Source organism: Brevundimonas sp. ALps5, assembly GCF_058681645.1.
This window is the reverse complement of the sequence record NZ_CM178744.1, coordinates 1,640,085-1,749,380: the sequence shown is the minus strand read 5'-3', so window position 1 is coordinate 1,749,380 and position 109,296 is coordinate 1,640,085. Positions and strand designations below refer to the sequence as shown.

The following is a 109,296-nucleotide window of genomic DNA, read 5'->3' as shown; positions in this document are numbered from 1 at the left end:
AGGGCGTTTCTCGATCCGGTAGACAGGCGCGTCGCCCGAGCGGCGGAAGACGGCGAACTCGGCGACGTCCTTGTGCCCGATCATGGCGTAGTCGCGCCATTCCCCGGCCGCGACCATTCGCCCGTAGACCCGCAGGATCAGGTCCAGTTCCTTCCGATGGAAGAAGACGGGCCCCGGGAGGGGCTGTCCGTCGGGACCGGCCGTGTTCGGATCGAAGCTCATCCCGATCAAGTTAGGCCGCCCTCGCCCAAACGCCAGCGCCGAAGCACTGCGGAAGGGCCCGAAATAATCGACGGCGACACGAAATGGCCCCGTTTCGGTCCAGCCTCGGCCAGCTTGCCCGGCGAAATACCCAGTGTCGGCCAGACGGAGTTCGGAAGCGTCCCGGATCCTGAACAGCCCCCCCAGCCCCCCTGGATGTTTCCAGCAACGGGCTCCGTCGGGCCGACGCTTCCTCCAAGCGAGACGCCCGTCGTTGCCACCCTCCCCCCTCCTGGCACGGCGGGCGTTTTGCTGTCCGGCGTTCGGATTGCTGAGAGAGAGGGGCCGCCGGGGATCACTCCCCGACGTTGATCTCCACCGTCTCTTCGCCGCGCCTGACCGTCAGGGTCGTCATGCCCTGATTGGTCTCGAGCGCCGCGGCCAGGCCGGCCAGATCGGTGATTTCGACCTCGCCCACCTTCGTCACGATGTCGCCGGCGGCCAACTTGTGCTGGGCCGCGTCGGAGCCGCCCTCGACCGAGGCGACCTGAACCCCGGCCTGCATCTCGCCGGCCTCCTTGCCGTCTTCGACGGGCAGGGCGCGGAACTGGGCCCCGAAGGCCTCGATCGCCGTCTTGCCGACCGCGACGCGCACCGGCTCGGCGGTAGCGACCGTCAGGGCCGTGGTGTGCTCGTGTCCGTCACGCAGATAGACGATCGGCAGGCGGGTGCCCGGAGGGGCGATGCCGACCGTGGCCTGGACCGAGCCGGCGTTGGCCACCGGGCGGTTCTGGATGCGGGTGATGATGTCGTTCTTCTGCAGGCCCGCCGCCTCGGCCGGGGAGCCGGGAGCCACGTCCTCGACCACCGCGCCGCGCACGATGCCCAGGCCGAAGGCCCGCGCCCGGGTCGCGGTCAGCGAGCCCATGGCCGCCCCGATCTTGCCGCGCGTGACCTCGCCGTGATCGCGGATCTGGCCGACGACGAACATCAGGATACGGGTCGGGACGGCGAAGGCGATGCCGTCGTTGCCGCCGGTCGCGCCCATGCCCAGCGGATCCGAGCCGCCCGAGAGGATGGAGGTGTTGATGCCGATCAGACGGCCCCGGCTGTCCAGCAGCGGCCCGCCCGAGTTGCCCGAGTTCACCGCCGCATCGGTCTGGATATAGTCCTCGACGGCATCACCCAGACCCGAACGGCCCAGCCCCGAGATGACGCCCATGGTCAGGGTCTGGTCGAGGCCCAGCGGATAGCCGACCGCGAAGGCCAGGTCGCCCGTGCGCAGGGTGTCGGAATCGACGATCTCGACCTGGGACAGATGCGGCGCCTCGATCTTGAGCACCGCGACGTCGGTGGCCTTGTCGACCCCGACCAGGGTGGCGTCGAACAGTCGGCCGTCGGTCATATCGACCGTGAATTTGGTGCCGCCGTCGACCACGTGGTTGTTGGTGACGATGATGCCCTCGCGCGCGTCGATGATGACGCCGGAGCCGCTCTGCAGGGGCTTGGGCTCGTTCTCGCCGGTGGTCGGGCCGCGCGACGAGCCCAGCGTCGTCACCTGGACCACGGCGGGCAGGGAGCGTTCCAGACCGGTCGCGAAGGTGAAGACCCCGCGCCGCTCGTCATAAGGCAAAGGGAACTGCGGCGCGCGAGCCGCCGGGGCCGGAGCGGCCGCCGGACGCGGCGCGCGATAGGGGGTGGCCGGCGTCTGGGCCGGACTTTGGGTCGGGGCCGGCGTCGCGGCGGGGGGCGTCGGCTTGGGGGTTTGGGCCAGACCCGCGCCGGGCAGGGTCAGGAGGGCCAGGGCGACGGCCGAGCCCGCCATGAAAACCGAACGTGACATCAAGTCTTTCCCCCGGGCGCGACGCGTCTTCGCGGGCGGCCGGACCTCAACCTAGCGCGAGAATTGCGCCGTGACGATGGTCCCCGGCGCGGCGTCATCAATCGTCATTTCCGCCCCGTGACGGCGCAGGACGGCGGCGACGAAGGTCAGGCCCAGACCGTGGCTCTCGCGCCCTCCGGCCTCGGCCGAGGCGGTGCGCAAGGCGGCGTCCGACAGCATTCTCGGGTCGAGACCCGGACCCTGATCGCCCACCGACAGGGACGGCTTGCCGTCGATCAGAAAGGCCCGGATCGTCACCGTCCCGCCGTCCGGCGAGAACTTCACCGCATTGTCCGCCAGATTGGCCGCCGCCCGCTGCAGCAGGGAGCGGACACCCAGAACCGCCACCGGCCCATCGGGCGTCTCGACCGCGATCGCGGCCCCGCGCGCCTCGGCCAAGGGCTCATAGAGTTCGGCGACCGAGGCAGCCAGGTCGTCCAGCCGGACTTCCTCGAACAGCCAGGCCTCGCCTTCGCGCAGGGCCATGGCCTCGTTCATGGCCCGGCTCAGGGCCTTGAGATCATGGGCCGCCTCCAGCCCCAGACGGCTGCGCTCGTCAGGATCCCCGGTCTCGGCCAGCCGCTCCATCCGGGCCGTGGCGCGGGCCAGCGGCGTGCGAAAGTCGTGGGCCAGCTGGTCGGCCGAATCGCGCAGCCAGCTCAGCAGCTCCTCCAGCCGATCCAGCGTGCGGTTGGCCTGGACCGTCAGCTCGGTCAGCTCCGGCGCCACCCCGACCTCAGGCGCCCGCACCGAGAAGTCGCCGACGGCGGCGCGGTCCAGGGCCTGACTGACCCCGGTGATGGCCAGGGTCAGACGGCGCCGGGCGAAGGCGGCTGCCGCCAGGCCCGAGATCAGGATGACCGCGCCCGTCAGGGCCACGGCCAGAACGGCCCAGCCCAGCGCCCGGCCGGTCGGATCGACGACCCGGCCGACGATGATGTTCAGCGATCCGACCGTGCGGCGCACGACCACCGCCTCCACCGTCCGGCCGGGACAGAGCTCGCCACGCGCCAGCTTCACCCGCCAGACATTGTCGCCGAGCCTCGGCAGGCGTTCGCGCGGCGCCGTCTCCAGCGCGGCCAGACCGGCGGGCTTGCCGACGGACGCGCGGATATAGCGGACCCCGGCGCCGCCGCGGCCGGTGCGGCAGGTCTCTTCCAGCGAACCCGCGTCGCGGCCCGGCCCGCTCTGGAAGGCGCCCAGCCAGGCCGACAGATAGGCGGCGTCTCCGGCGGTCAGCTCGGACGGATTGAAGTCGGTCTCCACCCCTAGCTTCGAGACCATGGCGGCATAGTCGTCGAGCGCCGACAGGGCCGCCTGCTGGCGCTGATCCATGCGCACCGCCTGCCCGGTCAGGACCAGCGACCCGGTGAGGGCCAGGGCCGCCAGCACCGCCAGAGCCGAGGCCAGCTGGGTCGAGGTGCGCCGCGCCAGCCAGTCGCGAAGCAGGCGGATCAACGGTCGAGGTCGCGGAAGATCAGGCTCTGGCTGCGCGCCGAGACGATCAGCGGATGCAGGTCCTCGCCCAGTTCCGGCGCCTGTTCCTTGAGCCGGCGGCGCAGGGCGCTGATGCGGGCGTCGATGATGTTGACGAAATTCTCGGGCAGGAATTTCCACTCCACCCAGCAGCGGTCCCACAGCATGGTCTTGGTCACCGGCTGGCCGCGCGCGGTCATCAGCTCGTGGACGATGGCGAACTCCAGCGGCGACAGGTCGATGAGGCGCACGCCGCTTTCGAGTTCCAGCTTCAGGGTCCGCGCGCCGGGAGACAGGCGGAAGGGGCCGTTCAGGATGTCGGAGCCGGCGGGTCGGGCATGACGGGCGGTGCGGCGGATCTGGCAGCCGATCCGGGCCAGCAGTTCCTCGTCGCCGACGGGCTTGGCCAGATAGTCGTCGGCCCCACCCAGCAGCCCCTCGACCTTCTGCCGCTCGCCGCCGAGCGCCGTCAGCATCAGGGCGGGCGCATCGGCGCAGGGACCGCCCGAGGCGCGCAGCCGCTTCAGGGTCTCCAGCCCGTCCAGCCCCTTGGTCAGCCGGTCGAGGATCAGGACGTCATAGGCGCCGGAGGCGCAGGCCTGCAGCGCAGCCTCGCCGTTGTCGACCCGGTCCACGGCCTCGAACCCGGCCTTCAGCAGCCGGTCGGCGACATGCTCGGACAGGTCCGGATCGTCCTCCAGCAACAGGGCGCGGCGCCCGTCGAACATGGCGGTCATGGCCGCGAAGGCCAGCTCCGCCGATTCCGTTTCGAGATCCATGGTCACGCCCGCACTCCCTCAGCGACCGACGATACGGCGTGGGGCGGGAATGACAACGGGCGATCAGGTGACGGTTTCTGACCGAGGCCGGAACAGACGCAGGAGTCCTGCGCGCAGGATCAACATCAACCCGACGCCGGTTGCAACGACCAGCGTCGCCAATCCCCAGAAGACCACCGGCCCCAGGGTCTGGCGCCATTCGTACACGACCCGATCAGGCGTAAATCTCAACATCAGGCCGAGGGGGACGATGGCAATCAGACTCGCAACGTTGGTGACGACAAAGTCGATCAGCCTGGCGCGAAGCGATTTCAATTTCATCAGCCGCCTAGAAGGCGCTTTCGCCCGTGATCGCCCGACCCAGGATCAGGGCGTGGACGTCGTGGGCGCCTTCATAGGTGTTGACGGTCTCCAGGTTCATGACGTGCCGCATGACATGCAACTCGCCCGTGATGCCGGCGCCGCCGTGCATGTCGCGGGCCTCGCGAGCGATGGCCAGGGCCTTGCCGCAGTTGTTGCGCTTCATCATCGAGATGGTCTCCGGCACCCAGGCGCCGGTATCGAGCATACGGCCGAGCGCATAGGCGCCCTCGAAGCCGAGGAAGATCTCGGTCTGCATGTCGGCCAGCTTCTTCTGCACCAGCTGGCGCGAGGACAGGGGGCGGCCGAACAGCATCCGCTCACCGACATAGTCGCGCGTGGCGTGGAAACAGAACTCGGCGGCGCCCATGGCCCCCCAGGCGATGCCGTAGCGGGCCTTGTTCAGGCAGCTGAACGGACCGCGCAGCCCCTTCACGCCCGGCAGCAGATTGGCCTCGGGCACGAAAACGTCGGTCAGGCCGATGTCGCCGGTGATAGAGGCGCGCAGGCTGAGCTTGTCGCCGATCTTTGTGGTGGTGAAGCCCTCGAAGCCGCGCTCGACGATGAAGCCGCGGATGACGCCGTCCAGCTTGGCCCAAACCACAGCGAGGTCCGAGATCGGGGAGTTGGTGATCCAGTATTTGCCGCCGTTCAGACGATAGCCGCCCTCGACCGCCTCGGCCCTGGTCTTCATCGAGGCCGGGTCCGAACCGCCGTCGGCCTCGGTCAGGCCGAAGCAACCGACCAGCTCACCGGCGGCCATCCGGGGCAGGAAGCGCATCTTCTGTTCTTCCGAACCGAAGGCGTAGATCGGGTACATGGCCAGCGACGACTGGACGCTCATGGCCGAGCGGTAGCCCGAATCGACCGCCTCGATCTCGCGCGCGATCAGGCCATAGGCGACGTGGCTGACACCCGAACCGCCGTACTGCTCGGGCAGGGTCGCGCCGAGGAAGCCCATCTGGCCCATCTCGGTCATGATCGACCGGTCGAAGGTCTCGTCGCGGAAGGCGGCGACGACGCGCGGCAGCAGCTTCTCGCGGGCATAGACGCGCGCGGCCTCCTGAATGGCGCGCTCGTCCTCGGTCAGCCGCCCGTTCAGGTCGAACGGATCGTCCCATTTGAAGGTTTGCGCTGTAGAAGCGGCGCCGTCGGCCATGTGAATCGTCCCGGTCTGTCTGGTTTTCAGGGCGTTCAGCGGATCGTGACGCGACGTGACCATCCGGCCCCTGTTGTTGTTCGCGGTTTAGGGCAGAATGGCCGCTTCGGGTAGGGGCTCGGCCAGGGTCGACCCCGGAGCAGCAAGGGACCCTTTCATGATCCGCAGGCTGAAGACCCTGTTCGCCGATCATCCGCGCGAGGTGGGTGAAACCTATCTGGAGCATTCGGCGACCGCCTTCGGCATGGGGATGCGGCTGGCCCGGCTGTCGGCGACGGCCTTCCTGCACGGCCTGGTGCCCGGGGTGTGCAAGACCGCAGTCTCGGACGAGATCAAGGTCATGGCCCGCGACCTCGGCGGCCGGGCGGAAGAGGCGCGCGAATGCCGCATGCGCGACGCCGGCGTCTGGGACCCGGGCCTCTAGCCCCGGGTCTGACTGGGTAATCCACCTGATAGGCGCCTCAGGGCGTCAGGAACACTGTCCCGGCAAGCGGCGCCGCGATCCCCGGCTTCGACCGCCGAGGACTTTCGATGAAAAACGTCGCCCTGATCGCCGTTTCCGCCGCCCTCTCCCTGGGAGCAGCAGGCGCCGCGAACGCCCAGGCCATGGAGGACCGTTACTGGCTCGAGGTCTCGGCCTTCAAGCCGGACATCGAGACCCACGTCCAGATTTCCTCGCCCAGCGGCGCGATCGGCACGGACGTCAGTCTGGAATCCGATCTCAACCTCGCTGATCGCGAGACCCTGCCGGCGGTCTTCCTCGGCGCCCGGCTGGGCGGGCGGTGGTCGCTGACGGGCGAGTATTTCGCCCTGAACCGCGACGGCTCCAAGGGTCTGGAGCGGGATATCGTCTTCGACGATGTCGTCTACCCGGTCGGGGTGACGGTCTCGAGCCGCTTCGACACCAGCGTCTATCGCGCGGGGCTGGCCTATTCGTTTGTTCGCAATGACCGGGCCGAGATCGGCGCCGTGCTCGGCGCCCATGTGACCAGCTTCGATGTCGAGCTGAACGGCCAAGGCTACATCGGTTCGGCCTCCCTTCAGGCCACCCGCCGCCAGAGGGACGTCCTGGCGCCCCTGCCGACCATCGGGCTCTATGGCGGTTACCGGGTCACCAGGAAACTGACCGTCACCGGCAGGTTCGACTATATGTCGCTGGGTGTCGGCGACTATGACGGCGAGCTCACCAACGCCCAGGCCACCGTCAGCTACCGGCTGTTCAAGAATATCGGGATCGGCGCGGCTTACCGCTACGTCGACTACGGCTTGCAGATCGATAAGGACAAGTGGAAGGGCGACATGTCCTATCAGTTCTCAGGCCCGTCGATCTTCCTGCAGCTGGCGTTCTGACCGCAGCCTCGGGCCCTGCCTTCTCCCGCGTCGGGAGACAGGCTAGGCAGGGGCATGACCCAATCATCCGGCCCCCTGTCTTCCAAAGGTCCTCTGGCCGGCGTTCGCGTGCTCGACCTGTCGCGGGTGCTGGCCGGCCCCTGGGCCACGCAGGTGCTGGCGGATCTGGGCGCCGAGGTGATCAAGATCGAGCGGCCGGGCGCCGGTGACGACACCCGCAGCTGGGGCCCGCCCTTCCTGAAGACGACGGACGGCGGGCGCGGCGACGCCGCCTATTTCCTGTCGGCCAACCGGGGCAAGAAGTCGGTGACGCTGGACATCGCCAGCGAGGAGGGCGCGGCTCTCGCACGGGAGTTGGCCGCGACCTGCGACGTCGTCATCGAGAACTTCAAGACCGGCGGGCTGAAGAAGTACGGCCTCGACCACGCCAGTTTGGCGGCGGCCCATCCGAAGCTGGTCTACTGCTCAATCACCGGCTTCGGTCAGGACGGCCCCGACGCCGCGCGGCCCGGCTACGACTATATGATCCAGGCCATGGGCGGGCTGATGTCGATCACCGGCCAGGCGGACGGGGCGCCGGGCGCCGAGCCCATGAAGGTCGGGGTCGCGGTGGTCGATCTCTTCACCGGCATGTATGCGGCCAATGCCATTCTGGCCGCCCTGCTGCACGCGCGGGCGACGGGGGAAGGGCAGCATATCGACCTCGCCCTGTTCGATGTTCAGGCGGCCATGCTGGCCAATCAGGCGACCAACTATTTCGCCTCAGGGACCGCGCCGACGCGGATGGGCAACGCCCACCCCAACCTCGCGCCATATCAGCCCTTCCCATGCCGCGACGGGATGATCGTGGTGGCGGTCGGCAACGACGGCCAGTTCCGCGCCTTTGCGAAGGCCCTGGGCGCGGAGGGTCTGGGAATCGACCCGCGCTTCGTTTCCAATGCGCTGAGGATCGAGCATCGCGCCGTCCTGACGGCGGAGATTTCGGCCCTTACCGCAGGTCTGACGATGCGCGAGCTGACCGTGGCGCTGGACGGGGCCGGCGTGCCGTGCGGGCCGGTCAATACGATCGATCAGGTGTTCGAGGAGCCGCAGGCCGTCCACCGCGGCCTCGTCGTCGAACAGGCGCGCGCCGATCTGGAGGGGCCGGTGAAGACCGTCGCTTCGCCCCTCCGCCTGTCGAAGACCCCCGTCGCCTATGACGCCGCCCCGCCCGCGCTGGGGCAGGATACGGATGAGGTGCTGGAGGGGTTGGGTCTTGATGAAGGGCGGCTGACCGCCCTGCGCGACAAGGGCGTGATCTGACCCCTACTTCAAGGCCAGCGTCACCTGTTTGATGTCGACATACTCGTCGATGCCGTGGATCGAGCCTTCGCGGCCGTAGCCTGACGACTTGACCCCTCCGAAGGGGGCGACGGCGGTGGAGATGAGGCCGGTGTTGATGCCGATCATTCCCGCCTCGATGTGGCGGCCGATGCGCATGGCCCGGTCCAGATCCTTCGTGAACAGATAGGAGGCGAGGCCGAACTCGCTGTCGTTGGCCATGGCCATCACCTCGGCCTCGGTCTCGAACGGGAAGACGGGGATCAGGGGGCCGAAGGTCTCTTCGCGGCGGAACAGCTCGTCCTTGCCGCCCAGCGTCACGGTCGGCTGGAAGAAGCGCCCGCCCAGGGCGTGGCGCGCCCCGCCGGTCAGCACGCGTCCGCCGTCGGCCTTCACATGCTCCAGATGGGCCTCGACCTTTGCGATGGCCTTGTCCTCGATCAGGGGGCCGACCTTGACCCCGTCCTCGAAGGCGGGACCGACCGGGATCTTCGCCACCTCGGCGGCCAGTTTCGTCGCATATTCCTCGGCGACCGAGGCCTCGACATAGACGCGGTTGGGGCAGACGCAGGTCTGGCCGGCGTTCCTGAACTTGCCCTTGATGGTCTCGGCGACGGCCAGATCCAGATCGGCGTCGGCGAAGACGATCAGGGGGGCCGCGCCGCCCAGCTCCATCGACACCCGCTTAAGAGTATCGGCCGACTGTTTGGCCAGCAGCCGGCCGATGGGGGTCGAGCCCGTGAAGCTGAGCTTGCGGATCAGGGGCGAGGCGGTCAGGACGCCGCCGATCGTCGCCGCATCCCCGGTGATGACGCTCAGCGCCCCCTTGGGCAGGCCCGCCTCATAGGCCAGTTCGGCGAGCGCGATGGCGGTGAAAGGCGTCTGGCTAGCCGGCTTGACCACGGCGGTGCAGCCGGCGGCGAAGGCGGGGCCGAGCTTGCGCGTCAGCATGGCCGCCGGGAAGTTCCAGGGCGTGATCAGGGCGCAGGGCCCCACGGCCTCGCGGAAGGTCAGGATGACGTGGCCCAGCGGGCTGTCCTGGGTCTCGCCGACCAGCCGCTCGGCCTGACCCGCGAACCATTTCAGGAAGCTGTTGGCATAGGCGACCTCGCCCTTGGCCTCCTCGAACGGCTTGCCGTTCTCCAGCGCCATCAGGGCGCCAAGCCCCTCGGTGTTGGCGTCGATCAGGGCGGCCCAGTCGCGCAGGAACTTTGCTCTCTTGTGCGGATCGCTGCGCGACCAGTCGGGGAAGGCGTCGTGGGCGGCCTGGATGGCGCGCTCGGTCTCGGCGGCGCCCAGATCGGGGATATGACCGATGATCTCGCCGGTCGCCGGATCGTCGACGGGGATGCCGCCCGAACCGGCGGGCCCCGAACCGGCAGGAATGGCCTCCCCGGCGATCAGGGCGTGTTGGCGCAGCAGCTTCAGACCGGCGTCGCGGGCGGCGGTGTTCATGGCGGGACCCTCGTCGATGATGTGCGATCTCTAACGCCGTGACGTCGCGTCAGGGCGCAAAAAAATCCCAACCCGCTTCAGCGCTTCATTCGCCGATGGTGTCGAGGTCCCTGCCCTTGGTCTCCGGCAGGAAGATCAGGGCCGCGACGGCGGCGACGGCGGTGAAGCCCAGCGCGTACCACAGGCCGAAATAGATGTTCCCCGACCAGGCCACGAGGGCGAAGCTGGCGGCGGGCAGCAGGCCTCCGATCCAGCCGGTGCCGATGTTATAGGGCACGCTCATGGCCGTGTAGCGGATGCGGGTCGGGAAGAGCTCCACGAGCGCCGCCGCCTGGGGTCCGTAGACGGCGGTGGCGGCGACCATGAAGATCATCAACACCCCGAAAACGCCCCACCAGTTGAAGCGGGCGGGGTCGGCCTTGGCCGGATAGCCCGCCTCGACCAGGGCCGCCTTCAGCCGGGTCTCGACGTCAGTGCGCGCGGCCTTGAGCGCGGCGCCTGACAGCTTGCCGGCCTCGATCGAGGCGATCTCGGCGCCGCCGACACGAACCACCGCGACCGATCCGGCCGGGGCGGCGACATTGGCGTAGTTGACACCCGCGTTGGACAGCACCGACTTGGCCAGGTCGCAGGAGGAGGTGAAGGCGGTCTTGCCGACCGGGTCGAACTGGACCGCGCAGGCGGCCGGATCGGCGACGACGGTGACCGGCGACGAGGCCTGGGCCTCCGCCAGGGCCGGATTGGCGGCGCGGGTCAGGGCCTGGAAGCCGGGGAAGACCGCGATCAGGAACAGGATCATCCCGCCGACCATCACCGGCTTGCGGCCGATCTTGTCCGACAGCCAGCCGAACAGGACATAGAGCAGGGCCGAGGCGACGGTCAGGGCCAGGATCATCCCGTCGACGGTCGAGGCCTCGACCTTGAGCACGCGCTCCATGAAGAAGCGGGTGTAGAAATAGCTGGCGTACCAGACGGCCCCTTGCGCGAACATGATGCCGACGAGGGCGACCAGCACCCAGCGGGTGTTCTTCCAGCTCAGGAAGCTTTCGCGGAACGGGGCGTGACGGCCCTGGCTCTCGGCCGCCATCTTCACGAAGGCCGGGCTCTCGTGCAGCTTCACCCGGATCCACAGGGAGACGATCAGCAGCAGGGCCGACAGGCAGAAGGGAATGCGCCAGCCCCATTCGTCAAAGGCCTCGACGCCGAGGAGGGTCCGGGTGGTCAGGATCACCACCAGTGCCAGGATCAGGCCCAGCGCCGCGGTGGTGTTGATGTAGGAGGTCATCAGGCCGCGCGTCTTTCGCGGCGCATGTTCGGCGACATAGATGGCCGCCCCGCCATATTCGCCGCCCAGGGCGAAGCCCTGCAGCATCCGCATCACCAGCAGCAGAACGGGCGCGGCCAGGCCGATGGCGCCGTAGTCGGGCAGCAGGCCGATGGCCACGGTCGCCAGACCCATCATGGTGATGGTGACCAGGAAGGTGGTCTTGCGCCCGGTCTTGTCCCCGAACCAGCCGAAGGCCAGAGCGCCGGCGGGCCGCACCACGAAGCCGAGGCCGAAGGTCAGCAGGGCGAGAATGTAGGACACCGCCTCGCCCGCGTCGGCGAAGAAGTGGCGGGCGATGATGGTGGTCAGGGAGCCGAAGACGAAGAAGTCGTACCACTCGAAGGCGGTGCCGGCAGCCGAGGCGGCGACCACGGTCTTCAGGGCCGGTTCGGCGCTCTTGTCGGTGGCGGCTACGGTCATCTGGATCTCCCCGTTCGGCCTCTCCGGACCGTCTTTGTCTGACCCTAGCGGGCGGGGTGACCCGGGGGAAGCGCGGCGGCTGGACGCGGGACAGCAAAAACCCCGCCGGTGGGGCGACCGGCGGGGTTCTTTACAGATCGGCGGCTCTCTCCTTCCGCCGATATCAACAGAACACGTTCAAACGAACGCGGTTCCGCGATCAGTTGCCCTTGGCTTCCTCGGCCGCGCCGGTCACGGCGTGGCCGGCGGCGGCGGTGTCCTTGCCCACGCCCGAAACCGTGTTGCAGGCGGCGGTGGTCAGGGCGGCGGCGGCGGCGAACAGCACGAACATCTTGCGCATCGAAATCACTCCGGGAGGGGCGGCGCGTCCATCGCGCCGGGTCTGTGGAGTCAACGCGACGCCGGCTTGGCGGTTCCGACCAGATCGGCTGGATCGGTCGGCACGACGGCCTCGGGGGTGGCGAAGACCATCCGGGCGATGGTCCCGCCGTCAGGGGCCCGCAGGATCTCGGCCTCGCCCCTCAGCTGCTTGGCGAAGGCGCCCATAAGGGTGCGCCCGACCCCGGCGGTGACGGCCGCCTGATCGGGGCCGGGTCCGTCGTCCTGGACCTCCAGCACACTGGTCTCGCCCTTGACCTCGAAGCGGACCTGAAGCGTCCCGCCGCGCCCGGCGAAGGCGTGCTTCTGGGCGTTGGTCACGGCCTCCACCAGCCACAGGGCGAGGGGCGCCAGCTTGTCGGGATCGACCACCAGACTGTCGGCCTCGACCGAAGAAGAAACGACCGGGCCGCGCATCGCCTCGGCCGCGACCAGCTGGCCGACCAGTTCGGTCAGGAACTCGCGGGCGTCGGCATAGCGGATGTTCTCGGACTGGTAGAGGGTCCGGTAGATCAGGGCCAGGGCCGAGATTCTCTGACGCGTGTCGCCCAGGGCCGCCTTGGCCGGACCGTCGGTCAGGGCGCGCTGCTGCATCGACAGCAGGGAGGAGATGATCTGCAGGTTGTTCTTCACCCGGTGATGGATCTCGCGCATCAGCGCGTCCTTCTCCGACAGGCTTTCGGTCAGCATGCCGTCGCGGGTGGTGATGTTCTCGGCCAGTTCGTCCAGGGTCTGGGCCAACAGCCGGATCTCGGACGGGGCGTTGGAGGCCTGGACCGGGCGCACCGAGAAGCGGCCACGCGCATAGATGGCGGCGACCCGCTCCAGATAGTCGAGCCAGCGCACCACCACCCGCTCGGTCACCAGCATGACGGCGGCGAAGGCGGCCAGCCAGGCGGCGAAGGGCAGAAGGATGGAACCGATCGGGTTCAGCTGGGCCCAGGACAGGAGACCCGGCGCCGGCGCCGACAGCAGGACATAGACGTCGCGTCCGGCCAGGGCGGCGCCCGCGTAGACCCGGTGCTGGCCCAGGCTGTCGTCGGCCTCGAACAGGGAGGTGGCGTCCTGGCGGGCGCGCTCGACCCAGCCATCCAGCGTCCGATCGCCCTTCAGCTGGAAGGCGCGAACGTCGGTGGCGGTCAGGACCCGCCCGTCGGCGTCGGTCAGGGCGGCCTGCGCCCCCTTGGGCAGGGCCGGGTCTGTGACGTCGGGCTGCAGCCGGTCCAGCGGAATGACGGCGACCATCGCGCCGTCGAACCGCCCCAGGGGCCGTTCGATGCGCGAGGCGACCACAAGGCCGGGGCGAGGCGAGGTCGTCGAGGCCGAGCGCTGCACCACCAGGGCCTCGCCGGCGGCCACGCGCTGGAACCAGGGCCGGGCGCGCACCGTCGCCGAGGTGGTCGTGGGCAGGGGCGGGCGCGAGGAGCACAGGATGTCTCCCGTCGGAGCCATCCGGTACAGGGCCTCATAGTCATCCAGCCGCTCGATCAGGCTGGCCAGTCTGGGCGCGCAGTTGGGGCCGGTGGCCTCGGGCCCCAGGGCCTCGAGCAGGACGGTCGTACTGTCCAGCCGCGCCTTGGTCGTCGCCGCCGCGCGGGCGGCGGCGAGCTGCAGGTCCGACCGGCGATCGGCAGCCTGTTCGCGGAAGTCCGCCTGGGTCTGGATCGCCCCCAGCACCAGGATCGGCAGCAGGGCGATGGCCATGGCCACGCCCAGCCGGAAGCGAATGCTCTGGAACCGCTGCGAGCGTTCGGAGCGAAACGAGAACCGGCGTTTCAGATCGCGGCCCAGGGAGCGGCCGATAGGCGCCACTGGATCAGACCTGCCTGGCGCCGCTCAGACGATCGGCGTCGGCGAGGATGGAGCGCATGGCGTCGCCAGCGGCCTTGCCGTCGCGGGCGTAGCCGCCGCGCTCCAGCGTCGCCAGAAGGGCCCGGCGCGCGCGGCTGACCCGGCTCTTCACCGTGCCGACCGCGCAGTTGCAGATCTCGGCCGCCTCTTCATAGGCGAACCCGCCGGCGCCGACGAGGATCAGCGCTTCGCGCTGTTCTTCCGGCAGGGTGTTCAGGGCCATGCGCAGCTCGTCCAGGGCGACCGGCGCCTCCGGATCGTCGACGGCGACCAGGGTGCGCTCGGCGGCCTCCTGATCCAGCTGGGACTGACGCCACGACCGGCGCTTCTCGGAATAGAACTGGTTGCGCAGGATCATGAAGGTCCAGGCCTTCATGTTCGTGCCCATCTGATAGCTGGCCCGGGCGTCCCAGGCCTTCATCATGGCGTCCTGGGCCAGGTCGTCGGCGGCCGTCGGATCGCCGGTCAAAGTCCGGGCAAAGGCGCGCAGATGCGGAATCAGGGTGACCAGTTCACGCTTGAATCCGGCGTCGTCGGCCGAAGGGGGCTTGGGCGGCGCGGGCGGCCGCGAGGAGGAGACGCTCATTCGCCGCCCTTCTCGCCCGCCTTGTCGTCGGCGCGCCGCAGAATGGCGAGGAATTCGTCGGGGATCGGCTCATTGACCACCTCGTCGAACATATGGCGCAGCTTCACGCCGATGGCCTGTTGACGCAGACGGGCTTCTTCCAGCCCGGCCTCGCCCGTGGGCGCCGGCTTGCGCCGGGAGGAGTCAGGAGTATCGATCATGAATTTTTAAGCCGCCACCCGTTGCACGCATTCTGGGACGCGCCGACCTGACCGTCGACGTCATTATGGACCCGGACAACGTCGGCGAACGGACACGGTTCCGGTTGTGAATGCAAAAATATGGTCAAGGTTGAGGTTCCGCGATGGAACCGTGGCGGTGATGATACGTTCGGTCGGTGTCACGCGCCTGGGACCGCCCTGGGGTCTTTGGCGTGTCACCTTGTTATGTCGGGGAATTTTCTGAGATGAGCCTTCTGGCCAGACTTGCGCCTCACCTGCCCTACGTCCGTCGCTACGCGCGCGCCCTGACCGGTGATCAGGCGACAGGCGACAACTATGTCCGCGTCGCCCTCGAGGCCCTGGCCGCCGGCGAACGCCAGCTGTCCACCGAAATGACGCCGCGGGTCGCCCTCTATCAGGTGTTCCACGCCATCTGGTCCTCGACCGGCGCCCAGCTGGAAGACCAGAGCGGCATCGAGGGCCGCGACGACGCCTCGCGCCGCCTGATGCGCATCGCACCGCGCTCGCGTCAGGCCTTCCTCCTGACCGCGCTCGAAGGTTTCACCCCCTCGGAAGCCGCCCAGATCCTGTCGGCCGACGTCCATGACGTCGAGCGGCTGATCGGCGAGGCCCAGGCCGAGATCGACGCCGAACTGGCCACCGACGTCCTCATCATCGAGGACGAGGCCATCATCTCGGCCGACATCGAAAGCCTGGTCCGCGAGCTGGGCCACAACGTCACCGCCACGGCGACGACCCATGACGAGGCCGTCGACGCCGTCGCCCGCCACCGTCCGGGTCTGGTCCTGGCCGACATCCAGCTGGCCGACGGCTCGTCGGGCATCGACGCGGTCAAGGACATCCTCAAGCGGTTCGACGTGCCGGTGATCTTCATCACCGCCTTCCCCGAGCGTCTGCTGACCGGCGAACGCCCGGAGCCGACCTTCCTGATCACCAAGCCCTTCCAGCCGGAAACGGTGAAGGCGGCGATCAGCCAGGCCCTGTTCTTCCACCCCTCGCGCCGCAAGGAAGCCGCGTAAGGTCCCCGGAATCGGCCATCGAAGGGCCGTCGGACTCGCGTCCGGCGGCCTTTTGTTTTGTCAGTTTCGCGGGGCCGGAGAAAAATCTCACCACCGCGCGGAACGCGATTGAGGAGTCGCCGTTATCAATCTGCGGAGGCGGCGACGCCCCCCCGACTTGAGACCGGCGCCAGCCGGTCTGTCGCCTCCGCGCCTCATTCTCGATGATGCCACTTTCTCGGACGGATCTCTGATCCGTCCGTTTTTCTTTGCAGCGCCGGGGCGGATCTCTGATCCGTCCGTTTTTCTTTACGCGCGACGCCGGGTCCCCTCGACACCGCCGCGTCAGGGGCCAGAATGGGTCTGCAAAAGAAACCATCCCGGGAGAGCGTTCGATGCCGATGAATCGTCAGTGGGTCCTGCGTCAGCGGCCCCAAGGCCTGATCAAGGACGGAGACCTGGAGCTGGTCGAGAGCCCGACGCCCGAACTCGGCGACGGCGATATCCTCGTCCGCACCATCTATCTGTCGCTGGACCCGACCAACCGCACCTGGATGAACGACGCCGTCGGCTACTTGCCGCCCGTGGGCCTCGGCGAGGTCATGCGCGGCCTGACGCTGGGCGTGGTCGAGGAGACGAGGTCGCAGAAGTACAAGGTCGGCGATCTGGTCACCACGGCCATGGGCGGCTGGGCCGACTACGGTGTCGTGCCCGACACGGGCGCTTCCCGGGTCCATCGGGCTCCCGGCCTGCCGCTGACGGCCAATATGTCGGTCATGGGCATGACCGGGATGACCGCCTATTTCGGCGTCACAGACGTGCTCAGGCCCGAGCCCGGCCAGGTCATGGTCATCTCGGCGGCGGCCGGCGCGGTCGGCTCCGTCGCCGGCCAGATCGCCAAACAGCGCGGCGCCCACGTCATCGGCATCGCCGGCGGTCCCGACAAATGCCGCTGGTTGGTCGAGGAGCTCGGCTTCGACGCCGCCATCGACTACAAGAACGAGGACGTCGGCGAGGCCCTGGACCGTCTGGCCCCCAACGGCGTCGACCTGAATTTCGAAAACGTCGGCGGCGACATCATGGTCGCGGTGTGGAACCGGCTGAACCTGCACGCCCGCATGGCCGTCTGCGGCATGGTCTCGGCCTATAACGCCACCAAACGTCCTCCCTCCCCCGACCTCAGCCGCCTGATCACCCACCGCATGACCATGCAGGGCTTCCTCGTCATGGACTATTCGCCCCGGGCGAAGGAGATGGTCGCCGAACTCGGCCCCTGGCTGGCCGAGGGCAAGGTGAAGTGGAAGGTCCATGTCGACAACGGGCTGGAAGGCGCCTTGACCTCGCTCAACCGCTTGTTCACCGGTGACCATGACGGCAAGCTTCTGGTGCGCGTTTCGGAAGAGCCGGCCGACCAGGGATCCTGACCATGAGCGACAGCCTCCACATCCATTTCGAGGATCTCGAGAACGGTCAGGTGCTCCAGCTGGGCGCCGTCGCCGTCGACGAGGCGGCGGTGGAGGCATTCGTCGAACGGTTCGCCCCCGGCTGGGACCCCGCCTACGGCGCGCCCGACGCCATGGTCTACGCCCTGTGGTCTCGGCTGGCGGCCGAGAAATCCGCCGGCTGGGCCCAGACCAAGGTCCTGGCCGTCGACGGCCTGCGCTTCATGCGCAATCCGCCGCCCGGCGAACTGCTGCGCGGCCGCATGACGGTCATGGGCAAGGACCCGGTCGGCGACGAGAAGGGCATCGTCATCGCCCAGCACGACCTCCTCGACGAGGGCGGCCGTCTGGTCTTCGGCTGCCTGACCCGCGCGCTCTTCGTCCGCAGATGAAAACGAAAAACCCCGCCGGCGAACCGGCGGGGCTGATCGTTTTCCGGGGCTCAAGTAGCGCGAACGCGCGATAGCCCCAAAAGGAAGCCGCTTAAGTCGCGTCGCGACTCAAGCGTTCGCGGCGGCGGGCGTTTCGGCGGCGCGCTGGAAGGCCAGGGCGATCAGACGGTCCCAACCCAGCAGCGACACCAGGTGGGCGTAGATCTGGCCCAGGGCGCCGTTGTCGCGCAGCTCGGCCAGCTTCTCGGCCGGCAGGGCCTTCAGCTTGTCTTCCGAGACGGCGAAATAGTCGGCCAGCTTCTGGGGCTCGCCCGGGATGCCGTTCTCGTCGCGCGGCGTGAAGACGGCCTCACGGGTGTGGAACAGGTCCAGTTCGTTGAGCAGGGCGATGAAGCTGTCGGTGCGTTGACGCTCCTGCTCGAAATTGTTGCAGAACTCCATGGCCTGGGTGACGTACTGGCTCGGCTGGCCGTTCTCGAACAGGGGCACCTGGCCGCCTTCGCCGATGAAGGGCGCGGCGCGATCGATGCACAGGATCATGCGGTTCTGGACTTCGTCATTGGCGAAGACGAACGGATAGCGGCGGGCATAGGCCGGGATATAGGCCTCGGCCTTGAAGTCGCCGGCGGCGTCGACGTACAGGTTCTCGCCCTGACGCAGGCCCATGACGGCGACCGGCTGCCTGGTGTCGCCCAGGAAGACGACCGGATAGGACAGGGCGGCCGGAGCGAACTCGGTCACGGTCAGGGGCACGACGTGGGTCTGGGCCACGAAGGCATAGGGCTTGTCGACCGGATTGGCGCCCAGGGTTCCGTGCAGCTCGGCCGAGAGCGGCTCGGGCTTGGAGTAGAACAGGACGGTGCCGGCCAGTTGGCCTTCGGTCTGCAGGGTGTCGGTCATGGACGCCAGGGTCTCTGAAAAGCGGAAAGTCGCGCCTTCTAGCGGAACCCGGCGCGGGCGGCAAACGTCAGTATTCCGCCAGGCGAACCGTACAGGCGGCCCGCATCGATCCGGTTGCGGGGCGGCCCTTCACCCCTTAGCTGTATTTCCATGAGTTCTTCCTGCGGCCACGACCACCATCACGACCGGCCCGGCGCCGAGGCGATCGAACGCACGCTCGATGCCGCCGAGGGCCGCTGCGTCGCCCAGGGCGAGCGCATGACGGCCCCGCGCCGCCGGGTGTTGGAGCTGCTCCTGACCGCCGGCGAGCCGGTCAAGGCCTATGATCTGATCGCCCGCTACGGCGAAGATGGCCAGGCCGCCAAGCCGCCGACGGTCTATCGCGCGCTCGAATTCCTGGAACGCAAGGGGATGGCGCACCGCATCGCCTCCATCAGCGCCTATGTCGCCTGCACTGCCGGCAATGACGCGGAGGCCCTTCCTCATGCGGCGGCCTTCCTGATCTGCGACTGCTGCGGCGCGACCGAGGAGGTCGTGGCCCCGACCGGCCAGACCTTCGCCCTGGCCGCCGACACCGCCGGCTACGCCATCGAACGCACCACGATCGAGGGCCACGGCCGCTGCCCCGCCTGCCGCGTCGCGGCATAAGGTCCCTGATATCGGGGACAGGGTTCGGCCTTACTGGCCAATGCGGGTCCGCCACCCTACCTTTGAGTCCATGGACGCCGCCCTTCTGACCCCGCCCCGTCGCCTGTCCGTCCCGGTGAGCAACCGCTGGGGCTCGGGACAGATGTCGGTCATGGACTTCGGCGACCCCAAGCGGCCGGTCGATCTGGTCTTCGTCCACGCCAACGGCTTCAACGCCGCCACCTACCGCACCCTGCTGGCGCCCCTCTCGGCCTCGCTGCGGATCTGGGCGCCCGATCTGCGCGGCCACGGGCGCACCACCCTGCCGACCCCGGTCGAGGGCCGCTTCAGCTGGGCCGACCATCGCGACGACCTGAGCGCCCTGATCGACGCCGTCGACGGGCCGCCGGTCATCATGTCCGGCCATTCCATGGGTGGAACCTCCAGCCTGCTGGCCGCCGCCGAGCGCCGCGATCAGGTGTCGGGCCTCGTGTTGTTCGACCCGGTGATCTGGACCCGCGCCTGGGTCACGGCCTTCAAATTCCCGGTCCTGCGCGGCCTGCCCAGCCGAATCCCCCTGGCGAAGGGCGCCTTGCGGCGTCGCCGGCTGTTCGACAGCCGCGAGCAGGCCCTGGCCGCCTATCGCGGCCGCGGCGCCTTCAAGGGCTGGCCCGAGATGATGCTGGCCGACTACATCTCCGACGGCCTGATCGAGACCGATCAGGGCTTCAACCTGGCCTGTTCGCCGGAGTGGGAAGCGTCCAACTACGGCTCCCAGTCCCACGACCCGTGGGCGGCTCTGCGCCGGCTTGACCGTCCTGTCCGTATCCTGAAAGCCGCGCAGGATTCGACCTGCCACATGGCGACCGATCCCGCGCGCCGGCTGACGGTCGAAACCGTGCCGGACAGCACCCACTTCTTCCCCATGCTGAAACCCGACATCGTCCGCGACGCCCTGTTCGACGCGGCGGTGTGAGACCTAGTTAAATTCCGCCTCGAGGTCCGCCAGCCTTGCCGCCTGGTCCTCGGCGATCAGGGCGTTCAGCAGGGGATCGATGTCCCCCTCCATGATCTGCGGCAGGCTGTGCAGGGTCAGGTTGATGCGGTGGTCGCTGACCCGGCCTTGCGGATAGTTGTAGGTGCGGATGCGCTCGGAGCGGTCGCCCGAGCCGACCTGCGACTTGCGGGCGTCCGAGCGGGCGTTGTCCTTGGCCTGACGCTGCATGTCGTAGAGGCGGACGCGCAGGTTCTTCATCGCCTTGTCGCGGTTCACGTGCTGCGACTTCTCCGACGAGGTCACCACGATCCCGGTCGGGAAGTGGGTGATGCGCACGGCCGAGTCGGTCTTGTTGACGTGCTGACCGCCCGAGCCCGAGGCCCGGAAGGTGTCGATGCGGATGTCCTTGTCCTGGATATCGATTTCGACGTCCTCGACCTCGGGCAGGACGGCGACGGTCGCCGCCGAGGTGTGGATGCGGCCTTGCGTCTCCGTCGCCGGAACGCGCTGGACGCGGTGGACGCCCGATTCGAACTTCAGCCGCCCGAACACGCCGTCCCCGGTCACGGTGGCGATGATTTCCTTGTAGCCCCCGGCGTCGCCCTCGGTCGCCGAGTCCAGCTCGACCCGCCAGCCGCGCGAGGAGGCGTAGCGCGAATACATGCGGAACAGATCGCCGGCGAAGATGGCGGCCTCGTCCCCGCCGGTGCCGGCGCGCACTTCCAGCACGGCGGAGGCGTTCTCGTCGGCGTCGCGCGGGGCCAGCAAGAGGGCGACGTCGCGCTCCATCTCCGGCAGGCGGGCGTTCAGCGCCTCCAGCTCGTCGGCGGCCATGGCGGCCATCTCGGGATCTTCCGCCATGACGGCCAGATCCTCGATCTCGGCCCGCACCCTGGCCAGCGCTTGAACGGCGTCGGCGACCGGTTTCATCTCGGCGTGTTCCTTCGACAGCCGCACGATCTCCTGACCATCGGTGGCCGCGCCCATACGCGCCTCCACCTGATGGAAGCGGTCGAGCACCTGATCGAGCCGGGCCTGGGGCAGTCGCAAGGGAGAGGTCGCCTGTTCTGTGAGGAGGCGCGGTCTTACTCCGGGAGGTGCTGTAATGTCGAGGAATCCGCATTCGATGCGGCCGGACCGCGCGCTGGCGCGGTTGTGATCGGGCGTCACGATCCCGTCAGGGCCGGTTACCAATCCCGGGTTCGCGCCTTAGGTCCCCTTGAGCTGTTCAGTCCGGAGACCCCCATGTTCGATCGACCGCCTGAGTCCAAATCCGTCAACGCCGAGGCTCATGAGGCGGTCGAGCGCCTCTGCGCCCTCTACGACCGGCTGCTCGAACAGGTCGGCGACGGCGGCCTGTCGGACGCAGCCTCGGCCGAGCTCAGGGCCATGGCCGGCATCTACGACCTCGATCTTCAGCGGACCGACGCGGAAATCTGGTCGGATTTGCGCGCCGTTCTGGTGCGCCAGACGCCCCGTCCCAGGGCGGAGACCACCGCGACGACGGCGCCCGAACCCCTGACCCTTCTGCTGGTCGAGGACGATCCCGAGACCGCCGCCGACCTGACTTTCGCCCTTGTCGAGGCCGGGCACAGCGTCGTCGGGCCGTTCCAGAACGCCGAGGCGGCCGAGGCCGCGGCGGCGCTCCACCTCGTCGACCTGGCCCTGCTGGACATCAATCTCTCCGGAGAGGTCACCGGGATCGAGCTGGCGCGCACCCTGAAGGACCGCTGGGGTCTGCCGGCCCTGTTTCTGACCGGCGACATCGGCGCGGCCGCCCGCCATGCCGATCTGGCCGAAGCCCTGGTGCTCAAACCCTATACCGGCGCCCAGGTGCTGGAGGCGATCGCCCGGGTGACGGCTCACTAGACCTCCGGCCGGGAGGCGGGAGAAATACTCGCCCACGCAGCTAGGATTTGTCGCTTTACCGACTTCGACGCTCGTCCGAGAAGATCGAGAACCCACCGTTCAGCCTCAGCCAGAGCCGACCCGCCCCATGCACGACTTCCTGCTCTTCCTCGCGGTCGGCTTCCTGGCGCAATGCGTCGATGGAGCGCTCGGCATGGCCTATGGCGTCATCTCCTCGACGGTCCTGCTGGCCTTCGGCGTGCCGCCCGCCACGGCCTCGGCCAGCGTCCACGCCGCCGAGGTCTTCACCACCGCCGCCTCGGCCGGATCGCATGCCGCCAACAAGAATGTGAACTGGAAGCAGTTCGTGCCCCTGGCCGCCGGCGGCGTGGTCGGCGGCGTCATCGGCGCCTTCGTCCTGACCACCGTCAACGGCGATCTGCTCAAGCCCTGGATCACCGCCTATCTGTCGATCATGGGGCTGGTCATCATCTGGCGGGCCACCAAGAAGACCCGCGAGCGGGTGTTTCCGGTGAAGTTCACGGGGCCGCTGGGTCTGGTCGGCGGCTTCTTCGACGCCATCGGCGGCGGCGGCTGGGGCCCGACGGTCACCACCACCATGGTCGGCTCGGGTCAGGATCCGCGCATCTCGATCGGCACGACCAACACCGCCGAGTTCTTCGTCACGGCCGCCATTTCGGCGACCTTCCTCGCCGCCCTGCTGACCGGTCACTGGGACCAGGCCGAGGGCATCGCCAGCCATGCGACCGCCGTCGCGGGCCTGATCGTCGGCGGCCTGATCGCCGCTCCGCTCGCCGGGGTCATCGCCCGTATCGCGCCGCGTCAGGTCCTGACCTACGGCGTCGGCGCGGTCGTGCTCCTGTCTGCGGGCTACCAGGCCCTGCGGCTGTTCAAGGTGATCTGAAGCTATTCCGCCGCCACGCGGGCCGCGTCCTGGGCCGCGCGGGCGGCGTCCAGTTCGGCGGCCTTGGCCTCGACCAGTTCGACGATCTCGTCGACCATCTTCGCATTGTCGAGTTTGTGGGCGATCTTGCCGTTCAGATAGACCATGCCCGAGCCCTTGCCGCCGCCGGTGAAGCCGACGTCGGTGTAGAGGGCCTCGCCCGGGCCGTTCACGACGCAGCCGATGATCGACAGCGACATGGCGGTGGAGATATGGGCCAGCTTCTCTTCCAGCACGCCCACCGTCTCGATGACGTTGAAGCCCTGACGGGCGCAGGACGGGCAGGCGATGATGTTGACGCCCCGGTGGCGCAGGCCCAGCGACTTCAGGATGTCGAAGCCGACCTTGATCTCCTCGACCGGGTCGGCGGCCAGCGACACGCGAATGGTGTCGCCGATCCCGGCCCACAGCATGGAACCCATGCCGATGGAGGACTTGATCGTCCCGGTGCGCAACGGTCCCGCCTCGGTGACCCCGAGGTGCAGCGGGCAATCGATGGCCTCGGCCAGCTGCTGATAGGCGGCGACCGTCAGGAAGGGGTCGGACGCCTTCACCGAGATCTTGAACTCGTGGAAGTCGTGGTCCTGCAGGATGCGGGCGTGGTTGAGGGCGCTCTCGACCATGGCGTCGGGGCAGGGCTCGCCGTATTTCTCCAGCAGCTCCTTCTCCAGCGAGCCGGCGTTGACGCCGATGCGCATGGAGCAGCCGTGGTCCTTGGCCGCCTGGATGACTTCCTTCACCCGCGCCGCATTGCCGATATTGCCCGGATTGATGCGCAGGCAGGCGGCGCCAGCCTCGGCGGCCTCAATGCCGCGGCGGTAGTGGAAGTGGATATCGGCGACCAGCGGGACCTTGGCGGCCCTGGCGATGGTCTTGAAGGCGGCGGTGGAGTCCTCGTCGGGGCAGGAGACGCGGACGATGTCGGCCCCGGCCTCTTCCAGCTCACGGATCTGACCGATGGTCGCATTGGCGTCCGAGGTCAGGGTGTTGGTCATCGACTGGACGCTGATGGGCGCGTCGCCACCGACGGCGACGGACCCCACCATGATCTGGCGGCTCTTGCGGCGCTCGATGTGGCGCCAGGGACGGATATGCGAATGGTCGCTCATGTCAGACGCAAGATAGGCGCTTCATCGTGGCATGGCCATGACGCCGGCCAGGATTCAGCGCGGAGTCACCGCGGCGTTGAGGCCCTGCTGGGCCGCGACGGCATTGGCCTGGACCACCTGACCCGCCTGGGCCGCGGTCTGGGCGGCGGCCTGGTCGGCGGCGCGCTGGGCCGCGGCGGCCCTGGCCGAGGCTTCTGCGGCGACCTCGGCGGCGGTTTGCCGCGCCAGCTGTTCGGCGCGCTGGTTCAACTGGCTCAACGGCGTCAGGACGGCGGCCAGACCGCCCCCGTGCTCCCCGTTCAGATAGACGTCGAAGGCGGTCGGATCGGAGACGTCGACGGTGGCCGACAGGCCGATGGGCGCGCGCCAGCTTTCGCCGGCGGCCAGCTGACGGGCGAACAGGACGCGACCGTCGCCCATGCGCACGACCAGAGCCGCGGCCTTGCGCGCCTGCAGCACGACCTGTGAGGCGGTGGCGGCCGCGCCGTAGATGGCGCCGCGCGGGTTGAAGGCGGCCTGGACCGGCGGGGCCTTGGCGGCGGCGGCGGCGGCGACGGCTTCAAGGTCGGTGGGGTCAATGCCGGTCAGCTGGGCCTCGAGGCCGGGCGTGACATAGAGGGCGGGAATGGTCTGGTCCGGCGGGGCCGGGTGCGGGGCGCCGATGCTGACCGCGTGCTGGCCGGGCACGTCGCCCAGGGTCCAGCTTTCGGGGACGGAGGCGATGTCCGAGGGCTGCGGCGCGCGCAGCATGTTGACGCGCTGGAAGACGTTCCAGCCGACCACGGCGACGGCGATGGCCACGACGGCGGCGATGACGCGCGGCGAATAGCGGCGCACATCCTGGAAGGCGACGCCGACCGGCGCCTGCAGCGGGACCGAGCCGTCCGGGCTTTCGCGCTTGAAGCGTTCGACGGCCAGTTGTTCGTCCAGGCCCAGGGCCTCGGCATAGGCACGGACATAGCCGATGGCGAAGACGCGCGACGGCAGGGCCGAGAAGTCGCCCTCCTCGAGGGCGATCAGATAGCGGGTGTGGACGCGGGTGACGACCGACAACTCGGCCAGCGAACGGCCCGAGGCCTCGCGGGTGGCGCGCAATCCAGCGCCCAGAGTCGCGGCGTCGACGATGGAGGGCACAGGGTCCTTCCAGTCCGGATGTGACCGAAACTCATCGGGGACATTCCCCGTATCCAGCGCCATGAAGGCTGACCCCATACTCGGCGCGTCGTATCCCGAAACTGCGGGATGCCGATCATGCGCCGTACTCGACCAAGACGCGAACGATACCACAGTGGCCTCGTCGCTCTGAGCTCCCCCCGGAGATCGTTTTTTGTCGGTGTCTGGATATCGCATTTCAGCCGGTGGTTCAACGCTCTGTTAAGCATGACGGCGGCTCGCCCGGCAGGTGTGGCGCACTCTCCCCACACGCGAAATCGGGGAAAATGCGTCAGGGCGGGACGCGTCAGACCGCGACGTTCAACTTTCGCGCCAGACTTTCGATCTCGTTACGGATCGATCCGGCGGAGCTGCCCAGAAGGCTGGCCATGCCGCGCTTGGCGGCGGTCAGATCGGCGGAGAGGATCATCCGCTTGACGGGCCCGACGCCGCCCGCCGGCGCCGACAAACGGGTAAAGCCCAGCGTCAACAAGGCGAAGGCCTCCAGCGGCCGCCCGGCCAATTCTCCGCACACGGACACCGGCGTCCCGGTGTCGGCGCAGGCCTTCTGGATGGCCTGCAGGGCCCTCAGCGCCGGGGGCGACAGGGGGTCGTACCGGTCCGAAACCAGCGGATTGGTGCGGTCGGCGGCGTACATATACTGGAACAGGTCGTTGGACCCGACCGAGACGAAGTCGGTCAGGGGCAGGAGGGCGTCGAGGTGCCAGAGCACCGACGGGCATTCGATCATGGCCCCGACACGCAGCAGGGCGGGCAAAGGTCGCCCCCGACGCCGCGCCCAGTCGCATTCGACGTCGACCAGTTCGCGCGCGGCGCGGAACTCGTCCACCGTGGCGATCATCGGGAACATGACGCGCAGCTCGCGCCCGGCCCCGGCGGCCAGAAGCGCGCGCAGTTGCAGCCGCAGCAGCGACGGCCGGTCCAGCCCGAGGCGGATGGCGCGGCGGCCAAGCGCCGGATTCTCCTCCCGCTCGGTCGTCTCCATATAGGGCAGGACCTTGTCGCCGCCGATGTCGAGGGTGCGGAAGGTCACGGGCCGGTCGCCGGCGGCGTCCAGCACCAGCCTGTAGAGCGCCGTCTGACTGTCCAGACGCGGCAGTTCCTCGGAGACCATGAACTGGAACTCGGTACGGAACAGGCCGATGCCCTCGGCGCCCGTCTCGTCGAGGTTTTCCAGATCAACGGCCAGACCGGCGTTGGTCAGCAGGGAGATGCGCGTCCCGTCCGCGGTCACGGCGGGGACGTCGCGAAGCTTGGCGAACTCGGCCTGACGCTGGTCGCGCACGGCCATGCGCGACTGGACCGAGTCGAGCATGTCGGAGCGGGGCCGCAGATGGGCCTCGCCCGTCTCCCCGTCGACAATGACCAGGTCGCCTTCGCTGAGCCGGTCGCGCAGCCCCATCAAACGGCCGACGCAGGGGATGCCCAGGGCCCGCGCGACGATGGCCGCATGGCTGGCGGCCGAACCCTCTTCCAGCAGCAGGCCCTTCAGGGTCTCGCGTGGATATTCCAGCAGGTCGGCGGGGCCGAGGTTCCGGGCCACCAGGATAGCGTCGTCCGGCAGTTCGCGCTGGCCCGGATTGTCGCCGGCCAGGACGCGCAGCAGCCGGTTGGCCAGGTCCTCGAAGTCGTGCAGCCGCTCCTTGATATAGGGGTCACGCGCCTTGGCGAAGCGGGCGCGGTGTTCGTTCCTGACCCGGTCGACGGCGGCCTCGGCGGTCAGACCCGAACGGACGGCCTCGACCAGCGACCGGTTCCAGCCCCGGTCGTCGGCGAACATCCGATAGGTTTCCAGCACCTCGAACGACTGGCCGGCCAGCTTGCCCTGACCGCCCTCCAGCATGGCGTCGATGCCGGCCTTCAGATCGGCCAGACCCCGGTTCAGGGTCATCTCCTCCATGACCGGGTCGGAGGACAGCAGCTTCTCGGGCGCCAGCGGCGCCTCGTGCAGGATGACGTGACCGAAGGCGAGGCCTTCCGCGAACTTCTGGCCCTTCAGCCGTTCGGGCCGGTGCGGGGCAACCTCGACGTCGCGCAGCTCTTCCTGACCCAGCAGTTCGCCCGAGGCCACGGTTTCGGCCAGAACCATGGCGATGGTCTGGATGTCCTCGACTTCGTCGGGGTCGTAGCGGCGCTCGGCGCGGTTCTGGACGACCAGAACCCCGATGGCCCGGCCGCCGCGCAGCAGGGGGGCGCCGAGGAAGGCGTGGTAGGGGTCTTCGCCGGTTTCCGGACGATAGGCGAAGCTGGGGTGCGACGGGGCGTCCGACAGGCTGATGGGCTGGGCCATGCGCGCCACCTCGCCGACCAGACCCTCGCCGGGCCTCAGACGGGTGTTGTGCACGGCCTCGCGGTTCAGGCCCTCGGTCGCGAATAGCTCCAACTCGCCCGAGGCGCGGCGCAGATAGATGGAACAGACCTCGGCGACCATCGACTGGGCGATGGTGCGCACGACGCGATCCAGCCGTTCCTGGGCCGGAGCCGCGCCGGCCATGGCCTCACGGATCTGGCGCAGGAGGTTGCGTGGCCCCCTCGTCGTCAATCCGCCGCCTATAGGCATCCGCCCTCCCGTCTCGAGCTCCCCAGATAGGGAGCTACTGTGACGCTATCTATAGCGCATCCAGTCCGTATGCCGAATGAAGTGCACGAACCGCGAGTTCCGCATAGGCGTCTTCGATCAGGACACTGATCTTGATCTCGGAGGTCGAGATGGCCTGGAACTTCACGCCCTTGTCGGCGAGGGCGCGGAACATGGTCTGGGCGACGCCCGCGTGGCTGCGCATCCCGACCCCGATGACCGAGACCTTGGCCACATCGGCGTCGACGCGGATTTCCTCGAACCTGATCTCGTCCTTGGCGGCCGTCATCAGCTCCTCGGCCCGGACGGCGTCGCGGCGGCCCGTGGTGAAGGTCAGATTGACCCCGCCGGCGGTGCGCGCCTGGGACTGGACGATCATGTCCACATTGACGTTGGCCTCGGCCAGACGGGTGAAGACGTCCGCCGGGGCGTCGGTGCGATCCGCCAGACCCAGCAGGGTGATGCGCGCCTCGTCGCGGCTGACGGTCACGCCCGAAACGATGCGCTTTTCCACGATATCTTCCTCGTCACAGATCAGGGTGCCGGCTCCCACCGGCAGATTTCCGTTTTCGTCGGGTTCGACGAAGCTCGACAGGACCCGCACGGGCACCTGCTTGGCCATGGCCAGTTCGACCGACCGGGTCTGGAGCACCTTTGCGCCCAGTGACGCCATCTCCAGCATCTCTTCATAGGAGACCCGGTTCAGTTTGGTGGCCTTCTTCTCGATGCGCGGGTCGGTCGTATAGACGCCGTCCACGTCGGTATAGATGTCGCACGGGCAGTCCAGCGCCGCCGCCACCGCCACCGCCGAGGTGTCGGAGCCGCCGCGACCGAGCGTCGTGATCCGGCCGCCGGCCGTGACGCCCTGGAAACCCGGGATCACGGCGATCTCGCCCAGATCCATGGCCCCGCCCAGCACCTCGCCCGGCACGTCCTCGATGCGGGCGCGGCCGTGGGCGTCGTCGGTGATGATCGGGATTTGCCAGCCCATCCAGCTGCGGGCGTTGTGACCCATGTTTCGCAGGGTCAGGGCCAACAGGCCGGCGGTCACCTGTTCGCCCGAGGCGACCACCACGTCGTATTCGTCGTCGGACAGGGGCAGGCCTTGCGCAGCGGGGCCGGCGCCGTCGGTCCAGGCGACCAGCTCATTGGTCTTGCCCGCCATGGCCGACACGACCACGGCGACCTGTTTGCCCGATTTGACCTCGGCGGCGACGATGCGCGCGGCGCGGCGGATCCGCTCCAGGTCGCCCATGGAGGTGCCGCCGAATTTCATCACCAGCCGCGAGGCCGGCGCCGAAGAGTCAGATCGTGTGGTCTCGGGCCGCGTCATCCTGGCGGTCACCCCTATCTTGCGTGAAATCGTCCGGCGGTTCATGCCTCCGGGATGGCCGCTTCTAACGACACCGGAACCCTCGTGAAACCCCAAAGCGGCGCGGCTTTTTCTGAGATCGACGATCAGATCGCCTCGGGTCCTTCGATCGATCCGGCCGACGTCGCGCGGTTTTCGGCCCAGGCTGCCCTGTGGTGGGACGCCCATGGCCCCTTCGCGCCGCTGCACCGGTTCAACCCCAGCCGTCTGGCCTTCGTGCGCGACCGGGTCGCCGAACGCTTCGACCGCAACACCCGTGAGCGGGCGCCGTTCAGGGGGCTGAGTCTGATCGACATCGGCTGCGGCGGCGGTCTGCTGGCCGAACCCATGTCGCGCATGGGTTTCGACGTCACCGCCATCGACGCCTCGTCCGAGAACATCGGCACCGCCCGCGCCCATGCCGAGCCGCAAGGCCTGCCCATCGCCTATCGCTCCGCCACCGTGGAGCAGATGGAGGCTGCCATGAACGCGGGAGACGCGGGACCGTTCGACGTCGTCCTGACCATGGAGGTGATCGAGCATGTCGCCGATCCCGAGGCCTTCGTCCGCGCCTGTTCGCGGCTGGTCGCCCCGGGCGGGATGATGATCGTCGCCACCCTCAACCGCAGCCTGAAGGGGCTGCTGCTCGGCAAGATCGCGGCCGAATACGTCCTGCGCTGGGTGCCCGCCGGAACCCACGACTGGCGCCAATTCCTCAAGCCCGACGAAATCCGGCTGATGCTGTCGAAGGAGCCGGTGGCGGTGACCGGCCCCTATGGCCTCGCCTACGACCTGTTGACGGATCGCTGGGCGGAGAGCGACGATACGGACATCAACTATATGATGATCGCGACCAGAGACTGAGATCCGATATGCCGCTGGACCTGCCCCCCGCCCCTCACGCCTATGTGCAACCCGCCTCGGCCCGACCCGACCCAGTCCAGACCGCGCCGGCTCCCCGCCGACCCGCAGCCCAGGACCCGCTCAACGCCCCGCCCCTGGTCGGCGTCGTCGGGGTATGCGTGCGCTGGAACGCGGCCGATCCCCTGCATGTCGCCGAGGTCGTCGTCGTGACGCCTTCGGGCAATCCGACGCTGGACACCGCCATCGTGCCGACCGTGAAGGCCAACAGCTGGCCCAGGCCCGCGGGTGACACGGGCGGCTGGACGGGGCGCTATGTCGCCATCGGCGAGCCGGCTCCGGCCGGGCCGCCGCCGAGCTGCGACAGGCTTCCGGCCCACACGGGCCACTGAGCCGGCGCGACCGACCGCGCGGCCGATTGGGCGGCCAAGCTTACCGCGATTTCACCTACCTTGCGGTGATGTAACGGGTTTTCCGGCGCGCGCGGTGGGATGACAGGGGTATCGAAACCCCGGAGCCATCCCATGAAACGCCTTCTGATCCTCGCCGCCGCCGCAGCCGTCGCCCTGTCGACCTCGGCCTGCGTCACCGTCATCGACGCCAGTGACGACCACGACCTCGCCTGGCACGGCGAGAACGCCCAGCCCTTCGACGCCGCCCGCGACCAATGCCGCCGCGAGACCCATCACGGCCACCATTCCGAAGCCTTCTACGCGTGTATGGCCGGCAAGGGCTGGACCCGCAGTTAAGGCTTACAGCCTGCGGATCATGTAGCGGGCGTCCGGGCCGTAGCTGGCCAGCTTGGCCCGGACGGCGTCGTTCTCGCGCACCGTAAAGCCCTGTTTCGTCCAGAAGCCGACCGCGTCATTGACCGCCACGAGCGCGATGGCGGACCAGCGCCTCGACCGGGCCTGGTCCGCCAGTTGTTCGACGATGCCCCGGGTCGCCCCGGTCCCCCGCACGTCGGGCCGCAGGGCGAGGTCGTGCAGATAGATGACGTCCGCGTCGTCGGGGAGGACCTCGATGAGGCTGTTCACCGGCGGGGCGCCGTCGATCCGCCACGGATAGCTGACGGCGTAGCCTACGGCCTCGCCATCGGCTTCAGCCAGCACGAAGCAGCCCTGCGCCGCCAGCGCCAGCCGATTGGCGAACATCGGCCGCCCCTCGAAATGGTCGGGGAAACTGACAAAGGCGATGGCGGCGACGGCGTCGAGATCGCTCTCGGTCATCGGCCGCCATGCCAGGGCCGTGGGAAGCGTGTTCAGGTCGGGCATCGGGTGTTGAGGTCGGCCTTGCGGTAGGACCAGCTCATCGACTGGTCGCGGTCGCCCATATGGCCCTCGATGCGGGCGTTGAGAACATCGCCGACACGTTCGTAGATGACCCGCTGCGGGAAATCGTGCCCGGCGTTCTCGAACACGACCCGCGTCCCGGACGCTTCCTTCGCGGGGAAGGCGACCGGCGGGGCGCCGTTGACCCCGGCGAAATAGGCGACGTTTCCACCCGCCGATGAGGCCGGAGAGATGCGGCTGGATTCGAACCCGGTCAGTTTGCCGCCTTCGAGGGTCAGGGCCGTGCCCAGCATCAGGCCGCCGCGCGGATCGCTCCAGGTTTCCGACACCTCCCGCCCGTCGTCGCAGGACAGCCAGTAGCCGCTCATCCACGACAGCTGGTCGGCGGTGACGGGCGAAGATTGCAGGATCAGGGCGGCGGCGAAGGTCGAGAGCATCATGTCGGTCTCCAGCGAAGGTGCGGCGCGACCCTAGAGCGGCGAATGGGGCGAAGGCTTGTAGGTTTGCGACGCGATGGAGCGCGCCAGCTCCATCTGGTCCCGCGCCCATTGGGTAGCCGTGCAGCCGAGGTAGCGCTGAAAATCCCGCGCCATCTGCGGCTGGTCGAAATAGCCGGCGGCGAGACCGGCCTCCAGCCAGGAGACCGCATCGGCTTCCGGATCGTTGAGGTGGTCGAAGACGCGGCGGAACCTCAGGATGGAGCGGAACTCGCGCGGCGAGATCCCGACCCGGTCGCGGAACCGGCGCTGGAGGGCGCGCTGTTCGGCCTGGCTGCGCGAGGCGGGCGGCTGTTCGGCCTGGGCCGCGTCGATCTCGGCCCGAACCTCGGGGTCGAGGGACCAGCCGGCCCGCAGACGTTCGGCCTCCAGCAGGGCGACCATGACCGCGACCTGCCCCTCCGGATCGCCGGCGGGCGTGGTGACCCCGGCCAGCCGCCCGGTCATGTCCAGTCTTTGGTCGACGGCCAGATGGGCCGACATCCCCAGCCAGTCGCGGGCGCCGTCGGGCTCGAACCGGACGGCGACCAGTTCGATCGGGCCGACGGGGCGCAGGGCCAGGGGCCGGGTCATCTGGCCCGCGAACAGGGCGGGCGGCTGCAGGCGGAAGAGGCCGTCGGGCCCCTCCTCCTCATAAGGACTGCCGATGTCGAGGATCAGCTCGGGGCAGCCGTCCGGCGCGATCCGCTGCACGGCGCCCGAGGGCGACGGCGAGGCATAGGTCCAGATGGTTCGGACAAAGAGGCGAAGCGATGCGGGCGGCTCATGCTCCGCGTACCGCTCCTGATTGTCGTCCGCCCCCGCGTCCATGACCTCAGTTGACCTTGGCGGGGTCCGGCGGGGCGGCGGGCAGGGGCGAACAGGGCACCCCGTCGTCCTTCAGCTTCTTCACCTCGGCGGGCGTGGCCTCGCCATAGATTTCGCGCTTCTCGGATCGGCCCTCATGGATGTCGCGGGCCTCGCGGGCGAAACTGTCGCCGACATAGTCGAAATTCTGCTCGACATGGGCGCGCACCTCACGGGCCGCCTCCAGCATCATCGACTGCATCTTCGCGGCCATCTCAGGAGCCGGCGACGACCGCTTCGTACCCGACACCGCCGGGGCCATGATCTGTTTCGCCACACTGTGCGAACCGCAGAAGGGGCATTCGACCAGACCGCGTTGCGCCTGGTTGTCATAGTCGGAGGACGAGCCGAACCAGGCCTCGAAGGTGTGGGCCTGATCGCAGACGAGGGCATAACGGATCATCAGAGCGGACCGGCGAATTCGCGGTCGTGCTTCAGAGCCGGGACCGAGGTGCGGGCCTTTTCGACGGCGGATAGATCGAGCGTCGCACGCAGGACGGCGGGTTCGTCGTGATCCAGCTTGGCGACCACCTCGCCCCACGGCCCGACGACGATGGACCGGCCCCAGGTCTTGCGGCCGTCCTCGTGCAGGCCGCCCTGGGCGGGGGCCAGGACGAAGGCGCCGGTCTCGATGGCCCGGGCGCGCAGCAGGGTCTCCCAATGGGCCTCGCCGGTCGGGACGGTGAAGGCGGCGGGCACGGAGATCATCGCCGCCCCGGCCTTGGCCAGTTGGCGATAGAGATGCGGGAAGCGGACGTCGTAGCAGACGCTCATCCCCAGACGGCCCCAGGGGGTGTCGACGACCGTCGCCCCGTCGCCGGGCCGGATGGTCGCACTTTCCCGGTACGTCTCGCCATTGGCCAGATCCACGTCGAAGACGTGCAGCTTGTCATAGCGGCCTACCACCCCGCCGTTGGCGTCGATCAACAGGGACCGATTGGCGGCGCGGTCGTCGCCCGCCACGCCCGACTTGACCACCGCCGAACCGATCAGGATCCACACGCCCAGCTCCGCCGCCAGACGGCGCAGGCCCAGGATGACGCCGTCCTGATCCTCATCGGTGACCCACTGACCCTTCCGGTCGCGTCGTTGCTCGACGAGGTTCGAGACCTCAGGCGTCAGGACGAATTTCGCCCCCGCCGCGACGGCCTCGCGGATCAGGGGTTCGATATGGGCCAGCCCGGCCTCGGGCGTCGCCGGGGTCCGCGTCTGGATCAGGGCGATCTCGAGCCCGGCGCTCATCTGATCAGGCGGCCAGCAGCGGGTCGAGGCCACCCTTGCGTTCCAGGGCCTGGATGTCGTCGCAGCCGCCGATGTGCTGGCCGTTGATGAAGATCTGCGGGAAGGTGGCGCGGCCGCCCGACTTCTCGACCATCTCGGCCTTCTTCTCGGGATCGTTGGAGGCGACGATCTCGGTGAACTCGGCGCCCTTCTTGTTCAGCAGGGCGAGGGCCGACGAGCAATAGGGGCAACCGGGCTTGGTGTAGATGACGATCTCGGCCATGCGGCGAACTCCGACAAAATGGTGGTCTGACCTGACGGGAAATCGCGTCGGGTCGAATTGGGATGCTCCTATGTAGGAAGAATTCTCGCGGTGCGCACCCGTGCAATGACGGCCAGATCAACGGCTCGCGCCCCGGCGGCCAGAAGGGTCTTCGCACAGGCCTCGCCGGTCGCACCCGTGGTCAGGACGTCGTCGATCAGCAGGATGCGCCGTCCCTTGATCCGCCGGGCGCCCGCCTCGGTGACGGCGAAGGCGGATTTGACGTTCAGCCGCCGCCCGCGTGCGCTCTTGCCGCCCTGCGTCGCCGTCCGCTCCGTCCGGACCAGGGCGTCGGGCAGGTAGTCGAGGCCGGCGGTGCGGGCCAGCGGCCTGGCGATCTCGGCGGCCTGGTTGAAGCGCCGCGACAGCAGCCGCATCCGGTGCAGGGGGACCGGGACCACGGCGTCCGCCCCGGCGACCAGATCGGAGGCGGCGCGGCTGATCCAGCGGGCGAACAGGGCCGAAAACTGCTGCTGGTCGCCGTGCTTGTACTTCAGGATCAGGCCGCGCGAGGCCTCGTCGTAGACGCAGGCCGCCCGGGCCCGGGCGAAGGCGTAGGGCTGGGCCAGACAGGCGGCGCAGCGTTCCGACGCGAATTCGCCGCCGTCGAACTCGAAGGCGGCACCGCAGCCGTCGCAGACGGGCGTCTCCAGAAAGATTACCCGGCTCCAGGCGTCGGGGCTGAGGCCTGCGGCGGCCGTCGCCTCGCGGCTGTCGTGGGCCAGGGGCGGCAAGATCAGGTCGGCCAGCCCGCGCCCGATATCGGAAAGGCGGGGCAAGACGGGACGCGGAAACCGGAGTAGGGGGCGTGGCGCGATCGCCGCCGCTTCCCATCCGTCCTCCGAATCCCCATCCTGACTGCTCATGACGTCCCCCTCCGCCTCTTCCGGCCCTCCCCGGATCTTCGACGCCGCCCGCCGGGCCGCCCGGCTGAGGCGATCGGCGCCGCGTTTTCGCGAGGCCGACTTCCTGCACGTCAGGGCTGCGGACGGCGCCGTGGACAGCCTTGAGGCGATCCTGCGCGACTTTCCCGTCGCCGTCGACCTCTCCGCACGGCCCGAGGCCTTCGCAGGCCTGCTGGCCGACAGTCCGGCGTCGAAGCGGGTCGGTCCGGTCCGCGTCCTGAACGCCGGCGCCGCCGCGCCCGGCGCCGAGGCGCTGGGGCTCGAGGACGGCTCGGCCGATCTGATCGTCTCCCTGATGACCCTGCACTGGGCCAATGACCTGCCGGGAGCCCTCAGCCAGATCCGCCGCGCCCTGAAGCCTGACGGCCTGTTCCTCGGCACACTGCTGGGAGCCGCGACCCTGAAGGAATTGCGCGCGGTCCTGACCGAGGCCGAACTGGCCGAGCGCGGCGGGGCCCAGGCCCGGGTCTCGCCCTTCGCCGACGGCTATGACGGCGCGGCCCTGCTGCAGCGGGCGGGCTTCACCCTGCCGGTCTCGGACGTCGACCGGGTCACGGTCCGTTATCCGGACCTCTTCGCCCTGATCCGCGACCTCAGGGCCATGGGCGAGACCAATCAGCTGGCCGGGACGATCCGCCCCCTGACGCGCGGCATCCTGATGCGCGCCGCCGCCCTGTATGCGGAAAAGTACGGCGAACCCGACGGCCGGATTCCAGCGACCTTCGAGATCGTCAACCTGGCCGGCTGGGCCCCGCACGAAAGCCAGCAAAAGCCCCTGCCGCGCGGCTCGGCCAAGGCGCGGCTGGCGGACGTCCTCGGGGTGACCGAGCACAAGGACTAGGGACGGGGATCGACGGCCTCAGCCGCCGGTCATGCCGCCGGAGATGGCGATGAAGGCGGTGTTGAAGATGGCGCTGGCCTTGTTGCCGAAGGCGGTCACGGCGCTGACGATGACCACGAAGATCAGGGAGATGATCAGGCCGTATTCGATGGCGGTGGCGCCGGATTCGTCGCTCTGGAATCGGGTCAGGAAGCGGGCGCTCAACTTGCGCATCGGGTCCTCCTGCCTCTGACGCCTTCTGGCGCCGCTTCAGAGTAGGTCGCGCAGCCAGGCGACCAGCGGAGCGTCGGCGGGCGGCATGGGATAGTCCGGCAGCTTGTCCGGCTTCACCCAGGCCAGGGCGGCGTGTTCGTGAGCCACGACCACGCCGGACCAGCGTCGGCACAGGTAAAGTGGCATCAGAAGGTGAAAGCTTTCGAAAGCGTGGCTGGCGAAAACGAAGGGGGCGAGGCAGCTTTCGGTGACCTCGATGCCCAGTTCCTCGCGCAGTTCGCGGATCAGGGCGGCTTCCGGCCGCTCGCCGGGCTCGACCTTGCCGCCGGGAAACTCCCACAGACCCGCCAGTTGCTTGCCCTCGGGCCGTTTGGCGATCAGCACCCGGCCGTCCACGTCGATCAGGGCGACGGCGACCACAAGCACGGTGGGGAGGACGGCGGGCGGGACGGATTCGGTCATATGAGGCCTCTACACTGGTCTGATTTCCGCGTCGTGGTCGCGCGACTGCAATCTTTCGTCACACAGTGTGGCGCGGCGGCGCTTGCGGATTGGGGCGAGATTCGGGCAAGGGCTGATGCACCGGGGCCCCGGCCGGGCCGTTCGCATCCGCGCATTCGACCAGATTTCTCCAGGGCATGGGCTCGACCTTCTCCGACATACTCTCCAGTCCCGAAATCCAGGCCTTCGCCAGCGGATTCCCGGTCATGGTGCTGCACCTGATCGCGACCTTCGTCCTGCTGGCCGCCGGCGCCGTCGTCTATGGGCTGCTGACGCCGTGGAAGGAGATCGCCCTGATCCGCGAGGGCAATTCGGCAGCCAGCGTGGCCTTTGGCGGGGTGCTGCTGGGTCTGGCCATTCCGCTGGCGGTGTCGCTGTCGGTCTCGACCTCGCTCAGGGACATCGTCCTGTGGGGTATCGCCACCCTGGTGCTGCAGCTGCTGGCCTTCCGCATCGTCGACGCGGTCCTGACCGGACTGCCGCAACGGATTCAGGAGGGCGAGATCTCGGCCGCCGTCCTGCTGGTCGCGGCCAAGCTGGCGACCGCTCTCGTCCTCGCTGCCGCCCTGACGGGCTGAGAGGGGCTAACCAGGCCATGGCCGGTTTCCGCATCCCGGACTGGAGTGTCTATGCCGTGGTCCTGGCGGCCATCATCGGCCTGTCGCTGAGCCGGCGCGAGAACGCCGACGCCCCCCCTGCCCCCGCCCCCCCGGACGAGGCCGAGGGCGCGCTGCTGGGCCCCATTACCCCCTTCGATCCCGCCGTGACGGTGGAGGCGCCGGACGGCCCCTTCCAGCCCTCGGCCGGGACCGCCTTCTCCATCGCCGCCGACGGCCGCTGGATCACCGCCCGGCACGTGGTCGACGGCTGCAGGAAGCCGGCGCTGGTGGTCGGCGGCGGCCGGGCGGTAGCGGCGGACCTGAGGTTGGCGCGCGGCGCCGACGTCGCCCTTCTGATCACCGACGGCGGACCGCCCGGCCTGCCGATCCTGACGCACCCGGTGCTCAAGCATGGCCAACGCGCCTTCCATCCGGGCTTCCCGCAAGGCCGTGTCGGGGAGGTTTCCAGCCGTCTTCTGGGCCGCGAGACCCTGAAGGTCCATGGCCGCGGCGCCCGCGACGAGCCGGTCCTGGCCTGGGCCGAAGTCGGCCGCACCGAGGGGTTGGACGGGACGCTGGCGGGCCTGTCCGGGGCGCCGGCGCTGGACCGTCAGGGCCGGGTGCTGGGCGTGACCATCGCCGAGGCGCCGCGCCGGGGCCGCATCTACACCACCTCGCCCGAGACCTTCGCCCCGACCATCCGGGGCCAGTCGGGCGCCGAGCAGGCCCCGCTGGACGAACCGATCACCGTCGACAACTACGGCCGGGTCTCCGACACCCTGAGGCGTGACCTGCGCGTGGCCCAGGTGGTCTGTCTGGCGGGCTGAGCGCCCGCGTCAGGCTCGGCCTCAGGCGTAGAGCGCCACGAACATGCCGGCGGCGGGCGACGAGTTGCGGATGTCGCGATCCATCTTCTCCAGCGCCTTGTCGACCTCCTTGAGGCCCTCTTCCGTTTCCTTGAAGGCCCTCTTCGTCTCATCGTCGGGGCCCTTGAGGGCGGTCTGGATCTTCGCCTTGGTCAGGAGTTCGCGGATCACCTTGCCGACGCCGCGCACCATCTTGACGAAATCCATGTCGCCGGCAGCCTCGGAGCCGCTGACCTCGTCGCGCATCTTTTCGTAGATATTGCGGGGATCGACGGCGGCGGTCGGAACGGCCGTGGACGAGGCCTTCGCATCGGGCGGAGAGGCTGCATCCGCGACCGCTTCGGCGCCTTCACCCTCGGCAGAGGGGCCGGCTTCGCGCGCGACGGCCTCGTCTTTGGCCGGATCGATGGCGGCAGCCTTGCCTGAAGGCGCTTCGGCGGGATCGGAGGCGGCGGCGGGCGCCGCCGGGGCGGTCGCGGAGGCGCCGCCGAGGTCGCGGGTCGCGCCGCCGGCGTCGGCATAGGCCTTGATGGCCGATTTCAGGTCCTTGACGATCGCTGCCAGCTGTTTGGCCATGACCTGCGGATTGTCGGAGGCGAACTGCTTCAGCGTCCGGATGCGCTCGACCAGAGCCATGACCTGAGCCTTGGCCTGGGCCTTGAGCGAGTCCCGGCGCTGTTTCTGCATGTCCTCGAGCGCGGTCGCGACGGTGCGGGCGGCTCCGGTCTTTTCGGACGCCCTGTCCGACGCCTTCGTGGAATTGGCGGAGTCCGCCTTCAGCAGGGCGGCGAGGGTCGCGGCGGGCTTTTCGGCCGCCGCCTTGAGGTCTGTTTTGAAACCCGTGGCCTGTCTGGCGAGGGTCAGCGTAGCGAGCGTCATCGGATCCGAGCTTTCTGCTGGAAGCCCGGATCCTGACACAGAGAGACTAAGCGGGGCTTTACGAGGCCCGGGTCGGTAGTCAGTTACCGCGTGTAATAGTAATCCGCGATCTGGCAGACGTTGATGTTGCGGCGTTCGAGGACCTGGCCGTTGGTGAACTCGGCGCGGAAGTCGTAGACGCAGGCGCCCGAGCCGTCGTCGATGTTGACGGTCCAGTTGCGGCCCGAGGCCAGGGTGTCGGAGCCCAGGATATCCTCTTCCCAGCTGTCGGTGCGGGCGTCGGACGCATAGAAGCGCAGCATGGTCCAGCCGGTCTGATTGTGGACGGTGACGCGGCGGTTATAGCCGTCGCGCGACTGGGCGACCTTCACAACGGCGACGGGCTTGGCGACGAGGGTCGCCTGGGTGGGTTCGGCGGCGACGGCCGAGCCGGCGCCGACGAGGGCGAGGCCGATCAGGGCGTTGCGGGCGATAGAGGCGAACTTGGTCATGGCGTGATCCTTTCCCCGGACGGCAGGCCGTGGCGGCGTCCGTCGATGAGGAAAGTTACCGCCGTTCCGCCAGAAGGGCTCCTGACGGGGTCTGACGGCGGCTGACGGGCCCTGACGAAAGGCTCCCGGAGAGCAAAGAGTCCTCGGGTTGAATCCCGACGTTGCACATCAAGGCCTTGCGGGGCATGAGGGCTTTCCCATATCCGCACCAGCCGGAGAGGCCCCGGAATCACTGGGGGCTTTCCAACGGAAACCATCCAACCGTCCCTCTGCTGAGGGGCATCAAGACAACCGGGGACGGTCACGCGCGGCGCTTAGCTTGAAAAGGCCGCCGCACCGCCCGCCAGACGGAGAGACAGAAAAGCCTATGGCCAAGATTATCGGCATCGACCTCGGCACGACCAACTCATGCGTCGCGGTCATGGACGGCAAGAACCCCAAGGTCGTGGAAAACGCCGAGGGCAACCGCACGACCCCGTCGGTCGTCGCCATCCAGGACGCGGGCGAGACCCTGGTCGGCCAGCCGGCCAAGCGCCAGGCGGTCACCAACCCGACCAACACCTTCTTCGCCATCAAGCGCCTGATCGGCCGCAATTTCGACGACCCCGTCGTGGCGAAGGACAAGGGGATGGTCCCCTATGAGATCGTCAAGGGCCCGAACGGCGACGCCTGGGTCAAGGCGAACGGCAAGGACTATTCGCCCCAGCAGATCTCGGCCTTCACCCTGATCAAGATGAAGGAGGCCGCAGAGGCCTATCTCGGCGAGAAGGTCACCCAGGCCGTCATCACCGTTCCCGCCTACTTCAACGACAGCCAACGTCAGGCGACCAAGGACGCCGGCAAGATCGCCGGCCTGGAAGTGCTGCGCATCATCAACGAGCCGACCGCGGCGGCCCTGGCCTATGGCCTGGACAAGAATGACGGCCAGAAGATCGCCGTCTACGACCTGGGCGGCGGCACCTTCGACGTCTCGGTTCTGGAAATCGGCGACGGCGTGTTCGAGGTGAAGGCCACCAACGGTGACACCTTCCTGGGCGGCGAGGACTTCGACCTGCGTCTGGTCGACTATCTGGCCGACGAGTTCAAGAAGGAGCAGGGCGTCGACCTGCGCTCGGACAAACTGGCCCTGCAGCGCCTGAAGGAAGAGGCTGAAAAGGCCAAGAAGGAGCTGTCGTCCACGACCTCCTACGAGGTCAACCTGCCCTTCATCACCATGAACGCCTCGGGCCCGCTGCACCTGAACATCAAGCTGTCGCGCGCCAAGCTGGAAGCCCTGGTCGAAGACCTGATCCAGCGCACCATCGAGCCCTGCGCCAAGGCGCTGAAGGACGCGGGCCTCAAGGCCTCGGACATCGATGAAGTCGTCCTGGTCGGCGGCATGACCCGCATGCCCGCCGTGCAGGAAGCCGTGAAGAAATTCTTCGGCAAGGAGCCCCACAAGGGCGTGAACCCTGACGAGGTCGTGGCCCTGGGCGCCGCCGTTCAGGCCGGCGTCCTGCAAGGCGACGTCAAGGACGTGCTGCTGCTGGACGTGACCCCGCTGACCCTGGGCATCGAGACTCTGGGCGGCGTCTTCACCCCGCTGATCGAACGCAACACCACCATCCCGACCAAGAAGAGCCAGGTCTTCTCGACCGCCGACGACAACCAGTCGGCCGTGACGATCCGGGTCTTCCAGGGCGAACGCCCGATGGCGGCGGACAACAAGGTCCTGGGTCAGTTCGACCTGATGGGCATTCCGCCGGCGCCGCGCGGCCTTCCGCAGATCGAGGTCGCCTTCGATATCGACGCCAACGGCATCGTCCACGTCACCGCCAAGGACAAGGCGACCAACAAGGAGCAGTCAATCCGCATCCAGGCCAACGGCGGCCTGTCGGACGCCGACATCGACAAGATGGTCAAGGAAGCCGAGGCCAACGCCACGGCCGACAAGGCCAAGAAGGACCTGGTCGAGGCGAACAACGCCGCCGAAAGCCTGATCCACTCGACCGAGAAGGCCCTGGCCGAACACGGCGACAAGGTCGGCGCCGACGAGAAGGGCGCGATCGAAACCGCCCTCGCCGATCTGAAGGCCGCCAAGGAAGCCGGCACAGACCCGGAAGACATCCGCGCCAAGACCAACACCCTGGTCCAGGCCTCGATGAAGCTGGGCGAGGCCATGTACGCCCAGTCGGCCGGTTCGGGCGATGACGCGACGGCGACCGCCGACGACGGCGTGGTCGACGCCGAGTTCGAGGAAGTCGACGGCGACGACGACGAAAAGAAGAGCGCGTAAGTCACACGCTCTCCGAAACTTGAGGGCCCCGCTTGTCAGACGGCAGCGGGGCCTTCTTTTATGAAGGTTGCATCACACGACCCGCTTACCATGTGTCTGACAGGCACTGATTGGGTCACCGGACCGCGCCGATCGCCCGCAGAGGCGACGCCGGGCCGCAAGGGATAGAGGACGAGTTCGCCCGATGGCGCGTGACTATTACGAGATTCTGGAGGTCGAGCGGACCATCGACGCCGCCGGACTGAAATCCAGCTATCGCAAACTGGCCATGATCCACCACCCGGACCGCAACGGCGGCTCCGAAGAATCGATGGCGAAGTTCAAGGAAATCTCCGAGGCCTATACCGTCCTGTCGGATGAGCAGAAGCGCGCCGCCTATGACCGCTACGGCCATGCGGGCGTGAACGGCGGAGGCGGCGGTGGTTTCGGCGGCGGCCAGCAGGGCTTCCACGACGTTAACGACATCTTCTCCCAGGTCTTCGGCGACGCCTTCGGCGACGTCTTCGGCGGACGCGGCGGCGGCCGGCAGAACAACGGCCCGCGGCGCGGCTCGGACCTGCGCTACGACCTCGAGATCACCCTGGAGCAGGCCTACAAGGGCGCCGAGGTCGAGATCTCGGTCCCCTCGACCCTGACCTGCGAAACCTGCGAGGGCACGGGCGCCAGGAAGGGCGCCAAGCCGACCACATGTTCGACCTGCGCCGGCCAGGGCCGGGTGCGTCAGGCCAACGGCTTCTTCCAGGTGGAGCGCACCTGCCCCAGCTGCGGCGGGGCCGGCCAAAAGATCTCGCAGGCGGATGTCTGCACGACGTGTCACGGCCATGGCCAGGTTCGCAAGACCCGCACCCTGAACCTGAAGGTTCCGGCAGGCGTGGACGACGGCTCGCGCATCCGCCTGACGGGCGAGGGCGACGCCGGCCAGCGCGGCGGCCCGCGCGGCGACCTCTATGTCTTCATCTCCGTCCAGCCGCACGAGCTGTTCGAACGCGACAACCTCGATCTGCTGTGCACCGTGCCGGTGCCAATGACGGTCGCGGCCCTGGGCGGCGAGATCGAGGCCCCCTGTCTGGTGTCCGAGGCCTGTGACGGCCAGTGCAAGGCCCCGGTGGTCGTTCCCGCCGGCGCCCAGACCGGCAAGACCGTCCGCATCAAGGGCAAGGGCATGCCCCACCTGAACGGCCGCCAGCGCGGCGATCTGGTGGTGGAGCTGTTCGTCGAGACCCCGACCGACCTGACCCCGCGCCAGAAGGAGCTGATGCAGGAGCTGGCCCAGTCGTTCGGCGAGAGCCAGAACCCGCGCAACACCTCGTTCGCCGGCAAGGCCAAGCGCTTCTGGGCCGATATCCTCGGTTCCGAGCCGGATCCCTCGAAAGAGACTGCGGCGTAAGCCGGTTCGTGCTTAGAGTGCGTCGATGAGCGGAATCTTTCATGCCGGTATCTCCGGCGCACGCGGCCGGATGGGCCGTGCGGTCGATCAGGTGCTGGATGAGCGCGACGACGTCATGGTCGCCGTGCGCTTCGACTGGGGCGAGACCCCCGACCTGAGCCTGTGTGACGTGGTCATCGACTTCTCGACGGCCGAGGCCTCCACGGCGCTGGCGGAGCTGGCGGCCGAACGCGGCGGCCCGGCCCTGGTCATCGGCTCGACAGGCTTTTCGCCGGAGCAGGACGCCCGGATCGTCAAGGCGGCCGAAAAGGTCGCCATCGTGCGCAGCGGCAACTATTCCCTGGGGGTCAATATCCTGATCGGCCTGGTCGAGCACGCCGCCCTGCGGCTGGACGCGCGCGACTGGGACATCGAGGTGATCGAGGCCCATCACCGGCTCAAGGTCGACGCCCCCTCGGGCACGGCCCTGATGCTGGGCGAGGCGGCGGCCAACGGACGCGGCCATGACCTCGAGGAGGTCCGCCAGAAGCCCTATGACGGCATCACCGGCGAGCGCGAGCCGGGCAAGATCGGCTTCGCCTCGATCCGCGGCGGCGGCATCGTCGGCGAGCATACGGTGCTGTTCGCCTCCAAGGACGAGACCCTGACCCTGAGCCATTCGGCCATCGACCGCAGCCTGTTCGCCAAGGGCGCGGTGGCGGCGGCCGCCTGGGTCCGCACGCGCCGCCCGGGCCTTTACGACATGCAGGACGTGCTTGGCTTTCGCCAAGCATGATGCTTGGGGCCGCTGACGCGGCGCGCTACGTTCGCGACGCGGTCGCTCACTGCTTGAGCGCGACTTCCCTCACCTTTGACAGCAAAGAGCTCCGATCGGCACGAAGCCGAATCTAGGTTTTCTGAGATCCCATTCGCTTCTTGCGCATAGCTTCGCGAGATTTGGGAGAAGCAGCCAACATATGCTTGAGTGTCGCTTTTCCCCGAGAGTTCTTCCTGCGTCGGAATAGGTGTCGGGGACGTAGGCCTTTGGGGGGAAATAATGTCGTCGGCTCGTTTAGACAAACCTTTTCCAATGTTTACCTTCGGCCTAGAAGCCAAAATTGGCAAAGTGGCCATGGAGTGGAATGCCGCCCACATTGTCGTTTTCGGCTTGTTTGTGGGTTTTACGGGGTTGCCCAAGGAAATGGCGGCCGAAATTTTTTACGCGTTGAAAGCAGATTCGGCCCAGCGAGATATTACGAAAGCTGCCGCGCTCTCCGCTTTGCGTTCCAATAACGGCTCAGATGATCTGATCGAAAAAGTCACGAAGGTGTTCAACGATATCGGCAGACTAGCGGGAGACAGAAATAAGACTGTTCACGCTGGCTTTTCTGTTGATGCCGATGGCTATGGCAGATTTGATCCATATCACCCAAAGACAGAATACAGGCAAAAGTTGCTTTCTCGCCTTCAAAACGACGAGGAGATACTGTTGCGCATAACAGACGATATTGTCGATCTGTTTAACGAGGCGGCAGAGTTTTTAGAGTGGCCTGAGGAACTTCTTTCATAATATCTCGGCGTAATCCGAGATCACCCCTCGAGCGCGACAGATCGCCAGGAGCAACGGCGCACCCGATCGGACGCACCGTTCATTTTGACGGGGCTTGCGCTCAAGCAGTGAGCGACCGCGTCGCGAACGTAGCGCGTCGCGAAGCGACCCCTACAGGGATCAATGAGCGTGACGGGCGCCGTGCGACCGGAACGCTGATCCCGTGAGAATGGTCTTCAGGAAGAAGAAGATCGCGATCACGATCGCATAGCCGAGGAAGAGGGCGAGCACCGTCATCCAGAAGCTCATCGTCATGATGTCCGGCAGGGCGATCTGGCCACCGTCCAGCGCCGGACGCAGCATAACCACCAGACGGTCGACGATGACGGCGCCCAGGGCCGTGCCCCACAGGCTGCGCCAGGCCGGCATCACCAGGGCGGCGATCAGGGCGATGATCAGCCCCACCACCTGATTGACGCCGTCGAAGCCGCCCTGGGCCAGGGCGAACAGGCCGCTCAGAAGCGAACCGATCTGATCGAGGAAGTTTTCCATCACGCACCGCTCCTGTTGATTGAGGGCCCGCCGGAAACACAGCTTGGCCGCATGAAGCAGGGTTAACGCCGATCTTCCGGATTCGCTCCGCCCGCGCGTGCGCGATTTCAACCGGACAGAGGAGCACGGCTCCGCTAGACAGCGCGGATGATCGGCAAGGCCTTGAAACCATGAGCGGGACGGCGACCGCACAGACCGACCGGATCGCGTTCGGCATCGCCCTGAGGATCGCCTCGGCGGGCTTCTTCTCGATCATGTCGGCAGTGCTCAAGCTGGCGACGACCCATGGGGTCAATGCGCCCGAAATGCTGTTCTACCGCGCCCTGTTCGGCCTGCCCGTGGTGCTGGTCTGGGTCCTGACCATGCATGGGGGCGTTCGGGTGCTGGGGACGGAACGGCCCTGGGCCCATCTGTTCCGCAGCGGGCTCGGCATCGCCTCGATCCTGTGCACCTTCCACGCCCTGACCCTGCTGACCCTGCCGGACGCGGCGACACTGGGCTTCACCGCCCCGATCTTCGCGACCATCCTCGCGGGGCTGATCCTGAAGGAAGCCATCGGGCGGCATCGCTGGATCGCCGTCCTGGTCGGCTTCATCGGCGTCGCCCTGGTGCTGAGGCCGGGATCCGGACACGCCCCGCCGCCGGACGGGGTGGTGTTCGGCCTGCTGGCCGCGCTCGGCACCGCCGGCGTGACGGTGACCCTGCGCCAGCTCAAGGACACCGAACATGTGGCCGCGATCGTCTTCTGGTTCTTCTCGGCCTCGGTGGTCGTGGGCGGACTGATGCTGCCGTTCTTCGGCCACTGGCACGACCTGCCGACCTACGGGCTTCTGGCCGCGGGCGGGTTCGCCGGGGCGCTGGCCCAGCTGAGCTCGGCCGCCTCGCTCAAGGCCGCCCCGGTCGCGACGGTGGCGCCCTTCGACTATCTCCAGATCGTCGGCGCCGTGATCTTCGGCTGGTGGCTGATGAACAGCCCGCCGAGTCTGAACACCCTGGTTGGCGGCGTCCTGATCGCCGCCAGCGGCCTCTACACCGTCTGGCGCGAGCACAAGCGCAGCAAGGACCGGCTGGTCCAGACGACGTCGGCGCCGGTCTAGGGGCACCGGTTCAGGGGCGCGTATCTTCGCCGGCGGTATAGGCTGGCAGCAGTCGGACCGCCGTCTCGAACGCCGCCCTGATGTCGGTTTCGCTGAACCCCTGATCCCACAGTTCCGTCGCGAGCGCCGTCATGGCCTCGTCGAGCACAGGCTGCTCCGGCCAGGGATTGGACTTGTGAAGATCCTTCAGCTCGCCGCCCAGAGCATGAACGACGTCGAACAGGCGGCTCTGCCAGAGATCGGCGGCGTCCATCGAATACCCCATCTAGCGTCCCGTCGAGCCGAAGCCGCCGGCGCCGCGGGTGGTTTCGTCGAGGCTGTCGACCTCGGCGATCAGGGCCTGGGCATGGGCTGCAATGACCATCTGGGCGATGCGTTCGCCGCGCTGGATCACGAAGGGTTCGGCGCCGTGATTGATCAGGATCACTCCGACCTCGCCGCGATAGTCGCTGTCGATGGTGCCGGGCGAGTTCAGGCAGGTGATCCCGTGCTTGAGCGCCAGACCCGAGCGGGGCCGCACCTGGGCCTCCCAGCCGGGCTCCAGCGCGATCTTCAGGCCCGTGGGTACGAGGGCGCGTGCGCCCGGAGCCATCGTCAGGGGCGCATCGGCGGGCACGGCGGCGCGCAGGTCCATCCCGGCCGAACCGGTCGTCTCATAGGCCGGCAGGGCCAGCCCCTCTGAATGGGGCAGGCGCTGGATCCGCAGGGTGGTCATTCAGGCTTTTCCGGAGGTCTTGGGAGGGGTGGGCTGGAAGTGGTCGGCGATCCGGGCGGCGAGGGCGCGGGCGATGGCGGTCTTGGGCTGGCGCGGCCAGCTCTCGGTCCCTTCGCGGGTGACCAGAAGCACGGCGTTGCCGTCCGAGCCGAAGACATCGTCGGAGACGTCGTTGCCGACGATCCAGTCGCAGCCCTTGCGCGACAGCTTGGCCCGGGCGTTGGCCTCCAGATCCGTGGTCTCGGCCGCGAAGCCGACGACCAGGGCGGGGCGGTTCGGGCCGGGAGCGGCGACGCCCGCCAGAATGTCGGGGTTCTCGATCAAGGCCAGGGTCGGCGGGCCGCCCGGGCCCTTCTTGATCTTGCCGCCGGCGATGGTGTCGATGCGCCAGTCTGCGACGGCGGCGGACAGGACAGCGATGTCGGCCGGAAGCGCGGATTCCGTCGCCGCCTTCATCTCAAGCGCGCTCTCGACGTCGGTGCGGGTCACGCCGACGGGGACGGGCAGTCCGGTGGGGCCAGACACCAGCGTCACCTCGGCGCCGAGGGCGGCCAGAGCCGAGGCGATGGCATAGCCCTGTTTGCCGCTGGAGCGGTTGGTCAGGCCCCGCACGGGGTCGATGGCCTCGAAGGTCGGGCCGGCCGTCACGACCGCCCTGCGGCCCAGAAGCGGCCTGCCGTCAGGCCCGCTCAACAGGTCGATGATCTTGTCCAGGATGGCGGCGGGTTCGGCCATCCGGCCGGGTCCGTATTCGCCGCAGGCCATCTCCCCGTCATCGGGACCGACCACCGCCATGCCGTGGAAGCCTTCGAAGCCCTTGAGCCGCGCCACATTGGCCTGGACCGCCGGGTGCAGCCACATGCGGACGTTCATCGCGGGCGCCAGCAGGGTCTTCTTGTCGGTGGCGATCAGGGTCGTCGAGGCCAGGTCGTCGGCCAGACCGTTGGCGGCCTTGGCGATCAGGCCGGCGGTGGCGGGCGCCACCACGATCAGATCGGCCCAGCGCGACAGTTCGATATGGCCCATGGCCGTCTCGTCTTCGGGCGCGAACAGGGTCTGGCGCACCGGGTGGCCGGTCAGGGCGGCCAGAGACAGGGGAGTGACGAACTCGGCGCCCGAGGCGGTCAGGATGGTCTGGACCTCGCCCCCGGCCTTCCTGATCAGGCGGACCAGCTCCAGCGCCTTGTAGGCGGCGATGCCGCCGCCGACGATCAGCAGGATCTTGCGGGACTGGAGAGCGCCGGAGGTCATGGGCCTTCTCTAGCGGGGCGGCCTGCTTGCGTCGAGGCGGCGCACAACCTCAAAAAAGAACATTGCAGGAACATGCAACCTATGCATAACTGGGTTCAGCGATGCAAGGGAGGGTTGGATGGGCGGAATGATCATCAGGACCGGGACGGCGCTGGGCGTCGGCGCGGTGCTTCTGTTGGCGGGCGGCTGCGACAACGGGCCGTCGGCGGTGCAGACGCGGGATCGGGCGGGCGAGGCCGGCGCGGTTCTGACCACCGCGGCGCTCGGCGGACCCGCCCAGGCGGCAGGCGCGGACTCCGGCGGCGCGGCGGCGGCGGAAAAGGGAGTGGTCACCGCCAACCGGCGCGAGACGGCCGACGCCAAGATCGTACGTCTGTACGAACGCAACGGCGCGGCCTTCGGGGCGCGCTCGGCCGAGGACTATGCGGCGCGGATGAAGGCCTTCGCCGACCACCCGCCGGCGGGGGCCGATACGGCGAAGCGACCGAACGGCGACACCCTCTACTACCAGGCCTCGACCAACACCTTCGCCGTGGTGGCCCGGGATGGTACGCCACGGACCATGTTCAAGCCCGACGACGGTGCGACCTACTGGGCCGAACAGAAGTCGCGGGCGCCGACCTTCGGCGTGCGGCGCACGCCGGCCTCGGGTGCGGATTCAGGGTCCGGCTCGAACTAGAGAGGCGGCCGTTCGGGGAGGCCTTCAGGCCTCTTCCTCAGGACGGTCGGTCATCTCGCGGATCAGGTCCAGCGCCAGCTTCTGCTGCCGGTTCGACAGCTGGGGGGCCAGACGCGAAATCTCGATCGAATAGCGGGTCGAGGGGAAGTCGTGGTCAAAGGCCGCGCCGCCCTCCTCGGCCATACCCGGCGCTCCCTGGGCCAGGCCCTGGAAGAAATAGCCGATGTCGACCTTGAAGAAGCGAGCGATATCCCAGAGCTTGGACGCCGAGATGCGGTTGGCGCCCTTCTCATACTTCTGAATCTGCTGGAAGGTCAGACCGAGAGCCCGGCCCAGATCGCTCTGATTGTACCCCAGGCTGATGCGTTTTTCGCATACCCGTCTGCCTACATGACGGTCGACGGGGTGGGGTCCGTCTTCGCCTGCGCCTCTAGCCATTTTTCTCTCGCCGTATCCGCGTACTAACGCGACCGTTGTGATGCGCCGCGTTTCAGCGGCTGTCACCCAATATTATACATACGGCGGCGCTTCACATTCGGTTGCAACCTTTAGGCATCATTTTTCGCGGATTCCGCGCTGCAAACCGCGAATGGGTATCAGGTACGAAACGTACCATATGCAAAAACGCGAAAGTTTAGGACCGATTCGCCTTATGCGAGCGAATCCCCCTGAGCGCCGCAAGGGCCAGATTCCGCTCCAGCGGGCTCAGATCGGCGGCGACCTCGGCGATGGCGCGCAGGGCCGCATCGTCCGGCGCCGGATCGTGCGGATTTCCGGACGCGGGCTCAAACACCGTCCCCTCCTCCGCCAACCCCGAAGCAACCCCGGCCGCGGAGCCCGCCGTCAGGCCGGCCGTATGGCCTCCTGTCGGCCCCGTCGTCGCACCGACCTTCGCGCCGGTAGCGCCCCCTCCGCCGCCGTCCGGGCTCGCGTCGCGCACCGGGCCGATGGTGAAGGGCAGACCGGCATAGACCACGGAAACGTCCAGACCGTAGCGGCGGCAGAACTGCCAGATGCGCGAGGCGGGAATGCGCTGGCCGCTTTCATAGCCCTGCCAGCGCCCCTCGGAGGCGCCCATGTCGGCGGCGACCTGACGGCGGGTCAGACCCAGGGCCTCGCGGAGTTCACGGAAGCGACGGCTGACGGCCGCGTCGACGTGACGGGTCCGCTCGGTCTCCTGCCGAGCCCCCGCCGCCCTCTTCCGCGCCTTCTTCATGTTGCCCGCCCGTTCCCGGGCTGGGCCAGCCGGCGCCAGGGCAGGCAGATGGCCAGGCCGGCCAGGACCGCCAGCCAGAAGAACAGATCGCCGACCCGGCCGTAGAGGGTCGCCGGCGCCGGGCGCGGCAGGAAGGCGTCGATGACGCCGCTCTCGCCCGGATTCAGCCGCTTGCCGGGGACCAGTCGGCCCCAGCCGTCGATCATCGCCGAGACCCCGGTCGGGGTGGCGCGCACCACCGGCAGGCCGGTCTCGATGGCGCGATAGCTGGCCAGATTCAGATGCTGCAGCGGCCCCGAGGTCCTGCCGAACCAGGCGTCGTTCGAGACATTGGCGATCCACGACGGCCGCGCCCCCCCGCCCGGGGTGAAGCCCGGATAGAGGCTCTCGTAGCAGATCAGCGGCTGGACGCGCGGGGCGTTGGGCAGGGTGATCGGGGCCGGTTTCGGCCCCGCGCTGAAGTCCGATGGCATATGCACCAGACTGCGGATCCCAAGCGTCCCCATCAGGTCGCCGAGCGGCAGATATTCGCCGAAGGGCACCAGCCGGTATTTGTCATAGATGGCGCTGACCCGCAGACCCGGTCCGTCCCCCTCGTCATGCAGGGCGAACAGGCTGTTGAAATAGCGGTCGGGGGCGCCGGGCTTCGGCGAAGGCTCGGCCCGGGCGAGGCCCATCAGAAGCGTCTGGCCGGGCTGAAGGGCGCGGGCGATGGCCGTGGCTTCCGGGGTGCCGTCGGCGAAGACCTGATTGGCGCTGGCCGGAAGCGCCCCCTCGGGCCAGACTACGACGTCGGGCAGGCCGCCTTCGCCCGGTCTGGCGGTCAGGTTCAGATAGCGGTCGACGATCCCCTGATAGGCCTCGGGCGTCCACTTCGATTCCTGGGCCACGTCAGCCTGAACGATGCGGACGAGCGTCGGCGACAGCTCCACCTTCGCCCCGTGCAGCCGGATCATCCCGCCGATCACGAGGGCCAGCAGAACCCCGGCGCCGATCAGGGCCGAGGCGGCGCGACGCTCGCGCGTGCCCGGTCCGAGAAGCGGGGCGAAGGCCGAGACGGCGGCGACGGTGACGAAGCTGAGGCCATAGACCCCGACGACCGAGGCGAACTGCGAACCCGCCGATCCAGCCTTCCAGCTGGCGCCCGCCGGGTTCCAGGGGAAGCCGGTCAGGACGTGGCCGCGCAGCCATTCCAGCAAACAGAACAGGGCGGCGAAGACGAAAACGCGGATGACGCCCGTGGGCGCGAACCGGCGATAGAGGGCGAGCGCCGTCCCCCAGAAGAGACCCAGACCGGCGGGCAGGAGGCTGGCGGCGAAGGGCGCCATCCAAGCCTGCGACGGATCGACCTGAAACGCCTCGGCGACCCACCAGCAGGAAATGAAGAAATAGGCGAAGCCGCCCAGCCAGCCCATCCAGAAGGCCCCGCGCTTCGTCTCCGACCGCTCGGCCAGCAGCATGAGCAGCGGATAGCCCAACAGGCCCGGTAGAACCCCGAAAGGCGGATGGGCCAGGGCGGCGCCGACGCCGGCCAGAAGCGCCAGACCGATGCGGCCGAGGCGCAGGACCAGCCGACGGCGCTTCTCGCTGGCGGCGGCGAGATCGTGGACGGGCAGATCGGCCAGGGGTTCGGAGGTCATGCGGCCCGTTTTACTGATGGCGGAGGTGGGGGCGATTCAGAGGTCGTCAGGCAGGATGTATGGGTCCGCCACGCCCAGGCTGGCAAGCAGGGTGCGTTCTTCCGCCTCCATCGCCTCGGCCTCGGCCTCCTCCTCATGGTCGCGCCCCAGGACGTGCAGGGTCCCGTGGATGACCAGATGGGTCAGGTGATTGGCCAGGCTCTTGCCCTGCGCTTCCGCCTCGTCGCGGCAGACGCCGAAGGCGAGAACGATATCACCCAGATGGGTGGGCGCTCCGGGCATCGGCATGTCCCCGCCCGGAAAGGACAGGACATTGGTCGGCCGGTCCTTGTCGCGGAACTGGGCGTTGAGCAACTGGACGGCGCCGTTGTCGGTCAGCAGAACGACGAGGCCGCCCTCGACCTCGGCCAGCGCGGCTTGCGCGGCCCGTCCGACGATCGCCTCCGCGTCCGGCAGGGCCTCGGTCCAGTCGTCGGCCTCGATCTCAACCTCGATCATGCAGAAGGATCTTCGAGGTCGGCCTTCGGACGGCTGCCCGCGGCATCGGCGTCATAGGCGCGCACGATCCGCTCGACCATGGCGTGGCGGACCACGTCGCGGGCCTCGAACTCCAGCACCCCGACTCCCTTCACATCGCGCAGGATGCGAAGCGCATGGGCCAGACCAGAATCGCGCGGGTTCAGAAGGTCAATCTGGGTCGGGTCGCCGGTGACGACCATGCGCGCGCCCTCGCCCAGACGGGTCAGGACCATCTTCATCTGCAGCCGCGAGGTGTTCTGGGCCTCGTCGACGATGATGAAGGCGTGGCTGAGGGTGCGGCCGCGCATGAAGGCGATGGGGGCGGCCTCGATCTCGCCCTTGTCGCGACGGCGCTGGACGTCCTCGGCCCCGAGGATATCGTTCAGGGCCTCCCAGATGGGCGCCAGATAGGGGTCGACCTTCTCGTTCAGGTCGCCGGGCAGGAAGCCCAGCTTCTCGCCCGCCTCGACAGCCGGGCGGGTGATGACCAGCCGGTCCACCTGGCCCCGCCGCAGCAGCGACGCGCCGTAGGCGGCGGCGAGGAAGGTCTTGCCGGTGCCTGCCGGGCCGACGCCGAAGCTCAGCTCGTGGTTGGCCAGGACGTCGAGATAGCGGGCCTGGGCGTCGGTCTTGGGCACGATGGCGCCGCGACGGCCGATGGGCAGGGCCAGCGGATCGACGCGACGGCCGCCGCCGGACACGCCGGTGCGAGCCACGCCGATGGCGGCGCGGACGTCGGCCTCATTGACCTCGGCGCGCTGGGCGATCCGACCGGCCAGGGCCTCAATGACCTGTTTGGCATTGGCCCGGTCACGGGCGCCGCCGTTGATCGACACCCCGCCGCCAGGCGCCTCGATCAGCACCTTGAAGGCGTCCTCGATCAGGGCGACGTGACGGCTGTTGGGCCCGATGACGGCGTGCAGCGCATCATCGTCCAGTTCCAGGAATTCGGATTCACGCGCCATTCTTAGTCCGCTACCAGCGCGCTCACGGAGCGCGCCTGCTTGAGCGGGTCATGAAGCAGCCGCCCGGTGAGGCTGTTCTGTTGTCCGCTGATGATTTCGACCGGAACGATCTGGCCGATCAGATGATCCGCGTCATCGACATGGACCGATTGCAGCCAGGGCGAGCGGCCGATGGCCTGACGGCGATGGGCGTGGCGGCCCGCCTTCTCGAACAGGACGTCGACGACCCGGCCGGCGCGAGAGGCGTTGAAGGCGGTCTGCTGTTCGAACAGCAGGGCCTGAAGCGCATCCAGCCGCGCCCTGGCGACCTCGGGCGGAACCTGCGCCCCCATGGTCGAGGCGGGGGTGCCCGGTCGCGGCGAATACATGAAGGAGAAGGCCGAGGCGTAGGTCACCTGACGCACCAGATCCATCGTGTCTTCGAAGTCCCGATCCGTCTCTCCGGGGAAGCCGACGATGAAGTCGCCGGACAGGGCGAGGTCGGGCTGGCTCTCGCGGATGCGGGCGATCAGGTCGATGTATTTCTGACGCCCGTGCTTGCGGTTCATCAGCCGCAGGATCCGGTCCGAGCCCGACTGAACCGGCAAATGCAGCCAGGGCATCAGGGCAGGCAACTCGGCATGGGCGGCGATCAGGTCGTCTGACATGTCGTTGGGATGGCTGGTCGTATAGCGGATGCGATCCAGACCGGGGATTTCGGCCAGGGCATGGGCCAGCTTCGCCAGGGTCCAGACGCCGTCTGGTCCGGCGCCGTCATAGGCGTTGACGTTCTGGCCCAGCAGCATGACCTCGCGCACCCCCTTGTCGGCCAGACCCCGGGCCTCCGCCAGGACGTCGGCGACCGGCCGCGACCATTCGGCGCCGCGCGTATAGGGCACCACGCAGAAGGTGCAGAACTTGTCGCAACCCTCCTGCACGGTCAGGAAGGCGGTCGGCCCGTCGACGCCGCGCGCCGAGGCGCCGCCCGCCGACAGGGCGTCGAACTTCTCATTGGGGGCGAAGTCGGCGCCGATCCGTTCGCCACGCGAGCGGGCGTTGCGGGTCAGCAGCTCGGGCAGCTGGTGATAGGCCTGGGGGCCGACGACCAGGTCGACCGCGGGCTGGCGCAGCATGATCTCCTCGCCCTCGGCCTGGGCGACGCAGCCGGCGACGGCGATGGTCATCCGCCCCTCGCCGCGGGCCAGCTTCTTCTCCCGCATCTCGCGCATCTTGCCGAGCTCGGAATAGATCTTCTCGGCCGCCTTCTCGCGGATATGGCAGGTGTTCAGGATGACGAAGTCGGCGCCTTCGGGCGTATCGGTCGTGGCATAGCCCAGCGGGCGCAGGACATCGGCCATGCGCTCACTGTCATAGACATTCATCTGGCAGCCGTAGGTCTTGATGAAGAGGCGCTTGGGGGGCGTCTCCGCAGTCCCGGCAGGCAGGGGCTCGCGCTCGGGCGCGACGAGGGTCTCGGTCATGATTGGCTTAATAGTGGGCCACAGGGCGTTTCGCCACTTCGGCCACGCCGATCAATGATCGTGGCGGGCGCCGTGGCGGGTGAAGATCAGGCCTTCGCGCTTGGACGGCTCGGCGCCTTCGATGGCCGTGCCGTAGAGCTCGAGCTTGTGCCCGACCAGCTGGAAGCCGAGGCGTTCGGCGATCTCGGTCTTCAGCCGCTCGATCTCGGCATCGAAGAACTCGATGACCTCGCCGGTGCGGGTGTCGATCAGGTGATCGTGGTGATCGTCGCCAGCCTCTTCATAGCGGCTGCGGCCGTCGCCGAAATCGTGCTTCTCGACCACGCCCGCTTCCTCGAACAGACGCACGGTCCGGTAGACGGTGGCGATCGAGATATGGGGGTCGATGGCGGAAGCGCGGCGGTACAGCTCCTCCACGTCCGGATGGTCCTCGGCGTTCGACAGCACCCGCGCGATCACGCGCCGCTGCTCGGTCATCCGCATGCCGCGTTCGGCGCAAAGCTTTTCGATCCGGTCCATGGTTCGACAGGATAGAGGCGACCTCAGCCGGAGGGAAGCCGCTCTTGCAGGTTGAGTGCGAGAAGTCGCGCATCGACGCGGCTGCCGTCGGCTTTTTCATAGTAGTTTCTGCGCAGACCGGTCTCGACGAAGCCGAGGCGGGCGTAGAGGGCGCGGGCGCCGGCATTGTCCTCGGCGACCTCGAGGAACAGGCTGATCGCCCCGGCGCGAGCGGCGATTTCGGCAGCGACCCGGGTCAACTGCGCGCCCAGCCCCGCGCGGCGGGCGGCGGGACGGACGGCCAGGGTCAGGATCTCGGCCTCGTCCAGCACCACGCGGCACAGGATGAAGCCGTCGGTCGCGTGGACGGCGAAGACCCCGGCCTGCCCCAGAAGGCTGTCCAGGGCGGGGGCGTCCCAAGGGCTGGAGAAGGCCTCGGCGTGGATGGCGGCAAGCGCGGAGGCGAGGTCGGGCGCGTCCTCCGGGCCGGGGGAGACGGTCAGCCCGGAAGCGGATGATTCGGTCACGACGGCTTCGCAGGTCGCGCCTGACCGGGCAGGCGGGTCGGCGGAGTCGCATCGGGCGCGCGCAGATAGAGCGGTGCGGGCGGGGAGGTCGCCGGATCAGCGGCGATCGTCAGGGCGGCGAGGGCGGCGGGGGTCGGGACGGTAATGAGGGCGGGCGCGAAGCCCGGGGCGCGAACGTCCAGTTCATCGGGTGACGAGGGCGGCGGCGCGCCCCGCAACATGGGCTCCAGAATCAACGGTCCGCCACTGCCCACGACGGTGGAGGCGATATGGCCCTCGGTCGCGATCCCGAAAGCGTCTTCGATCCGGATGGCGGCTGCGGCATTGGTCGGAACGCCGTCGAGAAAGGTCTGGACATAGACCTGGCCCCGGCGGGCGTCGATCGCGGCGACGATGGCGATCGATGCATCGATGTCCAGGGCGGAGGCCGCCAGTCCCGCCAGGGTCGAGATCCCGACGACCGGCACGCCGAGCGCCGCGCCCAGCCCCTGGGCGAAGGCGAGGCCGACACGCAGGCCGGTGAAGGAGCCGGGGCCGACGGTGACGCCGATGCGCTCGACGCCCTCGAAGCCGCCCGCCTCCGCCACGGCGTCGCGGACGAAACCGCCGATCCGCTCCTGATGCCCCTTGGCCATGGGTTCGATGCGGACGCCGAGCGGCCGGTCGCCGTCGAAGACGGCGGCGGTGCAGGCGTTCAGCGCCGTATCGATGACGAGGACCTTCATGGGCGGACCTCTATCCGCGCAGGGCCCGGATGGCGAGGCCTTCGCCGCGTGGATGGTCAGCGGCCGGTTACCGCGAGGCCAGAGCGTCCACGATGGTCGCCACGGCCCGCCGGGCCTCGCGGCTCTCGATCAGGCCGAAGCCGGTCGCCACTGCCCGCCCCTCGACGCTGGCGCTCAGGAAGCGCAGACCGGTCAGCCATTCGGCCTCGGCCGCGTCCGAGCCGCTCTTGCGGGGCCCGGTCGCCATACTGGCCGGGGCCGCATCCGGCGCGGGCGGCGGGAAGAAGCCGGCCGTCGAGGTGGCGAGCACGGTGGCGATCCGGTGCAGGCGCGAGACCGAAACCCGATTGGTCCCGGCCTCATACTTCTGGATTTGCTGGGGACTGATGCCCAGCCGATCCGAAAGCGCCTGTTGCGACAGGCCGAGCGCGGCGCGGCGCTGGGCGATGCGCGCCCCGACGAAGGCGTCCACCTGGTCCGGCGATCTCGGCATCCATCCCTCCAGCGCTATCCGGAGAGCAGAGTTTCATGAAACGAAACCATTTGCAACTTATTCGTTTCATTGATCCCGCATTACGGATCGAGGCGGGCGATGACGGCGGCGACGCGGGCGGCGCGGCCCCGGTCCAGCACGGTCTCGGCGTTCAGTCCGCCGGGGCCGCCCCGCAGATAGAGGCGGTCGGCGTCGGCGCGGTCATAGAGGCGGATCAGGCGCGAGCCGTCGGTCAGGTCGATGACGCAGCCTTGATCCCGGCGCGGCCAGCGGCCCGGATCGAACTCCAGCACCACGCCCGAGGCGGCCCAGGGAGCGAGGTCGTCGTTGGAGAGCTGAAGGCGTTCGATGGAAGCCAATTCCAGAGCCGGGGCGAGAACCGGAGCGCCGCCCCAACCGCGTCCGCCGCTTTCGACGCCCCTCGCGGGCGGTGCGACGGGGACATCGGCGGCGATCCGGGCGGCGGCGAGGGCGAGGTCTTCGGGGCTGGCGTCGAGGGCGGCGGTCAGACGCCGCTGAACGTCGGGGCGGAACAGGCCGGGCCGCTTGCCGGCCTCGTACAGGCCCCAGCCCTGACTGGTCATGCCGAGCCGGGCGCCGGCCTCGGCCTGGCTCAGCCCGCGGTCGCGGCGCAGGCCGGCCAGGGCCTCGCCGAGGGCGCGCACGTCGCTGTCCTGTTCAAAGCGGGGCATGCGGCGGAAAATGACAGGCTTCCGGCAAGGCGGCCAGAACGAAATGGTTTCACTGAAACGACGTCGGGGTAGACTGTCCTCATGAGTCCGCCGTCCGAAATCCCGACCGGCCTGCCCGGCTTTCGCCTGTGGCCCGCCGCCCTGTCGGAGACGGAACAGGCGGCCCTGGTCGCCGAGGTCTTCGCCGCGATAGAAGCCGCGCCCCTCTATCGCCCCGTGACGCCGGGCGGGCGGCCCTTCTCGGTGCGGATGACCAACCTCGGCCCGCTCGGCTGGGTCTCTGACCGCGACGGCTACCGCTATCAACCGATCCATCCAGAGACCTGTGAGACGTGGCCGCCGATCCCGCCCGTGCTGCTTGACCTCTGGGATCGCCTGACGGGCTGGCCCGCTCCGCCCGACGCCTGTCTGGTCAACCTCTATCGTGACGGGGCGAAGATGGGGCTGCATCAGGATCGCGACGAGGCGGATCACGCCGCGCCGGTCCTGTCGGTCTCGCTGGGCGACACCGCGACCTTCCGCATCGGCCCGGCCGAGGGCGGCCCAAATCCCACTGGCAAGACCCGGACCTTCCGCCTGACCTCCGGCGACGTCTGCGCCCTGACCGGGCCGGCAAGGCTGGCGCGGCATGGGATCGCCCGGGTGCTGGAGGGCTCGTCGCGCCTGATCCCGGGGGGCGGGCGCCTCAATCTGACACTGCGCCGGGCGCTTTAGGGACTCGACGGTCGCCGCGGTCGGGATCAAGGTCCCCGTCGCCTACAAACCCGACCCGTTCCGGAGCGCCGCATGACCGTCCTGATCCGTCCCGAAGGCCAGACCGCCGAAGACCTGAAATTCTCGCGACGGACGCTCGGCGCCGCGACCGTCGGCGGCCTCTTCTTCAGCCAGTATGCGGTCGCCGCCCTGGCCCAGTCCGCCGAGCCGATCGTCACGGATTCCCACGGCCTGACCGTGGCAGATGTCAGATATCCGGCCCCCGACGGCTTCGCCCTGCCCGCCTATGTGGCCCGCCCCGAGGGCGACGGCCCCTTCCCGGTCGTGATCGTGGTGTCCGAGATCTTCGGCGTCCACGCCTATATCCAGGACATCTGCCGCCGTCTGGCCAAACAGGGCTATGCGGCCATCGCCCCGGCCTTCTTCGTCCGCGTTGAGGATCCGGCGCCCCTGTCCGACATGACCCGCATCCGCCAGATCGTCGGCGCGGCCAAATACGAACAGGTCATGGGCGACGTCTCGGCGACCCTGGACTGGGCCAGCCGCCAGCTCTGGGCCAATGGCGACAAGGTCGGGATCACCGGCTATTGCTGGGGCGGCAAGGTGGTCTGGCAGGCCTGCGCCCGCTTCCCCGTCCTCGATCAGGGCGTCGCCTGGTACGGCCAGCTGGCCCCGTCGGCGACCGCCACCCCCGAACAGGCCTCGGCCGGCACCCCCTGGCCCGTCGAACTGGCCGACGATCTGAAATGCCCGGTGCTGGGTCTCTACGGCGAGCTCGACCAGGGCATTCCCCAGACGGCGGTCGAGGCCATGCGCGCCGCCCTGCGTTCGGCGGGGAACACCACCAGCGAGATCGTGGTCTATCCGGGCGCCCAGCACGGCTTCCACGCCGACTACCGCGCCAGCTACAAGGCCGACGCCGCCGCCGACGGCTGGGCCAGGCTGCTCAAGGTCTTCGAGGCGAAGCTGAAGTAAGCGGGATCAGGCTTCGCTGGCCGGCATCACCCCGGCCGTGATGGCGATCCGGCCGATCAGCCCCTTGACGATCAGATCCAGCGGCTGCCCCTCGCGATAGTCGGCCGCGGCGACGAAATTGACCCGGTCCTCGGAGATCAGGCTGTAGACCTTCTTCTGGTCGCGGGCGGTGTTCTGGGGGTCGTAGACGGCGATCGAGAAGCCGCCCTTGGTGTGCATCATCTTCATGGTCGGGACGTCGGTGTCCCCGTCGCCGAGGAAGATCATCCGCTCGAACGGCACCGGCCGGTCGTCGTCGGCGACGAATTTGTTGATCCGCTCGTGGTCCCAGTGGTTCAGCACGCCCTTGTTGATGCGGAACAGATACTGGGTCTTGGTTGTGTAGTTGACCCCGACTGCCGGCCAGATCGCCGTGCCCGTGTCGTCATAGGCGAACTTGGATGCGAAGACGTGGTGGAAGGCGTCGCGGATCGGGCAGCCGTCGATCATTTCCTCGAGGCCCGCCGAGATGATGTAGTGCTCGATATCGAGGCCGTATTTGGCGCCGGTCTCATTGATCCGCTCGAACCAGCCCTTGCCGGTCAGGTCGGACTTCAGTCCGTCGAACAGCTTCACGTCCTCGCCGTGGCCGGCCAGCAGCTTGCGAGTGATGGGGGCGCCGTGCTCGCGCGCCCGCTGCAGCATCAGCTGCATGTACATCAGGATGTTGTCGGCGTCGTTCGACTTGGTCAGCCGGTCCGCCTCGCCCCAGAAGTCGCCGATGCCCATGCCCAGCGACGGGATGAAGGTCACCTCCTGCATGTTCCCCCGTGCGAGGGTGCCGTCGAAGTCGTAGATGATGGCGGTCTTGAGAAGCTCGGTCATGCGGCTCCTCTATCCCGTTCCCGCGGGCTTTGAAATCCGGTCAGCCCAGCTGCAGTTCCGGGGCCGCCGCGTCGCTCTGGGCGTCGACGGGCAGGTGCAGAATGAAGGCGGCGCCCTTGCCGGGCTCCGATTCCACCTCGGCCCAGCCGCCGTGCAGCTCGACCAGGGCCTTGACCAGCGCCAGTCCGACGCCCGGGCCGCCCCGGTCGCGACGCACGAAGCGGTCGAAGACGTGGGCCTGCAGATGGTAGGGAATGCCGCGCCCGGTGTCCTCGACGCGGATGCGGATCTCCGAGGCATTGCCCTCGGCGCGCAGGGTGACGACACCGTCCTCGGCGACCGAACGGGTGGCGTTTTCCAGCAGGTGGTCCAGGGCCTGGGCGATGCGGCGGGCGTCGCCGCGAATGGCGCTGACGGTCTCTACCGGGTTGACGATCAGCCGGGCGCCGCGCCCCTCGATGCGCGGGCGATAGCGGTCGGCGGCGGCGGCGAACAGGTCTTCTATGCGCACATCGCCCAGCGCCAGCTCCATCTCCCCGGCGTCGATCTGAGCCATGTCCAGAACGTCGTCGATCGAACGGGCCAGCTGGCTGGCGGCGACGCGGATGGCCCCGGCGTGCTGGCGGTTGCGCTCGTTCAGATTGCCCAGCGTCTCGAGCAGCTCCGAATAGCCGACGATGGTCGTCAGGGGGGTGCGCAGCTCATAGCTGACCGAGCCGACGAACTCCCGTTTCAGGGCCTGGCTTTCCTCCAGCGCCACAGCCTTCGCGGCCAGGGCCTGTTCCAGTTCGCGTCGGGCGGTGACGTCGGAGAAGGCGACCAGGGTCGCGCCGTCCGGCAGGGGGCGGGTCTGCCAGGCGGCGATGCGGCCGTCGGCGGTGCGGCCCTCGCCCGAGATCGGCACCCGGCTTTCGGGATCGGGATCGGCGACCCGTGCCTTCAGCCCCAGCCACAGAGCCGGATCGGGCAGGGTTTCCTTGGCCAGATCGGCGACGGCGTCGAAGTCCGAAGCCTCGGCCAGACGCTCGGCCGAGACATCCCAGAAGCTCTCGAAGGCCTCGTTGTGCAGCCGCAGCCGTCCGTCCGAGCCGAACACGGCGACGGCGTCGTTCAGCTTGTCGAGGGTCGCGGTCTGGACCTGGATCTGGGCGTTGTAGCGGCTGCGCAGCTTCAGCTCGTCGGTGATGTCCGAGAACAGCAACAGAATGCCGCCCAGCGGGTGCGGCTGGCGCACGACGCGCAGGGTGCGGCCGTCGGGCAGGGACCAGCTGTCGTCCGGCGCGGCCTCGGAGGCGCCGTAGAAGTCGAGCTCCCCGGCCTTCCAGCCGGCATAGTCGACGACTTCGGGCAGCTGGCGCTTCTGGCGCAGCCGGTCCAGCAGCTCGGCGTGGGTCGGGCGCTCGTCCAGCCAGGCCGGGTCGATGTTGAACAGCTGCTGGAAGGCCACGTTGTGGAAGGCCAGCCGCTTGGACGGGCCGAAGATGGCCACGGCGTCGGCGAGGTGGTTCAGGGTCTCGTCATGGGCCTCGACGTGACGGCGCAGGGTGTCGCGCGTCTCCTCGGCCTCGGTCATGTCGATGGCGAAGGCCAGGACGGCGCCGGCCAGGGCCCCGGTCCGGGCGAGGGGCTCGGCGACGATGCGCCAGGCGCGGCGGCGGCCGCCCCCGGTGGTCCAGCGGAAGCCTTCCTGCCGCACCCCGATGCGACCGGCCTCGTTCAGCAAGGCCTCGGCGCCGCGATCGAAGACCAGGCCCCTGTCGCGCGCCTCTTCCAGAGACGCCGCATCGACCTCACCCAGCCAGGCCCGGTTGGCCCACAGCAGCTTGCCCTCGGCGTCGATCACCCAGGTCGGGGCCGGGGAGGCGTCGGTCAGCAGGCCCAGACTGGCCTCGACGCCCGAGACCATGGCCCGGATCGGATAGAGCCTCAGCCAGGCGACGCCGCCCGACAGCCGGCCCTCGACGGCCCAGCCGCCGGTCGTGGTGTCGATGCGCAGGTCGCAGGCCTCGCCCTGTTCGACCAGGGCGCGGATCTGGGTCGGCCAGGCGGCATGGACGGCGCTGGCCAGGACCACGGCGTCGTCGGCGCCCTCGTCCTCGGGACACAGGGCCGCGCGGGCTGCGACCACGGCCTCGGTCGGGCCCAGAAGGGTGGTGACGCCGCCGTCGGAGGTCAGGCCGATGCGCAGGTCCTCGAAGGCCGTCAGAGCCCCGTCGCGCTCGGACAGGGCGGCGGCGCGCTGGGCCTCCCAGGCCTCGACCTCGTCCTCGCGCGCGGCCAGCCGACCGCGCAGCCGCCAGGCCCAGGCGCTGACCGCCAGCGCCAGACCCGCCGCACCTGCCGCCGCCACAAAGGCGATTTCGGCCTCCGCCATCAATCCTCACCCGCCGATTCGATGATTCACCATAGCTTAAGACGGGTGATTTGCATGGGGGCGGGAGACAGGGACCAGGGACCAGGGATTGGGGGCGACGTATTGCCTCTGGATTCCCACCGTCCGAGGCCTCGCTTTTCGCCGCGACTGCCCCCATCCCTAGTCCCTAGTCCCCAGTCACTTCCGGCCCCTATGCCCGACACCCCCTCCTCCGCCTGGACCGACCAGCTCGCCCCCTCGCTCGACGACTTCGCCCGGCTGGCCGAACAGGCCTTCGCCGACCTGCCCGAGGAATTCCGCGCGGCGGCGGGCGAGGTGGTGTTCCGCATCGACGACTTCGCCGACGACGAGACCCTGGCGAGCTTCGGCATCGAGGACCCGTTCGAGCTCAGCGGCCTCTATCACGGCGTCGATATCGGCCGGCGCGACTCCATGGGGCCGGCGATCGAGCCCTCGCGCATCTTCCTCTACCGCCGCCCCATCCTCGACGAATGGTGCGAGCGCGGCGACGTCGGCCTGGCCGAGATCATCACCCACGTCCTGATCCACGAGATCGGCCACCACTTCGGCCTCGACGACGACCAGATCCACGCGATCGAGGATGAGGCGGACTGACGGTGTCCGTTCGCGCTTCGTGAACGCACAGGCGTGGTCGTTCGCGAACGGACGGCGGTCGCAGCCGTAGAGCCGGTGGCGAGGCGGGAGGGACGGCGGCACGGTCGGGACATCGGAGCCCGGCCGTTGGGCTCCCCCTCTCAGGATCGCCGCCATGAAAGCCTTCGCCCTCTCCGCTCTCGCCGCCGCCCTGCTCGTCGCGGCCCCCGCCTTCGCCGCTGACGACTCCACCGTCACCCTGACCTTCGACACCGCCGCCGCGACCGGCGAGATCATGGTGGTGCTGTTCAACAGTGAAGCCGCCTACGGCGGTCAGGGCGCCCCGGTCGCCCAGGCCATGATCGATGTCGCCGCCGGCCAGCACACGGCGACCTTCACCGTCCCCGCCGGTGACTACGCCGTGAAGTCGTTCCACGACGTCAACGGCGACGGCCGCATGAACACCAACCCCTTCGGCATGCCGACCGAGCCCTATGCCTTCTCCAACAACGCCCGTGGAAACATGGGCCCGGCGACCTGGGAGCAGGCGCACTTCACCGTCGAGGGCGACACCGCCCAGACGATCAGCTTGCGCTGATCTTTTTCTCTGGGGGCTGACGCGCTTCGCGCTGCTTGAGCCCCCAAACCCGCGCTTCCTCCCGGGGGCTAACGCGCTTCGCGCTGCTTGAGCCCCCAAACCCCCGGCCTTCCCCCAAATCTTCTTCTGCCGAGTGCGACCATGACCCCCACCCGCCGCAACTTCCTGATGGGCGCCGCCGCCCTGTCCGCCGCCGTCGCCACGCCTGAGATGGTGCGCGCCGCCGCCGCGCTGGACGCCACCGCTGATTGGGCGCTCGCCACCCGCGACCTCGAAGGCGATGTCGCGCCGCAAGCCCTGAGGCTGACCCACGGCCGGGCGCCGGCGGGGCTGGAGGGGACGCTGTTCCGGAACGGTCCGGCGAAATTCCGTCGCCCGGGCGGCTCGGCGACCCACTGGTTCGATGGCGACGGCCTGATGCGGTCCTTCGACATCCGCGACGGCCGGGCGACGCTTCAGGCCCGGTTCGCCGACACCCCCAAGCGCCGCCATGAGACCGAGCTCGACGCCATCGTCACCCCCGGTTTCGGCACGGCGGGCGACCGCCGCGCCCGGGTGGATTCCAACGACGCCGCCAATGTCGCCAACACCTCGGTCATGGTCGCGGGCGAGAGCGTCTGGGCCCTGTGGGAGGGCGGCTCGCCGCTGGCCATGGACCCGTCCAGCCTCGCCACCGGAAGCTTCGTCACCCTGCGCGACGACCTCAAGGGCATGCCCTTCCAGGCCCACCCCCGCTATGCGCCGGACGGCACGGTCTGGAACGTCGGGACCAGCGGCGACCAGATGATCGTCTGGCATCTGCGCGCCGACGGCGGCCTGATCGAGGCCTCGGTCGTGCGCCTGCCGCGCAACAGCTATTTCCACGACTTCACCGCCACCGACCGGCATCTGGTGATCGTGCTCCAGCCCTGGGTGTTCGATCACCGCGCCATGCCCTTCGCCAGCCAGTTCGCCTGGAAGCCGGAGATGGGGACCCAGGTCCTGGTGCTGGACAAGGCCAACCTGACGCAGACCCGGCTGTTCGAACTGCCGACCTTCTCCTTCTTCCATCTCGGCGATGCCTGGGCCGATCGCGACGGCACGATCCGTTTCGACGTCGCGGCCGGCAAGGACGTCCAGTTCGCGGTCGAGGGCGCCCGCGTCATGGTCCAGCAACGCGGCCGCGTCCCCGGCGAGCCCGCCGTGCTCAAACTGGTCACCCTGCACGCCGACGGCCGCGCCGACATGGTCTCCAGCGGCGTGGTCGGCGAGTTCCCCAAGGCCAATCCGCGCTTCGCCGGCCTCAACCGCACCCTGACCGCCCATACGGCGGGCGAAACCCCGGACCGTCCCCTGCCCACCGGTCTGGCGGTTCAGGACTGGGCCTCGGGCAAGTCCGACAGCTTCGAGTTCGGCATCGGCCATATCGTCGAGGAGACGGTGTTCGTGCCCAGGCCGAACGCCCGCGCCGAGCGCGACGCCTGGCTGGTCGGCCCCGCCATCAACCTGCGCGCAGGGGTGACCGAGTTGCACGTCTTCGACGCCGCCCACGTCTCGGACGGCCCGGTCGCCACCTGGACCGCCGACGTGGCCCTGCCGGCCGGCTTCCACGGGGCGTGGAAGGGCTAGGGTTTCGGGATTCTAGTACCAGCCCGCGTCCCTGAGGGCCTTGGCATAGCGGCGGCTGACCGGCGCGGTCAGGCCGCCGTCCAGCGACAGGGTGGCTCGGCCGTCGCCTCGGGCGACGTCACGCACGGCGTCCCGGGCCACCCACCAGCTGCGGTGGGTCTGGGCGCCCTCCAGTCCTTCCAGCTCCTCCAGGGCGTCGGCCAGCCGCATCAGGATCAGGTCCGAGCCCCGGTCGGTGTGGATGCGCAGATAATGGTCCTCGGCCTGGACGGCGCGGATCGTCGCGCCCCTCAGCTTCATCGGCAGGCGGTCGGGGAAGCGGGCGGCGGGCGCCCCCACCTCGGCCGCATGGGTCTGGACCGGCTGGGCCTTGGACAGGAAGACGTTGATGGCCGACAGGGTCGCGGTCACCACCCCGACCGGGATCAGCATATAGGGCAGGGCCGACAGCGGATAGAGATGCCCGTCGAAGACCAGCCCCGTCACCGCCCAGACCAGAACCGAGACCGGCCCGGTGATGGCGGCGGTCAGGGCCACGACCGTCAGCCACGGCCTTTCATCCAGATCGATCCAGCGCTCGATCAACCGTGAACACAGGTGCCCCCAGAAGGCGCCGGCCAGCATCACCGGGACCCAGTAGGCCAGACGCAGGCCGAACGGCGCCTCGCCCGTCCCGAAGGCGCCCATGAAGGCGAACACCCCGCCGGCCGCCGCCGCCACGACAATGCCGCGAACAAGGCCGAGGGTCAGAGGCTTGCGGGGGAGCGCGAAATCGGCCGATCGGTTTGACGGATTGGGGGAATTCAGGATGGGACTCATTGCATTCGAGGGCGGTTCGCCGTCATGGTTGATGGCGATAACGCTGTGAGACCACGAAACGCATCCGGAATGAAGATCATCCTCGCCGTCACGACCCTGTTTGTCATGACCCCGGCGCCGGTCGTCCTCGCCCAGCAGACCGGCATGACCCCCATGGCCCCGCCGCCGCGCAACGCCCCGGTGGTCCCGGTCGCGCCCGCCGCCGCCGCGCCGACCACCGCCCTGTCGACCACCCCGGCGTCGAGCTCGGCCGCAGGCTCAGCCGTGACGACAGAAGCCGCCGTCGAAGGCGCCGCCTCGTCGACAGCCGCCCCGCCTCCGGTCGCGCCGCCCGTCGTCGCGCCTTCGCGCCCGATCATCCCCCCGACCCAGAACCGGCCGACCCGCAGCACGACCACCGCCACCCTGCTGGTCGAGATCGAGACCCCCCAGACCAACGGCCGCATCGCCGTGGCCATCTACCGCGACGAAGAGTCCTACCGCCGGAGCGAAAATCCCGTCCGGGCCCTGACCCTGCAGCGGACGGGGGCCGTCACCAGCGCCTTCGTCTCCAACATGCAGCCCGGCCGCTACGTCATCGCCGCCTTTCAGGACACCAACGGCGACGGCAAGCTGAGCAAGAACCGCATCGGCATCCCCAGCGAGCCCTTCGGCTTCTCCAACAGCGCCCGCGCCCGTTTCGGCATGCCGCCCTTCGAGACCGCGGCCTTCGAGCTGACCACGGCCGGCGCGACCCAGCGCATCGTCCTGCGCGGCGTCTTCTGACGACCTGAAGGCGGGCGTAGGTCGGGGCCTGTCCGTTCGCGAAGCAGCGGCGGTCATCGGCGAAGCGGCGGTGTGATCCGGCCCGGCGACGGGTCAGGGTCGGGACCTCACCCGAGGATCCGCCATGACCGCCGTTTCGCCCGCCTCCGCCTATACGCCCCGCCGTCTGCTGCTGCTGGCCGCCGTCGCCCTTGTCGCGGGGGCGGGGGCCGTCCTGATTTCGCGGCGTTTCGGCCATGCACCCGACTGGGGCCTGCTGGCGCGTCAGGGCTGGGTGCTCAAGCTCCACATCGCCGCCGCCCTGACGGCCCTGGCGCTCGGTACGGTTCAGCTGATCGGGGTCAAGGGCACGGCGGCCCATCGCGTCATCGGGTGGAGCTGGGTCGTCGCCATGGCGACCGTGGCGATCAGCTCCTTCTTCATCCGCACGATCAATCCGGGATCGTTCAGCCTGATCCACCTGCTCTCCGGCTGGACCCTGATCGCCCTGCCGATGGGCATCTGGCACGTGCGCTCGGGCCGGATCGGCTCCCACGGCCGCACCATGGCCGCCCTGTTCGTCGGCGGGCTGCTGATCGCCGGCGCCTTCACCTTCCTGCCGGGCCGACTGATGTGGGCGGTGTTCTTCGGCTAGCCCTGCGGTTGCGGAACGACCGTCGGCCCGCACACCGCGCGGATGCCCGCCGCCGCGAACCGGACCATATAGTCGCAGGCGCTCTCCAGATCGCCCGAACGGGCCAGGCCTCCGGAAAGCCGGTCCAGACGCCCCGTCTCGCCCAGGGTCAGGGTCAGGGCCCCCGACAGATTATGATAGGCCCAATAGAGGTCGACGTCCCTCGACCCCGGGATCAGGCCCCGGATCAGCTCGATCAGCCGGTGGATGGCCGGGTCGAAATAGCGGGCCATGGTCTCGCCGCCGAACGTCGGGTTGGCGTTGGTCTGGGCCACGAGGGCGGCATAGTGTTTCCAGCCCGGCCCGCCCTTCAGCGACCATTCGAACGGCGGCCTGAGGAAGGCCTCCAGCAGCCCTTCCAGGGTCGCCCCCGCCCCGGCGGCCTCGACATAGCGGTTGATGGCGTCGACCCGGTCGTTGTTCCAGACCTCGGCCCGGCGGATGAAGACCGCATCGAACAGCTCGCGCTTCGCTCCGAAATAATAGTGGACCAGAGCCGTATCGACCCCCGCCTCGCGCGCCACCTCACGGATGGTGACCCCATAGAAGCCGTGCTTGGAAAACAGGTCCTCGGCCGCGTCCAGAATGGTGGCGCGGGTGTCCACGGCGGGAGCGCCGGCGGCCTTGGGCGGGCGGCCGCGACGGGCCGGCGGAGGGGCGATCTCACTCATGGGCACAGGCTTAGACCCGCGACCGGCGCCGGTGCAACGGCGCCACAGGGTGACGTCACGTCAGTCATCCGAAGCTGGGCCGTTTGACAGAATGGCGAAACAGGGTCAGGTTCGAGAAAATCATTGAACGCTGAATAACGGCGTCATTGGGCTGGAAACAAAAGGAACGGGACAACCCCCATGAACAGACTCGTCAAGAGCGCGCTGCTGGCCGGCGCGGCGTGGAGTGCTATTTCAACCGGGGCCCTGGCCCAATCCGCGGCCCCCGCGCCGCAGGATGACACGGCCTCGGTCGAGGACGTCGTCGTCACCGCCCGTCGGCGTGACGAACAGCTGAAGGACGTGCCGATCGCGGTCTCGGCCCTCAGCGCGGCCCGCCTGGAACAGACCGGCGCCACCGACATCACCGTCCTGCAGCAGCAGACGCCCAACGCCACGGTCCAGATCGCCCGGGGCTCCAACTCCACCCTGATCAGCTTCATCCGCGGCGTCGGCCAGCAGGATCCGCTGTGGGGCTTCGAGCCCGGCGTCGGCCTCTATATCGACGACGTCTATGTCGCCCGTCCGCAGGGCGCGGTGCTGGACATCTTCGACATCCAGCGCATCGAGGTCCTGCGCGGTCCGCAGGGCACCCTGTACGGCCGCAACACCATCGGCGGCGCGATCAAATACGTCACCAAGCGCCTGGGCGATGAACCCTCGGCCATGCTGCGCGCCGATCTGGGCTCCTATCGCGAGATCAACGCCCTCGGCTCGGTCAACCTGCCGCTCAGCGACACCTTCGCCATCGGCGGCGCCGTGGCCCGCTACACCCGCGACGGCTACGGGACGAACCTGACCACCGGCCAGGAACACTACAACAAGGACGTCACCGCCTACCGCTTCAGCGCGGAATGGACCCCGACGGACGACCTGTTCTTCCGCCTCGCCTACAACCGCGTCGACGATGACTCGGCGCCGCGCCACGGTCACCGCGAAGTGCCCTCGACCACCGGCGGCTATCTGCCCCCGGCCAATGTCTATGACACCCAGGCGGGCCTGACCGGCGACCAGTCGGTGATGACCGACGGCGTCTCCCTGACCGGCGAGTATACGCTCAACGACCAGATCACCCTGAAGTCGATCACCGCCTATCTGACCGGCGACACCAAGACCGTTATCGACTTCGACGAAACGCCGCTGCCGACCCTGGACATTCCGGCACTCTATTCGGACCATTCCTTCACCCAGGAATTCCAGCTGCTCTATACCGGCGAGCGGCTGTCGGGCGTCGCCGGCCTGTTCTTCATGGACGCCACGGCCTCGGGCGCCTTCGATACCATCGCCGGAAACCTCGGCCTGTCGATCGCGGCCGCCGGTTCGGTCGACACCAAGTCCTATTCGGCCTTCGCCGACGTCAGCTACGACCTGACCGACCGCCTGCACGTCTCGGTTGGCGGCCGCTACACCCGCGACGACAAGGACGGCCAGGTCCTGCGCCTGTTCTACCTGGGCGCCACCCGCTCGCCGTTCACCGGCGGCGTGGATCGTCCGATCTTCGCGACCCGCACCAACTACACGGCGTCCAAGACGTTCGAGAAGTTCACGCCCCGCCTCAGCGTCTCCTACGACTTCTCGGACGATGTGACCGGCTACGGCTCGATCAGCCAGGGCTTCAAGTCGGGCGGCTGGGACATGCGCGGCGACGCGGCCCTCGTGCCCCAGACGGTCAACGGCTATGAGCCGGAAACGGTCACCAACTATGAGTTGGGCCTGAAGGGGTCGGCCTTCGACCACTTCCTGAACTTCTCCTCGGCCATCTTCTACGCCGACTACAAGGACCAGCAGATCACCACCCAGCAGGTGGCCACGGCCCCGGCCGTCGGCATCGCCTCGGTGGTCGACAACGTCGGCGCCTCGCACATCTACGGCGCCGAGCTGGAAGGTTCGGCCTTCTTCAACGACCACTTCACCGCCAACTTCTCGGTCGGCTATCTGAAGAACGAGTTCGAGAAGTTCATTTCGCTGGCCACCGGCACGCCGGTCGACGTCTCGAACACCCGCGAGCCGCAGAACTCGCCGGAATGGTCGGGCTACCTCGGCCTGACCTGGTCGGATCAGGTCGCGGGCGGCGAGCTGCGCATCACCCCCTCGGCCTCCTATCGCGGCGACTACCACCTGTTCGACGCCCCGGATCCGGTGCTCGACCAGAAGGCCTTCACCCTGATCGACCTCTCGGCGACCTGGACCTCGCCCTCGGGCGCCTGGGAGCTGGGTCTGTTCGGCAAGAACCTGACCGACGAACGCTACAAGGTCGGCGGCTACAACTTCGGCACCGCCACCTACAACAACTCCATCGACGCCTTCTACGGCCCGCCGCGCACCATCACGGCCCGCCTGACCTGGCGCCGTTGATCGGACCGTAGCGGTCTGACAGAGGGGCGGCGGTCTCCTGCGACGCAGGGCCGCCGCCCTTTTTCGTTGCGGCGGCCGCCTTGGCCGTTACCATACCGAAAACCAGAAAATCCGAGGAAGCGACATGGCGACGACCGACACGACCGCCCCGCAGGCCCCCGCGCAACGGGGCGGATACCGCTATTACGTCCTGGCGGTCCTGGTTCTCGTCTACATGCTGAATTTTCTGGATCGCCAGATCATCGGGATTCTCGCCGCCCCGCTGAAGGCCGAGTTCAAGATGTCGGACAGCCAGTTCGGCCTCCTGGGCGGCATCGCCTTCGCCTCGGTCTATTCGACCCTCGCCATTCCCCTCGCCTGGCTGGCCGACCGCTTCTCGCGCGTCTGGATCATGACCGGCGCCCTCGCCGTCTGGTCCGGCTTCACCGCCCTGTGCGGCATGGCGGGCTCCTTCGGCCAGCTGTTCCTGTGCCGCATGGGCGTGGGCGTCGGCGAGGCGGGCGGGGTGGCCCCGGCCTATTCCCTGATCGCCGACTATTTCCCGCCGCAGCACCGGGCCCGGGCCCTGGCCGCCTTCGCCTTCGGCATTCCGCTGGGCACCGCCGCCGGGACCCTGGTCGGCGGCCTGCTGGCCGCGACCTACGGCTGGCGCACCGCCTTCATCGCCGTCGGCCTGATCGGCCTCATCCTAGCCCCCCTGCTACGCCTGACCATCCGCGATCCGAAGCGCGGCGGCAGCGACGCCGGCGCCGCTCCCACCGCTGTTCCCGCCCCTGCCGTCGCGGGCCCGACCGGCCCGGGCCGCGTCGCCTCGCTCATCATGCTGGGTCTCGGCGCCGGCTGCATGATCCTCGCCGCCCTCGGCCAGTTCGCGGGCGTCTCCGCCGGCAATCCGCTGGTCTGGGCCTTCGGCGGCGGCCTCGCCCTCGTTATCGGCATCTCCCTGATGATCGCCAGGGCCACGGCCTCGGTCGTCGTCAAGAAGCCCAGCTTCTGGCTCCTGGCTCTGGGCGCCGCCTCCTCCTCGGTCTGCGGCTACGGCGTCGCGGGCTGGCTGCCGCTGTTCTTCATGCGCAGCTTCGACCTGACCCTGAAACAGACCTCCTGGTACTATTCCGGCATCGCCCTGATCGGCGGCCTGGCGGGCATCTGGCTGGGCGGGATGATCGCCGACAAGCTGGCGAAGCGCGGCAAGGGCGCCTACCCCCTGACGCCAGCCGTGGCCTTCCTGATCTCCGGCCCCTGCTTCATCCTGGCCATGAACTCGGCCTGGCTGATCCAGCAGATCATTCCCGGCGGCGGCTCGCAGGGCCTGTCCCTGACCATCGCCTTCCTGATCTTCCTGATCCCCACGGGCCTGAACCTGGCCTGGCTGGGTCCGGTCACGGCGGCGGTCCAGCATCTGGTCCCGGCCCCGATGCGCTCGACCGCCTCGGCCCTGTTCCTGCTGATCAACAACCTGCTGGGTCTCGCCGTCGGCTTCTTCTACTTCGGCTGGATGAGCGACCTTCTGGCCCCGACCTTCGGCGAGGAGAGCCTGCGCTGGGCCATCTACACCGGCGTCGGCTTCTACGTCCTGGCCTCGGCCCTGCTGTTCGGGGCCTCGCGGACGTTGAAGAAGGACTGGGTCGACTAGACTCCGGTCCTTCACACGGCCCTTCCATACCGGGCCCGATCCGATCGATAGCGTAACGGGTGATCACAGACGGTTGCACCTGCGAACAAGCGACGCCTATAAGCGCGGCCAACTTTCTTCCCCAGGCCATCGCCACAGGACGTCGGATCCATGAACATTCACGAATATCAGGCCAAGCAGGTCCTGAAGGGCTTCGGCGCACCGGTCGCCGAAGGCGTGCCGATCACTTCGGCCGATCAGGCCGAGGCCGCAGCGAAGCAACTGCCCGGCCCGCTCTATGTCGTGAAATCCCAGATCCACGCCGGCGGCCGCGGCAAGGGCAAGTTCAAGGAACTGCCCGCCGACGCCAAGGGCGGCGTCCGCCTCGCCTTCTCGATCGAGGACGTGGTCAAGAACGCCAGGGAAATGCTCGGCAACACCCTGGTGACCGCGCAAACCGGCGACGCCGGCAAGCAGGTCAACCGTCTGTACATCGAAGACGGCGCCGACATCGCCCGCGAACTCTACTGCTCGCTGCTGGTCGACCGTGAAGTCGGCCGCGTCGCCTTCGTCGTCTCGACCGAAGGCGGCATGGACATCGAGGCCGTCGCCCACGACACGCCCGAGAAGATCCAGACCATCGCCATCGACCCGGACACCGGCGTCACCGACGCCGACGTCGCCAGGATCAACGCCGCCTACGGCCTCAACGGCGACGCCGCCGAAGACGGCAAGTCGCTGTTCCCCGCCCTCTACAAGGCCTTCATCGAGAAGGACATGGCGATGCTGGAGGTCAACCCTCTGATCGTCATGGAGAACGGCCATCTGCGCGTCCTGGACGCCAAGGTCTCGTTCGACGGTAACGCCCTGTTCCGTCATCCGGACATGAAGGAGCTGCGCGACGAGACCGAGGAAGACGCCAAGGAAATCGAAGCGTCGGAATGGGACCTCGCCTATGTCGCCCTCGACGGCAACATCGGCTGCATGGTCAACGGCGCGGGCCTGGCCATGGCGACGATGGACATCATCAAGCTGTACGGCAAGGAGCCGGCCAACTTCTGTGACGTCGGCGGCGGCGCCGGCAAGGAGAAGGTCGCCGCGGCCTTCAAGATCATCACCGCCGACCCGGCCGTCCAGGGCATCCTGGTCAACATCTTCGGCGGCATCATGAAGTGCGACGTCATCGCCGAGGGCGTGGTCGCGGCGGTCAAGGAAGTGGGCCTGAAGGTGCCGCTGGTCGTCCGCCTCGAAGGCACCAACGCCGAGCTGGGCAAGAAGATTCTGAACGAATCCGGCCTGACCATCCAGGCCGCGGACGACCTCGACGACGCCGCCCAGAAGATCGTCGCGGCGGTCGGCTGAGCCTCGGCTCAGCTTTCCCCGCTCCGCTGACAGACACATCCAGAGATCGATAGACCCATGTCCATCCTCGTCGACAAGAACACGAAAATCATCGTCCAGGGCCTGACCGGCAAGACCGGCGGCTTCCACACCGAACAGGCCCTGGCCTATCACGGCACCCAGATGGTCGCCGGCGTGCACCCGTCGAAGGGCGGCACCAACTGGACGGGCTCGCACGGCGAGACCCTGCCGATCTACGCCTCGGTCGCCGAAGCGAAGGAAGCCACCGGCGCCGACGCCTCGGTCATCTACGTGCCCCCGTCGGGCGCCGCGGCCGCCATCATCGAGGCCATCGACGCCGAAGTGCCCTTCATCACCTGCATCACCGAAGGCATCCCGGTGCTGGACATGGTCAAGGTCAAGGCCCGCCTCGAGAAGTCGAAGTCGCGCCTGCTGGGCCCGAACTGCCCCGGCATCCTGACGCCCGACGAATGCAAGATCGGCATCATGCCGGGCAACATCTTCAAGAAGGGCAACGTCGGCATCGTCTCGCGTTCCGGCACCCTGACCTATGAAGCCGTGTTCCAGACCACCAACGAAGGCCTGGGCCAGACCACGGCCGTCGGCATCGGCGGCGACCCGGTCAAGGGCACCGAGTTCATCGACGTCCTGGAACTGTTCCTGGCCGACCCGGAAACCACCTCGATCATCATGATCGGTGAAATCGGCGGCGGCGCCGAAGAAGACGCCGCCCAGTTCCTGATCGACGAAGCCAAGAAGGGCCGCAAGAAGCCGATGGCCGGCTTCATCGCGGGCCGCACCGCTCCGAAGGGCCGCACCATGGGCCACGCCGGCGCTGTCGTCTCTGGCGGCAAGGGCGATGCGGAATCCAAGATCGCGGCCATGGAAGCGGCCGGCATCAAGATGTCGCCCTCCCCGGCCCGCCTCGGAAAAACCCTCGTCGAAGTGCTGAAGGGCTAAAGCCCTTCAGCCAAAGACATCGCGGTGAATTGTCGCCCTGCGCGGGTGGCATGACACCGGTTTCGGCATCGATCGTGCCGGAAACCCGCATCGAAGACGCCTCCGGTCACGGCCGGGGGCGTTTTTGTTACGCTCGGAACCAATTTCTTATCGTTTCGCCCCTCTTCGGTCATGACCCATAAGGAAACAGCGCCTATATGAACCGCGCCGGCCTCACGCGGTTGTGACCGTGGGGCCCCAGAAGGACGACGTGAGAAAATGGCGGACGATGCCGGTCGGCTGAACCAGGTCTTTGCCGAGACCAGCTTCCTGTATGGCGCGAACGCCGCCTTCATCGAGGACCTGCACGAGAAATGGGCGACCGATCCCGCCTCCGTCTCGGCCGAATGGCGCAGCTTCTTCGACCAGCTCAAGGACTCGGCCGCGGTGGTCAAGGCCTCGGGCGCGGCCGGCGGCTGGGGCCGCAACGGCATCCTGGAGCCCACCGAGGAGACCGGCGTCTTCGACGGTCAGTGGCCCGCCCCCAAGATTGATCCCAAGAAGGCCGGCGCCGCTCCGGCCAAGGCTGCTGCGCCTGCCGCCGCGCCCGCCGCTGCCGGCGTCAGCGCCGACGAGGTCCGCGCCGCCGCCCACGATTCCATTCGCGCCCTGATGCTGATCCGCACCTACCGGGTGCGCGGTCACCTTCACGCCAAGCTCGACCCGCTGGGCATCGAACAGCCGATCGATAACCCCGAGCTGACCCCCGCCTTCCACGGCTTCACCGCCGCCGACCTGGACCGCCCGATCTTCCTCGACGGCGTCCTGGGCCTGCAGTACGCGACCGTGAACGAGCTGATGGCGATCCTGGAGCGCACCTACTGCGGCCACATCGGCATCCAGTACATGCACATCGCCGAGCCGGAAGAAAAAGCCTGGCTGCAGCAGCGCTTCGAGGGCGCGGACGCCTTCGAGAAGAACGGCTTCACCAAGGAAGGCAAGCTGGCCATCCTGAACAAGCTGATCGAGGCCGAGGGCTTCGAACGCTTCTCCCACAAGCGCTTCCCGGGCACCAAGCGGTTCGGCCTGGACGGCGGCGAGGCCATGGTCCCGGCGCTGGAGCAGATGATCAAGCGCGGCGGCGCGCTCGGCATCGACGAGATCGTCATCGGCATGGCCCACCGCGGCCGCCTGAACACCCTCGCGACCGTCATGGGCAAGCCCCACAAGGTCATCTTCCACGAGTTCCAGGGCGGCTCGGCCGTGCCGTCGGACATCGAGGGTTCGGGCGACGTCAAATACCACATGGGCGCCTCGTCGGACCGCGAGTTCGACGGCAAGAAGGTCCACCTGTCGCTGACCGCCAACCCCTCGCACCTCGAGATCGTCAACCCGGTCGTCCTGGGCAAGGCGCGCGCGAAGCAGGCCTTCGACATCCGTGAGGCCAATGTCGGCGTGCCCGAGAACAAGTGGGCGCTGGACCGCTCCAAGGTCATGCCGCTGCTGATCCACGGCGACGCCGCCTTCGCAGGTCAGGGCGTGGTCGCCGAATGCTTCGCCCTGATGGGTCTGAAGGGCTACCGCACCGGCGGGACGATGCATTTCGTCATCAACAACCAGATCGGCTTCACCACCTCGCCGCGCAACTCGCGCTCGACGCCCTACTGCTCGGACGTCGCCCTGATGGTCCAGGCGCCGATCTTCCACGTGAACGGCGACGATCCGGAAGCGGTCGTCTTCGCCGCCAAGGTCGCCACCGAATACCGCCAGAAATTCCACAAGGACGTGGTGGTGGACATGTTCTGCTACCGCCGCTTCGGCCACAACGAAGGCGACGATCCGACCTTCACCCAGCCGCTGATGTATTCGAAGATCCGCGCCCTGCGGTCGACGCGTGAAATCTACGCCGCGCGCCTGGTCTCCGAAGGCGTCCTGACCGAGGCCGAGGTCGACGCCCTGGTCGCCAAGCAGGAAGCCTGGCTCGACGAACAGTTCGAGGCCGGCAAGACCTTCAAGGCCGACAAGGCCGACTGGCTGGACGGTCAGTGGAAGGGCGTGGGCCTGGCCGAGGACGACGAGCGCCGCGGCAAGACCGGCATCCCGGCCGACAAGCTGATGGACTACGGCCACCGCCTGACGACCATCCCGAACTCCATCGACATGCACAAGACGCTGAAGCGCGTCATCGAGGCGCGTCGCGAGAGCCTGACCGCCGGCACCATCGACTGGGCCACGGCCGAGAGCCTGGCCTTCGCCGGCCTGCTGGACGAAGGCTTCCCGGTCCGCCTGTCGGGTCAGGATTCGGTGCGCGGCACCTTCTCCCAGCGCCACTCGGGCATCATCGACCAGACCACCGAGGAGCGGTACATCCCGCTCAACAACCTGCGCGAAGGCCAGGCCAATTTCGAGGTCATCGACTCGGCCCTGTCCGAAGAGGCCGTGCTCGGCTTCGAATACGGCTATTCGCTCGCCGACCCGAACACCATGGTCATGTGGGAAGGCCAGTTCGGCGACTTCGTGAACGGCGCCCAGGTGGTCATCGACCAGTTCATCACCTCGGGCGAACGCAAGTGGCTGCGCATGAGCGGCCTGACCATGCTGCTGCCGCACGGCTATGAGGGCCAGGGTCCGGAACACTCCTCGGCCCGCCTCGAACGCTTCCTGCAGGCCTGCGCCGAGGACAATATCCAGGTCGCCAACTGCACGACCCCGGCCAACTACTTCCACATCCTGCGTCGCCAGATGCAGCGGCCGTTCCGCAAGCCGCTGATTATCATGACGCCCAAATCCTTGCTGCGTCACAAGAAGGCGGTCTCGTCCATCGCCGACATGGCCGAGGGTTCGTCGTTCCACCGCGTCCTGCACGACGACGCCCAGACCCGCCCCGAGATCTCGGGCATCAAGATCAAGGCCGACAAGGACATCCGTCGCGTCGTGGTCTGCTCGGGCAAGGTCTATTACGACCTGCTCGACGCCCGCGAGAAGAAGGGCGTCGACGACGTCTATCTGCTGCGTCTGGAGCAGTTCTACCCCTGGCCGATGAAGTCGATGATGACCGAACTGGCCCGCTTCCCGAACGCCGAACTGGTCTGGTGCCAGGAAGAGCCGAAGAACATGGGCGGCTGGACCTTCGTGGATCCGTGGATCGAACTGACGCTCGAGAAGCTGAACGTGAAGTCCAAGCGCGCCCGCTACGTGGGTCGTCCGGCCTCGGCCTCCACCGCCGCGGGCCTGATGAGCCGCCACCTGAAGGAACTGCAGACCTTCACGGACGAGGCCTTCGCCTAGACCCCAAACCTAGACCTGTGTTCGTTCGCCTGACACAAGACTGACCTACAACGCCGCCTGAAGCCTGAAATACGAAAGCCTGGACCCGACATGGCCGACATCCTGACCCCGACCCTTGGTGAATCCGTCTCGGAAGCCAGTATCGCAAAATGGACCAAAAAGGTCGGTGACGCGGTGAAGAAGGACGAGGTCCTGGTCGAGCTGGAGACCGACAAGGTCTCGCTGGAAGTCGTGGCCCCGGCCGACGGCGTCCTGTCGGACATCAAGGCCGGCGAGGGCGACACCGTCGTTCCGGGCACGGTCCTGGGCGTCGTCACCGAAGGCGCCTCGGCCGCCCCGGCCGCGACCAAGCCCGCCCCGAAGGCTGAAAAGGCCGCCGAGGCCCCCGTCGCCGCCGCTCCCGCTGCTGCTCCCGCCACCGGCGGCGCCACCGTCGCCATCCCGGTCCCGACCATGGGCGAGAGCGTCGCCGAAGGCACGATGGGCAAGTGGCTGAAGCAAAATGGCGCACAGGTGAAGAAGGATGAGGTCCTCGTCGAGATCGAGACCGACAAGGTCGCGGTCGAGGTCGCGGCTCCGACCGACGGCGTCCTGACCATTACCGCCGACGAAGGCGCGACCGTCACCCCGGGCCAGACCATCGGCTCCATCGCCGCCGGCGCCGGCGCGGCCGCCGCCCCGGCTGCCGCGGCTCCCGCCCCCGCCGCCGATCCCGTCGTCGCCGCAAACACCGGCTCGGCCCAGCTGTCGCCGTCGGTCCAGCGCATCGTCACCGAGGGCGGCCTGGACGCCGGTTCGATCACCCCGACCGGTCCGAAGGGCAACATCACCAAGGGCGACGCGCTTGCCGCCGCCGCCGCCCCCAAGGCCGCCGCTCCGGCCCCGGTCGCCGCCGCTCCGGCCGCCCCGCGCGCCGACCAGCCGCGCGAGGAGCGGGTCAAGATGACCCGTCTGCGCCAGACCATCGCGCGCCGCCTGAAGGAATCCCAGAACACCGCCGCCCAGCTGACCACCTTCAACGAGGTGGACATGACCCAGGTCATGGCCCTGCGCGCCCAGTACAAGGACGCCTTCGAGAAGCGCCACGGCGTCAAGCTGGGCTTCATGAGCTTCTTCACCAAGGCGGTGATCAACGCCCTGAAGGAAATCCCGGCCGTCAACGCCGAGATCGACGGCACCGACATCATCTACAAGAACCACTATGACATCGGCGTCGCCGTCGGCACCGACAAGGGTCTGGTGGTTCCGGTCCTGCGCGACGCCGACATGCTGTCGCTGGCCGGCATCGAGAAGGGCATCGCCGACCTCGGCAAGGCCGCCCGCGACGGCGGCCTGACCATGGACCAGCTCCAGGGCGGCACCTTCACCATCACCAACGGCGGCACCTACGGCTCGCTGATGTCGACGCCGATCCTGAACGCGCCGCAGTCGGGCATCCTGGGCATGCACAACATCGTGCAGCGCCCGATGGCCATCAACGGCGAGGTCAAGATCCGCCCGATGATGTACCTGGCCCTCAGCTACGACCACCGCATCGTCGACGGCAAGGAAGCCGTGACCTTCCTGGTCCGCGTCAAGGAACACCTCGAAGACCCGCAGCGCTCGCTGCTGGACCTCTAAGAGACCTGCGAGAGACAGCGCGCGGACGTTTCGACGGTCGCGCGCTGTTCCTCCACGCCATGGTCTGACAGCGCTGCACGCAGCCCCTGTCAGAATCCGTAGGTTTACCTCCACGAACCGATAGGTCACCCTTCCCTCATGGAATGGGCCGTTCGGGGGATGGGTGTCTTCTATGTGCTCGCGGGGGTTCTCGCCCTGCGGCAGGTGCTGATCAATTGGCGGATGGAGCGGGCGATCGCCGCCGTCCTGCCCTCTTCCCCCACCGAACGCGCCGCCGACGTCATGCTGGCCATGGGCTCGGTGCTGGTCCTGGCCTCGGGCGTGGCCCTGATGTTGCTCCAGCCCTGGGCGGTTCTGGTCTTCCTGGCCTGCTGGGGCGCGCAAGCCGCCTATCTGCTATGGGCCCAGCGCTGGTATCGCCCACGCGACCCGATCTCGGCCCACGGCCGCCGCCAGACCCTGAACGCCTTCGCCGTCTACAGCCTGGCGACCCTGCTGGTCCTGTCCATGCCGCTGGCGGGGCTGCTGCGCTAGCTAGCGCCCCACCGCGTGCAGGGCCTGCCCGTTGGCCTTGAGCCAGGCGCGGAACGGCCGGTGATCCCCGACCAGCCCATGCACCACCGCCCAGTAGGCCGGGCTGTGATCCGCATGGACTAGATGAGCCACCTCATGGGCGGCCAGATAGTCGAGCACCGCTGGCGGGGCCATGACCATGCGCCAGGAATAGCGGATCGAGCGGTTGTGCGGGCTGCACGAGCCCCAGCGCGAGCGGGTGTCGACGACCGAGACCTTCACCGGCCTCTGGTTAAGGGCCTTCAGATGGATCTCGGTGCGGGCGACCAGCTGCGTCCGCGCCTCGCGCTTCAGCAGGTTCTCGACCCGGCGGGCGAAGGCCTCGCCCTCCCCGCCTGAGCGGATCACCGGCCCGACGCCGTCGGCCGTCAGCCGGGCCGCCCCATTGGTCCCGGTCGCCTCCAGTCGGGTCTCAAGGCCGTGCAGCAAGATAATCTGGCCCGGCTGCAGCGGCTGGCCCTCGACCCGCGCCTCCAGCCGTTCGGCGATCCAGCCAGCCTTGGAGCGCGCGAAGGCCACCGCCTCGGAAAGGCGGCGTTCACTGGGGGCGATGGCCACCGCCTCGCCCGCCCGCGCGTCGATGCGGATCGAGATCCGCCGCGCCCTCGGGTTCACCGAGAGCCGGAGCGGAATCGTCTCTCCACCCGCAGTCGCGGGTTCAAGCGGCAGTCGCTGACCGGTCCGGTACGGCAGAGAGCTTTTCATTGTCCGTGATGAAGTCCCGGACGCGGGGATAGATTTCCTCGCGGAACCGGCGTCCGTTGAAGACGCCATAGTGGCCCACGTCCGGCTGGACGTGAAGCACCCGACGCTCGACGGGGATGTTGGGGCACAGGATGTGGGCGGCCTGGGTCTGGCCGACGCCGGAGATGTCGTCGTTCTCGCCCTCGACCGTCATCAGGCCGATGTCGGTGATCTTCTTCAGGTCGACGGGGCGGCCGTCATGGACCAGCTCCCCCTTGGCCAGGGTGTAGTCCTGGAAGACGATGTCGATGGTCTGGAGATAGAACTCTTCCGACAGGTCCAGCACGGCCAGATACTCGTCGTAGAATTGCTCGTGCTTCTCGACCCCGTCGCCGTCGCCCTTCACCAGATCCTCGAAATAGGTCCAGTGGGCGTCGGTGTGGCGCTCCTCGTTCATCGACATGAAGCTGTAGAGCTGGACGAAGCCCGGATAGACCCGCCGGCCGAACCCCGGATAGGGCCAGGGCACGGTGTGGATCATGTTCGACTGGAACCAGGTGAACGGTTTCTCTTCCGCCAGAACATTGGTCACCGTCGGCGACAGGCGGGCATCGATGGGCGAACCCATGAAGGTCATGGAGGCCGGACGGTTCGGATCGTTGTCCTCGGCCATCACCGCGGCCATGGCCAGGACCGGCGGTCCGGGCTGGCAGACGGCGACGACGTGGGCGCGCGGGCCGATCTGGGCCAGCATCGAGCGGACGTGGTCCATATAGTCGTGGAAGTCGAACCGGCCCTCCAGCATCGGCACCTGCCGCGCATTGGTCCAGTCCGAGACATAGACGTCGTGGTCCTGAAGGAAGGTCTCGACCGTGCCGCGCAGCAGGGTCGCATAGTGGCCCGACAGGGGGGCGACGATCAGGACGCTGGGGGCCGCGACGGGCTTTTTGGCGCGCTTCAGATCGCCGACGTTGCGGGCGAACCGCACCATCTTCACCCAGGGGCTTTCCCAGACCACCTGTTCGACGGTGCGCACCGGCTTGCCGTCGATGGTGATGACCTCAAGCCCCCAGTCGGGCTTGCCGTAGCGGCGGGTGACGCTCTCGAACAGCTCGGCCGAGGCGTAGGCCGTGCGGCCGACGGCCGTGTCCGACGCCGGATTGAAGGGCGAGGTCCAGAATTTCCGGGCGAACTGCGCCCCGAGACGGAAAGGCTGCGCCGACTGGTAGGCGAGCTCGTGAAGTGCGTACAGCATGAGGTTCCGATATCGGTCCCGACCGGGTGCGGCGCAAGCGCCATCAAGTCAGGGCACCATAAATCATTGTGCACTGCAAAAGGATTATCACTTTCGGCGAGCAGCGCAGCGGCTCAGGAGGCCCCTACCGGTCGCGACGCGGTCGCTCGCTGCCTGAGCGGGGGACCGGCGCCGCCACCAGGGCCGTTCGTCAGCCCCGCGCCATCACCCGTTCGATCAACTGGGCCGACTTCTGCGGCCCGAGGTCATAGGCCAGGGGCGCGCGGAACTTGCCGTCCGGCCCCATCAGATAGACCGTCAGGGTGTGGTTCATGGTGTAGGTCTCGCCCTCGCCGACCTTCTGGAAATAGGCGCGGTATTCCTTGGCAACGGCCGCGACCTGGTCAGGCGTTCCGGTCAGGCCCACGACGCCCTTCGGGAAGCCGTCGGATTCGAGATAGTCCTTCAGCGCCTTGGGCGTATCGCGCGCCGGATCGATGCTGATGAAGGCGATCTGCAGGTCCCTGGCCTTGTCGCCCATCTGCTGCTTGGTCGCCGCCAGCCCGGTCAGGGTGGTGGGGCAGTAGTCGGGGCAGTAGGTGAAGCCGAAGAAGACCAGGGTCCATTTGCCGTTCAGCATCGTCTGGTCGACCGTCTGGCCGTCCTGATTGACCAGCTGGAACGGCCCGCCGACCGCCGGCTGGCCGGTGGAGGCCTCCTGCGTCACGCCGCGCTCGCGACCGGTCACCACCACCACGGTGACGATGGCCAGGGCGGCGGCGATCACCAGACAGGCGGCCGCGAACAACATTATGGAACGGCGTGGCATTTGGTCTTTCCCGGCGCTACCGACAGACGGCGTCGGGCGGTCTATAGACCGGGCGTGGACATCCGTGAAACCGCCTCTTCGAAAGCGATGACGTCGCAGCCCCCTCCCCCCGCTCCGCTGATCGGCGGCGAGGGTCCGGCCGACCACTGGCGCGACCTTCCCCGGCGCGGGCGCGGCCTGACACTCAGGACCCTGATCATCCTGCGCTGGCTGACCCTGGCCGGTCAGGGGGCGACCATCTGGGTGGCGCATGAGCTGCTGCACTTCCCCCTGGCGGTCTGGCCCTGTGTGGCGGTGATCGGGGCCGGGGCGGCGGTCAATGTCGCGGCCCTGCTGCACCTGCGGCGCACCGACAACCGCCTGCCCGACGGCCGCCAGACGGCGCTGCACCTCGGCTTCGACATCCTGCAGCTCTCGACCTTGCTGGGCCTGACCGGAGGGCTGGAGAACCCCTTCTGCCTGCTGCTGGTCGCCCCGGTGACGGTGGCGGCGGCCTCCCTGCCCGGCCGTCAGGCGATCGGCCTGGGCTTCCTCGTCCTGATCGCCACCGCCGTCCTGTTCAAATGGTCCCTGCCCCTGCCCTGGCAGTCGGGCACCGAGCTGATCCTGCCCCTGCTCTACCGCATCGGGCTGGCCATGGCCCTGACCACCGGGGTGGTCTTCACCTCGGCCTATGCCTGGCGGGTCGCGGCCGATGCGGAAAAGCTCGAGCTGGCCCTGGCGACCACCCAGGACGTGCTTCAGCGCGAACAGAGGTTGGCGGCCCTGGGCGGTTTGGCCGCGGCCGCCGCCCATGAGCTGGGCACGCCTCTGGCCACCATCCAGGTCGTGGCCAAGGAGATGCTGCGCGGCGCTCCCGCCGACAGCCCCGAGGCCGAGGACGCCGCCCTTCTGCTGCAACAGGCCGACCGCTGCCGCGAAATCCTGACCCGGCTATCGCAGCGCCCCGAGGATGGTGATCCCCTCTATACGGAGGTCGGCCTCAAGGCCCTGTTGAACGAGGTCGTCGATCCGCATCTGGGATTCGACCTCGACATCTCGGTCGCCGTGAACGCGCTGGACGGCGAGGCTCCACCCCAGGTCAAACGCCTGCCTGAGGTGGTCCACGGCCTGTCGACCCTGGTCGAGAACGCCGCCGACTTCGCCGCCTCGGCCGTGCGGGTCTCGGCGACGGTCGATGAGGAGACCATCGCCATCGAGGTGCTGGACGACGGCCCCGGCTTCGCCCCCGACATCCTGCCGCGTCTGGGCGAGCCCTATGTGACCAGCCGTCCGCACGGCAAGGCGCGCCGGGCCCTCGCCGCCCAGCTGCGCGCCGCCGCCCGTCCCGCCCGGGCCACTCTGGGGGTCGGGCTCGGCGCCCTCGGCCGCCGCAAGGACGGACCGATGTCGCCCCCGCCCTATCCGCCCCTGCCGTCCAGCGAGGCGGTGATCCCCAGCCAGGGCGGCATGGGGCTCGGCTTCTTCATCGCCCGCACCCTGCTGGAGCGCACCGGAGGCCGGGTCACGGTCGGCGCCGGCGACGGCCCACTCGGCCAACGCGGGGCGCGCGTCACGGTGCGCTGGTCGCGAAACGCGCTTGAAATCACCTGATTACAGGCGCTTCCTCGGTCGCGACCAAACGCCGCGCATGTCTTGACCCGCACGGTCCGGACCGCGACTTGAGGCCCATGGAGACTCTTGAAATGTCAGCTATCGAGGACCGCGTCGCCGCGCTTCACGATAAAACCCTGCTTCTGCTCGACGACGATCAGGCCCTGCGCACCCGACTGGGACGCGCCCTGGAATCGCGCGGCTTCGAAGTGACCACCGCCGGATCCCTCGCCGAGGCGACCGATGCGCTGAAGATCGCCCTGCCCGCCTATGCCGTGCTCGATATGCGGCTGGAGGACGGCAACGGCCTGAAGATCGTCGAGGCGATCCGCGAGCGCCGTGAGGACGCCCGCATCGTCATGCTGACCGGCTACGGCGCCATCGCCACGGCGGTCGCGGCGGTCAAGGCCGGGGCGGTCGACTATCTGTCCAAGCCCGCCGACGCCGACGATGTGGTCAAGGCCCTGCTCGCCATCGGCGACGCCTCGCCCGAGCCGCCCGAAAACCCGATGAGCGCCGACCGGGTGCGCTGGGAGCATATCCAGCGCGTCTATGAGCTCTGCGACCACAACGTCTCGGAGACCGCGCGCCGTCTGGGCATGCACCGCCGCACCCTGCAGCGCATCCTGGCCAAGCGCGCGCCTCGGTAAGGGTTAGTCCCTCAGCGTCCGCATCGCCCCCAGCCGCGCGAAGGCCAGCGTCAGCGCCTTCCTGCGCGCCGGGGCCAGCGTCAGCACCGGCGCGTCCCTGACCACCGCCCCGCCGAAGCCGTCGGCGACGATCAGGCCGGGCTCTTCCGGCAGGACGCCTTGCGGAAACTCCGGGGCCACGGCGAAGAAGAAGGCGTCGCAGAAGGGCGCGTACTCCGGCCATTTGCGGTCGACGCGATAGTCCTCGATCCCGGACTTCACCTCGCAGATGACGATGTCGCCCTTCTTGCCGAGGGCCATGACGTCGGCCCGCCGCCCGTTCGGCAAACAGACCTCAAGCAGAGGCGCATAGCCCATATCGAGCAGCAGCCGCGCGGCGCCGCGTGTCACCGAAAGCGTGGTTTCGGGCCGGCTGAAGACGAGTTCGATGTCGAGGAGGGCGCTCACTCCAGCATTATGTTCCGGGTCCGTTCCGGTCGCAAGCCGCCGGGTTCAGCCAAACCGCTTGCGGTTCTCCCGCCATTCGGCCGCCGTCTGGCCCCAGAGATCGACCCGCGCGGCCTCGAACGGCGGCGGCAACCGGCCCGGTCCCCGGTTCACCGACCCCAGCCGCTCCGCCAGCTTCGCCGAGGCCTCATTGGCCGGATCGATGGTGTGGATGATGTCGTCCCAGCCGAGCACATCCACCGCATAGTCCATGGAGGCCACCGAGGCCTCCAGCGCATAGCCCTTGCCCATGGCGTCGCGGTGCAGGCTCCAGCCCACCTCCTTGCCCGGCCATTGGTGCGGCGCCCAAGGCCCGATCCGGCCGATCCACTGGCCCGTTTCCTTCTCGATGATCGAGAAGAAGCATTCGCCCGTCAGCGCCCACGCCCCCGCGCAGGTCATCAGGATGCGCCAGACCTCAGCCGGGGTCTTCGGCCCGCCGATGAAGCGCGTCGTCTCCGCATCGGACTGGAAGTCGCACCAGCGCTCGAAATCGCTCATCGCGGTCGGGCGCAGGATCAGCCGCCCCGTTTCGATCACCGGACCCTCGCTCACGCCAGATCCTCGATTTCGGCGTCGGTCAGCTCACCGGGCACGATGGTCACCGGCAGCTTGCGCCCGGTGAAGGCCGCGCCGTGCTTGAGCACCGCCGAGACCAGAGGCCCCGCCGACCGCCCGCCCCCGGCCGAGGCCAGGACCAGGATCTTGATCTCGGGATCGTCGCCGACGGTCTTGCGGATCGCCGCCTGGGCGTCGCCGGTCTCGATGATGAAGATGGGCTGGGCGCCCGAGCGTTCGGCGGCCTCGGCACCCAGACGGGCCAGCAGGGCTTCGGCCTCGGCCCTCTGCTGGCGCTGGATTTCCTCGCGCACCCCGGCCCAGTGCTCGTCGGAACTGTCGGGAATGACGGCCAGAAGCGCGACCCGGCCGCCGGTCGAGCGGGCCCGGCGCGCAGCGTAGCGCAGGGCGGCGTCGAACTCGGGGCTGTCGTCGACGACGACCAGAAACTTCCTGGGCATGAGGGCTCGCTTCGGCCGCGACCGCTCTCGACGCGGCCATCCCCAGTCAAGCGCGTTTTGGTCCCTGCGCCAATCGGGTCGTTGACCCTGGACTTCGGGCTTCAGACTTCGGGCTGCGGCGGCGAGGTGATCACCTCGACATTGTCGTTGAGCAGATAGGACAGCTCCGACAGGGCCACGGCGCGCGCCTCGGGCGTGGTCGCGGCCTCGACGGCGGCGATCTTCTTGGGGATGTCTTCCGAGATGCCGCGCAGGATGCATTTCAGGTCGCCGTCCGTGCCCCGCTCCTTGAGGATCAGATGGCCCTGCATATCGGTCTGCGACAGATGGGCGGCGCGGTCCTTGAAGCCGGTGAAGTCGGCGCCGGTCATGAACCCCGGGGCGTCGGCGGCCTTTGCGGCGGCCCAGGCGTCGACCACGGCCTTCAGCGAACCGGACTGGCTGACGATGTCGCGGAACAGGGGCTCTCCGGCGACCGAGACCGGCGCGCCCGCGACGGCAGGCGGCTGGGCCGCGGCCAGGGCCACATTGGGGTCGCTCATCATCAGGACGAGGCTCAGGGCGATACCGCAGGACATCGAAACTTCTCCGCCGGATCAATTCAGGAATCAGGACCGGAATAACCGTTGAACCGGCTTACGCCTCACCCGTAAACGACACCTTGAGATCGACAGGAAACGTTTACCATGACCGACTGGACCGCGTTTGAGGCCGCCGCCGCCCGCGACGCCGACGCCCGCATTGTCGACCAGTTCGCCGCCGACCCCGGCCGGGTCGCGCGCATGGGGGTAGAGGCCGCCGGCCTTTATCTCGACCTTTCCAAACAAGCCTGGACCCGCGAGGGGTTCGAGACCTGCCTGGATCTGGCCCGTTCCGCCGGGGTCGAGGCCGCCCGTACGCGCCTGTTCGGCGGCGAGGCGATCAACTCGACCGAGGGCCGCGCCGTCCTGCACCCCGCCCTGCGCGCCGCCAGGGGTTCGAACTACCTCGCTCTGGGTGAGCCGGTCTCGGAAGACGTCGACTACGTCCGTGGCGCCATGCTTAACTATGCGCGCATCGTTCGATCGGGCTCCGAAACGGGCGCCACCGGCAAGCCTTTCAAGGCCATCGTCCACATCGGCATCGGCGGCTCGGACCTCGGCCCGCGCGTGATCTGGGACGCCCTGCGTCCGCTTGAGCCGGAAATCGACCTGCGCTTCGTCGCCAATATCGATCCGCGGGACATGGCCGAGGCCCTGACCGGCCTGGATCCGGAAACCACCCTTGTCATCATCGTCTCCAAGACCTTCACCACCCAGGAGACCCTCGCCAACGCCGAAATCGCCAAGGCCTGGCTCGCCGCAGCGATTCCGACCGACAAACTGTCGCGCCAACTGATCGGTGTCACGGTCGCACTCAAGAAAGCTCACGAGTTCGGATGCGGCCGAATCTTCGGTTTCTCGGACTGGGTCGGCGGCCGTTATTCCCTGTGGTCGGCGGTCAGCGTTTCCTGCGTCATCGCCCTGGGTCCCGACGTCTTCGAGGCGATGCTGGCCGGCGCCGCCGCCATGGACGATCACTTCGTCTCGGCCCCGCTGGAGAAGAACGCCCCCGTCCTTCTGGCCCTCGCCCAGATCTGGAACGTCGACGGCCTGAACCGCCCGGCCCGCACCGTCGCCCCCTACGCCCACGCCCTGCGCCGCCTGCCCGCCTTCCTGCAGCAGCTGGAGATGGAATCGAACGGCAAGCGCGTCCATCGCGACGGCTCGCCCGTCAGCCGCCAGACCTGTCCCGTCGTCTTCGGCGAGCCCGGCACCAACGGCCAGCACGCCTTCTTCCAGCAGATCCATCAGGGCCCGCAGGTCGTCCCGGCCGAGTTCGTCATCGTGGCCAAAACCCATGAGGACGCGCCGGAAAGCCCCCTCTGGTCCAACGCCCTCGCCCAGGGCCAGGCCTTGATGTTGGGCAAGACCACCGAACAGGCCCACGCCGAATTGCTCGCTTCGGGCGCTGACGCCGCCGAAGCCGACCGTCTGGCCACGCACAAGACCTTCCCCGGCAACCGCCCCTCGACGGCCATCGTCATGGAACGGCTGACACCGGAAACCCTCGGCGCCCTGCTGGCCCTCTATGAGCACAAGACCTTCGTCGAGGGCGTGGTCTGGGACATCAACTCCTTCGACCAGTGGGGCGTGGAGCTGGGCAAGGTGCTGGCCAAGGCCATTCTCAAGGACGTCGCGGCGGGCGGCCCTTCGGCCGACCTCGATCCCTCGACGGCGGGCCTGCTGACCCGGCTCCTGGGCTAGACTCCAGACGCAGAAACGGGCGCCGAAGCGCCCGTTTCCCGCCCTCAGCTACAACCTACCAGCGGCGGTCGTAGCGATAGTCGCGCCGGTCATAGCGGCCGCGGTCGCGGTCGTAGTCGCGGCTGTTGATGCCGTGATCGCGTTCCCAGTGGCCTTCGTTGCGGTAGCAGCGGCCGTCGCGGAAATAGCCGCAGTCCGGACCCCGGTCGTAGCTGTAGCCGTAGCCGCCACGATAGTTGCGGTCGTCATAACGCGAGTTCGAGGAGGCGGCGGCGCCGACGGCCGCACCCGCCAGGGCCCCGCCGGCGACATAGCGGCCGTCGCCGTTGCCGATCAGGGCGCCCGCGATGCCGCCAATGGCGGCGCCGACCAGGGCGTTCTTGGCGGTATCGTCGTTGTTGCGATGGTCACGATAGCTTTGGGCATTGGCCGAACCGGCCAGAAGGCTCAGGGCCAGAACGGGAGCCGCGGCGCCGGCGGCGAGCTTCGAAAACTTCATCATGGTGCGTCTCCTTGCGAGAGGTTGGGCCGGCGGATGCCGACGTCATGGTCTCCTTCTAACGCCCCGCTTCTGAACGACCCGGGTTCACCGCGTTCATAGGGGGTTCATCTTCATAAAGCCGCGCGCGCCTTGCCGGACTTGTCGCCCGCGTCCGCGCCGCATACCGTCGGAATTCAAAGGGGGCGCGATGATCCGCAGGCGTGGCGTATTCGGCGTGATGGCGAGCCTCCTGGTCGCGGGTTGCGCTGTGATTCCAGCCGCCCAGCTGCCCGCACCTCCGCCACCGCCGGTCGCGGCGCCCCCGCCTCCACCTCCCCCACCGCCCCGTCCTGCTGCTCCGCCTGCACCGGCAGACGTCCGCATCTCGGCCCGATCGGAGATCAGCCCGCCAGAAACGCCGAAAGACGTCCCCGGCGTCCTCGCGCTGCACGCCGATCCAGTCGAGGCGTCCGAGGTCCTGATCGTCCTCGCCTCGACCCGCTACGCCGCCGATGACCTCAAGGGCGCGATGGAGGCGCTCGACGCCGCCGCCTCGGTGGTCGAACGGGCCTATGGAGCCGACGACGTCCGTCTGGCCCGCCCCCTGGGCTCGCGCGCCCGGCTGAAAATCGACGCCGGCGACTATCCGTCAGCCCATGCCGACCTCGACCGCGCCCTGGCCCTGCGCCGCGCCGGACGCACCACATCCGATGCGGACGCTCCCGACGCCGCCGAAATCGCCACCCTGATCTACGACCGCGCCAAGGCCTTCGACGCCCAGGGCCGCAACGAGGAGGCCGAGGTCGCCGCCCGCCAGTCCTACGACCTGCGCCGCGCCGTGCTCGGTCCGGTGCAGGAAAAGACCGCCGACAGTCTGAACCTCTACGCCAACACCCTGACCGCCCAGGGCCGCCACGCCGAGGCCGACCCCGCCTACCGACAGGTGCTGGGCATGTACGAGGTGCTGCACGGGCCCAAGGACTTCCACCTGGCTATCGTCCTGTCCAACCTCGGCAATTCGCTGCGGCGCACCGGCCGGGCGCGCGAGGCCGCCCCCCTCTACCGCCGCGCCGTTTCGGTCGCCGAGGTCTCGGGCGACAAGGTCCTTCTGGCCCAGTGCCTGACCAACTACGGCTGGTTCCTGCATACGCAAGGCGATGGTCGCAAGGCCGAGATCCAGTTCCGCCGCGCCCTTGATCTGGCCGTCGCCCTCGTCGGGCCGGATCACCCCTTCGTCGGCGCCGTGCGCGCCAATATCGGCTTCAGCCTGCTGGACCAGAACCGTCCCGCCGAGGCGGAAGCCCAGTTCGCCGCCGGCCTCCACGCCCAGGAGGCCGGTCTGGGCCTCGACAGCCCCGATCTGGTCGAGACGCTCGGCGGCTACGGCCGCACCCTCGCCGCCCTGAACCGTCCGGCCGAGGCGGAGGCCCAGTTCCTGCGCGCCCGCACCATCGCCGCGACCCGCCTCGCCGCCGCCCATCCGATCGGTCTGGACCAGTCGGGCCTCTACGCCGGCTTCCTGCTCGACCAGAACCGCCCGGCCGAGGCCCTGGCCGAACTGCGCGGCTCGCTGGGGACCCTCGTGGGACAAGGTTCGGGCGGTCGCGACTGGCGCACCAGTATCAAGGGCGCCGGCCCCCTGTTCGAACAGAGGGTCCAGGCCGACTGGCGTCTGGCCAACGCAGCCCCCTGAAGAACGGGAATCGTCAGGCGACGCCGCCGCCGTTCGGGTTCAGGATACGGGGATGAAGGGGATTGGGGCAGCTCTGGGACTGGTGGTCGCGCTCGCGGCCTCATCCGCGCTCGCCGGAAATCCCGACCGCGCCGCCGTCTCGGCCCAGGCCGACGCCGATGTGAAAGTCGCCTCCGACGCCCAGTCGGCCAATGACTGGGAGACCGCCGCACGCGCCTACCGCTCGGCCTGGATGGGCCACCGCAAGGCCGTCGGCTGGCAGTCGGTCGCCGCCGCCACCGACGCCTTCAACCTCAGCGTCGTCCTGACCGCCGCCGGGCGGCTGGACGAGGCGGCGACAGTCCGGCGTCAGGCCATCGCGGAACGGTCGCGCGCCATCGGCGGCGGCGGGGTCGATCTCGCCGACCTGTGGAAGCTGGAAGCCCGGGCACTCGACACCGCCAAGCCCGACCAGTCCGAGGCCGCCTGGCGCACGGCCCTGGCCCTCTATGAAGCCAGTCCTCGCCATGTTGACGCCGCCGCCGAGGCCGCGGCCGGCGTCGCCCTGACCTGGTCGACCCGCGTCCGCCCCGAACAGGGCCTGCCCTGGGCCGAGCGGGCCGTGACCATCGCCGAAAACGGCGGCTCGGATTCGATGAAGACCTGGACCCTGACCACCCGCGGCCGTCTGAAATCCGAGGCCGGGGACTTCGAGGGCGGGCTGGTCGACCTGCGTCAGGCCGTCGCCGTTCGCGACCCTTCCGACGGCAATCCCCTGCAGCAACTGGCCCTCGCCCTCGACGCCCAGGGCCGTTACGACGAGGCCGCCGCCGCGCTCGACGCCGCCATCGCCGCCTTCGAACTTCAGGGCGACTACGGCCGACCGGGTCTCGCCGAGGCCATCAACACCCTGGGTCAGGTCCGCACCAGCCAGCAGCTCTATGTCCAGGCCGAGGCCCTCTATCGGCAGGGGCTTCAGGTCGCTGCGGACGACCCGTTCGAGACCTCGGTCATCAACGCCAATCTGGGCTGGAACCTCGACCGTCAGGGCCGCTACGCCGAGGCCGAGCCCCTGCTGCGTCAGGCCGTGATCGACATCCGCGTCCATGAGGGCCGCGAGACCCGCAACACCGGCTTCACGATCGGCAATCTCGCCGGCGACCTGCAGGCGCAAGGGCGGCAGGCCGAGGCCCTGCCCCTGCTGCGCAAGTCGTATGAAAGTCTGGCCCGGACCATCGGCCCCGAGCACCCGGCCATCGGCTGGACCGTCAACGCCCTGGCCGGCGCCGTCGCCGCCGTCGAAGGCCCCTCGGCCTCCGAGCCCTGGTTCCGTCAGGGTCTCGATCTGGCGCGTCGCCGCATGCCCCCCGGCCACCCCCAGGCCACCGAACGGGCCGAGGACTTCTCTCGCGTCCTCTTGAAGGCCGAGCGTCCCGCCGATGCGCTGGACGTCCTGCGCCCCGCCGGTCAGGCCGCCCTGGCGCGCGCCGGAAGCGCGAGCGAGACGGTCCAGTCCCAGCGCGCCTTCAACCGCAGCCGCAGCCTGTTCCGCCTCACGGTCGAGGCGGCCTGGGCCAAATCCACCCAGAATGGCGCCGCCTCTTCCTCGTAGACCCCGGACGGAGCCACCGCCGGGTCCTTGCTGATCGGGGCCCCGATCAGTTGGCCGGGTAGTCCATCGCCACCGTCAGGTTGACGTCGCCCGAAGCGGGAACCGTGAACTTGACCTGATCGAAGGTCGGGGCGGCGCGCAGGGTCTCGCCGTGCAGCATGCCCCAGCCCTCGCCCGGACGGCCATTGACCAGCTTCATCGTCCGGTCGCCGTCGGCGTCGTGCAGGGCGGTGATCGAATAGTCGCCGGGCGCCACGTCATGCAGGACGATGGTCTTGGTTCCCGCCGTCGGGTTGGCGAGGATTTCGCCATAGGACCCGGCGTGCTGCAGGAACTGGCCTTGCGTCTGCAGGCCGACCAGCAGGTCGCCGCCACGCGCCTGGACGCCGGTCAGGGTCACGGTGACGTCCCCGGCCAGGGCCGAGCCGGCGGCGAGGGTGGCCGCCGCGGCAGCGGCGATAGCGATCAGGGAAGCTTTCATTGTCGTTCGTTCCGAATGTCGGCGGCGACCATCGCCGTCTGCAATGTTCTTTATGATGCAAAGTACATTACGTCAAGTACCCCTCACGCATCGGCTCTTTCCACACGCCGTCATCGAACCGTGCCTTGACCCTGTCCCCCAGCCCCCCTACTTGCACGGCGCGTTAGCACTCTCAGGCGCCGGCTGCCAAAACGCCGGTCCGGGGGTCGCTACCGAGGAAACAACAGAGTCTCACTCCGGAGAATATGCAGATGGCGTTTCGTCCTCTCGGCGATCGCGTGCTGGTCAAGCGCGTGGAAGAAGAATCCAAGACCAAGGGCGGGATCATCATCCCCGACACCGCCAAGGAAAAGCCGCAGGAAGGCGAAGTCGTCTCCGTCGGCCCCGGCGTTCGCGACGAAACCGGCAAGGTCAACGCGCTCGAGCTGAAGGCCGGCGACCGCATCCTGTTCGGCAAGTGGTCGGGCACCGAGGTCAAGCTGGAAGGCGAAGACCTGATCATCATGAAGGAATCCGACGTCCTGGGCGTGCTGTCGTAAGCACCCGCGTCGACGACCTTCTTCTTCGAAAACAATAGATAAGGAGCTGCCTCAATGGCTGCCAAGATCGTACAGTTCAACACCGACGCGCGCGACAAGATGCTGCGCGGCGTCAACGTCCTCGCCAACGCCGTCAAGGTGACCCTGGGTCCCAAGGGCCGCAACGTCGTGATCCAGAAGTCCTTCGGCGCCCCGCGCTCGACCAAGGACGGCGTTTCGGTCGCCAAGGAAATCGAGCTGGAAGACGCCTTCGAGAACATGGGCGCCCAGATGATCCGCGAAGTCGCGTCGAAGACGAACGACAAGGCGGGCGACGGCACCACCACCGCCACCGTCCTGGCCCAGGCCATCGTGCAGGAAGGCCTCAAGGCCGTCGCCGCCGGCATGAACCCGATGGATCTGAAGCGCGGCATCGACAAGGCGGTCACCGCCGTCCTCGAAGAGATCAAGTCGAACTCCAAGCCGGTCTCCAACAACTCGGAAATCGCCCAGGTCGGCACCATCTCGGCCAACGGCGACGTTGAAGTCGGCACCCTGATCGCCGAAGCCATGGCCAAGGTCGGCAACGACGGCGTCATCACCGTCGAGGAAGCCAAGACCGCCGAAACCACCGTCGACATCGTCGAGGGCATGCAGTTCGACCGCGGCTACCTGTCGCCCTACTTCATCACCAACGCCGACAAGATGGAGGTTCAACTCGAAGAGCCGCTCATCCTGCTGTTCGAGAAGAAGCTGTCGTCGCTGCAGGCCATGCTCCCCATCCTGGAAGCCGTGGTCCAGTCGGGTCGCCCGCTGCTGATCATCGCCGAGGACATCGAGGGCGAGGCCCTGGCCACCCTGGTGGTCAACAAGCTGCGGGGCGGTCTCCGCGTCGCCGCCGTCAAGGCTCCGGGCTTCGGCGACCGCCGCAAGGCCATGCTGGAAGACATCGCCGTCCTGACCGGCGGCCAGGTCATCTCGGAAGACCTGGGCATCAAGCTCGAGAACGTCACCCTCGACATGCTGGGCCGCGCCAAGAAGGTCACCATCACCAAGGACGACACCACCGTCGTCGAAGGCGTGGGTGAAAAGGCCGACATCGAAGCCCGCGTCGCCCAGATCAAGGCCCAGATCGAAGCCACGACCTCGGACTACGACAAGGAAAAGCTGCAGGAACGTCTGGCCAAGCTGGCCGGCGGCGTCGCGGTTCTCCGCGTCGGCGGTTCGACCGAAGTCGAGGTGAAGGAAAAGAAGGACCGCGTCGACGACGCCCTCAACGCCACACGCGCCGCGGCTGACGAAGGCATCGTTCCCGGCGGCGGCATCGCCCTGCTGAAGGCCTCCAAGATCCTGACGGGCGTCACCGGCGACAACGCCGACCAGACGGCCGGCATCGCGATCATCCGTCGCGCCCTGCAGGCTCCGATCCGTCAGATCTCGGAAAACGCCGGCGTCGAAGGTTCGATCGTGGTCGGCAAGGTGCTGGAAAACGACAGCGCCACCTTCGGCTTTAACGCCCAGACGGAAGAGTACGGCGACCTGGTCGCCATGGGCGTCATCGACCCCGCCAAGGTGGTCCGCACCGCCCTGCAGGACGCCGCCTCCGTGGCCGGCATCCTGATCACGACGGAAGCCGCCGTGGCCGACGCCCCCAAGAAGGCCTCGGCCGGCGCCCCCGACATGGGCGGCGGCATGGGCGGCATGGGCGGCATGGACTTCTAGGAAGTCCGGTTGTCATCCCGGCCTTGAGCCGGGACTGAACGAACAGAAGGGCGGGTCCGCAAGGGCCCGCCCTTTTTGCTTCTCATTCGATCCTCCCCCATCGGGGGAGGTGGCTCCGAGCCCTTGCGAGGAGACGGAGGGGGCTCGATCCAGATGCGGTGTGCGCTGTGAGCCCCCTCCACCGCTTCGCGGTCCCCCTCCCCCGCCGGGGGAGGATCTCAAGGGGATCGTGATGGGTTGCAAAGCGTTGCCATCCCGACGCGGAGACGATCATGCTGGGCGAGCTGAAGACCTATCAGGCGAAGCGGAATTTCGGGGAGACGCCGGAGCCGAAGGGGAAGCAGGCGAAGTCGGGCACGACCGGCGGCCGCTACCTCATCCAGCGCCATGCCGCGACGCGGCTGCACTATGATTTCCGCATCGAGGCGGACGGGGTGCTCAAGTCCTGGGCGGTGACCAAGGCGCCGTCGCGGGATCCGCACGTCAAACGCCTCGCCGTCGAGGTCGAGGACCATCCGCTCGACTACGGGTCGTTCGAGGGGACCATTCCCAGCGGCAACTATGGCGCGGGCACGGTGCAGATGTGGGACGCCGGGACCTGGACGCCGCAGGAGGAGGACGTCGAAGCCGCCTTCCAGAAGGGGCAGGTCAAGATGCTGCTCGACGGGGAGCGGCTGAAGGGGAAGTGGGCCCTGATCCGGCTGAAGTCCGATCGCGGCAAGCCGTCCAAACGCAACAACTGGTTGCTGATCAAGGAGAAGGACGAATACGCCGTCGACGGCGAGGGCGACGCCAATATGGAGATCGACGCCTCGGTCACGACGGGCCGGACGATGGCCGAGATCGCCGAGGGGCGGAAGCAGTGGACGTCCTCGAAACCGACCGGGCGCAAGGCGCCGCCGAAGCCGAAGGCGTCGAAGGCCCAGGCGTCGACGGCCAGGAAGCCCCACGCCTTCGTGCCGATCCAGCTGTGCAAGATCGCCGACTATCCGCCCTCGGCCGCCGGCTGGGCGCATGAGATCAAGTTCGACGGCTATCGGCTGCAGGTCGCGACCGGCGGCGGGCGGGCGACGATCCGGACACGCAAGGGGCTGGACTGGACCGACCGGTTTCCGGAGCTGGCGGCCGACGCGGCGAAGTGGCCCGATGCGGTGATCGACGGGGAGCTGTGCGCCCTGACGGAGGACGCGAGCCCCGACTTTTCGGCGCTGCAGGCGGCGATCGCGGACGGGGAGACGGGCGGGCTGATCTATTTCGCCTTCGACCTGCTGTTCGAGGGGGCGGAGGATCTGCGGACGCTGCCGCTGTCGCATCGCAAGGCGCGGCTGCAGGCCTATCTGGACCGGATCCCCAGGGCGGCGGCGAAGCGGATCCGCTACGTCGATCACTTCGCCTCCAGCGGCAAGGCGGTGCTGGAGAGCGCCTGCCGGATGGATCTGGAAGGGGTGATCTCCAAGCGGCTGGACGCCCCCTATCACGCCGGGCGCTCGGCCAGCTGGGTCAAGTCGAAGTGCCGGGGACGCGACGAGGTGGTCATCGGCGGCTGGACTTCGGACGGCGCCTCGGCGGGCGAGCGGTTCCGGTCGCTGATCGTCGGGGTGCACGACAAGGCGGGGCTCAGGCCGCTCGGGCGGGTCGGGACGGGCTATGGCGAGCCGTTGCTGAAGACCCTGCTGCCGGCGCTGAAGGCGGCGGCCGCGGACCGCAGTCCGTTCGCCGGGCCGGCGCCGAGGAAGACTGGCGGCGAGACGATCCACTGGGTGAAGCCCGTGCTCGTCGCCGAGATCGAACACGGCGGCTATACCGATAGCGGCTCCCTGCGGCAGGCCGCCTTCAAGGGCCTGCGCGACGACAAGACCGCGCCCGAGGTCGACGCCAAACCCCAGGCCCCGGTGAAGGTCGCGGCGGCCTCAAAACCCGGCAAGCTCGTCGTCGCCGGGATCACCATCTCCCATCCCGACAAGGTCCTCTGGCCCGCCCATGACGGCGAGGCCGCCATCACCAAGGCCGACCTCGTCGCCTATTACGAGACCGTCGCCGAGCGGCTGCTGCCCCATGTCGCCGACCGGCCGACCTCGATCATCCGGGCGCCGGAGGGGATCGGCGGCGAGCAGTTCTTCCAGCGCCACGCCATGCCCGGCTCCAACCCCCGGCTGAAGCTGATCGATGTGCATGAGCGCAAACCCTATGTCGCCGTCGTCGACGTCGGGGGTCTGGTCGCCATCGGCCAGTCGGGCGGGCTGGAGCTGCACCCCTGGGGCTGCGCACCCGGCGCTCCGGAGACGCCGGAACAGATCACCTTCGACCTCGATCCGGACGTCGGCCTCGACTTCGCCGATGTGATCTCGGCCTCAAAGGTGGTGAAGGCGAAACTCGAAACGCTGGGGCTCAACCCCTTCGTCAAGACGACCGGCGGCAAGGGGCTGCACGTCGTCGTCCCGATCAAAACCGACGCCCGGTCGGAGATCAGCTGGGATCAGAACAAGGCCTTCGCCAGGGCGGTGTCCGAAGCCATCCGCCTCGACGCCCCCGACCGCTTCACCACCACCCTCGCCAAGAAGGCGCGGGGCGGGAAGATCTTCCTCGACTATCTGCGCAACGGCCGGATGGCGACGGCGGTGGCCCCCTGGTCGCCCCGCGCCCGCCCCGGCGCCGGCATCGCCTTCCCCCTCAGCTGGGGGCAGGTGAAATCGGGGCTGGACCCCAAGGCGTTCAATATTCGCGCGGCGCCGGCCCTGCTGAAGAAGGCCGATCCGTGGACGGACTTCCGTGCCGGTGCAGTCAGTCTGAAACCCGCGCTGAAAAAGATGGGGATCCCGTGATTCCGCTCACGCCGCCTTCTTCTTCGCCGCCGTCTTTTTCACGGGAGACTTTTTCGCCGCCGTCTTCTTCACTGGCGCCTTGCCCGCCGCCGAGCCCTTCAGACTGTTCCTGAGCGCCGCCATCAGGTCCACGACATTGGTGTCGTCCGGCTGCTCGACCTCGACCAGGCCCTTGCCGCCCTTCTGCTTGGCCTTGATCATGTCGCGGAGCGCATCGTCATAGCGGTCCTTGAAGGTCATCGGATCGAAGTCGGCCGCCTTCTGGGCGATGATCCGGGTGGCGATCTCGACCATGTCCTTGTCGGCCTTCACCGAGGGGATGTCGTCGAAATAGTCGTCGGCGTCGCGGACCTCGTCGTGGGCGCGAAGGGACCAGGCGACCAGTCCCTTGCCCCGCACCTCCAGCGCCAGCTGGCGCTCGCGGCCGCGAAGAACGAGGCTGCCGATGGCGACCTTGCCCGCTTCCTTCATGGCGTCGCGGATCACGGCGAAGGCCTCGGCCCCGACGCCCTTCTCGGGCACGACGAAGAAGGGATCGTCCCAGTAGAGCCGGTCGATGTCGGCCTCGTCGACAAAGCTGTCGATCGAGATCGTGTGCGTCGTCTCCAGCTTCACCTTGTCGAAGTCGGCGTCGTCGAACAGGACATATTCGTCCTTCGACACCTCATAGCCCTTGACCAGATCGGCGCGCTCGACCGGGCCGGTGTCCGGATCGGTCGGGACCATGCGGATGCGGTTGTTCGTCTCCGGATTGATCAGGTTGAAGCTGACGTGGGCGTTCGACACGGTCGCGGTGTAGAGCCCCACCGGACAGGTCACGAGCGACAGCTTCAGATGACCGTGCCAGGTCGGTCGCGTCGCCATGGTCGTCTCCCGTTTCCGAACGCGGAGTCGAACGTCGCAGACGCACAAGCGTTGCCAGTGTGGGGAGCCTGGCGCGCGGGCAGGCCCGACGCCGGGACGCCCACTCCCGGTTGATCGCCCCGCCGAGCCCTTCGCCCCATTGAAACGTAACGAATAATTCGCAGATCAGCGCCATTCTGGGTCAGTGTCGGAGAGTGTCGCTTGCCCTATCTCGCCCGGAGTGTCGAAGCCCTTGAGGGCCATGGCGGCCCCTTCCAGAAGCTGACCGAGCTCGCCTGCGACCTGTTCGACGTCCCGGCCGCCGTGGTGTCGATCGTCATGGACGACGAGACCATCCTGCGGGCCAGCGCCGACCTCTGCGCCAAACGCATTCCTCGCGTGGGCAGCGTCGGCGGACGTCTGGTCGACATGGGTCCGGACGGCGTCATCGTCATCGAGGACGGGCTGACCGATCCGCGGGTCGCGGGACACCCGCTGGTCCATGGCGACCTCGGTCTGCGCTTCTACGCCGGGGTGACGATCAAGGGGCCGGACGGCAAGCCCGCCGGCGCCTTCGGCATCATGGACACCGAGCCCCGCACCGGCTTCGGCGAGGCCGGCGTCGCCCGCCTGCGTCGTCTGGCGGGTCTGGCCGAAGAGATCATCGCCGGGCTCGAACAGGCCCGGCGCGGCGAGGAGCGGCTCAAGACCCTGAGACTGGTCGAGCAGATGTCGGGCGTCGGCCATTGGCGGCTCGATGTCCCCACCGGCATGGTCCAGTGGTCCGACGAGGTCTTCCGCATTCACGGCGTCACGCGCGAGGACTTCGATCCGAATCTGGCCGGCGCCGTCGGCTTCTACCACCCCGACGCGGTCGCGACCCTGACCGGGATGATCGAGAACTCCATCCTGACCGGCGAGGGCTATGAGGCGCAACTGAAGCTGATCCGCGCCGACGGCTGCCTGCGCCACGTCCTGACCCAGGCCGGGACCGAGCGCGACGAGCTGGGCAAGGTCTCGGCCCTGTTCGGCGTGTTTCAGGACGTCACCGAACAGCATGAGCTGCTGGAAACCGCGCGCCGCAACGAAAGCCGCTATCGCCTGCTGGCCGAGAACGTCGACGACGTCATCACCCGCGTCCGGCTGGACGGCACCAGCAAATACATCTCCCCGGCCATCAAGACCCTGCTGGGCTGGACGCTGGAGGAGATGAGCGGCCACGCTTCCGAATACGTCCACCCCGACGACCTGCCCGCCGTCACCGCCGCCGTGCTGGAATCCGTCGCCACCGGCAAGTCGACGCGGCTCGAGCACCGGGCCCTGCACCGCGACGGCTCCATCGTCTGGGTCGAATGCACCTTCAAGGCCGTGGTCAGCGACCGCGGCGTGCCCGAAGCCGTCATCGTCATCCGCGGCATCGACGACCGCAAGGCGCTGGAGGCCGAGGTCATCGAGGCCCGCGACCGCGCCGAGGCCGCCGCCGCCGCCAAGTCCGAATTCCTGGCCAATATGAGCCATGAGCTCCGCACGCCCCTGACCAGCGTCGTCGGCTTCTCCACCCTGTTGCAGCAGAGCGAGGCCCTGGGCGCGACCGAGCGCGGCTATGTCGACCGGATCGCCACGGCCAGCGACGCCCTGCTGGCCGTGATCAACGACATCCTCGACTATTCCAAGCTGGAGGCCGGCGCCATCGAGATGGAGCCCCGCCCCTTCAGTCCCAGGATCCTCGCCGAAGGCGCCGCCGCCATCGTCGAGACCCAGTGCCGCCTCAAGGGGCTGACGCTGGACGTCCGCATCGACCCCGACCTTCCCGACAGCCTGACCGGCGACGAGGGCCGGCTGCGTCAGGTGGTGCTCAACTTCCTGTCCAACGCGGCCAAGTTCACGGCGAAGGGCGGCGTCACCCTGACGATGGGCGGCGCGCATTCGACTGACGGGGCCTTGCGCCTGCGCGTGGCGGTGACCGACACCGGCATCGGCATTCCGGCGGAGAAGCTGGCCCAGGTCTTCGACCGCTTCAGCCAGGCCGATGCCTCGACCACCCGCGTCTATGGCGGCACGGGCCTGGGCCTGGCTATCTCGCGGCGCCTGATCGGCTGCATGGGCGGCGAACTGGGCGTCGACAGCGAGCCGGGCAAGGGCTCGACCTTCTGGTTCGAGGTCGATCTGGCCGCGAGCGCCGGGGCCGCTGTCGAGACGGCCGCTGGAGAGGCGAGTGACGCCCTGACCGGCCGCATCCTCGTCGCCGACGACGCCCCGGCCAACCGCGAACTGGTCACGGCCATCCTCGGCGGTCTGGGCCTGACGGTCGACGCGGTTTGCGACGGCGCCGAGGCCGTGCAGGCGATGCAGACCGGCGCCTATGATCTCGTCCTGATGGACGTCCACATGCCGGTCATGGACGGCCTGACCGCGACGCGCGAGATTCGCCGCATGCAGGCGGGAGCCGGCGACCGCACCCCCATCCTCGCCCTGACCGCCAACGTCCAGTCCGATCAGGTCGAGCGTTGCCGCGAAGCCGGGATGGACGACCATCTGGCCAAACCGATCCAGATCCCGGCCCTGATCGCGGCCCTGTCCCTGTGGCTGTCGCCTGAGGAGCCCGAGGCCCTGGCGGGCTGAGGTTCGGGGCGTTTTGTCCGCCCCCCGTCTCGGCATTGTCACTCGACGAACAACCTCAGGTCCGGCAGGGTGGGACCGTAGCTTCACTGTCTGTCGGAGACCCGCAATGCGCCGCCTGATCGCCATCGGAACCCTCGGCCTCGCCGCCCTGCTGTCCGCCTGCGCCTCGGCGACGACCCCGCCGGCTCCGATCCGCGACCTCTCCGATCGTCTGAAGTTGGTCGAGCGCGGCTATCCGCAGCCGGGCGGGCCGTGCTGGCTGTTGGGCGAGACCTACAAGACCACGGAACTGTTCGACGACAGCGCCGACCTTCTGGCCTGCCCACGCGAGTCCGTGCGCGATCCGCGCGTCACCTCCGTCGGCCGCCGCGTCGGCGAGTTCGAGGGCGTGATCATCTTCTCCGTGCCCCGGTCGGCGACCGCAGCGCACTGAGGGTCAGCGCCGCCTGAATCTGGCCCAGACAACGGCGGCCGCCGAGGTCGCCAGCAGGGCCGCGCCCAGCCCGTCCCACGGGCCGTTCTCCAGCAGCGCCCCCACCAGCCCGATGAGGGCCAGAACGCCGAGGATCAGCGGGACGCCGAACACGGCCCGGAGGCTCAGATCCTTGCCGCGCTTCACGCCTTGCGCCCCCTCTTCTTCGCCAGCCACAGATAGAGGCCGGACCCGAGGATGACGATCGTCGCGAGGTCCAGCAGGCCCCAGACGATCTTCAGCCCCAGTCCGCCGTAGTCGCCGAAATGCAGCGGCTGCGACAGGCTCAGCGCCTTCACATACCAGGGCGTCGGAGCCACGGCCGCCAGCTCCCCGGTCCGCACATCGATCAGGGCCGGCGTCGTCAGATGGGCGGTCAGCGGCGTGTCGCCGTGGAAGAAGACCGCATAGTGGTGATCCGTCGAATAGTCGGTGCCGGGAAAGGCCACGAACTGCAGCGTCTTGCCCGGCAGGGCCTGCTTCGCCCGCGCCACCGCCTGATCCAGCGAGGCCCGCTCGCCGGTCGCGACGGGCGCTGCATATTCCGCCGTCAGTTCCTTCAGCGCCGTGTTCTTCCAGACCGTCAGGATGGGCGTGGCCAGGGTGTTCACCACCCCTGTCAGCCCGACCACCGTCACCCAGGCCACGGTGACGATGCCCAGAAGATTGTGCCAGTCCAGCCATCGCGTCCGCGCCGCCTTCTCCAGCCTCAGCGTCCCGAACGGCAGCCTGCGCATGAAGGGGGCGTAGAGAACCACCCCCGAAACGACGGCCGCGATCAGCAACAGACCCATGACCCCCAGGAACAGCATCCCGGACAGACCCAGAAACATGTCCGTATGAAGCTGCAGCAGGAACTCCAGCAGCGGATGGCCCGCGACCGGCGGAGCGGGATCGCCGGTCGTCTGGTCGATCGGCTGGAAGTGGAAGGCGGTCGCCGGGCCGCCTTCCGGGCGGCTGGTGACGTTCACCACCGGCCGGTCCTCGTCGAAGCTCATGAAGGCGGGCACGTCGCCCGGCTCCCGCGCCAAGGCCACAGCCAGAACCTCGTCGAGGCTCTTCTTCGGCGCGTTCGGTTCAGCCGCCTGCCAGCTCTGGTCGAGCAACAGATGGTTCAGCTCATGCGTAAAGACCAGCGGCAGGCCGGTCAGACACAGCATCAGCAGAAAGGCGGTCGAGACCAGGCTCGACCATTTGTGAACCCAGGACCAGGCGCGGATCGTGCCGGGTTTCATCCGCCTCAGAAGTCCGTCGAGATCGAGACCCGCAGGGTGCGCGGCGCGCCCAGCGTCAGATAGTTGGCGCCCGGATAGCCGCCGACGGCGACCCACTGATCCTTGTCGGCCAGGTTTTCGACCCGGGCGCGCAGGGTGACCGGCTGGTCGGCGACGCTCATCTCATAACGGACGCCGGCGTCGAAACGGGTCCAGCTGTCCAGCTGGACGGTGTTGGCCGCATTGACCTCCTGCTCGCCGGTATAGACGGCGCGGCCTTCCAGCGTCAGGCCGGTGACCTGGGGCACATCCCACTCGACATTGACGTTGCCCTGGAAGTCCGGAACCCCGATCGGACGGGCGCCGCCCTCGACCTCGGCGTCCAGCCAGGTCAGGCCGCCCAGAAGGCGCAGGCCCTCGACCGGCTCACCGAAGACGCTGAGCTCGACACCCTGGTTCTGCTGTTCGCCACCCGAGGAATAGATCCCCGCCGCCGGCGCCGGCGCCACGCTGGTCTGTGTGAAGAGCTCGGTCTGCAGGGTGGTGCGGAACAGGCTGATCGAACCGCCGAAGGTCCCGGCGTCATATTTGGCGCCGACCTCGAACTGTTCGCCGACGAACGGATCCAGCACCTCGCCCTTGTTGAGGACCTCCGCGCCGTTGACCACGGCGGGGGCGATCCTTCCGGGGATCAGGGCCTCGGCGTAGTTGGCGTAGAGCGACACGCGGTCGACCGGCTTCCACACCACGGCGAAGGCCGGGGTGGTCACGTCGCCGTCATAGGACGAGAGGCCCGCGCCGGTGTTGTAGTCGTAGGTCTTGGTCTCGATCTTCTGGTAGCGCACGCCCGCCGTGACCAGCAGTCTGCCGTCCAGGAAGGACAGCATGTCGGCGATGGCCAGGCTGGAGTTGTCGACGCGCTCGGTCACATGCGGGTTCGACGGGTCGCCGCCGACGAAGAAGTCAGCCGCCGGCTGGGCCACGGCGACCGGGTTGGACAGGGTCCCGGCGGAGAAGCCCGCGAAGCTGGAGAAGGCATAGGCGTTCCTCGACTTCGACTGCACCTGCGAGGCCGAGGCCACGATCCGGTGCCCGACGGAGCCGGTGGTCAGCTCGGCGCGCAGGCCGACGTCACCGGACCAGACGGTGTCCTCACGCGTATTGTCGAAACGGTAGGCGGTCAGATTGCCGCTGGCGTCGACATTGGGGTTGGCCAGGACATTGGCCTCCTTGCCCTGACGGCCGCCGAAGGCCGCCCAGGCGGTGACACTGTCGGTCAGGTCGAACTCGCCACGGGCCACGCCGAAGACCTGCTTCTCGTCCGTATAGGTCCAGGGCTGGGCGTAGTTGACGTCGGCCGAGGGCGCGGCCGGAACGGCGCCGGACGGCGTCACGGTCGGACGCGGAGCGTCGATGTGGTGGTCCTGATAACCGATGTCGGCTGAGAAGCGGGCGCGGTCGCCGCGGCGGTCCAGACCCAGGCCGATGGCGGTCAGCTGGCGGTCCTCGCCGTCCACCGTGCTCTCGCCGTCGCGGCGGACCAGGTTCAGACGGGCGCCGTATTCATTGTCGGCGCCGAAGCGGCGGGCGACATCGCCGGCCAGATAGAGTTCGCCGCCGCCCTCGACGCCCGCCGTCACCCGCGTCAGGGGCTCGTTGCCAGCCCGCTTGGGCGTCAGGTTGAAGGCGCCGCCGACGCCCGACCCGCCCGGCGCCGCACCGTTCAGGAAGGCCGTCGCGCCGTGGAAGACCTCGACCCGCTCCAGGAACTCCGACGCCACGAACTGGCGCGGCAGGATGCCGTAGAGACCGTTATAGGTCATGTCGTCCGAATAGACCGGGAAGCCGCGGATGACGTACAGCTCCTGGAAATTCCCGAAGCCCTTGGACACCCGCACGGCCGGGTCGTTCTGCAGCACGTCGCCGACGCTGCGGCTCTGCTGGTTCCGCGACAGCTCTTCCGTATAGGCGGTGGTGGCGAAGGGGGTGTCCATCACGCCCAGCGACCCGAACAGGCCGACCCGTCCGCCGCGCGCCACCTGGCCCCCGGCATAGGGCGAGGTCAGGGTGACCTGCGAACCGGTGATGATGACCTCCTCCAGATCCGTCGTATCCTGGGTCTGGGCGGTCTGGGCCAGGGCGGGGCCGGAGACCGCGAACGCACAGCAGGAGGCGAGGAGGATGGAACGGAACATGGAAGCGACTTTCTGAAGAACGGGGAGGGTCAAATCTGAGAATGTGTCGCAATAGCTGAGCTGTGCCCGTCCTTCAAGGCCGCCACGGCGTCGCAGGCCGTATTCAGCCCGCGGAAGCGGGGGCTTTCGGCGCCCGATGGTTGTGGTTCCCCGTCCCGTCCATGACTTCGAGCATGTATTCAGTGTCGGAGCGGCCGGCGAACCAGTCCGCGACCCGGGTCCGGGCGCGGGCGACGAAGGCCTCGCCGGCGGGACTCAGGGGACGGTTCCGATCGTCTTCCCCGTCCCACCCCGCGACGGGGTCCAGTCCCCGGGCATGAGAGATCACCAGCCCCCGGGCGAACTCCATGATCCGCGCCCGGCCGCGCGGATTGTCGTCCCCATCCATGCAGAGCTCAAGATAGCGCTGGAACGGCCCGGCCAGCACAGCGTCTGAACTGAGCCAGCCGCAGTCCCAGGCGGCACGACACAGGTCCGTATAGGTGTTGATGGCAGACCAATCGGGCTCGACCGGAACCGGCTTGTGCGGCCAGAACCAGTATTTCAGCCAGGCCACAAAGCGTGCCCCCGGGTTCATTCGGGATCCTTGTCCCAGACCTGCACCGTCTCGGGCAGGGACACCCACGGATGGCGCCGGCTGTCGTAGACGCTGTCCGACGGCGGCGGGAAGGTCGGGTCGGCGAAGGCCCCGACGGAGATGCTCACCGACCGGTCCTCGAACCCCTCCTCCGTATGGAAGACGTTGGAGCCGCAGACGGGGCAGAAGCGGAAGCGGAACCTCGCCCCCTGATCCCCCGTCCGCACATATTCGGTGGCCCGTCCGCTCATCGACCAGGAGCCGCGAAACCCGGCCAGTGTGGCGAAGACGCTGCCCGTCCGTCGCTGGCAGGACAGACAGTGACACACCCCCACCCCGCGAGGCTCGCCCTCGACGGTGATGCTGAGCTGTCCGCAGTCGCAGGAGGCGGTTCGGCTGGTCATGCCGTCGATATAGGACGCCTTTCCCGAACCGCCTCCCCTCAGACTGGAATCAACGGTCGATCATCTTCTGCTGGGCCGGCGCATAGCGGTCGCCGGTCACCTGCAGCGTCGCCGAGGCGGTGTTCAGGGCCTCTACGTCTTCCGCCGTCAGCTCGACGGTCGCGCCGCCGAGATTTTCCTCCAGCCGGTGCAGCTTGGTCGTGCCCGGGATCGGCACGATCGATGGCCCCTGGGCCAGCAGCCAGGCCAGGGCGATCTGGGCCGGGGTCGCGCCCCTCTGTCTGGCGAAGGCCTCGACGAGTTCGAGCAGGGCCTGGTTGGCGTCGCGATTTTCGGGCTGGAACCGGGGCAGGCTGCTACGGAAATCGGTCTTGTCGAACGTCTCGTCGGCCTTGATCGCCCCGGTCAGGAAGCCCTTGCCCAGAGGGCTGAAGGGCACGAAGCCGATGCCCAGCTCCGCCAGCGTCGGCAGGATCTCCGCCTCGGGCTCGCGCCACCACAGGGAATACTCGCTCTGCAGGGCCGCGACCGGCTGGACGGCGTGGGCGCGACGGATGGTGCTGACCCCGGCTTCGGACAGGCCGAACGCCTTGACCTTGCCCTCGGCGATCAGGTCGCGGACGGCGCCCGCCACATCCTCGATCGGGACCTCCGGATCGACGCGGTGCTGGTACAGAAGGTCGATCATCTCGACGCCCAGCCGCGACAGCGAGCCTTCGACAGCCTTGCGGATATGGTCGGGCCGGCTGTTGAGCCCGCCGAGCGGCCCCGTCTCGGGATCGAGGGCGAAGCCGAACTTGGTCGCGATGATGACCTGATCGCGGAACGGCTTGAGGGCCTCGCCGACCACGGTCTCATTGACGAACGGCCCATAGACCTCCGCCGTGTCGAAGAAGGTCACCCCCTTCTCGACCGCGGCCCGGATCAGGGCGACCGCCTCCTTCGTCTCCGTCACGGCGCCATAGCCGAAACTTAGCCCCATACAGCCGAGGCCGAGGGCCGAAACCTCGAGATTTCCGAGTTGGCGTGTGGGGAGGGTCGTCATGGGGGAAGCTCCGATCAACGGTTGGTCATGGCCAGAACGGCCTCGGGCAGGCGGGCGCCCTGGATGTCGATTTGCGCGGCCGCGGCGGCGATGGCGGTCAGGTCTTCGGGCGTCAGTTCGATCTCCGCCGCCCCGAGGTTTTCCTTCAGCCGGTGCAGCTTGGTCGTCCCCGGAATGGGCACGATCCATGGCTTCCTGGCCAGCAGCCAGCTGAGGGCGATCTGGGCGGGCGTGGCGCCATGGGCTTCCGCCGTCCGGGTCAGAAGTTCGACCATGGCCGTATTCGCGGCCCGGGCCTCGGCGGTGAAGCGCGGCGAGATCGAGCGGAAGTCCCCCGGCGCGAAGGCCGTCTGCGCATCGATCTTCCCGGTCAGGAAGCCGGCCCCCAGAGGACTGAACGGCACGAAGCCGATGCCCAGCTCCTCGCACAGGTCGAGCACCCCGTTGGCCTCCACGTCCCGCGTCCACAGGGAATATTCGTTCTGCAGCGCCGTCACCGGCTGCACCGCATGGGCGCGACGGATCGAGTCGAGGCTCGCCTCCGACAGGCCGAAATGCAGCACCTTGCCCGCTTCTATCAGCCCCTTCACGGCGCCGGCCACGTCTTCCATCGGCACGGCCGGATCGACACGGTGCTGATACAAAAGGTCGATCCGGTCGGTCCTGAGCCGCTTCAGCATGGCCTCGACCACCGCCACGATATGCTCGGGCCGGCTGTTCGTCCCACCCCGGCGTTCGCCGGTCGCCTGATCGATGTCGAAGCCGAACTTGGTCGCGATCACCACCCTGTCGCGGATCGGTTCGAGCGCCTCGCCCACCACCGTCTCATTGACGAACGGGCCATAGGCCTCGGCCGTGTCGAACAGGGTCACCCCCAGATCGAAGGCGTCGCGGATCAGCGTGACCGCCTCCGTCGTCTCCGTCGCCGGCCCATAGGCGGCGCTGAGGCCCATGCAGCCGAGGCCGAGGGCCGAGACCTCAAGGCCGGAAGAACCGAGAATTCGGGTTTTCATGGCGTCTATCCTTCTATGCGGCCCGTCTATGCGGTTGGGGCGAGGTCGCCGTACCACCAGGCGGCGGTGACCCCGCCGTCCATGAGAAAATCGGAGCCGGTGATGAAGGCGCCGTCGGCTCCCATCAGCAGGGCGGCCAGTCCGGCGATCTCGTCGGGCGTCCCGGCGCGACGGGCGGGCGAGCCCTCGATCATGCGGCGATAGCCCTCGCCGCGCGGGCCGTTCAGTTCATCGCGAGCCAGCGGGGTCATGACGATGCCCGGGCTGATGCAGTTGATGCGGGCGCCGCGCCGTCCCCACCGCACGGCCTCGGCCGCGACCCGCAGCGCATTGCCGCGCTTGGACAGCTGATAGGCGTTCAACGGATCGGTGACCTGGTCGGGCGACAGGAAATCGAGCCCCTGCAGGTCCTCGACCGGCGTCGTGGCCAGCGCCTTGTTCTGTTCGACGGACAGGGGCGGCAGGCGATGCCCCGACTGGGAGGCGATGACCACGCCCGAGCCGCCGGCCGCGATGACCGCGCCGAACAGGTCGAGCACCAGGGCGGTCCCATAGAGATCGACTTTCAGGATCACCTCGGGCGGCGCCTGGCTGGGCGAGACGCCCGCGGCGTGGATCAGGCCCGTGACCGCGCCAGTATCGGTCGCCGTTCGGACCAGGGCCTCGACCGAGGCGCGGTC

The 109,296-nt window shown here is 68.5% G+C and carries 112 protein-coding genes and 1 pseudogene (2 of these 113 running past the window's edge); 47 read left to right on the top strand and 66 right to left on the bottom strand.

Going from position 1 to position 109,296, the window contains the following annotated elements; translation table 11 throughout:
• The 6 genes from ACW172_RS08440 to ACW172_RS08415 all read right to left on the bottom strand — a co-directional run.
• On the bottom strand, window positions 1-222 hold the 5' portion of the coding sequence (locus ACW172_RS08440) for a DUF2794 domain-containing protein (RefSeq protein WP_492034729.1). It extends 126 nt beyond the left edge of the window; only the first 222 of its 348 coding nucleotides appear in the window; the start codon lies at window positions 220-222; the stop codon falls past the left edge of the window.
• A 334-nt stretch (window positions 223-556) separates the two neighbouring features.
• A complete protein-coding gene (locus tag ACW172_RS08435; protein ID WP_492034728.1) occupies window positions 557-2,044 on the bottom strand; it encodes a trypsin-like peptidase domain-containing protein in 1,488 nt (495 codons plus the stop codon).
• Window positions 2,045-2,095: 51 nt separating this feature from the next.
• Window positions 2,096-3,541, bottom strand: coding sequence for a sensor histidine kinase (locus ACW172_RS08430; protein WP_492034727.1), 1,446 nt, complete (start codon window positions 3,539-3,541; stop codon window positions 2,096-2,098).
• Entirely contained in the window at window positions 3,538-4,338 is an 801-nt protein-coding gene (locus tag ACW172_RS08425) for a response regulator transcription factor (protein ID WP_492034963.1), read from the bottom strand. The genes ACW172_RS08430 and ACW172_RS08425 overlap by 4 nt, the downstream gene beginning before the upstream one ends.
• A 63-nt stretch (window positions 4,339-4,401) precedes the next feature.
• Complete coding sequence (locus ACW172_RS08420) at window positions 4,402-4,659, bottom strand: hypothetical protein (RefSeq protein ID WP_492034726.1); 258 nt, start codon at window positions 4,657-4,659, stop codon at window positions 4,402-4,404.
• Between the two features lie 7 nt (window positions 4,660-4,666).
• A complete protein-coding gene (locus tag ACW172_RS08415; protein ID WP_492034725.1) occupies window positions 4,667-5,857 on the bottom strand; it encodes an acyl-CoA dehydrogenase in 1,191 nt (396 codons plus the stop codon).
• A gap of 157 nt (window positions 5,858-6,014) precedes the next feature.
• On the opposite strand from ACW172_RS08415, the gene ACW172_RS08410 reads away from it, so the two are divergent.
• The 3 genes from ACW172_RS08410 (at window position 6,015) to ACW172_RS08400 (ending at window position 8,509) form a co-directional block, all read left to right on the top strand.
• Window positions 6,015-6,281, top strand: a complete 267-nt coding sequence (locus ACW172_RS08410; protein ID WP_492034724.1) for a DUF6356 family protein — start codon at window positions 6,015-6,017, stop codon at window positions 6,279-6,281.
• Window positions 6,282-6,388: 107 nt separating this feature from the next.
• Window positions 6,389-7,207: a putative outer membrane beta-barrel protein gene (locus ACW172_RS08405; protein ID WP_492034723.1), complete on the top strand. Its 819-nt coding sequence runs from the start codon at window positions 6,389-6,391 to the stop codon at window positions 7,205-7,207.
• Between the two features lie 54 nt (window positions 7,208-7,261).
• Window positions 7,262-8,509, top strand: a complete 1,248-nt coding sequence (locus ACW172_RS08400) for a CaiB/BaiF CoA transferase family protein (protein WP_492034722.1) — start codon at window positions 7,262-7,264, stop codon at window positions 8,507-8,509.
• Window positions 8,510-8,512: 3 nt separating this feature from the next.
• On the opposite strand, the gene ACW172_RS08395 is transcribed toward ACW172_RS08400, so the two are convergent.
• The 6 genes from ACW172_RS08395 to nepR form a co-directional block, all read right to left on the bottom strand.
• Window positions 8,513-9,982: an NAD-dependent succinate-semialdehyde dehydrogenase gene (locus ACW172_RS08395; protein ID WP_492034721.1), complete on the bottom strand. Its 1,470-nt coding sequence runs from the start codon at window positions 9,980-9,982 to the stop codon at window positions 8,513-8,515.
• Between the two features lie 85 nt (window positions 9,983-10,067).
• Window positions 10,068-11,729 carry an MFS transporter gene (locus ACW172_RS08390; protein WP_492034720.1) on the bottom strand — a complete coding sequence of 554 codons (1,662 nt, stop codon included), beginning with the start codon at window positions 11,727-11,729 and terminating at the stop codon, window positions 10,068-10,070.
• A gap of 199 nt (window positions 11,730-11,928) precedes the next feature.
• The gene (locus ACW172_RS08385) at window positions 11,929-12,069 is read right to left on the bottom strand and encodes an entericidin A/B family lipoprotein (RefSeq protein ID WP_492034719.1); all 141 of its coding nucleotides are present in this window, start codon (window positions 12,067-12,069) and stop codon (window positions 11,929-11,931) included.
• Window positions 12,070-12,119: 50 nt separating this feature from the next.
• The gene (gene phyK / locus ACW172_RS08380) at window positions 12,120-13,811 is read right to left on the bottom strand and encodes a sensor histidine kinase PhyK (protein ID WP_492034962.1); all 1,692 of its coding nucleotides are present in this window, start codon (window positions 13,809-13,811) and stop codon (window positions 12,120-12,122) included.
• 112 nt (window positions 13,812-13,923) lie between these two features.
• The gene (locus ACW172_RS08375) at window positions 13,924-14,544 is read right to left on the bottom strand and encodes a sigma-70 family RNA polymerase sigma factor (protein WP_492034718.1); all 621 of its coding nucleotides are present in this window, start codon (window positions 14,542-14,544) and stop codon (window positions 13,924-13,926) included.
• Window positions 14,541-14,744, bottom strand: coding sequence for an anti-sigma T factor NepR (nepR, locus tag ACW172_RS08370; RefSeq protein ID WP_492034717.1), 204 nt, complete (start codon window positions 14,742-14,744; stop codon window positions 14,541-14,543). Before nepR ends, ACW172_RS08375 begins: the two co-directional genes overlap by 4 nt.
• 245 nt (window positions 14,745-14,989) lie before the next feature.
• Between nepR and phyR the strand changes: the two genes are divergently transcribed.
• The 3 genes from phyR to ACW172_RS08355 all read left to right on the top strand — a co-directional run bounded on the left by phyR (window position 14,990) and on the right by ACW172_RS08355 (window position 17,597).
• Window positions 14,990-15,784: an anti-anti sigma factor/receiver protein PhyR gene (phyR, locus tag ACW172_RS08365; protein ID WP_492034716.1), complete on the top strand. Its 795-nt coding sequence runs from the start codon at window positions 14,990-14,992 to the stop codon at window positions 15,782-15,784.
• A 374-nt stretch (window positions 15,785-16,158) separates the two neighbouring features.
• Window positions 16,159-17,187, top strand: a complete 1,029-nt coding sequence (locus tag ACW172_RS08360; protein WP_492034715.1) for an NADP-dependent oxidoreductase — start codon at window positions 16,159-16,161, stop codon at window positions 17,185-17,187.
• Between the two features lie 2 nt (window positions 17,188-17,189).
• Window positions 17,190-17,597, top strand: a complete 408-nt coding sequence (locus ACW172_RS08355; RefSeq protein ID WP_492034714.1) for an acyl dehydratase — start codon at window positions 17,190-17,192, stop codon at window positions 17,595-17,597.
• A 108-nt stretch (window positions 17,598-17,705) separates the two neighbouring features.
• Here the strand turns inward: ACW172_RS08355 and ACW172_RS08350 are convergent, their stop codons facing one another.
• Complete coding sequence (locus ACW172_RS08350; RefSeq protein WP_492034713.1) at window positions 17,706-18,497, bottom strand: SapC family protein; 792 nt, start codon at window positions 18,495-18,497, stop codon at window positions 17,706-17,708.
• 150 nt (window positions 18,498-18,647) lie between these two features.
• Between ACW172_RS08350 and ACW172_RS08345 the strand changes: the two genes are divergently transcribed.
• Together ACW172_RS08345 and ACW172_RS08340 are read left to right on the top strand one after the other, a co-directional pair.
• The gene (locus tag ACW172_RS08345) at window positions 18,648-19,145 is read left to right on the top strand and encodes a Fur family transcriptional regulator (RefSeq protein WP_492034712.1); all 498 of its coding nucleotides are present in this window, start codon (window positions 18,648-18,650) and stop codon (window positions 19,143-19,145) included.
• A 70-nt stretch (window positions 19,146-19,215) separates the two neighbouring features.
• Window positions 19,216-20,100, top strand: coding sequence for an alpha/beta fold hydrolase (locus tag ACW172_RS08340; protein WP_492034711.1), 885 nt, complete (start codon window positions 19,216-19,218; stop codon window positions 20,098-20,100).
• A gap of 3 nt (window positions 20,101-20,103) precedes the next feature.
• Here the strand turns inward: ACW172_RS08340 and prfA are convergent, their stop codons facing one another.
• Complete coding sequence (gene prfA / locus ACW172_RS08335) at window positions 20,104-21,171, bottom strand: peptide chain release factor 1 (RefSeq protein ID WP_492034710.1); 1,068 nt, start codon at window positions 21,169-21,171, stop codon at window positions 20,104-20,106.
• 195 nt (window positions 21,172-21,366) lie between these two features.
• On the opposite strand from prfA, the gene ACW172_RS08330 reads away from it, so the two are divergent.
• Window positions 21,367-21,990, top strand: coding sequence for a response regulator (locus ACW172_RS08330; protein ID WP_492034709.1), 624 nt, complete (start codon window positions 21,367-21,369; stop codon window positions 21,988-21,990).
• A gap of 127 nt (window positions 21,991-22,117) precedes the next feature.
• Entirely contained in the window at window positions 22,118-22,894 is a 777-nt protein-coding gene (locus ACW172_RS08325; RefSeq protein WP_492034708.1) for a sulfite exporter TauE/SafE family protein, read from the top strand.
• Between the two features lie 2 nt (window positions 22,895-22,896).
• On the opposite strand, the gene ispG is transcribed toward ACW172_RS08325, so the two are convergent.
• The 4 genes from ispG to ACW172_RS08305 all read right to left on the bottom strand — a co-directional run bounded on the left by ispG (window position 22,897) and on the right by ACW172_RS08305 (window position 29,126).
• Window positions 22,897-24,042 carry a flavodoxin-dependent (E)-4-hydroxy-3-methylbut-2-enyl-diphosphate synthase gene (gene ispG, locus ACW172_RS08320; RefSeq protein WP_492034707.1) on the bottom strand — a complete coding sequence of 382 codons (1,146 nt, stop codon included), beginning with the start codon at window positions 24,040-24,042 and terminating at the stop codon, window positions 22,897-22,899.
• 54 nt (window positions 24,043-24,096) lie between these two features.
• On the bottom strand, window positions 24,097-25,176 hold the full coding sequence (locus ACW172_RS08315; protein ID WP_492034706.1) for a helix-turn-helix domain-containing protein: 1,080 nt from the start codon (window positions 25,174-25,176) through the stop codon (window positions 24,097-24,099).
• 325 nt (window positions 25,177-25,501) lie between these two features.
• A complete protein-coding gene (gene ptsP, locus ACW172_RS08310; protein WP_492034705.1) occupies window positions 25,502-27,775 on the bottom strand; it encodes a phosphoenolpyruvate--protein phosphotransferase in 2,274 nt (757 codons plus the stop codon).
• A 49-nt stretch (window positions 27,776-27,824) separates the two neighbouring features.
• Window positions 27,825-29,126 carry an aspartate kinase gene (locus tag ACW172_RS08305; RefSeq protein WP_492034961.1) on the bottom strand — a complete coding sequence of 434 codons (1,302 nt, stop codon included), beginning with the start codon at window positions 29,124-29,126 and terminating at the stop codon, window positions 27,825-27,827.
• A gap of 117 nt (window positions 29,127-29,243) precedes the next feature.
• Between ACW172_RS08305 and ubiG the strand changes: the two genes are divergently transcribed.
• From ubiG to ACW172_RS08290, 3 genes are all read left to right on the top strand, one after another.
• On the top strand, window positions 29,244-30,008 hold the full coding sequence (ubiG, locus tag ACW172_RS08300) for a bifunctional 2-polyprenyl-6-hydroxyphenol methylase/3-demethylubiquinol 3-O-methyltransferase UbiG (protein ID WP_492034960.1): 765 nt from the start codon (window positions 29,244-29,246) through the stop codon (window positions 30,006-30,008).
• A gap of 8 nt (window positions 30,009-30,016) precedes the next feature.
• A complete protein-coding gene (locus ACW172_RS08295) occupies window positions 30,017-30,397 on the top strand; it encodes a hypothetical protein (protein WP_492034704.1) in 381 nt (126 codons plus the stop codon).
• Between the two features lie 132 nt (window positions 30,398-30,529).
• Window positions 30,530-30,754, top strand: a complete 225-nt coding sequence (locus ACW172_RS08290) for a hypothetical protein (RefSeq protein ID WP_492034703.1) — start codon at window positions 30,530-30,532, stop codon at window positions 30,752-30,754.
• 3 nt (window positions 30,755-30,757) lie between these two features.
• Here ACW172_RS08290 and ACW172_RS08285 read toward each other — a convergent pair whose 3' ends face one another.
• The 7 genes from ACW172_RS08285 to ACW172_RS08255 all read right to left on the bottom strand — a co-directional run bounded on the left by ACW172_RS08285 (window position 30,758) and on the right by ACW172_RS08255 (window position 35,049).
• Complete coding sequence (locus tag ACW172_RS08285; RefSeq protein ID WP_492034702.1) at window positions 30,758-31,279, bottom strand: GNAT family N-acetyltransferase; 522 nt, start codon at window positions 31,277-31,279, stop codon at window positions 30,758-30,760.
• Complete coding sequence (locus ACW172_RS08280; protein ID WP_492034701.1) at window positions 31,267-31,737, bottom strand: DUF6265 family protein; 471 nt, start codon at window positions 31,735-31,737, stop codon at window positions 31,267-31,269. The genes ACW172_RS08285 and ACW172_RS08280 overlap by 13 nt, the downstream gene beginning before the upstream one ends.
• A 30-nt stretch (window positions 31,738-31,767) precedes the next feature.
• Window positions 31,768-32,604: an AraC family transcriptional regulator gene (locus ACW172_RS08275; protein WP_492034700.1), complete on the bottom strand. Its 837-nt coding sequence runs from the start codon at window positions 32,602-32,604 to the stop codon at window positions 31,768-31,770.
• A gap of 4 nt (window positions 32,605-32,608) precedes the next feature.
• Window positions 32,609-33,043 carry a DUF1178 family protein gene (locus tag ACW172_RS08270; protein WP_492034699.1) on the bottom strand — a complete coding sequence of 145 codons (435 nt, stop codon included), beginning with the start codon at window positions 33,041-33,043 and terminating at the stop codon, window positions 32,609-32,611.
• Entirely contained in the window at window positions 33,043-33,882 is an 840-nt protein-coding gene (locus tag ACW172_RS08265) for a carbon-nitrogen hydrolase family protein (protein WP_492034959.1), read from the bottom strand. Before ACW172_RS08265 ends, ACW172_RS08270 begins: the two co-directional genes overlap by 1 nt.
• A 4-nt stretch (window positions 33,883-33,886) precedes the next feature.
• The gene (gene grxC, locus ACW172_RS08260) at window positions 33,887-34,144 is read right to left on the bottom strand and encodes a glutaredoxin 3 (RefSeq protein WP_492034698.1); all 258 of its coding nucleotides are present in this window, start codon (window positions 34,142-34,144) and stop codon (window positions 33,887-33,889) included.
• Between the two features lie 68 nt (window positions 34,145-34,212).
• Complete coding sequence (locus ACW172_RS08255) at window positions 34,213-35,049, bottom strand: ComFC family protein (RefSeq protein WP_492034697.1); 837 nt, start codon at window positions 35,047-35,049, stop codon at window positions 34,213-34,215.
• Here ACW172_RS08255 and ACW172_RS08250 point away from each other — a divergent pair.
• The gene (locus tag ACW172_RS08250) at window positions 35,048-35,929 is read left to right on the top strand and encodes a methyltransferase domain-containing protein (protein ID WP_492034696.1); all 882 of its coding nucleotides are present in this window, start codon (window positions 35,048-35,050) and stop codon (window positions 35,927-35,929) included. The genes ACW172_RS08255 and ACW172_RS08250 overlap by 2 nt on opposite strands.
• 18 nt (window positions 35,930-35,947) lie before the next feature.
• Here ACW172_RS08250 and ACW172_RS08245 read toward each other — a convergent pair whose 3' ends face one another.
• Together ACW172_RS08245 and ACW172_RS08240 are read right to left on the bottom strand one after the other, a co-directional pair.
• Window positions 35,948-36,142, bottom strand: a complete 195-nt coding sequence (locus tag ACW172_RS08245; protein ID WP_492034695.1) for a Flp family type IVb pilin — start codon at window positions 36,140-36,142, stop codon at window positions 35,948-35,950.
• Window positions 36,143-36,178: 36 nt separating this feature from the next.
• On the bottom strand, window positions 36,179-36,604 hold the full coding sequence (locus ACW172_RS08240; protein ID WP_492034694.1) for a (deoxy)nucleoside triphosphate pyrophosphohydrolase: 426 nt from the start codon (window positions 36,602-36,604) through the stop codon (window positions 36,179-36,181).
• A 176-nt stretch (window positions 36,605-36,780) separates the two neighbouring features.
• On the opposite strand from ACW172_RS08240, the gene ACW172_RS08235 reads away from it, so the two are divergent.
• Together ACW172_RS08235 and ACW172_RS08230 are read left to right on the top strand one after the other, a co-directional pair.
• A complete protein-coding gene (locus ACW172_RS08235; RefSeq protein ID WP_492034693.1) occupies window positions 36,781-37,221 on the top strand; it encodes a DUF350 domain-containing protein in 441 nt (146 codons plus the stop codon).
• Window positions 37,222-37,238: 17 nt separating this feature from the next.
• On the top strand, window positions 37,239-38,069 hold the full coding sequence (locus ACW172_RS08230; RefSeq protein WP_492034692.1) for a S1 family peptidase: 831 nt from the start codon (window positions 37,239-37,241) through the stop codon (window positions 38,067-38,069).
• Between the two features lie 21 nt (window positions 38,070-38,090).
• Here ACW172_RS08230 and ACW172_RS08225 read toward each other — a convergent pair whose 3' ends face one another.
• Complete coding sequence (locus ACW172_RS08225; RefSeq protein WP_492034691.1) at window positions 38,091-38,987, bottom strand: hypothetical protein; 897 nt, start codon at window positions 38,985-38,987, stop codon at window positions 38,091-38,093.
• 83 nt (window positions 38,988-39,070) lie between these two features.
• Window positions 39,071-39,478 (bottom strand): hypothetical protein, encoded by a 408-nt coding sequence (locus ACW172_RS08220; RefSeq protein WP_492034690.1) that lies wholly within the window; start codon window positions 39,476-39,478, stop codon window positions 39,071-39,073.
• Window positions 39,479-39,845: 367 nt separating this feature from the next.
• Here ACW172_RS08220 and dnaK point away from each other — a divergent pair, with 367 nt between their 5' ends.
• From dnaK to ACW172_RS08200, 4 genes are all read left to right on the top strand, one after another.
• On the top strand, window positions 39,846-41,753 hold the full coding sequence (dnaK, locus tag ACW172_RS08215; RefSeq protein WP_492034689.1) for a molecular chaperone DnaK: 1,908 nt from the start codon (window positions 39,846-39,848) through the stop codon (window positions 41,751-41,753).
• 184 nt (window positions 41,754-41,937) lie between these two features.
• Window positions 41,938-43,140, top strand: a complete 1,203-nt coding sequence (dnaJ, locus tag ACW172_RS08210) for a molecular chaperone DnaJ (protein WP_492034688.1) — start codon at window positions 41,938-41,940, stop codon at window positions 43,138-43,140.
• A 25-nt stretch (window positions 43,141-43,165) separates the two neighbouring features.
• Window positions 43,166-43,915 carry a 4-hydroxy-tetrahydrodipicolinate reductase gene (gene dapB / locus ACW172_RS08205; protein WP_492034687.1) on the top strand — a complete coding sequence of 250 codons (750 nt, stop codon included), beginning with the start codon at window positions 43,166-43,168 and terminating at the stop codon, window positions 43,913-43,915.
• 261 nt (window positions 43,916-44,176) lie between these two features.
• The gene (locus ACW172_RS08200) at window positions 44,177-44,689 is read left to right on the top strand and encodes a hypothetical protein (protein ID WP_492034686.1); all 513 of its coding nucleotides are present in this window, start codon (window positions 44,177-44,179) and stop codon (window positions 44,687-44,689) included.
• A gap of 159 nt (window positions 44,690-44,848) precedes the next feature.
• On the opposite strand, the gene ACW172_RS08195 is transcribed toward ACW172_RS08200, so the two are convergent.
• On the bottom strand, window positions 44,849-45,220 hold the full coding sequence (locus ACW172_RS08195) for a hypothetical protein (RefSeq protein ID WP_492034685.1): 372 nt from the start codon (window positions 45,218-45,220) through the stop codon (window positions 44,849-44,851).
• 170 nt (window positions 45,221-45,390) lie between these two features.
• On the opposite strand from ACW172_RS08195, the gene ACW172_RS08190 reads away from it, so the two are divergent.
• On the top strand, window positions 45,391-46,317 hold the full coding sequence (locus ACW172_RS08190; protein WP_492034684.1) for a DMT family transporter: 927 nt from the start codon (window positions 45,391-45,393) through the stop codon (window positions 46,315-46,317).
• 10 nt (window positions 46,318-46,327) lie between these two features.
• Here the strand turns inward: ACW172_RS08190 and ACW172_RS08185 are convergent, their stop codons facing one another.
• Genes ACW172_RS08185 through coaBC form a run of 3 tightly spaced genes read right to left on the bottom strand, consistent with a single transcriptional unit; the run spans window position 46,328 to window position 48,283 of the window.
• On the bottom strand, window positions 46,328-46,570 hold the full coding sequence (locus ACW172_RS08185) for a hypothetical protein (protein ID WP_492034683.1): 243 nt from the start codon (window positions 46,568-46,570) through the stop codon (window positions 46,328-46,330).
• 12 nt (window positions 46,571-46,582) lie between these two features.
• Window positions 46,583-47,032, bottom strand: coding sequence for a dUTP diphosphatase (gene dut / locus ACW172_RS08180; protein ID WP_492034682.1), 450 nt, complete (start codon window positions 47,030-47,032; stop codon window positions 46,583-46,585).
• On the bottom strand, window positions 47,033-48,283 hold the full coding sequence (gene coaBC, locus ACW172_RS08175) for a bifunctional phosphopantothenoylcysteine decarboxylase/phosphopantothenate--cysteine ligase CoaBC (protein ID WP_492034681.1): 1,251 nt from the start codon (window positions 48,281-48,283) through the stop codon (window positions 47,033-47,035).
• A gap of 127 nt (window positions 48,284-48,410) precedes the next feature.
• On the opposite strand from coaBC, the gene ACW172_RS08170 reads away from it, so the two are divergent.
• Window positions 48,411-48,962 (top strand): S-type pyocin family protein, encoded by a 552-nt coding sequence (locus tag ACW172_RS08170; protein ID WP_492034680.1) that lies wholly within the window; start codon window positions 48,411-48,413, stop codon window positions 48,960-48,962.
• A 24-nt stretch (window positions 48,963-48,986) separates the two neighbouring features.
• Here ACW172_RS08170 and ACW172_RS08165 read toward each other — a convergent pair whose 3' ends face one another.
• From ACW172_RS08165 to ACW172_RS08115, 11 genes are all read right to left on the bottom strand, one after another.
• A complete protein-coding gene (locus ACW172_RS08165) occupies window positions 48,987-49,400 on the bottom strand; it encodes a helix-turn-helix domain-containing protein (protein ID WP_492034679.1) in 414 nt (137 codons plus the stop codon).
• A gap of 196 nt (window positions 49,401-49,596) precedes the next feature.
• On the bottom strand, window positions 49,597-50,178 hold the full coding sequence (locus tag ACW172_RS08160; protein WP_492034678.1) for a helix-turn-helix domain-containing protein: 582 nt from the start codon (window positions 50,176-50,178) through the stop codon (window positions 49,597-49,599).
• Window positions 50,175-51,818 (bottom strand): apolipoprotein N-acyltransferase, encoded by a 1,644-nt coding sequence (lnt, locus tag ACW172_RS08155; RefSeq protein WP_492034677.1) that lies wholly within the window; start codon window positions 51,816-51,818, stop codon window positions 50,175-50,177. The genes ACW172_RS08160 and lnt overlap by 4 nt, the downstream gene beginning before the upstream one ends.
• 36 nt (window positions 51,819-51,854) lie before the next feature.
• The gene (gene ybeY, locus ACW172_RS08150) at window positions 51,855-52,316 is read right to left on the bottom strand and encodes an rRNA maturation RNase YbeY (protein ID WP_492034676.1); all 462 of its coding nucleotides are present in this window, start codon (window positions 52,314-52,316) and stop codon (window positions 51,855-51,857) included.
• Window positions 52,313-53,302 (bottom strand): PhoH family protein, encoded by a 990-nt coding sequence (locus tag ACW172_RS08145; RefSeq protein WP_492034675.1) that lies wholly within the window; start codon window positions 53,300-53,302, stop codon window positions 52,313-52,315. The genes ybeY and ACW172_RS08145 overlap by 4 nt, the downstream gene beginning before the upstream one ends.
• Before the next feature lie 2 nt (window positions 53,303-53,304).
• On the bottom strand, window positions 53,305-54,762 hold the full coding sequence (gene miaB / locus ACW172_RS08140; RefSeq protein ID WP_492034674.1) for a tRNA (N6-isopentenyl adenosine(37)-C2)-methylthiotransferase MiaB: 1,458 nt from the start codon (window positions 54,760-54,762) through the stop codon (window positions 53,305-53,307).
• 51 nt (window positions 54,763-54,813) lie between these two features.
• Window positions 54,814-55,281: a Fur family transcriptional regulator gene (locus ACW172_RS08135; protein WP_207869338.1), complete on the bottom strand. Its 468-nt coding sequence runs from the start codon at window positions 55,279-55,281 to the stop codon at window positions 54,814-54,816.
• Between the two features lie 23 nt (window positions 55,282-55,304).
• Window positions 55,305-55,787: a GNAT family N-acetyltransferase gene (locus ACW172_RS08130; protein WP_492034673.1), complete on the bottom strand. Its 483-nt coding sequence runs from the start codon at window positions 55,785-55,787 to the stop codon at window positions 55,305-55,307.
• Window positions 55,784-56,512, bottom strand: a complete 729-nt coding sequence (gene tsaB / locus ACW172_RS08125) for a tRNA (adenosine(37)-N6)-threonylcarbamoyltransferase complex dimerization subunit type 1 TsaB (protein WP_492034672.1) — start codon at window positions 56,510-56,512, stop codon at window positions 55,784-55,786. Before tsaB ends, ACW172_RS08130 begins: the two co-directional genes overlap by 4 nt.
• Window positions 56,513-56,579: 67 nt before the next feature.
• Window positions 56,580-57,005: a helix-turn-helix domain-containing protein gene (locus ACW172_RS08120; RefSeq protein ID WP_492034671.1), complete on the bottom strand. Its 426-nt coding sequence runs from the start codon at window positions 57,003-57,005 to the stop codon at window positions 56,580-56,582.
• 80 nt (window positions 57,006-57,085) lie between these two features.
• Window positions 57,086-57,670 carry a helix-turn-helix domain-containing protein gene (locus ACW172_RS08115; RefSeq protein ID WP_492034670.1) on the bottom strand — a complete coding sequence of 195 codons (585 nt, stop codon included), beginning with the start codon at window positions 57,668-57,670 and terminating at the stop codon, window positions 57,086-57,088.
• Window positions 57,671-57,778: 108 nt separating this feature from the next.
• Here ACW172_RS08115 and ACW172_RS08110 point away from each other — a divergent pair, with 108 nt between their 5' ends.
• Both ACW172_RS08110 and ACW172_RS08105 read left to right on the top strand, forming a co-directional pair.
• Window positions 57,779-58,411, top strand: a complete 633-nt coding sequence (locus tag ACW172_RS08110; protein ID WP_492034669.1) for an alpha-ketoglutarate-dependent dioxygenase AlkB family protein — start codon at window positions 57,779-57,781, stop codon at window positions 58,409-58,411.
• A gap of 72 nt (window positions 58,412-58,483) precedes the next feature.
• A complete protein-coding gene (locus ACW172_RS08105) occupies window positions 58,484-59,386 on the top strand; it encodes a dienelactone hydrolase family protein (protein WP_492034668.1) in 903 nt (300 codons plus the stop codon).
• A gap of 6 nt (window positions 59,387-59,392) precedes the next feature.
• On the opposite strand, the gene ACW172_RS08100 is transcribed toward ACW172_RS08105, so the two are convergent.
• Both ACW172_RS08100 and ACW172_RS08095 read right to left on the bottom strand, forming a co-directional pair.
• Window positions 59,393-60,250: an HAD family hydrolase gene (locus ACW172_RS08100; protein WP_492034667.1), complete on the bottom strand. Its 858-nt coding sequence runs from the start codon at window positions 60,248-60,250 to the stop codon at window positions 59,393-59,395.
• Window positions 60,251-60,290: 40 nt separating this feature from the next.
• Complete coding sequence (locus ACW172_RS08095) at window positions 60,291-62,624, bottom strand: sensor histidine kinase (RefSeq protein ID WP_492034666.1); 2,334 nt, start codon at window positions 62,622-62,624, stop codon at window positions 60,291-60,293.
• 192 nt (window positions 62,625-62,816) lie between these two features.
• On the opposite strand from ACW172_RS08095, the gene ACW172_RS08090 reads away from it, so the two are divergent.
• The 3 genes from ACW172_RS08090 (at window position 62,817) to ACW172_RS08080 (ending at window position 65,424) form a co-directional block, all read left to right on the top strand.
• A complete protein-coding gene (locus ACW172_RS08090) occupies window positions 62,817-63,239 on the top strand; it encodes a metallopeptidase family protein (protein WP_492034665.1) in 423 nt (140 codons plus the stop codon).
• A 154-nt stretch (window positions 63,240-63,393) separates the two neighbouring features.
• Window positions 63,394-63,816 carry a DUF2141 domain-containing protein gene (locus ACW172_RS08085; RefSeq protein WP_492034664.1) on the top strand — a complete coding sequence of 141 codons (423 nt, stop codon included), beginning with the start codon at window positions 63,394-63,396 and terminating at the stop codon, window positions 63,814-63,816.
• Between the two features lie 141 nt (window positions 63,817-63,957).
• The gene (locus tag ACW172_RS08080) at window positions 63,958-65,424 is read left to right on the top strand and encodes a carotenoid oxygenase family protein (protein ID WP_492034663.1); all 1,467 of its coding nucleotides are present in this window, start codon (window positions 63,958-63,960) and stop codon (window positions 65,422-65,424) included.
• A gap of 12 nt (window positions 65,425-65,436) precedes the next feature.
• On the opposite strand, the gene ACW172_RS08075 is transcribed toward ACW172_RS08080, so the two are convergent.
• The gene (locus ACW172_RS08075) at window positions 65,437-66,243 is read right to left on the bottom strand and encodes a LytTR family DNA-binding domain-containing protein (RefSeq protein WP_492034662.1); all 807 of its coding nucleotides are present in this window, start codon (window positions 66,241-66,243) and stop codon (window positions 65,437-65,439) included.
• A 69-nt stretch (window positions 66,244-66,312) separates the two neighbouring features.
• Between ACW172_RS08075 and ACW172_RS08070 the strand changes: the two genes are divergently transcribed.
• Window positions 66,313-67,008 carry a DUF2141 domain-containing protein gene (locus ACW172_RS08070; protein ID WP_492034661.1) on the top strand — a complete coding sequence of 232 codons (696 nt, stop codon included), beginning with the start codon at window positions 66,313-66,315 and terminating at the stop codon, window positions 67,006-67,008.
• Window positions 67,009-67,132: 124 nt separating this feature from the next.
• Window positions 67,133-67,642 carry a DUF2306 domain-containing protein gene (locus tag ACW172_RS08065; protein WP_492034660.1) on the top strand — a complete coding sequence of 170 codons (510 nt, stop codon included), beginning with the start codon at window positions 67,133-67,135 and terminating at the stop codon, window positions 67,640-67,642.
• On the opposite strand, the gene ACW172_RS08060 is transcribed toward ACW172_RS08065, so the two are convergent.
• Window positions 67,639-68,352, bottom strand: a complete 714-nt coding sequence (locus tag ACW172_RS08060; RefSeq protein ID WP_492034659.1) for a TetR/AcrR family transcriptional regulator — start codon at window positions 68,350-68,352, stop codon at window positions 67,639-67,641. The two genes, ACW172_RS08065 and ACW172_RS08060, sit on opposite strands and share 4 nt — an antisense overlap.
• 180 nt (window positions 68,353-68,532) lie before the next feature.
• On the opposite strand from ACW172_RS08060, the gene ACW172_RS08055 reads away from it, so the two are divergent.
• The 8 genes and pseudogenes from ACW172_RS08055 (at window position 68,533) to ACW172_RS08020 (ending at window position 80,104) form a co-directional block, all read left to right on the top strand.
• Window positions 68,533-70,746: a TonB-dependent receptor gene (locus tag ACW172_RS08055; protein ID WP_492034658.1), complete on the top strand. Its 2,214-nt coding sequence runs from the start codon at window positions 68,533-68,535 to the stop codon at window positions 70,744-70,746.
• 124 nt (window positions 70,747-70,870) lie between these two features.
• Complete coding sequence (locus tag ACW172_RS08050) at window positions 70,871-72,382, top strand: spinster family MFS transporter (protein ID WP_492034657.1); 1,512 nt, start codon at window positions 70,871-70,873, stop codon at window positions 72,380-72,382.
• A gap of 150 nt (window positions 72,383-72,532) precedes the next feature.
• Window positions 72,533-73,723 carry an ADP-forming succinate--CoA ligase subunit beta gene (sucC, locus tag ACW172_RS08045; protein ID WP_492034656.1) on the top strand — a complete coding sequence of 397 codons (1,191 nt, stop codon included), beginning with the start codon at window positions 72,533-72,535 and terminating at the stop codon, window positions 73,721-73,723.
• A 57-nt stretch (window positions 73,724-73,780) separates the two neighbouring features.
• Complete coding sequence (sucD, locus tag ACW172_RS08040) at window positions 73,781-74,683, top strand: succinate--CoA ligase subunit alpha (protein ID WP_492034655.1); 903 nt, start codon at window positions 73,781-73,783, stop codon at window positions 74,681-74,683.
• A 258-nt stretch (window positions 74,684-74,941) separates the two neighbouring features.
• Window positions 74,942-77,950 carry a 2-oxoglutarate dehydrogenase E1 component gene (locus tag ACW172_RS08035; RefSeq protein WP_492034654.1) on the top strand — a complete coding sequence of 1,003 codons (3,009 nt, stop codon included), beginning with the start codon at window positions 74,942-74,944 and terminating at the stop codon, window positions 77,948-77,950.
• A gap of 90 nt (window positions 77,951-78,040) precedes the next feature.
• Window positions 78,041-78,199, top strand: a pseudogene (locus tag ACW172_RS08030) (biotin/lipoyl-containing protein); the annotation flags it as partial.
• Window positions 78,200-78,403: 204 nt separating this feature from the next.
• Window positions 78,404-79,570 (top strand): 2-oxoglutarate dehydrogenase complex dihydrolipoyllysine-residue succinyltransferase, encoded by a 1,167-nt coding sequence (gene odhB / locus ACW172_RS08025; protein WP_492034958.1) that lies wholly within the window; start codon window positions 78,404-78,406, stop codon window positions 79,568-79,570.
• A gap of 138 nt (window positions 79,571-79,708) precedes the next feature.
• On the top strand, window positions 79,709-80,104 hold the full coding sequence (locus tag ACW172_RS08020; protein WP_492034653.1) for a hypothetical protein: 396 nt from the start codon (window positions 79,709-79,711) through the stop codon (window positions 80,102-80,104).
• Here the strand turns inward: ACW172_RS08020 and ACW172_RS08015 are convergent, their stop codons facing one another.
• The 3 genes from ACW172_RS08015 to ACW172_RS08005 form a co-directional block, all read right to left on the bottom strand.
• The gene (locus ACW172_RS08015; protein ID WP_492034652.1) at window positions 80,105-80,848 is read right to left on the bottom strand and encodes a M48 family metallopeptidase; all 744 of its coding nucleotides are present in this window, start codon (window positions 80,846-80,848) and stop codon (window positions 80,105-80,107) included.
• Window positions 80,802-82,082, bottom strand: a complete 1,281-nt coding sequence (locus tag ACW172_RS08010; RefSeq protein ID WP_492034651.1) for a polyhydroxyalkanoate depolymerase — start codon at window positions 82,080-82,082, stop codon at window positions 80,802-80,804. The genes ACW172_RS08015 and ACW172_RS08010 overlap by 47 nt, the downstream gene beginning before the upstream one ends.
• Before the next feature lie 190 nt (window positions 82,083-82,272).
• The gene (locus tag ACW172_RS08005) at window positions 82,273-82,890 is read right to left on the bottom strand and encodes an SCO family protein (protein ID WP_492034650.1); all 618 of its coding nucleotides are present in this window, start codon (window positions 82,888-82,890) and stop codon (window positions 82,273-82,275) included.
• Window positions 82,891-82,977: 87 nt separating this feature from the next.
• On the opposite strand from ACW172_RS08005, the gene ACW172_RS08000 reads away from it, so the two are divergent.
• The gene (locus ACW172_RS08000; RefSeq protein ID WP_492034649.1) at window positions 82,978-84,483 is read left to right on the top strand and encodes an ActS/PrrB/RegB family redox-sensitive histidine kinase; all 1,506 of its coding nucleotides are present in this window, start codon (window positions 82,978-82,980) and stop codon (window positions 84,481-84,483) included.
• 92 nt (window positions 84,484-84,575) lie between these two features.
• The gene (locus ACW172_RS07995) at window positions 84,576-85,133 is read left to right on the top strand and encodes an ActR/PrrA/RegA family redox response regulator transcription factor (RefSeq protein ID WP_492034648.1); all 558 of its coding nucleotides are present in this window, start codon (window positions 84,576-84,578) and stop codon (window positions 85,131-85,133) included.
• 3 nt (window positions 85,134-85,136) lie between these two features.
• Here the strand turns inward: ACW172_RS07995 and mmcB are convergent, their stop codons facing one another.
• From mmcB to ACW172_RS07975, 4 genes are all read right to left on the bottom strand, one after another.
• A complete protein-coding gene (gene mmcB, locus ACW172_RS07990) occupies window positions 85,137-85,562 on the bottom strand; it encodes a DNA repair putative endonuclease MmcB (protein WP_492034957.1) in 426 nt (141 codons plus the stop codon).
• A 63-nt stretch (window positions 85,563-85,625) separates the two neighbouring features.
• On the bottom strand, window positions 85,626-86,120 hold the full coding sequence (locus tag ACW172_RS07985) for a GNAT family N-acetyltransferase (RefSeq protein ID WP_492034956.1): 495 nt from the start codon (window positions 86,118-86,120) through the stop codon (window positions 85,626-85,628).
• A gap of 50 nt (window positions 86,121-86,170) precedes the next feature.
• Window positions 86,171-86,638, bottom strand: coding sequence for a universal stress protein (locus ACW172_RS07980; RefSeq protein WP_492034647.1), 468 nt, complete (start codon window positions 86,636-86,638; stop codon window positions 86,171-86,173).
• A 101-nt stretch (window positions 86,639-86,739) separates the two neighbouring features.
• On the bottom strand, window positions 86,740-87,216 hold the full coding sequence (locus tag ACW172_RS07975; protein WP_492034646.1) for a hypothetical protein: 477 nt from the start codon (window positions 87,214-87,216) through the stop codon (window positions 86,740-86,742).
• A 108-nt stretch (window positions 87,217-87,324) separates the two neighbouring features.
• On the opposite strand from ACW172_RS07975, the gene pgi reads away from it, so the two are divergent.
• A complete protein-coding gene (pgi, locus tag ACW172_RS07970) occupies window positions 87,325-88,923 on the top strand; it encodes a glucose-6-phosphate isomerase (protein WP_492034645.1) in 1,599 nt (532 codons plus the stop codon).
• Window positions 88,924-88,978: 55 nt separating this feature from the next.
• Here pgi and ACW172_RS07965 read toward each other — a convergent pair whose 3' ends face one another.
• Window positions 88,979-89,425: a YMGG-like glycine zipper-containing protein gene (locus ACW172_RS07965; protein WP_492034644.1), complete on the bottom strand. Its 447-nt coding sequence runs from the start codon at window positions 89,423-89,425 to the stop codon at window positions 88,979-88,981.
• 187 nt (window positions 89,426-89,612) lie between these two features.
• On the opposite strand from ACW172_RS07965, the gene ACW172_RS07960 reads away from it, so the two are divergent.
• Both ACW172_RS07960 and ACW172_RS07955 read left to right on the top strand, forming a co-directional pair.
• Entirely contained in the window at window positions 89,613-91,097 is a 1,485-nt protein-coding gene (locus ACW172_RS07960) for a tetratricopeptide repeat protein (protein ID WP_492034643.1), read from the top strand.
• A 52-nt stretch (window positions 91,098-91,149) separates the two neighbouring features.
• The gene (locus tag ACW172_RS07955) at window positions 91,150-92,688 is read left to right on the top strand and encodes a tetratricopeptide repeat protein (RefSeq protein WP_492034642.1); all 1,539 of its coding nucleotides are present in this window, start codon (window positions 91,150-91,152) and stop codon (window positions 92,686-92,688) included.
• 46 nt (window positions 92,689-92,734) lie between these two features.
• Here ACW172_RS07955 and ACW172_RS07950 read toward each other — a convergent pair whose 3' ends face one another.
• Window positions 92,735-93,169, bottom strand: coding sequence for a DUF2141 domain-containing protein (locus tag ACW172_RS07950; protein ID WP_492034641.1), 435 nt, complete (start codon window positions 93,167-93,169; stop codon window positions 92,735-92,737).
• A gap of 251 nt (window positions 93,170-93,420) precedes the next feature.
• Here ACW172_RS07950 and groES point away from each other — a divergent pair, with 251 nt between their 5' ends.
• The 3 genes from groES (at window position 93,421) to ligD (ending at window position 98,231) form a co-directional block, all read left to right on the top strand.
• A complete protein-coding gene (groES, locus tag ACW172_RS07945) occupies window positions 93,421-93,708 on the top strand; it encodes a co-chaperone GroES (RefSeq protein WP_492034640.1) in 288 nt (95 codons plus the stop codon).
• A 54-nt stretch (window positions 93,709-93,762) separates the two neighbouring features.
• Window positions 93,763-95,409: a chaperonin GroEL gene (gene groL / locus ACW172_RS07940; protein WP_492034639.1), complete on the top strand. Its 1,647-nt coding sequence runs from the start codon at window positions 93,763-93,765 to the stop codon at window positions 95,407-95,409.
• A gap of 272 nt (window positions 95,410-95,681) precedes the next feature.
• Window positions 95,682-98,231 carry a DNA ligase D gene (ligD, locus tag ACW172_RS07935; RefSeq protein WP_492034638.1) on the top strand — a complete coding sequence of 850 codons (2,550 nt, stop codon included), beginning with the start codon at window positions 95,682-95,684 and terminating at the stop codon, window positions 98,229-98,231.
• A gap of 6 nt (window positions 98,232-98,237) precedes the next feature.
• Here ligD and ku read toward each other — a convergent pair whose 3' ends face one another.
• Window positions 98,238-99,095, bottom strand: a complete 858-nt coding sequence (gene ku, locus ACW172_RS07930) for a non-homologous end joining protein Ku (RefSeq protein ID WP_492034637.1) — start codon at window positions 99,093-99,095, stop codon at window positions 98,238-98,240.
• Window positions 99,096-99,296: 201 nt separating this feature from the next.
• Here ku and ACW172_RS07925 point away from each other — a divergent pair, with 201 nt between their 5' ends.
• On the top strand, window positions 99,297-101,696 hold the full coding sequence (locus ACW172_RS07925; RefSeq protein ID WP_492034636.1) for an ATP-binding protein: 2,400 nt from the start codon (window positions 99,297-99,299) through the stop codon (window positions 101,694-101,696).
• 106 nt (window positions 101,697-101,802) lie between these two features.
• Entirely contained in the window at window positions 101,803-102,129 is a 327-nt protein-coding gene (locus tag ACW172_RS07920; protein ID WP_492034635.1) for a hypothetical protein, read from the top strand.
• 3 nt (window positions 102,130-102,132) lie between these two features.
• Here ACW172_RS07920 and ACW172_RS07915 read toward each other — a convergent pair whose 3' ends face one another.
• The 8 genes from ACW172_RS07915 to ACW172_RS07880 form a co-directional block, all read right to left on the bottom strand.
• Window positions 102,133-102,315, bottom strand: coding sequence for a hypothetical protein (locus tag ACW172_RS07915; RefSeq protein WP_492034634.1), 183 nt, complete (start codon window positions 102,313-102,315; stop codon window positions 102,133-102,135).
• A complete protein-coding gene (locus ACW172_RS07910) occupies window positions 102,312-103,499 on the bottom strand; it encodes a PepSY-associated TM helix domain-containing protein (protein ID WP_492034633.1) in 1,188 nt (395 codons plus the stop codon). Before ACW172_RS07910 ends, ACW172_RS07915 begins: the two co-directional genes overlap by 4 nt.
• Window positions 103,409-105,577, bottom strand: a complete 2,169-nt coding sequence (locus ACW172_RS07905) for a TonB-dependent receptor (RefSeq protein WP_492034632.1) — start codon at window positions 105,575-105,577, stop codon at window positions 103,409-103,411. Before ACW172_RS07905 ends, ACW172_RS07910 begins: the two co-directional genes overlap by 91 nt.
• A gap of 103 nt (window positions 105,578-105,680) precedes the next feature.
• The gene (locus ACW172_RS07900) at window positions 105,681-106,154 is read right to left on the bottom strand and encodes a hypothetical protein (protein WP_492034631.1); all 474 of its coding nucleotides are present in this window, start codon (window positions 106,152-106,154) and stop codon (window positions 105,681-105,683) included.
• Window positions 106,151-106,558 carry a GFA family protein gene (locus tag ACW172_RS07895; RefSeq protein WP_492034630.1) on the bottom strand — a complete coding sequence of 136 codons (408 nt, stop codon included), beginning with the start codon at window positions 106,556-106,558 and terminating at the stop codon, window positions 106,151-106,153. The genes ACW172_RS07900 and ACW172_RS07895 overlap by 4 nt, the downstream gene beginning before the upstream one ends.
• Before the next feature lie 49 nt (window positions 106,559-106,607).
• Window positions 106,608-107,603 carry an aldo/keto reductase gene (locus ACW172_RS07890; RefSeq protein ID WP_492034629.1) on the bottom strand — a complete coding sequence of 332 codons (996 nt, stop codon included), beginning with the start codon at window positions 107,601-107,603 and terminating at the stop codon, window positions 106,608-106,610.
• Window positions 107,604-107,617: 14 nt separating this feature from the next.
• Window positions 107,618-108,616, bottom strand: a complete 999-nt coding sequence (locus ACW172_RS07885) for an aldo/keto reductase (RefSeq protein ID WP_492034628.1) — start codon at window positions 108,614-108,616, stop codon at window positions 107,618-107,620.
• Window positions 108,617-108,642: 26 nt separating this feature from the next.
• Window positions 108,643-109,296: the 3' portion of an SDR family oxidoreductase gene (locus tag ACW172_RS07880; RefSeq protein WP_492034627.1), read on the bottom strand. 177 nt of this gene lie beyond the right edge of the window; only the last 654 of its 831 coding nucleotides appear in the window; the start codon falls outside the window, past its right edge; the stop codon is at window positions 108,643-108,645.

Coding starts and splice junctions, on each gene's coding strand:
- ACW172_RS08435 (WP_492034728.1), bottom strand. CDS start 2,044: ATGTCACGTTCGGTTTTCATGGCGGGCTCGGCCGTCGCCCTGGCCCTC.
- ACW172_RS08425 (WP_492034963.1), bottom strand. CDS start 4,338: ATGGATCTCGAAACGGAATCGGCGGAGCTGGCCTTCGCGGCCATGACC.
- ACW172_RS08420 (WP_492034726.1), bottom strand. CDS start 4,659: ATGAAATTGAAATCGCTTCGCGCCAGGCTGATCGACTTTGTCGTCACC.
- ACW172_RS08415 (WP_492034725.1), bottom strand. CDS start 5,857: ATGGCCGACGGCGCCGCTTCTACAGCGCAAACCTTCAAATGGGACGAT.
- ACW172_RS08410 (WP_492034724.1), top strand. CDS start 6,015: ATGATCCGCAGGCTGAAGACCCTGTTCGCCGATCATCCGCGCGAGGTG.
- ACW172_RS08405 (WP_492034723.1), top strand. CDS start 6,389: ATGAAAAACGTCGCCCTGATCGCCGTTTCCGCCGCCCTCTCCCTGGGA.
- ACW172_RS08400 (WP_492034722.1), top strand. CDS start 7,262: ATGACCCAATCATCCGGCCCCCTGTCTTCCAAAGGTCCTCTGGCCGGC.
- ACW172_RS08395 (WP_492034721.1), bottom strand. CDS start 9,982: ATGAACACCGCCGCCCGCGACGCCGGTCTGAAGCTGCTGCGCCAACAC.
- ACW172_RS08390 (WP_492034720.1), bottom strand. CDS start 11,729: ATGACCGTAGCCGCCACCGACAAGAGCGCCGAACCGGCCCTGAAGACC.
- ACW172_RS08385 (WP_492034719.1), bottom strand. CDS start 12,069: ATGCGCAAGATGTTCGTGCTGTTCGCCGCCGCCGCCGCCCTGACCACC.
- phyK (WP_492034962.1), bottom strand. CDS start 13,811: ATGGCCATCGCCCTGCTGCCGATCCTGGTGCTGGGGGCGATCCAGACC.
- ACW172_RS08375 (WP_492034718.1), bottom strand. CDS start 14,544: ATGAGCGTCTCCTCCTCGCGGCCGCCCGCGCCGCCCAAGCCCCCTTCG.
- nepR (WP_492034717.1), bottom strand. CDS start 14,744: ATGATCGATACTCCTGACTCCTCCCGGCGCAAGCCGGCGCCCACGGGC.
- phyR (WP_492034716.1), top strand. CDS start 14,990: ATGAGCCTTCTGGCCAGACTTGCGCCTCACCTGCCCTACGTCCGTCGC.
- ACW172_RS08360 (WP_492034715.1), top strand. CDS start 16,159: ATGCCGATGAATCGTCAGTGGGTCCTGCGTCAGCGGCCCCAAGGCCTG.
- ACW172_RS08355 (WP_492034714.1), top strand. CDS start 17,190: ATGAGCGACAGCCTCCACATCCATTTCGAGGATCTCGAGAACGGTCAG.
- ACW172_RS08350 (WP_492034713.1), bottom strand. CDS start 18,497: ATGACCGACACCCTGCAGACCGAAGGCCAACTGGCCGGCACCGTCCTG.
- ACW172_RS08345 (WP_492034712.1), top strand. CDS start 18,648: ATGAGTTCTTCCTGCGGCCACGACCACCATCACGACCGGCCCGGCGCC.
- ACW172_RS08340 (WP_492034711.1), top strand. CDS start 19,216: ATGGACGCCGCCCTTCTGACCCCGCCCCGTCGCCTGTCCGTCCCGGTG.
- ACW172_RS08330 (WP_492034709.1), top strand. CDS start 21,367: ATGTTCGATCGACCGCCTGAGTCCAAATCCGTCAACGCCGAGGCTCAT.
- ACW172_RS08325 (WP_492034708.1), top strand. CDS start 22,118: ATGCACGACTTCCTGCTCTTCCTCGCGGTCGGCTTCCTGGCGCAATGC.
- ispG (WP_492034707.1), bottom strand. CDS start 24,042: ATGAGCGACCATTCGCATATCCGTCCCTGGCGCCACATCGAGCGCCGC.
- ptsP (WP_492034705.1), bottom strand. CDS start 27,775: ATGCCTATAGGCGGCGGATTGACGACGAGGGGGCCACGCAACCTCCTG.
- ACW172_RS08305 (WP_492034961.1), bottom strand. CDS start 29,126: ATGACGCGGCCCGAGACCACACGATCTGACTCTTCGGCGCCGGCCTCG.
- ACW172_RS08295 (WP_492034704.1), top strand. CDS start 30,017: ATGCCGCTGGACCTGCCCCCCGCCCCTCACGCCTATGTGCAACCCGCC.
- ACW172_RS08290 (WP_492034703.1), top strand. CDS start 30,530: ATGAAACGCCTTCTGATCCTCGCCGCCGCCGCAGCCGTCGCCCTGTCG.
- ACW172_RS08285 (WP_492034702.1), bottom strand. CDS start 31,279: ATGCCCGACCTGAACACGCTTCCCACGGCCCTGGCATGGCGGCCGATG.
- ACW172_RS08280 (WP_492034701.1), bottom strand. CDS start 31,737: ATGATGCTCTCGACCTTCGCCGCCGCCCTGATCCTGCAATCTTCGCCC.
- ACW172_RS08275 (WP_492034700.1), bottom strand. CDS start 32,604: ATGGACGCGGGGGCGGACGACAATCAGGAGCGGTACGCGGAGCATGAG.
- ACW172_RS08270 (WP_492034699.1), bottom strand. CDS start 33,043: ATGATCCGTTATGCCCTCGTCTGCGATCAGGCCCACACCTTCGAGGCC.
- ACW172_RS08265 (WP_492034959.1), bottom strand. CDS start 33,882: ATGAGCGCCGGGCTCGAGATCGCCCTGATCCAGACGCGGACCCCGGCG.
- grxC (WP_492034698.1), bottom strand. CDS start 34,144: ATGGCCGAGATCGTCATCTACACCAAGCCCGGTTGCCCCTATTGCTCG.
- ACW172_RS08250 (WP_492034696.1), top strand. CDS start 35,048: ATGACGTCCCCCTCCGCCTCTTCCGGCCCTCCCCGGATCTTCGACGCC.
- ACW172_RS08255 (WP_492034697.1), bottom strand. CDS start 35,049: ATGAGCAGTCAGGATGGGGATTCGGAGGACGGATGGGAAGCGGCGGCG.
- ACW172_RS08245 (WP_492034695.1), bottom strand. CDS start 36,142: ATGCGCAAGTTGAGCGCCCGCTTCCTGACCCGATTCCAGAGCGACGAA.
- ACW172_RS08240 (WP_492034694.1), bottom strand. CDS start 36,604: ATGACCGAATCCGTCCCGCCCGCCGTCCTCCCCACCGTGCTTGTGGTC.
- ACW172_RS08235 (WP_492034693.1), top strand. CDS start 36,781: ATGGGCTCGACCTTCTCCGACATACTCTCCAGTCCCGAAATCCAGGCC.
- ACW172_RS08230 (WP_492034692.1), top strand. CDS start 37,239: ATGGCCGGTTTCCGCATCCCGGACTGGAGTGTCTATGCCGTGGTCCTG.
- ACW172_RS08225 (WP_492034691.1), bottom strand. CDS start 38,987: ATGACGCTCGCTACGCTGACCCTCGCCAGACAGGCCACGGGTTTCAAA.
- ACW172_RS08220 (WP_492034690.1), bottom strand. CDS start 39,478: ATGACCAAGTTCGCCTCTATCGCCCGCAACGCCCTGATCGGCCTCGCC.
- dnaK (WP_492034689.1), top strand. CDS start 39,846: ATGGCCAAGATTATCGGCATCGACCTCGGCACGACCAACTCATGCGTC.
- dnaJ (WP_492034688.1), top strand. CDS start 41,938: ATGGCGCGTGACTATTACGAGATTCTGGAGGTCGAGCGGACCATCGAC.
- dapB (WP_492034687.1), top strand. CDS start 43,166: ATGAGCGGAATCTTTCATGCCGGTATCTCCGGCGCACGCGGCCGGATG.
- ACW172_RS08200 (WP_492034686.1), top strand. CDS start 44,177: ATGTCGTCGGCTCGTTTAGACAAACCTTTTCCAATGTTTACCTTCGGC.
- ACW172_RS08195 (WP_492034685.1), bottom strand. CDS start 45,220: ATGGAAAACTTCCTCGATCAGATCGGTTCGCTTCTGAGCGGCCTGTTC.
- ACW172_RS08190 (WP_492034684.1), top strand. CDS start 45,391: ATGAGCGGGACGGCGACCGCACAGACCGACCGGATCGCGTTCGGCATC.
- ACW172_RS08185 (WP_492034683.1), bottom strand. CDS start 46,570: ATGGACGCCGCCGATCTCTGGCAGAGCCGCCTGTTCGACGTCGTTCAT.
- dut (WP_492034682.1), bottom strand. CDS start 47,032: ATGACCACCCTGCGGATCCAGCGCCTGCCCCATTCAGAGGGGCTGGCC.
- coaBC (WP_492034681.1), bottom strand. CDS start 48,283: ATGACCTCCGGCGCTCTCCAGTCCCGCAAGATCCTGCTGATCGTCGGC.
- ACW172_RS08170 (WP_492034680.1), top strand. CDS start 48,411: ATGATCATCAGGACCGGGACGGCGCTGGGCGTCGGCGCGGTGCTTCTG.
- ACW172_RS08165 (WP_492034679.1), bottom strand. CDS start 49,400: ATGGCTAGAGGCGCAGGCGAAGACGGACCCCACCCCGTCGACCGTCAT.
- ACW172_RS08160 (WP_492034678.1), bottom strand. CDS start 50,178: ATGAAGAAGGCGCGGAAGAGGGCGGCGGGGGCTCGGCAGGAGACCGAG.
- lnt (WP_492034677.1), bottom strand. CDS start 51,818: ATGACCTCCGAACCCCTGGCCGATCTGCCCGTCCACGATCTCGCCGCC.
- ybeY (WP_492034676.1), bottom strand. CDS start 52,316: ATGATCGAGGTTGAGATCGAGGCCGACGACTGGACCGAGGCCCTGCCG.
- ACW172_RS08145 (WP_492034675.1), bottom strand. CDS start 53,302: ATGGCGCGTGAATCCGAATTCCTGGAACTGGACGATGATGCGCTGCAC.
- miaB (WP_492034674.1), bottom strand. CDS start 54,762: ATGACCGAGACCCTCGTCGCGCCCGAGCGCGAGCCCCTGCCTGCCGGG.
- ACW172_RS08135 (WP_207869338.1), bottom strand. CDS start 55,281: ATGGACCGGATCGAAAAGCTTTGCGCCGAACGCGGCATGCGGATGACC.
- tsaB (WP_492034672.1), bottom strand. CDS start 56,512: ATGAAGGTCCTCGTCATCGATACGGCGCTGAACGCCTGCACCGCCGCC.
- ACW172_RS08120 (WP_492034671.1), bottom strand. CDS start 57,005: ATGCCGAGATCGCCGGACCAGGTGGACGCCTTCGTCGGGGCGCGCATC.
- ACW172_RS08110 (WP_492034669.1), top strand. CDS start 57,779: ATGAGTCCGCCGTCCGAAATCCCGACCGGCCTGCCCGGCTTTCGCCTG.
- ACW172_RS08105 (WP_492034668.1), top strand. CDS start 58,484: ATGACCGTCCTGATCCGTCCCGAAGGCCAGACCGCCGAAGACCTGAAA.
- ACW172_RS08100 (WP_492034667.1), bottom strand. CDS start 60,250: ATGACCGAGCTTCTCAAGACCGCCATCATCTACGACTTCGACGGCACC.
- ACW172_RS08095 (WP_492034666.1), bottom strand. CDS start 62,624: ATGGCGGAGGCCGAAATCGCCTTTGTGGCGGCGGCAGGTGCGGCGGGT.
- ACW172_RS08090 (WP_492034665.1), top strand. CDS start 62,817: ATGCCCGACACCCCCTCCTCCGCCTGGACCGACCAGCTCGCCCCCTCG.
- ACW172_RS08085 (WP_492034664.1), top strand. CDS start 63,394: ATGAAAGCCTTCGCCCTCTCCGCTCTCGCCGCCGCCCTGCTCGTCGCG.
- ACW172_RS08080 (WP_492034663.1), top strand. CDS start 63,958: ATGACCCCCACCCGCCGCAACTTCCTGATGGGCGCCGCCGCCCTGTCC.
- ACW172_RS08075 (WP_492034662.1), bottom strand. CDS start 66,243: ATGAGTCCCATCCTGAATTCCCCCAATCCGTCAAACCGATCGGCCGAT.
- ACW172_RS08070 (WP_492034661.1), top strand. CDS start 66,313: ATGAAGATCATCCTCGCCGTCACGACCCTGTTTGTCATGACCCCGGCG.
- ACW172_RS08065 (WP_492034660.1), top strand. CDS start 67,133: ATGACCGCCGTTTCGCCCGCCTCCGCCTATACGCCCCGCCGTCTGCTG.
- ACW172_RS08060 (WP_492034659.1), bottom strand. CDS start 68,352: ATGAGTGAGATCGCCCCTCCGCCGGCCCGTCGCGGCCGCCCGCCCAAG.
- ACW172_RS08055 (WP_492034658.1), top strand. CDS start 68,533: ATGAACAGACTCGTCAAGAGCGCGCTGCTGGCCGGCGCGGCGTGGAGT.
- ACW172_RS08050 (WP_492034657.1), top strand. CDS start 70,871: ATGGCGACGACCGACACGACCGCCCCGCAGGCCCCCGCGCAACGGGGC.
- sucC (WP_492034656.1), top strand. CDS start 72,533: ATGAACATTCACGAATATCAGGCCAAGCAGGTCCTGAAGGGCTTCGGC.
- sucD (WP_492034655.1), top strand. CDS start 73,781: ATGTCCATCCTCGTCGACAAGAACACGAAAATCATCGTCCAGGGCCTG.
- ACW172_RS08035 (WP_492034654.1), top strand. CDS start 74,942: ATGGCGGACGATGCCGGTCGGCTGAACCAGGTCTTTGCCGAGACCAGC.
- odhB (WP_492034958.1), top strand. CDS start 78,404: ATGGGCGAGAGCGTCGCCGAAGGCACGATGGGCAAGTGGCTGAAGCAA.
- ACW172_RS08020 (WP_492034653.1), top strand. CDS start 79,709: ATGGAATGGGCCGTTCGGGGGATGGGTGTCTTCTATGTGCTCGCGGGG.
- ACW172_RS08015 (WP_492034652.1), bottom strand. CDS start 80,848: ATGAAAAGCTCTCTGCCGTACCGGACCGGTCAGCGACTGCCGCTTGAA.
- ACW172_RS08010 (WP_492034651.1), bottom strand. CDS start 82,082: ATGCTGTACGCACTTCACGAGCTCGCCTACCAGTCGGCGCAGCCTTTC.
- ACW172_RS08005 (WP_492034650.1), bottom strand. CDS start 82,890: ATGCCACGCCGTTCCATAATGTTGTTCGCGGCCGCCTGTCTGGTGATC.
- ACW172_RS08000 (WP_492034649.1), top strand. CDS start 82,978: ATGACGTCGCAGCCCCCTCCCCCCGCTCCGCTGATCGGCGGCGAGGGT.
- ACW172_RS07995 (WP_492034648.1), top strand. CDS start 84,576: ATGTCAGCTATCGAGGACCGCGTCGCCGCGCTTCACGATAAAACCCTG.
- ACW172_RS07985 (WP_492034956.1), bottom strand. CDS start 86,120: ATGAGCGATTTCGAGCGCTGGTGCGACTTCCAGTCCGATGCGGAGACG.
- ACW172_RS07980 (WP_492034647.1), bottom strand. CDS start 86,638: ATGCCCAGGAAGTTTCTGGTCGTCGTCGACGACAGCCCCGAGTTCGAC.
- ACW172_RS07975 (WP_492034646.1), bottom strand. CDS start 87,216: ATGTCCTGCGGTATCGCCCTGAGCCTCGTCCTGATGATGAGCGACCCC.
- pgi (WP_492034645.1), top strand. CDS start 87,325: ATGACCGACTGGACCGCGTTTGAGGCCGCCGCCGCCCGCGACGCCGAC.
- ACW172_RS07965 (WP_492034644.1), bottom strand. CDS start 89,425: ATGATGAAGTTTTCGAAGCTCGCCGCCGGCGCCGCGGCTCCCGTTCTG.
- ACW172_RS07960 (WP_492034643.1), top strand. CDS start 89,613: ATGATCCGCAGGCGTGGCGTATTCGGCGTGATGGCGAGCCTCCTGGTC.
- ACW172_RS07955 (WP_492034642.1), top strand. CDS start 91,150: ATGAAGGGGATTGGGGCAGCTCTGGGACTGGTGGTCGCGCTCGCGGCC.
- ACW172_RS07950 (WP_492034641.1), bottom strand. CDS start 93,169: ATGAAAGCTTCCCTGATCGCTATCGCCGCTGCCGCGGCGGCCACCCTC.
- groES (WP_492034640.1), top strand. CDS start 93,421: ATGGCGTTTCGTCCTCTCGGCGATCGCGTGCTGGTCAAGCGCGTGGAA.
- groL (WP_492034639.1), top strand. CDS start 93,763: ATGGCTGCCAAGATCGTACAGTTCAACACCGACGCGCGCGACAAGATG.
- ligD (WP_492034638.1), top strand. CDS start 95,682: ATGCTGGGCGAGCTGAAGACCTATCAGGCGAAGCGGAATTTCGGGGAG.
- ku (WP_492034637.1), bottom strand. CDS start 99,095: ATGGCGACGCGACCGACCTGGCACGGTCATCTGAAGCTGTCGCTCGTG.
- ACW172_RS07920 (WP_492034635.1), top strand. CDS start 101,803: ATGCGCCGCCTGATCGCCATCGGAACCCTCGGCCTCGCCGCCCTGCTG.
- ACW172_RS07905 (WP_492034632.1), bottom strand. CDS start 105,577: ATGTTCCGTTCCATCCTCCTCGCCTCCTGCTGTGCGTTCGCGGTCTCC.
- ACW172_RS07900 (WP_492034631.1), bottom strand. CDS start 106,154: ATGAACCCGGGGGCACGCTTTGTGGCCTGGCTGAAATACTGGTTCTGG.
- ACW172_RS07895 (WP_492034630.1), bottom strand. CDS start 106,558: ATGACCAGCCGAACCGCCTCCTGCGACTGCGGACAGCTCAGCATCACC.
- ACW172_RS07890 (WP_492034629.1), bottom strand. CDS start 107,603: ATGACGACCCTCCCCACACGCCAACTCGGAAATCTCGAGGTTTCGGCC.
- ACW172_RS07885 (WP_492034628.1), bottom strand. CDS start 108,616: ATGAAAACCCGAATTCTCGGTTCTTCCGGCCTTGAGGTCTCGGCCCTC.